Source organism: Symbioplanes lichenis (genome assembly GCF_030709675.1).
Classification (GTDB): Bacteria; Actinomycetota; Actinomycetes; order Mycobacteriales; family Micromonosporaceae; genus Actinoplanes; species Actinoplanes lichenis.
Window position 1 is genome coordinate 284,445 of sequence record NZ_JAUZQD010000010.1, and the last position, 95,441, is coordinate 379,885.

The 95,441-nt window shown below is 72.2% G+C and carries 90 protein-coding genes and 1 pseudogene (1 of these 91 only partly in view); 53 read left to right on the forward strand and 38 right to left on the reverse strand.

The window, feature by feature from the left end:
* A protein-coding gene (locus RAN62_RS25015) for a P-loop NTPase fold protein (protein WP_305787192.1) crosses the window boundary here: on the reverse strand, window positions 1-1,596 show its 5' portion. 2,307 nt of this gene lie to the left of the window's left edge; 1,596 of the gene's 3,903 nt are visible here — the first part of the coding sequence; its start codon is at window positions 1,594-1,596; the stop codon falls past the left edge of the window.
* A gap of 302 nt (window positions 1,597-1,898) precedes the next feature.
* Between RAN62_RS25015 and RAN62_RS25020 the strand changes: the two genes are divergently transcribed.
* On the forward strand, window positions 1,899-2,156 hold the full coding sequence (locus RAN62_RS25020) for a hypothetical protein (RefSeq protein ID WP_305787193.1): 258 nt from the start codon (window positions 1,899-1,901) through the stop codon (window positions 2,154-2,156).
* A gap of 41 nt (window positions 2,157-2,197) precedes the next feature.
* Here RAN62_RS25020 and folD read toward each other — a convergent pair whose 3' ends face one another.
* The 4 genes from folD to RAN62_RS25040 form a co-directional block, all read right to left on the reverse strand.
* Complete coding sequence (folD, locus tag RAN62_RS25025; protein WP_305787194.1) at window positions 2,198-3,049, reverse strand: bifunctional methylenetetrahydrofolate dehydrogenase/methenyltetrahydrofolate cyclohydrolase FolD; 852 nt, start codon at window positions 3,047-3,049, stop codon at window positions 2,198-2,200.
* A complete protein-coding gene (gene purU, locus RAN62_RS25030; protein WP_305787195.1) occupies window positions 3,046-3,954 on the reverse strand; it encodes a formyltetrahydrofolate deformylase in 909 nt (302 codons plus the stop codon). Before purU ends, folD begins: the two co-directional genes overlap by 4 nt.
* A 1-nt stretch (window position 3,955) precedes the next feature.
* Window positions 3,956-4,852, reverse strand: coding sequence for a methylenetetrahydrofolate reductase (locus RAN62_RS25035; RefSeq protein ID WP_305787196.1), 897 nt, complete (start codon window positions 4,850-4,852; stop codon window positions 3,956-3,958).
* Window positions 4,853-5,679: 827 nt separating this feature from the next.
* A complete protein-coding gene (locus RAN62_RS25040; RefSeq protein WP_438874540.1) occupies window positions 5,680-6,822 on the reverse strand; it encodes a serine hydrolase domain-containing protein in 1,143 nt (380 codons plus the stop codon).
* Between the two features lie 235 nt (window positions 6,823-7,057).
* On the opposite strand from RAN62_RS25040, the gene RAN62_RS25045 reads away from it, so the two are divergent.
* Both RAN62_RS25045 and RAN62_RS25050 read left to right on the forward strand, forming a co-directional pair.
* On the forward strand, window positions 7,058-7,519 hold the full coding sequence (locus RAN62_RS25045) for a YdeI/OmpD-associated family protein (RefSeq protein WP_305787198.1): 462 nt from the start codon (window positions 7,058-7,060) through the stop codon (window positions 7,517-7,519).
* 170 nt (window positions 7,520-7,689) lie between these two features.
* Window positions 7,690-7,893, forward strand: coding sequence for a cold-shock protein (locus RAN62_RS25050; RefSeq protein ID WP_305787199.1), 204 nt, complete (start codon window positions 7,690-7,692; stop codon window positions 7,891-7,893).
* 494 nt (window positions 7,894-8,387) lie between these two features.
* On the opposite strand, the gene RAN62_RS25055 is transcribed toward RAN62_RS25050, so the two are convergent.
* Window positions 8,388-9,266 (reverse strand): oxidoreductase, encoded by an 879-nt coding sequence (locus RAN62_RS25055; protein WP_305787200.1) that lies wholly within the window; start codon window positions 9,264-9,266, stop codon window positions 8,388-8,390.
* A gap of 185 nt (window positions 9,267-9,451) precedes the next feature.
* Here RAN62_RS25055 and RAN62_RS25060 point away from each other — a divergent pair, with 185 nt between their 5' ends.
* The 5 genes from RAN62_RS25060 (at window position 9,452) to RAN62_RS25080 (ending at window position 14,328) form a co-directional block, all read left to right on the forward strand.
* Complete coding sequence (locus RAN62_RS25060; protein ID WP_305787201.1) at window positions 9,452-10,030, forward strand: TetR/AcrR family transcriptional regulator; 579 nt, start codon at window positions 9,452-9,454, stop codon at window positions 10,028-10,030.
* Window positions 10,031-10,087: 57 nt separating this feature from the next.
* Window positions 10,088-12,424, forward strand: a complete 2,337-nt coding sequence (locus tag RAN62_RS25065) for a putative bifunctional diguanylate cyclase/phosphodiesterase (RefSeq protein ID WP_305787202.1) — start codon at window positions 10,088-10,090, stop codon at window positions 12,422-12,424.
* A complete protein-coding gene (locus RAN62_RS25070) occupies window positions 12,421-13,305 on the forward strand; it encodes an aldo/keto reductase (RefSeq protein WP_305787203.1) in 885 nt (294 codons plus the stop codon). The genes RAN62_RS25065 and RAN62_RS25070 overlap by 4 nt, the downstream gene beginning before the upstream one ends.
* Window positions 13,306-13,397: 92 nt before the next feature.
* Window positions 13,398-14,186 (forward strand): SAM-dependent methyltransferase, encoded by a 789-nt coding sequence (locus RAN62_RS25075; RefSeq protein WP_305787204.1) that lies wholly within the window; start codon window positions 13,398-13,400, stop codon window positions 14,184-14,186.
* A 10-nt stretch (window positions 14,187-14,196) separates the two neighbouring features.
* Window positions 14,197-14,328: a cellulose binding domain-containing protein gene (locus RAN62_RS25080; protein WP_305787286.1), complete on the forward strand. Its 132-nt coding sequence runs from the start codon at window positions 14,197-14,199 to the stop codon at window positions 14,326-14,328.
* Window positions 14,329-14,363: 35 nt separating this feature from the next.
* On the opposite strand, the gene RAN62_RS25085 is transcribed toward RAN62_RS25080, so the two are convergent.
* From RAN62_RS25085 to RAN62_RS25095, 3 genes are read right to left on the reverse strand one after another with little or no spacing between them, the layout of a single operon-like run.
* Window positions 14,364-14,915, reverse strand: coding sequence for a hypothetical protein (locus RAN62_RS25085; protein WP_305787205.1), 552 nt, complete (start codon window positions 14,913-14,915; stop codon window positions 14,364-14,366).
* A 52-nt stretch (window positions 14,916-14,967) separates the two neighbouring features.
* Window positions 14,968-15,834, reverse strand: a complete 867-nt coding sequence (locus RAN62_RS25090) for a helix-turn-helix transcriptional regulator (RefSeq protein ID WP_305787206.1) — start codon at window positions 15,832-15,834, stop codon at window positions 14,968-14,970.
* On the reverse strand, window positions 15,818-16,513 hold the full coding sequence (locus tag RAN62_RS25095; protein WP_305787207.1) for a TetR/AcrR family transcriptional regulator: 696 nt from the start codon (window positions 16,511-16,513) through the stop codon (window positions 15,818-15,820). Before RAN62_RS25095 ends, RAN62_RS25090 begins: the two co-directional genes overlap by 17 nt.
* Before the next feature lie 74 nt (window positions 16,514-16,587).
* Here RAN62_RS25095 and RAN62_RS25100 point away from each other — a divergent pair, with 74 nt between their 5' ends.
* Entirely contained in the window at window positions 16,588-17,682 is a 1,095-nt protein-coding gene (locus tag RAN62_RS25100) for an FAD-dependent oxidoreductase (RefSeq protein WP_305787208.1), read from the forward strand.
* Window positions 17,683-17,799: 117 nt separating this feature from the next.
* Complete coding sequence (locus RAN62_RS25105; RefSeq protein ID WP_305787209.1) at window positions 17,800-19,548, forward strand: GAF domain-containing SpoIIE family protein phosphatase; 1,749 nt, start codon at window positions 17,800-17,802, stop codon at window positions 19,546-19,548.
* 89 nt (window positions 19,549-19,637) lie between these two features.
* On the opposite strand, the gene RAN62_RS25110 is transcribed toward RAN62_RS25105, so the two are convergent.
* Window positions 19,638-20,027 carry an ATP-binding protein gene (locus RAN62_RS25110; protein WP_305787210.1) on the reverse strand — a complete coding sequence of 130 codons (390 nt, stop codon included), beginning with the start codon at window positions 20,025-20,027 and terminating at the stop codon, window positions 19,638-19,640.
* A 151-nt stretch (window positions 20,028-20,178) separates the two neighbouring features.
* Between RAN62_RS25110 and RAN62_RS25115 the strand changes: the two genes are divergently transcribed.
* A complete protein-coding gene (locus RAN62_RS25115; RefSeq protein WP_305787211.1) occupies window positions 20,179-21,141 on the forward strand; it encodes a SigB/SigF/SigG family RNA polymerase sigma factor in 963 nt (320 codons plus the stop codon).
* Between the two features lie 83 nt (window positions 21,142-21,224).
* Here RAN62_RS25115 and RAN62_RS25120 read toward each other — a convergent pair whose 3' ends face one another.
* Window positions 21,225-21,752 (reverse strand): GNAT family N-acetyltransferase, encoded by a 528-nt coding sequence (locus RAN62_RS25120; protein WP_305787212.1) that lies wholly within the window; start codon window positions 21,750-21,752, stop codon window positions 21,225-21,227.
* 62 nt (window positions 21,753-21,814) lie between these two features.
* A complete protein-coding gene (locus RAN62_RS25125) occupies window positions 21,815-22,840 on the reverse strand; it encodes an NAD(P)-dependent alcohol dehydrogenase (protein WP_305787213.1) in 1,026 nt (341 codons plus the stop codon).
* 84 nt (window positions 22,841-22,924) lie between these two features.
* On the opposite strand from RAN62_RS25125, the gene RAN62_RS25130 reads away from it, so the two are divergent.
* Genes RAN62_RS25130 through RAN62_RS25150 form a run of 5 tightly spaced genes read left to right on the forward strand, consistent with a single transcriptional unit; the run spans window position 22,925 to window position 27,087 of the window.
* The gene (locus RAN62_RS25130) at window positions 22,925-23,491 is read left to right on the forward strand and encodes a TetR/AcrR family transcriptional regulator (RefSeq protein ID WP_305787214.1); all 567 of its coding nucleotides are present in this window, start codon (window positions 22,925-22,927) and stop codon (window positions 23,489-23,491) included.
* Between the two features lie 9 nt (window positions 23,492-23,500).
* Window positions 23,501-24,826: a BNR repeat-containing protein gene (locus tag RAN62_RS25135; protein ID WP_305787215.1), complete on the forward strand. Its 1,326-nt coding sequence runs from the start codon at window positions 23,501-23,503 to the stop codon at window positions 24,824-24,826.
* 9 nt (window positions 24,827-24,835) lie between these two features.
* Window positions 24,836-25,813: an acyltransferase domain-containing protein gene (locus RAN62_RS25140; protein ID WP_305787216.1), complete on the forward strand. Its 978-nt coding sequence runs from the start codon at window positions 24,836-24,838 to the stop codon at window positions 25,811-25,813.
* An 18-nt stretch (window positions 25,814-25,831) separates the two neighbouring features.
* Entirely contained in the window at window positions 25,832-26,344 is a 513-nt protein-coding gene (locus RAN62_RS25145; RefSeq protein WP_305787217.1) for a SigE family RNA polymerase sigma factor, read from the forward strand.
* A complete protein-coding gene (locus tag RAN62_RS25150; RefSeq protein WP_305787218.1) occupies window positions 26,341-27,087 on the forward strand; it encodes a hypothetical protein in 747 nt (248 codons plus the stop codon). Before RAN62_RS25145 ends, RAN62_RS25150 begins: the two co-directional genes overlap by 4 nt.
* A 6-nt stretch (window positions 27,088-27,093) precedes the next feature.
* On the opposite strand, the gene RAN62_RS25155 is transcribed toward RAN62_RS25150, so the two are convergent.
* The gene (locus RAN62_RS25155) at window positions 27,094-27,417 is read right to left on the reverse strand and encodes a group I truncated hemoglobin (protein WP_305787219.1); all 324 of its coding nucleotides are present in this window, start codon (window positions 27,415-27,417) and stop codon (window positions 27,094-27,096) included.
* A gap of 92 nt (window positions 27,418-27,509) precedes the next feature.
* Here RAN62_RS25155 and RAN62_RS25160 point away from each other — a divergent pair, with 92 nt between their 5' ends.
* Window positions 27,510-31,226, forward strand: a complete 3,717-nt coding sequence (locus RAN62_RS25160; protein WP_305787220.1) for a chemotaxis protein CheB — start codon at window positions 27,510-27,512, stop codon at window positions 31,224-31,226.
* Between the two features lie 35 nt (window positions 31,227-31,261).
* Here the strand turns inward: RAN62_RS25160 and RAN62_RS25165 are convergent, their stop codons facing one another.
* Complete coding sequence (locus tag RAN62_RS25165; protein ID WP_305787221.1) at window positions 31,262-31,870, reverse strand: DinB family protein; 609 nt, start codon at window positions 31,868-31,870, stop codon at window positions 31,262-31,264.
* A gap of 101 nt (window positions 31,871-31,971) precedes the next feature.
* Window positions 31,972-32,877, reverse strand: a complete 906-nt coding sequence (locus RAN62_RS25170) for a LysR family transcriptional regulator (RefSeq protein ID WP_305787222.1) — start codon at window positions 32,875-32,877, stop codon at window positions 31,972-31,974.
* Between the two features lie 66 nt (window positions 32,878-32,943).
* On the opposite strand from RAN62_RS25170, the gene RAN62_RS25175 reads away from it, so the two are divergent.
* From RAN62_RS25175 to RAN62_RS25195, 5 genes are all read left to right on the forward strand, one after another.
* Complete coding sequence (locus RAN62_RS25175) at window positions 32,944-33,708, forward strand: inositol monophosphatase family protein (RefSeq protein WP_305787223.1); 765 nt, start codon at window positions 32,944-32,946, stop codon at window positions 33,706-33,708.
* Window positions 33,709-33,710: 2 nt separating this feature from the next.
* The gene (locus tag RAN62_RS25180; protein WP_305787224.1) at window positions 33,711-34,304 is read left to right on the forward strand and encodes an NAD(P)-dependent oxidoreductase; all 594 of its coding nucleotides are present in this window, start codon (window positions 33,711-33,713) and stop codon (window positions 34,302-34,304) included.
* Between the two features lie 79 nt (window positions 34,305-34,383).
* A complete protein-coding gene (locus RAN62_RS25185) occupies window positions 34,384-34,848 on the forward strand; it encodes a cupin domain-containing protein (protein WP_305787225.1) in 465 nt (154 codons plus the stop codon).
* Window positions 34,849-34,868: 20 nt separating this feature from the next.
* The gene (locus RAN62_RS25190) at window positions 34,869-35,231 is read left to right on the forward strand and encodes a hypothetical protein (protein WP_305787226.1); all 363 of its coding nucleotides are present in this window, start codon (window positions 34,869-34,871) and stop codon (window positions 35,229-35,231) included.
* 232 nt (window positions 35,232-35,463) lie between these two features.
* The gene (locus RAN62_RS25195) at window positions 35,464-35,862 is read left to right on the forward strand and encodes a hypothetical protein (protein ID WP_305787227.1); all 399 of its coding nucleotides are present in this window, start codon (window positions 35,464-35,466) and stop codon (window positions 35,860-35,862) included.
* 81 nt (window positions 35,863-35,943) lie between these two features.
* On the opposite strand, the gene RAN62_RS25200 is transcribed toward RAN62_RS25195, so the two are convergent.
* Entirely contained in the window at window positions 35,944-38,751 is a 2,808-nt protein-coding gene (locus RAN62_RS25200) for a TIM-barrel domain-containing protein (RefSeq protein ID WP_305787228.1), read from the reverse strand.
* A gap of 108 nt (window positions 38,752-38,859) precedes the next feature.
* Between RAN62_RS25200 and RAN62_RS25205 the strand changes: the two genes are divergently transcribed.
* The 3 genes from RAN62_RS25205 to ctaD are packed head-to-tail and all read left to right on the forward strand — an operon-like array spanning window position 38,860 to window position 42,867.
* Window positions 38,860-40,101: a PQQ-dependent sugar dehydrogenase gene (locus RAN62_RS25205; RefSeq protein WP_305787229.1), complete on the forward strand. Its 1,242-nt coding sequence runs from the start codon at window positions 38,860-38,862 to the stop codon at window positions 40,099-40,101.
* A 51-nt stretch (window positions 40,102-40,152) separates the two neighbouring features.
* Window positions 40,153-41,073 (forward strand): hypothetical protein, encoded by a 921-nt coding sequence (locus RAN62_RS25210; protein WP_305787230.1) that lies wholly within the window; start codon window positions 40,153-40,155, stop codon window positions 41,071-41,073.
* Between the two features lie 45 nt (window positions 41,074-41,118).
* Entirely contained in the window at window positions 41,119-42,867 is a 1,749-nt protein-coding gene (ctaD, locus tag RAN62_RS25215) for an aa3-type cytochrome oxidase subunit I (RefSeq protein WP_305787231.1), read from the forward strand.
* Between the two features lie 20 nt (window positions 42,868-42,887).
* Here the strand turns inward: ctaD and RAN62_RS25220 are convergent, their stop codons facing one another.
* Complete coding sequence (locus tag RAN62_RS25220; RefSeq protein WP_305787232.1) at window positions 42,888-43,556, reverse strand: hypothetical protein; 669 nt, start codon at window positions 43,554-43,556, stop codon at window positions 42,888-42,890.
* A complete protein-coding gene (locus tag RAN62_RS25225) occupies window positions 43,543-44,046 on the reverse strand; it encodes a sigma-70 family RNA polymerase sigma factor (protein ID WP_305787233.1) in 504 nt (167 codons plus the stop codon). Before RAN62_RS25225 ends, RAN62_RS25220 begins: the two co-directional genes overlap by 14 nt.
* A 181-nt stretch (window positions 44,047-44,227) precedes the next feature.
* On the opposite strand from RAN62_RS25225, the gene RAN62_RS25230 reads away from it, so the two are divergent.
* Genes RAN62_RS25230 through RAN62_RS25245 form a run of 4 tightly spaced genes read left to right on the forward strand, consistent with a single transcriptional unit; the run spans window position 44,228 to window position 47,294 of the window.
* Window positions 44,228-44,977, forward strand: a complete 750-nt coding sequence (locus tag RAN62_RS25230; RefSeq protein ID WP_305787234.1) for an SDR family oxidoreductase — start codon at window positions 44,228-44,230, stop codon at window positions 44,975-44,977.
* Window positions 44,978-45,029: 52 nt separating this feature from the next.
* The gene (locus RAN62_RS25235) at window positions 45,030-45,596 is read left to right on the forward strand and encodes a TetR/AcrR family transcriptional regulator (RefSeq protein ID WP_305787235.1); all 567 of its coding nucleotides are present in this window, start codon (window positions 45,030-45,032) and stop codon (window positions 45,594-45,596) included.
* 1 nt (window position 45,597) lies between these two features.
* Window positions 45,598-46,725: a GDSL-type esterase/lipase family protein gene (locus tag RAN62_RS25240; protein WP_305787236.1), complete on the forward strand. Its 1,128-nt coding sequence runs from the start codon at window positions 45,598-45,600 to the stop codon at window positions 46,723-46,725.
* Complete coding sequence (locus RAN62_RS25245; protein ID WP_305787237.1) at window positions 46,725-47,294, forward strand: HD domain-containing protein; 570 nt, start codon at window positions 46,725-46,727, stop codon at window positions 47,292-47,294. The genes RAN62_RS25240 and RAN62_RS25245 overlap by 1 nt, the downstream gene beginning before the upstream one ends.
* 1 nt (window position 47,295) lies before the next feature.
* On the opposite strand, the gene RAN62_RS25250 is transcribed toward RAN62_RS25245, so the two are convergent.
* Window positions 47,296-47,751: a nuclear transport factor 2 family protein gene (locus RAN62_RS25250; RefSeq protein WP_305787238.1), complete on the reverse strand. Its 456-nt coding sequence runs from the start codon at window positions 47,749-47,751 to the stop codon at window positions 47,296-47,298.
* 84 nt (window positions 47,752-47,835) lie between these two features.
* Between RAN62_RS25250 and RAN62_RS25255 the strand changes: the two genes are divergently transcribed.
* Window positions 47,836-48,216 (forward strand): winged helix-turn-helix transcriptional regulator, encoded by a 381-nt coding sequence (locus tag RAN62_RS25255; protein WP_305787239.1) that lies wholly within the window; start codon window positions 47,836-47,838, stop codon window positions 48,214-48,216.
* Window positions 48,217-48,260: 44 nt separating this feature from the next.
* On the opposite strand, the gene RAN62_RS25260 is transcribed toward RAN62_RS25255, so the two are convergent.
* Complete coding sequence (locus RAN62_RS25260; protein WP_305787240.1) at window positions 48,261-48,764, reverse strand: hypothetical protein; 504 nt, start codon at window positions 48,762-48,764, stop codon at window positions 48,261-48,263.
* 102 nt (window positions 48,765-48,866) lie between these two features.
* Window positions 48,867-49,256: an STAS domain-containing protein gene (locus RAN62_RS25265; protein WP_305787241.1), complete on the reverse strand. Its 390-nt coding sequence runs from the start codon at window positions 49,254-49,256 to the stop codon at window positions 48,867-48,869.
* Between the two features lie 212 nt (window positions 49,257-49,468).
* On the opposite strand from RAN62_RS25265, the gene RAN62_RS25270 reads away from it, so the two are divergent.
* The 4 genes from RAN62_RS25270 to RAN62_RS25285 are packed head-to-tail and all read left to right on the forward strand — an operon-like array spanning window position 49,469 to window position 54,605.
* Window positions 49,469-50,443 carry a pectate lyase family protein gene (locus tag RAN62_RS25270; protein WP_305787242.1) on the forward strand — a complete coding sequence of 325 codons (975 nt, stop codon included), beginning with the start codon at window positions 49,469-49,471 and terminating at the stop codon, window positions 50,441-50,443.
* A gap of 27 nt (window positions 50,444-50,470) precedes the next feature.
* Complete coding sequence (locus RAN62_RS25275) at window positions 50,471-51,703, forward strand: hypothetical protein (RefSeq protein ID WP_305787243.1); 1,233 nt, start codon at window positions 50,471-50,473, stop codon at window positions 51,701-51,703.
* A gap of 22 nt (window positions 51,704-51,725) precedes the next feature.
* The gene (locus RAN62_RS25280) at window positions 51,726-53,984 is read left to right on the forward strand and encodes a rhamnogalacturonan lyase (RefSeq protein WP_305787244.1); all 2,259 of its coding nucleotides are present in this window, start codon (window positions 51,726-51,728) and stop codon (window positions 53,982-53,984) included.
* A gap of 9 nt (window positions 53,985-53,993) precedes the next feature.
* A complete protein-coding gene (locus RAN62_RS25285) occupies window positions 53,994-54,605 on the forward strand; it encodes a hypothetical protein (protein ID WP_305787245.1) in 612 nt (203 codons plus the stop codon).
* A gap of 13 nt (window positions 54,606-54,618) precedes the next feature.
* Here RAN62_RS25285 and RAN62_RS25290 read toward each other — a convergent pair whose 3' ends face one another.
* Complete coding sequence (locus RAN62_RS25290) at window positions 54,619-55,089, reverse strand: DUF1707 SHOCT-like domain-containing protein (protein WP_305787246.1); 471 nt, start codon at window positions 55,087-55,089, stop codon at window positions 54,619-54,621.
* 79 nt (window positions 55,090-55,168) lie between these two features.
* Window positions 55,169-56,419, reverse strand: coding sequence for a methyl-accepting chemotaxis protein (locus tag RAN62_RS25295; RefSeq protein ID WP_305787247.1), 1,251 nt, complete (start codon window positions 56,417-56,419; stop codon window positions 55,169-55,171).
* A 190-nt stretch (window positions 56,420-56,609) separates the two neighbouring features.
* On the opposite strand from RAN62_RS25295, the gene helR reads away from it, so the two are divergent.
* The gene (gene helR / locus RAN62_RS25300) at window positions 56,610-58,748 is read left to right on the forward strand and encodes an RNA polymerase recycling motor ATPase HelR (protein ID WP_305787248.1); all 2,139 of its coding nucleotides are present in this window, start codon (window positions 56,610-56,612) and stop codon (window positions 58,746-58,748) included.
* Here the strand turns inward: helR and RAN62_RS25305 are convergent.
* On the reverse strand, window positions 58,738-61,752 hold the full coding sequence (locus RAN62_RS25305; RefSeq protein ID WP_305787249.1) for an AfsR/SARP family transcriptional regulator: 3,015 nt from the start codon (window positions 61,750-61,752) through the stop codon (window positions 58,738-58,740). The two genes, helR and RAN62_RS25305, sit on opposite strands and share 11 nt — an antisense overlap.
* 65 nt (window positions 61,753-61,817) lie before the next feature.
* On the opposite strand from RAN62_RS25305, the gene RAN62_RS25310 reads away from it, so the two are divergent.
* The gene (locus tag RAN62_RS25310) at window positions 61,818-62,285 is read left to right on the forward strand and encodes a cellulose binding domain-containing protein (protein WP_305787250.1); all 468 of its coding nucleotides are present in this window, start codon (window positions 61,818-61,820) and stop codon (window positions 62,283-62,285) included.
* A 134-nt stretch (window positions 62,286-62,419) separates the two neighbouring features.
* Here RAN62_RS25310 and RAN62_RS25315 read toward each other — a convergent pair whose 3' ends face one another.
* Both RAN62_RS25315 and RAN62_RS25320 read right to left on the reverse strand, forming a co-directional pair.
* The gene (locus tag RAN62_RS25315) at window positions 62,420-62,806 is read right to left on the reverse strand and encodes a hypothetical protein (protein WP_305787251.1); all 387 of its coding nucleotides are present in this window, start codon (window positions 62,804-62,806) and stop codon (window positions 62,420-62,422) included.
* Window positions 62,807-63,098: 292 nt separating this feature from the next.
* The gene (locus tag RAN62_RS25320; RefSeq protein WP_305787252.1) at window positions 63,099-63,953 is read right to left on the reverse strand and encodes a DUF4394 domain-containing protein; all 855 of its coding nucleotides are present in this window, start codon (window positions 63,951-63,953) and stop codon (window positions 63,099-63,101) included.
* Window positions 63,954-64,192: 239 nt separating this feature from the next.
* Between RAN62_RS25320 and RAN62_RS25325 the strand changes: the two genes are divergently transcribed.
* The 6 genes from RAN62_RS25325 to RAN62_RS25350 all read left to right on the forward strand — a co-directional run bounded on the left by RAN62_RS25325 (window position 64,193) and on the right by RAN62_RS25350 (window position 70,265).
* Entirely contained in the window at window positions 64,193-65,362 is a 1,170-nt protein-coding gene (locus tag RAN62_RS25325) for an aldose epimerase family protein (RefSeq protein WP_305787253.1), read from the forward strand.
* A complete protein-coding gene (locus RAN62_RS25330; protein WP_305787254.1) occupies window positions 65,355-66,467 on the forward strand; it encodes a sugar ABC transporter substrate-binding protein in 1,113 nt (370 codons plus the stop codon). Before RAN62_RS25325 ends, RAN62_RS25330 begins: the two co-directional genes overlap by 8 nt.
* Window positions 66,464-67,468, forward strand: coding sequence for an ABC transporter permease (locus tag RAN62_RS25335; protein ID WP_305787255.1), 1,005 nt, complete (start codon window positions 66,464-66,466; stop codon window positions 67,466-67,468). The genes RAN62_RS25330 and RAN62_RS25335 overlap by 4 nt, the downstream gene beginning before the upstream one ends.
* Window positions 67,465-68,214, forward strand: a complete 750-nt coding sequence (locus RAN62_RS25340) for an ATP-binding cassette domain-containing protein (protein WP_305787256.1) — start codon at window positions 67,465-67,467, stop codon at window positions 68,212-68,214. Before RAN62_RS25335 ends, RAN62_RS25340 begins: the two co-directional genes overlap by 4 nt.
* 5 nt (window positions 68,215-68,219) lie before the next feature.
* The gene (locus RAN62_RS25345; RefSeq protein ID WP_305787257.1) at window positions 68,220-68,648 is read left to right on the forward strand and encodes a spore germination protein GerW family protein; all 429 of its coding nucleotides are present in this window, start codon (window positions 68,220-68,222) and stop codon (window positions 68,646-68,648) included.
* A 135-nt stretch (window positions 68,649-68,783) separates the two neighbouring features.
* Window positions 68,784-70,265: an alpha/beta hydrolase gene (locus tag RAN62_RS25350; protein ID WP_305787258.1), complete on the forward strand. Its 1,482-nt coding sequence runs from the start codon at window positions 68,784-68,786 to the stop codon at window positions 70,263-70,265.
* Here the strand turns inward: RAN62_RS25350 and RAN62_RS25355 are convergent.
* Together RAN62_RS25355 and RAN62_RS25360 are read right to left on the reverse strand one after the other, a co-directional pair.
* The gene (locus tag RAN62_RS25355; protein ID WP_305787287.1) at window positions 70,255-70,797 is read right to left on the reverse strand and encodes an RNA polymerase sigma factor; all 543 of its coding nucleotides are present in this window, start codon (window positions 70,795-70,797) and stop codon (window positions 70,255-70,257) included. The two genes, RAN62_RS25350 and RAN62_RS25355, sit on opposite strands and share 11 nt — an antisense overlap.
* A gap of 1 nt (window position 70,798) precedes the next feature.
* Complete coding sequence (locus RAN62_RS25360; protein WP_305787259.1) at window positions 70,799-71,758, reverse strand: zf-HC2 domain-containing protein; 960 nt, start codon at window positions 71,756-71,758, stop codon at window positions 70,799-70,801.
* Window positions 71,759-71,873: 115 nt separating this feature from the next.
* On the opposite strand from RAN62_RS25360, the gene RAN62_RS25365 reads away from it, so the two are divergent.
* On the forward strand, window positions 71,874-74,615 hold the full coding sequence (locus RAN62_RS25365; protein WP_305787260.1) for a penicillin acylase family protein: 2,742 nt from the start codon (window positions 71,874-71,876) through the stop codon (window positions 74,613-74,615).
* A 57-nt stretch (window positions 74,616-74,672) separates the two neighbouring features.
* Here RAN62_RS25365 and RAN62_RS25370 read toward each other — a convergent pair whose 3' ends face one another.
* Window positions 74,673-75,452 carry an SDR family NAD(P)-dependent oxidoreductase gene (locus RAN62_RS25370; RefSeq protein ID WP_305787261.1) on the reverse strand — a complete coding sequence of 260 codons (780 nt, stop codon included), beginning with the start codon at window positions 75,450-75,452 and terminating at the stop codon, window positions 74,673-74,675.
* 126 nt (window positions 75,453-75,578) lie between these two features.
* On the opposite strand from RAN62_RS25370, the gene RAN62_RS25375 reads away from it, so the two are divergent.
* Window positions 75,579-76,424, forward strand: a complete 846-nt coding sequence (locus RAN62_RS25375; RefSeq protein WP_305787262.1) for a helix-turn-helix domain-containing protein — start codon at window positions 75,579-75,581, stop codon at window positions 76,422-76,424.
* A gap of 147 nt (window positions 76,425-76,571) precedes the next feature.
* Here the strand turns inward: RAN62_RS25375 and RAN62_RS25380 are convergent, their stop codons facing one another.
* Both RAN62_RS25380 and RAN62_RS25385 read right to left on the reverse strand, forming a co-directional pair.
* On the reverse strand, window positions 76,572-78,254 hold the full coding sequence (locus RAN62_RS25380; protein WP_305787288.1) for an MDR family MFS transporter: 1,683 nt from the start codon (window positions 78,252-78,254) through the stop codon (window positions 76,572-76,574).
* A gap of 41 nt (window positions 78,255-78,295) precedes the next feature.
* Window positions 78,296-78,844 carry a MarR family winged helix-turn-helix transcriptional regulator gene (locus tag RAN62_RS25385; protein ID WP_305787263.1) on the reverse strand — a complete coding sequence of 183 codons (549 nt, stop codon included), beginning with the start codon at window positions 78,842-78,844 and terminating at the stop codon, window positions 78,296-78,298.
* A 156-nt stretch (window positions 78,845-79,000) separates the two neighbouring features.
* Here RAN62_RS25385 and RAN62_RS25390 point away from each other — a divergent pair, with 156 nt between their 5' ends.
* Window positions 79,001-79,423 carry a universal stress protein gene (locus RAN62_RS25390; RefSeq protein WP_305787264.1) on the forward strand — a complete coding sequence of 141 codons (423 nt, stop codon included), beginning with the start codon at window positions 79,001-79,003 and terminating at the stop codon, window positions 79,421-79,423.
* 18 nt (window positions 79,424-79,441) lie between these two features.
* Here RAN62_RS25390 and RAN62_RS25395 read toward each other — a convergent pair whose 3' ends face one another.
* From RAN62_RS25395 to RAN62_RS25410, 4 genes are all read right to left on the reverse strand, one after another.
* Window positions 79,442-79,726 (reverse strand): STAS domain-containing protein, encoded by a 285-nt coding sequence (locus RAN62_RS25395; protein ID WP_305787265.1) that lies wholly within the window; start codon window positions 79,724-79,726, stop codon window positions 79,442-79,444.
* Complete coding sequence (locus RAN62_RS25400; RefSeq protein ID WP_305787266.1) at window positions 79,723-83,769, reverse strand: SpoIIE family protein phosphatase; 4,047 nt, start codon at window positions 83,767-83,769, stop codon at window positions 79,723-79,725. The genes RAN62_RS25395 and RAN62_RS25400 overlap by 4 nt, the downstream gene beginning before the upstream one ends.
* A gap of 87 nt (window positions 83,770-83,856) precedes the next feature.
* Window positions 83,857-84,159, reverse strand: a complete 303-nt coding sequence (locus RAN62_RS25405; RefSeq protein ID WP_305787267.1) for a hypothetical protein — start codon at window positions 84,157-84,159, stop codon at window positions 83,857-83,859.
* The gene (locus RAN62_RS25410) at window positions 84,156-84,875 is read right to left on the reverse strand and encodes a SprT-like domain-containing protein (protein ID WP_305787268.1); all 720 of its coding nucleotides are present in this window, start codon (window positions 84,873-84,875) and stop codon (window positions 84,156-84,158) included. Before RAN62_RS25410 ends, RAN62_RS25405 begins: the two co-directional genes overlap by 4 nt.
* Window positions 84,876-84,944: 69 nt before the next feature.
* Between RAN62_RS25410 and RAN62_RS25415 the strand changes: the two genes are divergently transcribed.
* Window positions 84,945-86,021 carry an aldo/keto reductase gene (locus RAN62_RS25415; RefSeq protein WP_305787269.1) on the forward strand — a complete coding sequence of 359 codons (1,077 nt, stop codon included), beginning with the start codon at window positions 84,945-84,947 and terminating at the stop codon, window positions 86,019-86,021.
* A 17-nt stretch (window positions 86,022-86,038) separates the two neighbouring features.
* Entirely contained in the window at window positions 86,039-86,635 is a 597-nt protein-coding gene (locus RAN62_RS25420; protein ID WP_305787270.1) for a TetR/AcrR family transcriptional regulator, read from the forward strand.
* A 15-nt stretch (window positions 86,636-86,650) separates the two neighbouring features.
* Here RAN62_RS25420 and RAN62_RS25425 read toward each other — a convergent pair whose 3' ends face one another.
* Complete coding sequence (locus RAN62_RS25425) at window positions 86,651-87,520, reverse strand: LLM class flavin-dependent oxidoreductase (protein ID WP_305787271.1); 870 nt, start codon at window positions 87,518-87,520, stop codon at window positions 86,651-86,653.
* The gene (locus RAN62_RS25430) at window positions 87,517-88,362 is read right to left on the reverse strand and encodes an alpha/beta hydrolase family protein (protein ID WP_305787272.1); all 846 of its coding nucleotides are present in this window, start codon (window positions 88,360-88,362) and stop codon (window positions 87,517-87,519) included. Before RAN62_RS25430 ends, RAN62_RS25425 begins: the two co-directional genes overlap by 4 nt.
* A gap of 130 nt (window positions 88,363-88,492) precedes the next feature.
* On the opposite strand from RAN62_RS25430, the gene RAN62_RS25435 reads away from it, so the two are divergent.
* The 6 genes from RAN62_RS25435 to RAN62_RS25460 all read left to right on the forward strand — a co-directional run bounded on the left by RAN62_RS25435 (window position 88,493) and on the right by RAN62_RS25460 (window position 94,835).
* Window positions 88,493-89,923, forward strand: a complete 1,431-nt coding sequence (locus RAN62_RS25435) for a glycoside hydrolase family 76 protein (protein WP_305787273.1) — start codon at window positions 88,493-88,495, stop codon at window positions 89,921-89,923.
* A 53-nt stretch (window positions 89,924-89,976) separates the two neighbouring features.
* Entirely contained in the window at window positions 89,977-90,198 is a 222-nt protein-coding gene (locus tag RAN62_RS25440; RefSeq protein WP_305787274.1) for a hypothetical protein, read from the forward strand.
* Window positions 90,199-90,222: 24 nt separating this feature from the next.
* Window positions 90,223-91,431, forward strand: a complete 1,209-nt coding sequence (locus RAN62_RS25445; RefSeq protein WP_305787275.1) for a cytochrome P450 — start codon at window positions 90,223-90,225, stop codon at window positions 91,429-91,431.
* Between the two features lie 4 nt (window positions 91,432-91,435).
* Window positions 91,436-91,654 carry a ferredoxin gene (locus RAN62_RS25450; RefSeq protein ID WP_305787276.1) on the forward strand — a complete coding sequence of 73 codons (219 nt, stop codon included), beginning with the start codon at window positions 91,436-91,438 and terminating at the stop codon, window positions 91,652-91,654.
* 128 nt (window positions 91,655-91,782) lie between these two features.
* Window positions 91,783-93,513 carry a GTP-binding protein gene (locus RAN62_RS25455; RefSeq protein WP_305787277.1) on the forward strand — a complete coding sequence of 577 codons (1,731 nt, stop codon included), beginning with the start codon at window positions 91,783-91,785 and terminating at the stop codon, window positions 93,511-93,513.
* 26 nt (window positions 93,514-93,539) lie between these two features.
* Window positions 93,540-94,835 carry a serine hydrolase domain-containing protein gene (locus RAN62_RS25460; protein ID WP_305787278.1) on the forward strand — a complete coding sequence of 432 codons (1,296 nt, stop codon included), beginning with the start codon at window positions 93,540-93,542 and terminating at the stop codon, window positions 94,833-94,835.
* A 47-nt stretch (window positions 94,836-94,882) separates the two neighbouring features.
* Here RAN62_RS25460 and RAN62_RS25465 read toward each other — a convergent pair.
* A pseudogene (locus RAN62_RS25465) lies at window positions 94,883-95,441 on the reverse strand (hypothetical protein); the annotation flags it as partial.

Below are 95,441 nucleotides of genomic sequence, written 5' to 3' on the forward strand. Positions count from 1 at the left end.
CGTGTCCCAGATCCTGACGGTGCCGTCCGCGCCGGCGGAGATCAGGCTGTTACGTTCGCCCGGGAGAATGACTTTGGCCAGGCACCGGACCGGACCTTCGTGCTCGTCCCACCGGTGTACCGGTTCGGCTTCGGCCGGGTTCAACAACCTGATCACGCCGTCTTCCCCGGCCGCTGCCACCCCCTGGCTCCGGTCCGTCAGTTCTCCGCTGACCAGCGCATAGGTGGATCCGCCGAAGATTTTCCGTGCGCCGGCTGAGGGGTTGGCCGGGTCGAGGACGAAGACGCCTTGACGCCCGGCGCAGGCAATGCCGCGCGTACCATCCGGCAGCTCGATGTCCGAGACGGCGTAGAGGACACCCAGATCCCTGGCCAGTTCCACCGGCGGGCCGTCAAGAGTCGCCCAATGCAGGACACTGCCGTCCGCACCAACGGACACCAGAGCCGTCCCGGCGAGGCGATCGGGCAGCCACGTCACGCGGAAGGCGGAACCCGTGTGGCCACCAGGCAGAATCTCCGGAGTGGCGCCTGGTGAAGCGAGGCGGCGCAGCTTTATCCGGCCATCGTCGCCGGCCGCGGCGATGACGATCCCGTCCGGCAGTTCTGCGGTGACAATACTGTGGACCCGTCCGACAGACGGTGGTGCGAACCGTGCTTGGCCGGAGTCGATGTTCCAGATCCACACCTTCGCATCGCGGCCGGCCGAGGCGAGTACCCGATCGCCGAGGGGAGTCACTGCGGCCACGATCGCCGTGATGGACCCGATATGTCCGAGTGACGCCGGATCGATGGCATCACCGTCCACCGTCCAGCGCCGGATGGACTCGTCCTTGCCGGCAGAGATCAAGGTGGCCGGGTCGCTGTCCTTGGCGGGCATGACGGCGAGCGTCGAAACAGGACGATGGTGGCGATGCTCCAACTCCCTGATCAGCTCCAACTTGTCCGTCAAACGCCAGAGCTTGATGTGACCGTGTTCGTCCGCCGAGGCCAGACGCTCACCGCTACCGTCGAAGTCAGGGATGAACACGAGCGCCCGGATGGCGTGGGCGTGGGCCGCCGTGACACGGGCCACCACCGCGCCGGTGTCCGGATCCCACACCCGAAGGGCGCGATCTTCACCGGCGGAGGCGAGGAGCCTGCGCCCGTCAGCCAACGGCATGGCCTCCAGAGCGAATACGGCCTGCAGGCCGTCGGCGAGCACGGGGCCAACCCATGATCTGCTCTCCACGTCGCAGCGCAGCACGGAGCCGTCGACCGTGCCTACCACGACGAAACAGCGTCCCTGGCCGCCGGCCATGGTGGTCATGGCCGTGAGATCGCCCGTACTGTCGTCCAGCTGCAGCTCCGTGGAGGTGCGGGTCCGAGGGTTCCACAAAGTCACCTTGGCACTGTCGGCACCCGTGGCGAGCAGATCGCTCTCAGAGCCGGAAACGACCCGGCTCATCGCGTTGACAGGACCGACGTCGATCGGTGCCGGGTCCTCGCGCTGGGCCCCTTCGAGATCGTAGAAGACGATGTGTTCGCCTGCGAGTGCGGCGAGAGCGACGGTGTCGCCGGACAGACTCAACGACGTCAGGGCTCTGATCTGCTCCGGCATGGCGAGGCGACTCCGACGGGACGAGCGCCCGGCGGCACCGGGACGGGGGCTGTGAGTCAAGCGCCTAGGCAGTCGGTGACGCCACACCGGATGTCCGGCCACATCATGGGGTGCCGAAACCGACTAATTTTCGCAGAATGCCTCAGCTGGTCGGGGGATTCGTTCCGATCGCCCGTGGTCCGCAGCCGAGTCTCGGCTCTTCGGCCCGGTCGTCCGTCATGTCCAGGCAGCATTGCCCAGGGAGCCGATACGGAATCTCCGAGCGGCCTCGCGATTGCCGGGCGGCCTCAACGGCTCAGCACGTGACTGTCGCCGAGCGCGTCTTCGCGGCCTGGGTCTTGGCCATGGGATTGTTCGCCATGATTGGCGACCGCTGGTTCGCCGAGTCGAGCGTCCAGGCCGCCCGCACCCAGCTCGACCGGCCGCTGCCGGAGGGGTCGCGTGTATATCGCGTCACCTGGGTGTTCTCGCGGACGACGGCAGTCGTGGTGGGCAACCGGCCGGCCTCGACCGGCGCCCTGGGCGTGGTCGGGATCGACTGGCGCGACCTTCACCGGTGAATCCGGCCCCGCCGCACGGGCGAGGCCGGTTCAGAAGAGGCTTACGCCCACTGCGCGGCGCGGAGGGTGTTGACCATCAGCATGGCGATGGTCATCGGACCCACCCCGCCGGGTACGGGCGTGATCCGCTCGGCGATCCCCATCAGCTCGGCGGTCCGGACGTCGCCGACCAGGCCGGTCGGGGTGCGGTGAATGCCGACGTCGATGACAGTGGCGCCGGGCTTGACGTGCTCGGCGCCGATCAGGCCCTGGACGCCGGTGGCGACCACGAGGATGTCGGCGACCCGGGTGACCGAGGGCAGGTCGAGGGTCGGCTTGTGGGCGACGGTGACCGTGGCGTCACGCTGCTGCAGCATCTCGGACATCGGGTGACCGACGAGCGCCGAGCGACCGACGACGACCGCGTGGGCGCCGCGCAGCTTCACACCCTCGGCGTCGAGGAGCTCCATGACGCCGCTGGGCGTACAGGGGCGCAGTCCTTGTTCGCCGCGAGCCAGCAGGCCGGCGCTGCGGGTGGTGAGCCCGTCGACGTCCTTGCCGGCCGGGATCCGGTCGATCAGCGGGTTCGGGTCCAGGTGCGGCGGCAGGGGCAGTTGCAGCAGGATGCCCGAGCACGCCGGGTCGGCCGCGAGCTCGTCGATGACGGCCGCGACCTGGGCCTGCGTCACGTCCGCGGGCAGCGAGCGGTGCAGATCGACCATGCCGGCCTCGCGGACGGCCTTGCGCTTGCTGGAGACGTACACGGCGCTGGCGGGATCGTCGCCCACCAGGATGGTCGCCAGTCCTGGCCTGTCTTTTTCGTGGGGGAAGGCGGCCGTGACATCGGCCGCGACCTGGTCGCGGACCCGCCGGGCGTGGGCCTTGCCGTCTATGAGCTGAGTATTGATCATCATGCGAACACAATCGTGTGGTTGCCGTGACGGATGACGCGGTCCTCGCTGTGCCACTGCACCGCGCGGGAGAGGACGGCCCGCTCGACGTCGGCCCCGCGGCGCTGCAGGTCCTCGACGGTGTGGGCGTGGTTGACCCGGACGACGTCCTGCTCGATGATCGGGCCCTCGTCCAGGTCCTCGGTGACGTAGTGCGCGGTCGCCCCGACCAGCTTCACCCCGCGCTGCTTGGCCTTCGCGTAGGGCCCCGCCCCGATGAAGGCCGGCAGGAACGAGTGGTGGATGTTGATGATGGGTACGCCCAGCCGCTCGATGAAGTCGTTCGACAGGATCTGCATGTAACGGGCCAGCACCACGAAGTCGACGTTCCCGGCGAGCAGCTTGAGATGCTCGGCCTCCGCCGCCGACTTGTCCGGCCCGGCCGGCGACGGCACGTGGAAGAACGGGATGCCGAAGAAGCGCACCTCGTCCGCGTGGTCGGTGTGGTTGGACACGACCATCGCCACGTTCACCGGCAGCTCGCCCCGGCGGTGCCGCCACAGCAGGTCGAGCAGGCAGTGGTCGGACTTCGAGGCGAAGATCGCGACCCGCTTGGGTACGGACATGTCGCGCAGCTGGAAGTCCAGCTCGAACCCGCCGGCCAGTTGCCGCTGCAGATCCGCCTCGACGGCCGGCAGGATGGCCTTCAGATTCGGGGCGCTGAACACTGTGCGCTGGAAGAACGTACCCCCGTGCGGGTCGTCCGAGTATTGGTCCAGCTGCACGATGTTGGCCTGGTGCTTGCTGAGCACCGAGCTGACGGCGGCCACGATGCCGGTGCGGTCCTGCCCGTGCACGATGAGCGAGGCCTGGTTGCCCGGTCTCACGCCGGCCGCGGCGGGTGCCGGGGCGTGCTGGGTCAGCGTCACGTCAGCCCTCCTTCGCAAAATTGGTGATCCACTCGGCGGTGGACTTTAGCCCGCCGAAGGTGTAGAAGTGCAACTTCACCTCGCCGTGGCGCTCCGGGTGATATTCCCCGGCGAGCGTGCGGAGGAAGGCGGCCGGGGTGGCCGGGGCGGCCGGGCTGGCCCTTCCCGCTTCGGTGGCCGGGCTGGTCCTTCCGGCTTCGGTGGCCGGGCTGGTCCTTCCGGCTTCGGCTGCCGGGCTGCTACCGACGTTTTCGGCGGCCGGGCTGGTCGCGATGCCCAGGCGGGTCGCGAGTCTTCGGAGGCGGCTTTCCTCGGTGGGCCCCGGCACGCCGACGCGGACGGGCAGGTCGACGCCCCGCTCGCGGAGGGCCGCGATCCAGTCGAGCACCGGCGCCACGTCGAAGCCGAGCTGCGTGATCACGTCGCCGGTCAGCCCCCGCGCCCGCAGCGCCGTCACCCTGGCCGCCAGCGACGACCACAGCACCTCGCCGGGAATGCCGGGATGGCCCGCGGGATGCCCGGCGATGCTGACCCGGGCGACGCCGTGCTTCTCCAGGAGACCGCTTTCGATCAGCGCGAGCGAGTCCGCGTACGGGCCCAGGGGCGTCCCGGGGTCACCGCCGACGGCGAAGATCTCGGTGGCGGTGCCGTCCGCGCGCAGCCCTTCGAGCAGCTCCTCGAACTCCCGCTGTCCGGTGAGCCGCCGAGCCGTCACGTGCGGCACAGGAACGAAACCGGCGCCCGCCACGGCCCGCGCGGTGGCCCGTCGCCCGCCCGGGTCCTCGCCGGCGAGCGAGGTGACATTGATCCTGGTGCCCGCCGGAACGATGCCCCGCAGGGCGTCCAGCTCCCCGGCATCCCGCCCGGTCACCTCGAGCGAGAAGTCGTCGAGCACCACGTCGTCGCCTCCTCGTCCCGCGCGAATTCTGCCCCAGCCCCGCCCCCCGCCCCCACCGAGCGCCCCCCGATGCGTCCGGGATCACACCGGCCCGCCGTGCCCGTGCCGCGCAGTCCCACCCCGGAGCTCAGCGCCGACGTCACCGCCGTTGCAGCTCGGCGATTGGTCAAGGCGTGCGTCATCACCCACGACGGCGTGCGCGTGGCTACAGGTGACCGAAGTAATGCAGGTCAGGATCCTAGGACGGCAACGGGGTGTGCGACGTGGCCTCAGACCGCACCACATCACTGCAACGGCTAGATGGGAGGCCATGGCTTGGCTCACAAACGCGACGCCGCTTCCACCCGGCCGCATCAGGGGAGGATCGACCACGGTGTTATCGAGCCGGGGTGTGCTCGCCTCCTGCTGCCGTCGGCCTCCCACCGGCCTTGCCCGCTGCTGTCGGCACCCGCCGTTACCTTCCTCTGCAGCTGTCATCCCGCCTGCCTCTGCCGTCTTCGCCGGGCACCGTCTCCGCTGCGGTGACGGCGGGTGCGCCAGGTGCCGTCGACAGGGCGGAACCCTTGGCGCAGGCGGCGAACGTCTCCTCGCCGCCTGGTGCGCTCTCTGCCGGGCGCGGAGACGCGGCGAACGTCGCTTCAGAGCGTGGCGCCTTCACTGTCGGCGCGGAGGAGCGGCGAGCGTTGACTTGCGGGGTGGGCCGGGCGCGGGCGGGCTTGCGGGCGGTTCGGGGCGTGGTCACTGCCGGCGCCGCACAGGTGGTAGCCCGCCGCTGGTCCGGGCTGGGGCCGGGCCTGCGGCGGGCTGGTTGGAGGGGTCGGTGGGGGTCAGTCGCAGAGGGCGGCTTCGACGGTGGCGTTGACGTGGTTGAGCATTTCTTCGCCGGTGGGGAGGGCGGTGACGGCGACGACGGCGCTGCGGCCGTCGGTGGTGACCAGGTTGCGGGTTTCGAAGCCCTGGATGTCGCCGCCGTGGCCCCAGGCGAGGCCGCCGCAGGGGAGGGCGTGGCTGGCGAGGCCGAGTCCGTAGGACCAGTCGCCCGCCGGCTCGAAGCCGGGCGCGGGGACCGTGGTCATCATGGCCTTGAGCTGCGCGGGCTTGAGGAGCTTGCCGCCGATCAGGGCCTCGAAGAAGGTGCGGAGGTCGCTCGGGGAGGAGACCAGCTGGCCGGCCGCCCAGCCCAGCGACGGGTCCATGTCGGTGACGTCGACCCACGGCTCGCCCGGGCCGACGGCGACGTAGCCGTGCGGGTGCGTGCCGCGGAGGCGCTGCTCACCGACGCCCGGCCAGTAGGTGTCGCGCAGGCGCAGGGGCTGGATGATCCGCTCGGTGATCTCCTCGCCGATCGGGCGGGAGGTGACGCGCTCGGCGAGGAGGCCGGCGAGGACGTAGTTGGTGTTGCTGTATTCCCATTTCGTGCCCGGGGCGAAGTGGGGCGCCTGGGTGAGCGCGGCGTCGAGCAGCCGGCGCGGCTCGAAGTAGGAGTGGCTCAGGTCGACGAGGTCCTGCGGCTTCTGGAACAGCACGTCGTCGTAGTCGGACAGCCCGCTCGTCTGCTGCAGCAGCTGGCGCACGGTGATCTTGCTGCCGTCGTTGCCGTTGCCCCGGACGAGCCCGGGCAGATAGTGCTCCACGGTCTGGTCGAGGTCGACGCGCCCCTCGGCGACGAGCTGCAGCACGACGACCGCGGTGAACGTCTTGGTGTTGCTGCCGATGCGCACCTGCGCGTCCTCGGGCACCGGGCGCTGGGTGCCCAGCTTGCTCACCCCGGCGGTGTAGTCGGTGACTCGCTTGCCGTCGCGGACCGACGCGAGGACGCCGGGGAAGCCGTCCTCGCGCACCAGCTGGTCGAGTCGCTGCTGCACGGCGTCGCGGGGGGCGTGGCGGGGGCTCTCGGCGAGGGCGGCCGACGCGGACGGGGCGACGAGGGCGACGCCGGCGACGAGGGCGAACGCGGCCTTGCTGAACATGCTGACTCCTCGATGGCTGGGGATCGTTCCGATGCCGTCCATCCTCTGAGGAACGACGGGCCGGGGCGATCCCGCAGGCTGCCCAATCGAGGTACAGCAGGGGGTACTGGGCGGCAGCCGTCTGATGACGCGGCGTGAGATCGGGCGGCTTGTGTGCGTACGCCATCGGTGTGTCTCCGCTGGTGGGTCGCGCTTCCGGGCCCGTGACGGGCCGTCCGGGCGCTACCCTCGCAGCATGGCGGAGATCCTCACCCTCACGGCGACGCTCGAGCAGCGCGGACCGGCGGGCGCGTTCGTGCTGAGCGACGAGCAGGCGGCGGCCGCGGGGGACGGTCGCAAGGCTTTCCCCGTACGGGTGACCGTCAACGGAGTGACATTGTCGCTGCGCGTGGCGCGCATGGGCGGCGAGAACCTCATCGGACTGGCCAAGGCCGCGCGCGAGCAGGCCGGGGTGAGCGTCGGGTCGGCGTACGAGATCGAGGTGGCCGCGGACGCGGGCGAGCGGGCCGTCGACGTGCCGGAGGAGCTGGCCACGGCGCTGGCGGCCGACGCCGGGGCGCGCGCCGCGTTCGACGCGCTGGCCTTCTCGCACCGCAAGGAGTTCGCGCGCTGGGTCGGCGAGGCGAAACGCGAGGCCACCCGGGCCCAGCGCGTCGCGAGGACCGTCGAAATGTTGCACGCGGGCGAGCACCGCTGAGCCGAGGGTTCTGTGATACCTTGGCCGCGTTGTTGTTTTGATTTCCTGGGACGTTCCGACGCCTGACGGGTTGATCGATGCCCGGCAGGCGTTTTTTGTGACGTCCGGTGGTCGGAGCGGCGATGCGGGGGGCGGCAAGGTGCGGTCCCTCACGAGCCAGGGAGAGTTTGATGGTCACCGGTACGGTCAAGTGGTTCAACGGGGAAAAGGGCTACGGCTTCATCACCCAGGACGACGGCGGCGCTGACGTGTTCGCCCACTTCTCGGCGATCGCGACGTCCGGCTACCGGACGCTCGAGGAGAACCAGCGCGTCGAGTTCGAGGTCGCCCAGGGTGCCAAGGGCCCGCAGGCGGAGAACATCCGCCCGCTCTGAAGTGAAACGGCCCGGCGCCCGTGAGGGACGCCGGGCTCGGTGACGGCCGGTCGGCGCTGGTCGAGATCCGCGACATCCGCGTGATCTCCCGCCCGCCCGGCCGTCTCCGTCTGTCCGCCCGGACGAGGTCAGAGGGCTGCTCGCCCGGCCGTCTCCGTCTGTCCGCCCGGACGAGGTCAGAGGGCTGCTCGCCCGGACAAGGTCGAAGGGCTGCTCGCCCGGACAAGGTCGAAGGGCTGCTCGCCCGGACAAGGTCGAAGGGCTGTCCGTCCGGACGAGGTCGAAGTGCTGCTCGCGCGGACGGGGTCGGAGGGCTGCTCGCCCGGACCGGAGTCGCAGTGGCCGGCCGGGCAGCGAGAATCGTTCGGCGGATGACGCGGCCGTGTCGGTGGTGCGGTCCGACTCGGCCGACCTGCACCTGATCGGGGCCACCGGGGTGGCGGCAGCAGCCACGGACGGGCGCGCGGCGCCGAAGCGATGGACTGGTCCGCTGGTCAGCTGCGGGCGGTGAGCTGGGCGGCGGGGAAGGTGACGCCGGTGAGCTGGGTGGACAGGTCCCACAGGCGGGCGGCGAGCTGCGGGTCGCGGGCGGCGGCGGAGCGGTTGATGAGCTGTGGGGCGCCGCGCATGTGGGCCAGGTGGCGCGGGCCGGTGAAGCTGTCGCCGGGCAGGTCGGCCACGGCGGCATAGAGGACGGGCAGGGCGCCCTGGTCCGGGCCTTGGGCGAGCAGGCGGACCAGGAGCCGGCCGAAACGCCCGAACTGAGAATAGATCTCCGTTGCGACGAAGCCGGGGTGGGCCGCCTGGGCCAGGACCGGGGATCCGGCAGCGGTCAGACGGCGCTGCAGTTCGGCCGTGAAGAGCAGGTTCGCCAGTTTGGACCGGTTGTAGGCCCGGGTCTGCCGGTAGGGCTCGCGCTCCTGGTTGGGGTCGTCGAAGTTGAGGCGGCCCGCGCGCTCGGCCTGCGAGGAGACGGTCACGACCCGGCCGGTGACGTGCGGCAGCAGCAGGTTGGTCAGCGCGAACGGCCCGAGGTGGTTGGTGCCGAACTGCAGCTCGAACCCGTCGGCCGTGCGGTCCAGGCCGGGCACGGAGACGGCGGCGTTGTTGATCAGCAGGTCGACGGGCTCGTGCCAGGCGGCGGCGAACTCGCGGATCGACGCCAGGCGGGCCAGGTCGAGCGGGCGGATCTCTGTCGTGCCCGCGATCTTCACGGCCCGGGCCTTGTCGGGGTTGCGGACGGCGAGGACGACGCGCGCCCCGGCGCCGGCCAGCGCGCGGGCCGTCGCCAGCCCGATGCCGGAGTTGGCCCCGGTCACGATCGCGGTCCGGCCGGTCAGGTCGGGAAGGTCGGCAGTGGTGAAGTCAGCCATGGGGTCCTCGGTTCAGCGGTGATTGCACTCGGTGGCATCACCGTACGCCACCGATGCCACCGAGTGCAATCACGGAGGCGGACGAGATGCCACCGAGTGCAGTCGCGGCCGAGGGGGCGATGCCACTGAGTGCAAGCGCGGCCACGAGAGAGATGCCACTGAGTGCAATCACGTAGGCTGTCAACGTGGCGAGATGGGAACCCGACGCGTCCGGGCGACTGCGCGAGGCGGCGCTGGCTCTGTTCGTCGAGCAGGGCTTCGAGAAGACGACAGTCGCGCAGATCACCGAGCGGGCGGGGCTCAACCGCCGGACGTTCTTCCACCACTTCGCGGACAAGCGAGAAGTGGTCTTCGCCGGGCAAGCCGACTCGGAAGAGCTCATCACCATCGAGATCCGCAACCAGCCGCCCGGCACCGACCCCCTGGACGCGGCGGTGGCCGGGCTCGTGCAGGCGGCCGGCCTCGCCTACGAGCAGTTCCGCGAGGGCGCCGTCGCGCTCGGCCGCGTCATCGCCGCCAGCCCCGAGCTGCAGGAGCGCGAGCTGGTCAAGCGGGCCGGCCTCGCGGCCACCATCGCCGCCGCGCTGCGTGACCGCCGCGTCCCCGGGCCGGCCGCCGAGGTCGCCGGGTGGACCGCGGTCGCCATCTTCTTCGTCGCCCGCAACCGCTGGAACCAGCCCGGCAACGAGCACACGCTGGGCGAGCTCATCGCCGCCACGCTCGAGGACTTCCGCCACGCCACGGGAGGGCCGGCGGCGCTCTGACGCGCCATGGGTCACATTCGCTCAGGCTGACCGGGCGCCCGCCGAATTCTGGCGGGTATGAGCGAGGGGACACCGCGGTCGTACCGTGGGCTGCTGCGTGACCCCGTGCTGCTCGCGCTGGCCGGGGTGACCCTGCTCGGCTGGGTGCACTTTGCGCTGCTCGACGACTCCGTGCGCCGGATCCAGGTCTACTGGGCCGCGCAGGTCCCGCTCGACGCGATGCTCGCCGTCGGCGGCTGGCGGTTGCGGGGCATCGCAGCGCAGCGTTACCGGCGCTTCTGGTCGTCGATCGCCTTCGCCGGGGCGTGCTTCACGGCGGGGGACAGCTTCCAGTTCCTGAGTACGCTCTTCGGCCCGCCGCCCGACTCGATGTCCGGTGGCGCCGTGCAGAGCGTGCTGTTCACCGTCGGCATGTGCAGCAATGTGCTCGCCTGTCTGATCTTCCCGCAGGGGCTGAACACCGGCCGGGAGAAGCTGGTCTTCTGGCTCGACGCGGCCACCGTGCTCGTGGGCGGGGGCGTGATGGCGTGGTGCTTCGCCGTCAACCCGATCGACGAGCAGACCGACCAGGTGACCGCGAGCATCACCGCCGCCCTGGTCATCGTGGCCGCCTTCTCCGCCACGAAGGTCGCCCTGATCCCGCGGCCGCCGATGGCCCGGATCGCGGCGTGGCCGATGGTGGCCGCCCCGATGGTGCAGGGCGTGAGCACGTTCCTGCCGGGGGCGTTCCAGACCGACGACCAGTGGTACGTCTTCGCCGTCCGCTTGCTCCCGTCGCTGCTCATCGCCGTGGGGCCGCGGATCCAGGAGCTGACCGTCCGGATCGACGGCTCGGACGCGGTGCGCAAACGACGCCCGTACAGCCTGTTGCCGTACGTGATGATCGGTCTGACGTTCGTGGTGTTCTTCGCCGTGCTGCCGGCCCACCTGTCGACGCAGTTCTGGGGCGCGACGGTCGGGGTCGTGGTGATCACGGTGCTCGTGGCGGGGCGGCAGCTGGTCGCGTTCCAGGACAACGTCGGGCTGATCCGGCAGCTCGACGTCGCGCTCGGGGATCTGCGTGAGCAGGAGGTGCAACTGCGCGAGCAGGCTGCCACGGACGCGCTGACCCGGCTGGCCAACCGCGACCGGTTCAACGCCGAACTCGACCTGTTGCGGGACGAGGAGCACACGGTGCTGCTCATCGACCTGGACGACTTCAAGACGGTCAACGACACGATGGGCCACGCCGCCGGGGACGCCTTGCTCGTGGCGGTCGCGGCGCGGTTGCGTACCACGGTGCGGTCGAGTGATCTTGTCGCCCGCCTCGGCGGGGACGAGTTCGCGATCGTCATGCCCCGGACCGGCGCCGAGGACGCGGGACACGTCGCGACGAACCTGCTGCTGGCCTTGGCGCAACCGATTCCCGTGCAGCAGCACAGCCTGGTGGCGCGGGCGAGCATCGGGGTGGCGGCCGCGCGCCGGGGCAGCGAGCCGTCGGTTCTGCTGAGCAACGCCGACATCGCCATGTACGAGGCCAAGCGCCGCGGCAAGAGCACGTGGGTCGTCTACACCGATCGCATGGGCGCGCGCATCGGCGCCGAGGCGGAGCTGGTGCGCGACCTGTCCCAGGCGCTCGAGGCGGGCCAGTTCTCGCTGGTCTACCAGCCGATCGTGCGGCTCTCCGACCGTACGCTGACCGGGGTCGAGTCTTTGATCCGCTGGCATCACCCGGTCCGGGGTGCGGTCGCCCCGGCCGATTTCATCCCGCTCGCCGAGCGCTCCGGGCAGATCGTCGCCATCGGCAGCTGGGCGCTGCGCGAGGCGTGCCGGCAGGCCGCGGCGTGGCGCCGGTGCCACCCCGAGGCGGCGTCGCTGACCATCGGTGTGAACGTTGCCGGACGCCAGCTGCGCACCGGCACCTTCCCCGAGGAGGTCGCCCGGGTGCTCGCCGAGACCGGGCTGCCCGCCGAGCGGCTGAGCATCGAGGTCACGGAGACGGCGGTGCTCGACGACGAGGAATCGCACGAGGCGCTGCAACGCCTGCGCGATCTGGGCGTACGGCTGGCGCTGGACGATTTCGGCACGGCGGCCTCCTCGCTGGGCCTGCTGCTCACCTGCCCGGTGACGACGCTCAAGCTGGACCGGTCGTTCGTCGAGTCGATCACCACGGTCAGCAAGCAGGCGGCGGTGGCCACGGCGGTCAGCCAGATGGCCCACGCGCTCGGCTTCTCGTCGGTCGCCGAGGGCATCGAGACGGCCGAGCAGCTGGCCCTGCTGGAGGAGCTCGGCTACCAGTACGGCCAGGGGTATCTCTTCTCGCGCCCGCTGACCCCGGCCGATCTGGTCGCGCAGTGGGGAGTAACGCTGGTACCCCTCTCCGCGGCGCCGGCGCGCCTAGGGTCTGACACATGACTGGAATCGTTCTCAACAACGGCGTCAGCATGCCGGCCCTGGGCCTGGGCGTCTTCCAGAGCCCGCCCGAGGAGACGGCCGCCGCCGTCGAGGCCGCGTTGCGCACCGGTTACCGGCACATCGACACCGCCGCCATGTACTTCAACGAGCGCCAGGTCGGCGAGGGCCTGCGCCGCTCCGGGGTCGACCGCGCCGACGTGTTCCTCGAGACCAAGGTGTGGGTCAGCGACTACGGGTACGAGGAGACGCTGCACGCCTTCGACAAGGCCGCCCGCAAACTCGGCGTCGACCAGATCGACCTGCTGATTCTCCACCAGCCCGCAACGGATCGTTTCGAGAAGACGATCGCCGCCTACCAAGGGCTCGAAAAGCTGCTCGCCGACGGCAAGGTGCGGGCGATCGGCGTCAGCAACTTCATGCGGCACCATTTGGACGAGCTGCTTTCGCGTACGGAAATCGTGCCCGCCGTGAATCAGATCGAGCTGCACCCCTATTTCGCCCAGCCGGACGTGCAGAAGGCCGACGCCGAGCACGGAATCCTGACCCAGGCTTGGTCTCCCATCGGCGGCATCACGTTCTATCCCGGCTGGGGCGAGGACCGGCGCAACGTGCTCGAGGCCCCGGTGATCGGCGAGATCGCCGCCGGTCTCGGCAAGACGCCCGCGCAGGTCATGCTGCGGTGGCACCTGCAGCAGGGCCGCTCGGCGATCCCCAAGTCGACCAATCCGGGGCGCATCGCCGAGAACTTCGCCGTCTTCGACTTCGAGCTGACCGAGGCGCAGCTGGCGAGCATCGACGCCCTCGACACCGGCGTCCGCAACGGCCCCGACCCGGACGTGCCGCGGGCCGAGCGTTTCAACACCGTCATCCCGGAGGAGTGAGCTGGGCACTCGTCCTTGATCGATCTCTGCCGTAAGGTGAGCCACACTGGACATTGCAGGGCGGCGGGGGCCGACGAGGGGATGGCGCATCGATGACGAGGTCCGGCTCCGACCCGCAAGCGCTGGGCGCCGGTCAGCCCAACAGCGCCCGGGTCTGGAACGCCCTGCTCGGCGGCAAGGACAACTTCGCCGCCGACCGCGACGCCGCCGACGCCCTGGTCGCCCAGCTGCCGGAGATCCGGGAGTTCGCCCGGGCGGGCCGGGAGTTCCTCGCCCGCTCGATCGGGTTCCTCGCCGGGGAGGCCGGCATCCGGCAGTTCATCGACGTCGGCACCGGCCTGCCCACGGCGGACAACACCCACGAGCTGGCCCAGCGCATCGCGCCTGAGTCCCGCATCGTCTATGTCGACAACGACCCGGTGGTGCTGACCCACGCGCGGGCGCTGCTGGTCAGCGACCCCGCCGGGGCGACCAGCTATCTCGACGCCGACGCCCGCGACCCGGAGAAGATCCTGCAGGCCGCGGCGGCGACCCTCGACTTCTCCCAGCCGGTCGCCGTCATGCTGATCGGCATCCTCGGCCACATCCCCGACGCCGACGACCCGGCACGCATCGTCCGCACGTTCGTCGACGCGCTGGCGCCGGGCAGCTATCTGGTCATCAACGACAGCATCACCACCCCGGCCAACGACAGCGCCGGCGAGACGGTCAAGAGCGAGCGGACGACCTACTACCTGCGGACGGTCGAGCAGATCACCCGCTTCTTCGACGGGTTGGAGCTGCTGGCGCCGGGCGTGGTGTCCACGCCGCTCTGGCGGCCCGCGCCCGGCCCGGCGCCGCGCGAGATCGCCGTCTATTGCGGGGTGGCCCGCAAGAACTGACCCGTTGCCCGTGGAAGCGGCCTGGAACGCGACCCTGGCGCCGGGCGCGTCGGCCGGATTCGGCTTCCTCGGCACCTGGGCCGGCGCCAATCCGTCCCCGGCCGCCTTCACCCTCAACGGCGCCGCCTGCTCGGTGCTGTGAGAGCGCGGGAGCCGATTCCAGGCCGGTGGTCAGTTTCAGTGCCGGGACGGCGCCGGGGTGACGACTTTCGGCCTTCGCGAGCCGTTGCGCCGGTACAGGCGGTTCGTGGCGGCGTCGATGTCGGTCGCCTTCACGCCTTCCGCGAAGCGCTCGTAGGAGTTCAGGAACGAGTTGGCCGATCCCCGGTTCCTGCGCTCGGCATGGACGTACGGCTGAATGCAGTCCCATGTCCGCAGCATGCGATAGGTCGTCTGCACCGCGATGAAGTCCCAGTTCGCCACCCCGTATTCCGCGAGGCACGCCAGGTGCTGGTAGTAGCAACTCACCTCGTAGGCGCAGCCTCGGAGCGGTTCCGGTAGTCCGGCGAAGCCGAGGGCGACGTCATGCTGGGGGAGTTGCTCCCAGAGCACCGCTTCCCGGCGCGTGAACTCGCCCGTGCGCTGGTCCTTCAACGCGTCGAGCACGACCGGCAGATGGTTGGCGTTGTGGTTGAGACGCAGTGCTCGCCAGGTCAGCGACGACGACGTGACAACGGCAGCGGATGCGACGAGGAGAGCGAGCAGATTGATGGCTTGCGACATGTCCACCGCGAACCCCTTGGAGAGAAGCCTGTCCGCAGGGTAGAGGCGCCAGGCAAGGTCAGACCGGCCGGGTGGCGGGGGCGGTCCAGCTGGCGAGCACGTCGAGCTTCTCGCGGTCCGGGGAGCCGGGCACGGCGCTGTAGGCGTTGAGGCGCAGACCCTGGTCGGCGGTGAGGTCCAGGGACTCGTACGCGAGGGTCAGGTCGCCGACCAGCGGGTGGCGGAAGTGCTTGACGCCGGTGCGGTGCTGGCGCACGTTGTGGGCGGCCCACCAGGTGCGGAACTGGTCGCTGCGGGTGGAGAGCTCGCCCACGAGGTCGGTCAGGTTCCGGTCGTACGGATCCCGGCCCGCCTCGCCCCGCAACAGTGCGACGACGTCCTGCGCCAGCTGCTCCCAGTCGCGGTAGAAGTCGTGGGAGGCCGGATCAAGGAAGATGAAGCGCGCGAGGTTCGGGGTGCCGGCCGCGTCCCCGGCCTCGAAGACCGGGGCGAACACCGCCCGCCCCAGCGCGTTGGCGGCCAGCACGTCGAGCCGGCCGTTGCGGACGTACGCCGGGGCTCCGGTCATCGCGTCGAGCAGGTGGCGCACCTCCGGGCGTACGTGCTGGGGTGCTCGCCGCCGCCGGGAGCGGGCCGGACCGCCACCCGCCTGCCGGGCCAGGTCGTAGAGGTGTTCGCGCTCCGCCTCGTCGAGCCGCAGCGCCCGGGCGAGCGCCTCGAGGACGCTCTCCGAGACGCCGGACAGGTTGCCGCGCTCGAGCCGCGTGTAGTAGTCGACGCTGACGCCGGCGAGCAGCGCGGCCTCCTCGCGGCGCAGGCCGGGGACGCGCCGCGTGCCCCCGTAGTCCGGCAGGCCCGCCTGCCCGGGCGTGATCCGGTTGCGCCGCGTGGTGAGGAAGTCGCGCGTCTCACTGCGATGGTCCATGACCCGACGGTACGTCCGGCCGGGCGCGCCTGGGAGGGTCTGCCGGCACCCCCCGGAGGGTGGCCATGCCCGCGAGGACGAGGTCGACGCCGGCCAGGAACTGGTCGCGGTCGTCGTGGTCGCGCAGCTGGGGCGCCACCGAGCGGAGGTAGGGGAACTCCTCCGGGTCGAGGGCCTCCCACTCCGCCGCCATGGTGCCCAGCACCTCGCCGCGGATCGTGCCGGGCTCGATCGAGCCGGCCAGGGCGGCGTTCTGCCCGGCGACGCCGAGGACGTAGTTGAGCAGGGCGGTCGCCGCGTCGAAGCCGGCGGCGGACGGTACGCCCAGCAGCTGCACCTGGCGGCCGATGCTCTCGGAGAGCCGGAGCAGGGCGGGCTGCGCCTGCATGCGCGTGAGCTGCGTGCCGACCCACGGGTGCTCGTCGACCGCGTCGAACACGCCGAGCGCGATGGCCCGCAGCGTGTCCTCCGGCGTGCCGGCCCGGGGCCGCGCGGCGCCGGTGAGGATGGCCTCGGTGGCGGCGATGAGCAGCTCGTCCTTGTTCGTCACGTGCCAGTAGATCGCGCCGGCGCCGGTCTTGAGCCGGGCGGCCAGGGCCCGGAAGGTCAGGCCGCGCTCGCCGTCGGTGTCGAGCAGCTCGATCGCGGCACCGACGATGCGTTCCCGGGACAGCCCCATCACATCATCTTGACATCTCTGGAACGCCGTTCCATCCTGGGGTGGTGGAACGCCGTTCCAGAGGGAGGAAAGCCATGATCACGATCATCGGAGCGGGGCTCGGCGGGCTCACGCTCGCCCGTGTCCTGCACGTCCACGGCATCGCGTCGGTGGTCTACGAGGCCGACGCCTCGCCCGCCGCCCGCACCCAGGGCGGCCAGCTCGACATCCACGAGCACAACGGCCAGGTCGCCCTGCGCGAGGCCGGGCTGCTCGAGGAGTTCCGCGCGATCATCCACGCGGGCGCGGAGGCCACCCGCGTCGTCGCCCCCGACGGCGGCGTGCTGCTCGACCAGCCCGACGACGGCAGCGGTCAGCGGCCCGAGGTGCTGCGCGGTGACCTGCGGCGGATCCTGCTCGACTCGCTCCCGGCCGGCACCGTGCGGTGGGGGCACAAGGTCACCACGATCCGCGCACTGGGGGCGGGCCGGCACGAGGTCACCTTCGCCGACGGCTCGACCACGGCGACCGGGCTGCTGGTGGGGGCGGACGGCGCTTGGTCGCGGGTGCGCCCGCTGGTGTCGGCGGCGCAGCCGGTCTACTACGGCACGTCCTTCGTGGAGACCTATCTGCACGACGCCGACGAGCGGCACTCCGCGCCGGCCAAGCTGGTCGGCGAGGGTTCGATGATGGCGACCGTGCCGGGGCAGGGCATCATGGCGCACCGGGAGGCCGGGGGCGTGCTGCACACCTACGTGTCACTCACCCGGCCGCTGGAGTGGTTCGCGGGGAAGGATCTCACGACCGACGTGGCGGCGGAGTTCGCCGGCTGGGCGCCGGAGCTGACCGCCCTGATCACCGACGGTGAGACCGCCCCGGTCCTGCGGCCTGTCCACGCGCTGCCGGAGGGCCACCGGTGGGAGCGGGTGGCGGGCGTGACCCTGCTCGGCGACGCCGCGCACCTGTCGCCCCCGAACGGCGAAGGAGCCAACCTGGCCATGCTCGACGGCGCCGAGCTGGGCCGGGCGATCGCCGCTCACCCTTCCTCGCCCGAGGCGGCGCTGACCGCGTACGAGGAGGCGCTGTTCCCCCGCGTCGCCGAGGAGGCCGCCGAGTCCGCCCGCGACTTCGACATCTGCTTCGGCGACCGGACGCCGCAGAGCCTGCTCGAGCTCTTCGCAGCCGGGTGAAGCCACGTGGCCTCGACGCGGGTGGGTGGGCGCCGCAGGGTTTGCTCGTCCTGTTCGCGGCCCGGGGGAGCCGTTCGGCCGGTGATCATCGGGGGCGGGCGCGGGCATAATGGTCCGGTGCTGGGGTGGGGGGATGCTGCGACCGCGCGGCTCGAAGCCCTCCGGCGGACCGGGCTGGACGCCGTCGCCGATGAGATGTTCGACCGGTTCGCGGACATGGTGCGGACCGTCCTGAAGGTGCCCGTCGCCCTGGTGTCGCTGGTCACCGACGAGCGGCAGATCTTCCCCGGCGCCTGCGGGCTCGGGGAGCCGTGGCAGCAGGCGCGGGAGACGCCGCTGTCGCACTCGTTCTGCCAGCATGTGGTGGCGACCGAGGAGCCGCTGATCATCGTCGACGCCCGGGCCGACGAGCGGGTCCGGGGCAACCTGGCCATCGAGGACCTCGGCGTGATCGGCTACGCGGGGATGCCGCTGACCGACGCCGACGGGCTGGTGCTCGGGTCGCTGTGCGCGATCGACCACGAGCCGCGCGAGTGGACCGGGGCGGAGCTGGCGCTGCTGGCCGATCTCGCCGCGGCGTGCTCCGACAGCTTGCGGGCGCGGATCACGGCCGGCCGGGCGGCCCGTCAGGAGGCGCGGGCGCACGCGGCCTTCGAGCGGACGCGGCTGCTGCTGCGGGCCAGCACGGTGCTCGCCGGGGCGGACACCCTCGACAAGGTGATCGACGCGGTGCGCGATCTGGTGACCGGGGCGCTCGACCCCGCGTACGTGGGCGTCTCCCTGCTGGACGACCAGGCGCGGGTGGCCGGGCACTCGCTGCGGCTGCTGCCGCCGGCGGTCGCCGACCGCTGGGCGCTCTACCCGGCGGACGCCCGGACGCCGTCGGCCCTGGCCGCGCGGTCCGGCCGGCCGGTGCTGCTGCCCGATCTCGCGGCGGTCGCGGCGGCCACGCCGGAGGCCCTGGCCACCTTCGAGGAGATGGGCTGGCAGTCGGTGGCCGCCGTGCCGCTGACCGGCCCCGACGGCCCGGTCGGCGCGCTGGCCTTCGCCTGGAAGGCACCGAACACCCTCGACGAGGACGAGATCGGCATCGTGACCGCGCTGGCCGGGTTCGTCCTGCTGGCGATCACCCGCTCCCGGCTGCTCGACGACCGGCGCACCGCCGCCGCGGTCATGCAGAAGGCGCTGCTCAGCCCGCTGCCGCAGCACGACCACCTGCGGCTGGCGGCCCGCTACGCCCCGGCGCGGCACGAGGACCATGTGGGCGGCGACTGGTACGACGCGATCAGCCTCGACCAGCGCCTGGTGCTGATCATCGGGGACGTCACCGGGCACAGCATCACCGCGGCGGCCACGATGAGCCAGTACCGCAGCATGCTCCGGACGCTGGTCATCGACCGCCACGAGCCGCCGTCGGCGGTGCTGCGCCGGCTCGAGCACACCAGCCGTACGGCCGGAGTCGCGGCCCTGGCCACGGTGCTGCTCGCCTACCTCGACCCCGCGCCGGGCGGCGGGCACACGCTGACCTGGGCCAACGCCGGGCATCCGACGCCCCTCGCGCTGCTGCCGGACGGCACGGTCACGGCGCTGGGCGGCCACGACCCGCTGATCGGGGCGGCCCGGCGGGTGTCACGCCGCAACCAGGTGTGCGGGCTGCCGCCGGGCGCGGTGCTCGTGCTGCACACGGACGGGCTGGTCGAGAGCCGCTCCGCGACGTACGACGAAGGGCTGGCCGCGGTGCACGACCTGCTGGGCCGGCATCGGGCGGCCGGAGCGGACAAGCTGGCCGACGTGCTGCTCGACCACGCCGCGGTCGCCGCCCGCGAGGACGACGTGGCGCTGCTGGTCGTGTCCACCCCGGGATAAGCGAAAGAGCGACCACACCCGCGCACGGGAAAGAGGCCGCGCACGGGAAAGAGGCCGCGCGCGGAAGGGGCGGCGCGCGGGGAAGTGGGCTAGGAAGCTCGGCTCACCGGCTCCGCACGGGGCACGTCGGCCCACACGACCTTGCCGCCGGACTGGGGGCGGGTCCCCCACGAGCGGGTGATGGCGGTCACGAGGAGCAGGCCGCGGCCGCCGATGCGGCGGGGGTCCGGCCCGTACGCGCGGGGCAGCACCGGGCTCGAGTCCGACACCTCGATGTGCAGCGTCTCGTCGTCGCAGCGCAGCAGCAACTCGCCGCCGTCGCCGGTGTGCTGGACCACGTTCTCGACCAGCTCGGTGATCACGAGCAGCGAGTCCTCGACCTGGTCGGGCGTCTGCCACGCCGCCAGCGCCAGCCGCGCCCGCTGCCGCAAGGCCGCGCAGTCGGTGCTGTGCGCGAAGGGCAACCGCAGCGGATCCATGCCGATCTTCCTACCCTGTACGCGCCCGAGTACTCACGGTGGGGTGGCAAAACCTTCGGCGCTGTCCCTTTCACCCGATCGGCGGAGTTTGCGCGAAGCGCGGCGGCGGGCACTGAAGGTCCATCCGCCCGCCTACCGAGGAGCCTTCTCCATGACTGTCGCCATCGCCCCCGTGGAGCCCGCCTCCGCGGAGCCCGCCTCCGCGCGAGAGTCCGACTCCGGCCGGGAGCCCGGCGCCGCAAAGGGGTCGGAGGCCGCGAGGGAGCTCGACGCCGCACAGGGGACCGCGAGGAACGCCGGTGCCGCGAGGGAGTCCGACGCGGCGAAGGAGTCCGGCGCCGCGAAGGGGGCCGCGAAGGGACCCGATGCCGACCGGGCGAGCGCGTTGATCACCGCGCTGGCCGCCCTGCCGGAGGGTGACCCGGCCCGCCCGGCGCTGCGGGACCGGACGATCGAGGCCTGGCTGCCGATGGCCCGCCACCTGGCCCACCGCTACGCCGGGCGCGGCGAGCCGGCCGACGACCTCTACCAGGTCGCCGTCGTGGGCCTGATCAAGGCGGTCGACCGGTTCGAGGCCGGCCGGGGCGTCGACTTCGCCGGGTACGCCATCCCGACCGTCATCGGCGAGATCAAGCGCCACTTCCGGGACCGCACCTGGTCGGTGCGCGTGCCCCGGCGGCTGCAGGAGCTGCGCCTGGCCATCACGACCGCCAACAACGAGCTGAGCCACAGCCTCGGGCGGGCGGCGACCGTGGCGGACATCGCCGGGCACCTCGGCGTCACGGAGGAGGACGTCCTCGAGGGGCTGGAGGGCGCCCGCGCGTACAACGCCACCAGCCTGTCCCTGCCGGTCGGCGCCGACGGCAGCACCGAGCTGGGGGAGACCCTCGGCGGCGAGGACCGGGAGCTGGAGCTGGCGGAGCTGCGGCTGGCCCTCGGCCCGGCCCTGGCCACCCTCGACGACCGCGAGCGGCGGATCATCCAGCTGCGCTTCTACGGCAACCTCACGCAGACCCAGATCGCCGAGCGGATCGGCATCAGTCAGATGCACGTGAGCCGCCTGCTCTCCCGCGCCCTGGTCAAGCTGCGCGGCCACCTCGGCGAAGCCTGCTGACCGGGCACGGGAGCAGCCGGTGCGGCCACCTCGGCGAAGCCTGCTGAGGGCCGATCAGCAGAGGCCGGGCAGCAAAGCAACGGTCAGGGCAGGGCGCGCCGCATGCGGAGGCTGACGATGTGGTCGTCGGAGCGGGAGAGGGTGGCGCGGACCGTGTCCATCGGCACGAAGCCGCGCGCCCGGTGGAAGCCGATCCCGGCCTGGTCGCCGAGGAAGACCGACACCCACATCTCGCTGCCCCCGGCCGCCTGGATCTGGGCGGTCACCGTCTCCAGCAGCAGGGTGCCCAGGCCCCGGCCGCGGGCGCTCCCGTCGAGATAGACGCGGGAGAGCTCGCCGGTCCGGGGGCCGGTCATGCCGCCGCCCGCGACGCCGAGCACGGCGCCGTCCTCCTCGATCACCTGATAGCCGAACCAGCCGGGCGGCGACGGCGGCACGTCCCGGGCGACGCGCGGCTCTTCGTAGAACTCGGCCACGCTGCGCTCGATGTAGCCCGGCGGGAGCAGGTCACGATAGGCGTCGCGGTAGGCCGCGGAGCAGATCGCGGAGATGCGGGGCACGTCCGCCTCCGTGGCGGCGCGGACGACGGCGGTCATCGATGAGTTCGGCACGCGCCAAGGATAGATCGGCGTCGCGCGCGTGACCCTCGGCGATCCGCCGCCGGCGCGTGCGGTCAGTCGAGATCGGCGAGGTCGAGCACGAACCGGTAGCGCACGTCGCCCTTCTCCAGCCGGGTCAGCGCCTCCTCCACCCGCGACGACGGCAGCACCTCGACGTCCGCGGTGATGCCGTGCCCGGCGCAGAAGGCCAGCAGCTCGGCCGTGTGCTTCGTGCCGCCGGTGCCCGAGGAGCTGACGCTCTTGCGCCCGTACGCCAGCTGCATCAGCGGCACCTTGGTCTCCAGCGGCAGGCCGACCACGCTCAGCGTGCCCTCCAGGCCGAGCAGGCCGATCAGCGGCGCCAGGTCGTGCGGCACGGCGATGGTGTCGAGGATCAGGTCGAAGCGGTCCACGGCCGCGTCGACGGCCACGAGTGCCTTGGCGCCCAGCTCACGGGCGTCGGCGGCCTTGTCCGGCGTACGGCTGAGGACCGTCACCTCGGCGCCCAGGGCGACCGCGAGCTTCACCCCGAGATGCCCGAGCCCGCCGAGCCCCGCGACGGCGACCTGGCTGCCCGGGCCGATGCCGAGCGCGCGCATCGGCTCCCACACGGTGATCCCGGCGCACATCAGCGGCGCGGCGGCCGCCGGGTCGAGACCTTCCGGCAACGGGTACGCGAACTTGTCCCGCACCACGTACTCCCGGCTGTAACCGCCCCGGGTCGTCGTGCCGTCCACCCGATCGGTCCCGCCGTAGGTGACGGTGGCGCCCTGGTAGCAGAAGTTCTCCTGGCCGGCCGCGCACATCGCGCACGAGCCGCACGAGTCGACGATCGTGCCCACGGCGACGCGGTCCCCGGGGGCGAAACCGGTCACCGACGCACCCGCCGCGGTGACCGTACCCGTGAATTCGTGGCCGGGGACGAGACCGGCCGCCGGCTTGCCGGTCAGGCCGTGGATCGCGTGCAGGTCGCTGTGGCAGACGCCGCAGTGGTCGACGCGCACCGCGAGGTCGTCGGCCCGCAGCTCGCGGCGCTCGATCGGCACCCGCTCCAGCGCGGTGGAGTTGCCCGTGCTCTGCCATCCGGTGGTCCTGCGCATGATTGCTCCTCGGCGATGGGAAAGACAGACTATTCGGTCTGTCGGCCACCATAGACCAACTGGTCTGTTTGTTAAAGTGGTCGCATGCCACCCCTGCCGACCACGCAGAAGGGCGCCGCCACGAGCCGGCGCATCCTCGACGCCGCCGCCGAGGAGTTCGCCGAGCGGGGCATCGCCGGCGCGCGCGTCGACCGGATCATCGCGGCCGCGCAGACGAACAAGGCGCAGCTCTACGACTACTTCGGCAACAAGGACGGCCTGTTCGACGCGGTGGTGGCCGACCGCGCCGGCCGCCTGCTGGGCGCGGTCACGATGGACGCGGGCGACCTGCCCGGCGTCGCCGTCGCCATCTACGACGAGACCCTGCGCCACCCCGACCTGGTCCGCCTGGTGACCTGGCTGCGCCTCGAGCGCCGCCCGGCCGGCCGGCTGAGCGCGCACGACGGCGACGAGCCCAAGCTGGCCGCCATCCGCGCCGCGCAAGAGGCGGGCCGGGTGCGCGCGGGCGACCCGCTCGAGCTGTTCTCGCTGGTGCTGGCCATGGCGCTCGCCTGGTCGCCGGTGAGCATCGTCGACGGAGCCGGCGCCGGCGACCACGAGAGCCGCCGGAACCTGCTGCGCGAGAGCGTGGAGCGCGTCGTCCGGCCGTAACATAGACGCATGTCCATACTTCCGGGCGCTGTCGCCCTGCTGTTGCTGACCCCCGCGACCGTGGCGGCCGCGCCCACCGTCCGGCAGCTGTCCACCACGGTGCTGACCACCGCCGGGCGGACGGCGCTGACCTACACCGGCTACATGAACGGGGAGTCGTTCCAGCAGGACGGCATCGTCACCGCGAACGGCTGGCAGTACGCGGCCTTCTGGGACGAGAGCGGCTACGTCAACGTCTCGCGGCGGCAGCTCAGCGCGGGCGCGTGGCAGAACCTGCGGCTGACCGACTACGTGACGACCTCCACCGACTCGCACAACACGATCAGCATCGGCATCAGCCCGCAGGACGGCACGCTGCACCTGGCCTTCGACATGCACTCCAGCCAGCTGCGCTACCGCCGCTCGGTCGCCGGGATCACCACGTCACCCGGCACCGCGGCCTGGTCGCCGTCCTCGTTCGGCGCGGTCGTCACCAGCCTGGCGGGGACCACGATGAGCCAGGTGACCTACCCCCAGTTCATGACCGCGCCCGACCAGACACTGCAACTCCTCATCCGTACGGGCCTCAGCGGCGCCGGCGACGAAGTGCTCTACGAGTACGCCAACCGCGCCTGGACCTACGTCGGCAAGGTCATCGACGGGACGACGCCGGACAACAACCCGTACCTGTTCGGCGCCGAGTACGACAGCACCGGCCTGCTGCACCTGACGTGGACGGTGCGCGAGACACCGGACGCCAGCACGAACCATGACCTCTACTACGCGTACAGCAAGGACAAGGGCCGCACGTGGCGTGACAACAGCGGCCAGGTCGTGAGCACGCCGCTGGCCTCCGACGCCGCCGGGCTCAAGGTGTGGTCGATCGGGCAGAACCGCGGGCTGATGAACCAGGAGTCCCAGGTGGTCGACAAGGCCGGCATCGTGCACGTGCTCGCGTCGCACCTGCCCGCCGCCGCGCCCGACAACACCAACTTCACGGCCGCCCGTGACCAGGCCGTCCTCGTGCACTACTGGCGGGACAAGGCGTCGAAGGCGTGGCACCAGACCTACACGCCCTTCCTCGAGCGGTCGGCGCGCGGCGACATCGCGGTCGATGTCAATGACAACCTGTACGTGGCCAGCGGCGACTCGACGACCCGCAAGCTGCACATCGAGACGGCGTCCAAGGCGTCCGGCTGGACCGACTGGACCATCCGCTACACGTCCGACCCGGTCTACTACTCCGATCCGCTCATCGATCACGAGCGCGTCCGCACGACCGGCGTCCTGAGCATCTTCGCCCCGCGCTACGGCGGCAGCCGCATCGACGTCCAGGACTGGCAGGTGGCCGGTTAGGGTCCGTTGGTGGATCTGGATCACGTTGCAGCCCAGCTGGGAGTGCCGGTCGCCGACGTCGAGCGCGTGCACCGGCTGGCCGGAGACCTGCCCTCGGCGCCGCTGCCCGACAAGGCCGGCGCCCCCGCACTGCTCGAACGGCTCGCGGTGCGGCCCGACGACGCCGCCGAGATCATGGCGGGCTGGCCCGATCCCGGGTCGCCGCTGTGGACCCCGGAGCTGCGCTGGCTGCTCGACCGGTCGACCGCCCTGGTCCGCGCCGACCTGGGCGGTCACGAGTGGCTGGCGCCCGGGCCGGAGCTGCCGCGCGAGCGGGGTCCCGCCTGGTGCCACCTCTATGCGTACGCCTGTCTGGCCCTGACCGGCGTCGTGCTGGACTATCACCGCGCCCACGCCATCCCGGAGGCCGTGTCCTGGACGACGCTCGCCGATCTGGGCCGCAACCTCGCGATCGACCGGCGGATGCACCGCGAGGGCTGGCCGGTCATGCAGAGCTGGCTCACGCTGCACGTACGCGGCGCCCTCTATGAGCTGGGCCGGTTGCAGCACCATCGCGGCACCACCGCCGTCAGCCTGCACATCCCCGAGGCGGGCCCGCTGACCCCGGAGGCGATCGACGCGTCGCTCGACCAGGCCCGCGCGTTCTTCCCTCGCCACTTCCCCGACGAGCGCTACGAGGCGTTCGCGTGCGGGTCGTGGCTGCTCGACCCGCAGCTGCGCGAGTACCTGCCCGAGGACTCCAACATCATCCGCTTCCAGCGCCGGTTCGAGCTCGAGCCCTACGAGGAGCCGGAGGGGCTGGACGCCGACGTCGAGGTGCTGCGGTTCGTCTTCCGGAGCCTGACCACGCCGCTCGACCGGCTGCCGCGGCGCACCGCGTTGCAACGGGCCGTGGGCGACCATCTGCGGGCCGGTCGCCACTGGCAATGGCGGCAGGGGCGCATCCCCGCGAACTTTTCCTCCCGCTCGCGCGTCGAGAGAGCATGACTGATCGAAAGACGTGCCATGGCACGCGGTGACGCGGAGTTCGCGGCCTTCGCCGGAGTGAGTTTCCCGCGGCTGCGCCGGGCGGCGTTCCTGCTGACCGGGAACGCCGCCCAGGCCGAGGACGCGGCGCAGGCCGCCCTGGTGAAGACCTACGCCGCGTGGCGGCGGGTGCACCGGCAGGACCCGTACGCCTACACCCGGCGGGTGATGGTCAACCACCTCAAGGACCAGTGGCGGCGGCCGGTGCGCGAGGAGGCGTACGAGCAGGAGCGCATCCCCGACCGCCCGGCCGGCCGCGACGTGGCCGGCGACGTCACCCAGCAGCGCTGGCTGCTGGACGCGCTCGGCAAGCTGGCGCCCCGGGAACGCGCCGTGGTGGTGCTCCGCCACTTCTTCGACCTGAGCGAGCAGCAGGTAGCCGCCGAGCTCGACATCGCCGTCGGCTCCGTCAAGAGCCTCAACGCCCGCGCGCTGGGCAAGTTGCGCGTCACCCTCGACCCTTCCACCGAGCCCCTGGGAGCATCGCGATGACCGACCTCGACACCTTCCGTAACGCCCTCGAGGGCCCCGGCGACAGTTTGCCGCCCGCGCTCGACGACATCATGGGCGCCGGGCGCCGGCTGCGGCTCAAGCGGCGCCTCGCGACCGTCACCGTGGCCGCCGCGGCCCTGGTGGTGGCGGCCGGCTCGACGGTCACCGTGTGGCAGGCGCAAGCTCCGCCCGCGGTCCAGGCGGCGGCGTGGCCCACGTCGGCGAGCGCGCCCGACGGGACCTGGGGCGCTCCCGTGCGTACGGGCATCAAGCAGAACGGCCGCGAGATCGTGCTGACGGCGTTCCGCCCGGACCACCCGGGTGTGGGTTTCGGGGTCCGCGCCTGTGTCGAGGAGGCCGGCGGCAAGCTCGGCACGTGCGTCTACGACTTCGACGACGCGGCGCCGGACCGCAGCCCCGGCTTCCACAGCGTCGGCGCGGTCGCCAACGAGGGCGGGACCGACTTCCCGATGTACGGCTACTACGTCGGCCCGGCGGCGTCCGTCACCGCCACGTCGCGCGGCAAGGTCGTCGCGGCCCAGACGGCACAGTGGAGCGAGGATCCGGACGTGGTGCTCTTCTGGTTCCCGCTCGATCAGGTCTTCCTGAAGCCGGACAAGACCCACCCCAACTATGCCGAGCACAAGGTCACGCCGGGCGAGGAGCCGGACATGGCGAACTGGGCCGCCTTCGACGCCGACGGCAACGCCCTGCCGGTCGGCACCCCGGTCGTCCGCGGCTGAGACCGGTCACTGCCCCACCACGTCGGGCTCGACCGCGGCGAGGATGCCCCGGACCTCCCCGATGACGTCGTCGCCGGCCTGCATGGCGCTCAGCACCCCGATCAGGTACGCGCCCACCAGCGCGTAGTGACCGGCGCTGACGTGCAGGCCGGCGTGCGCCGTGCGGAGATCGCGCCCGGTGTAGCCGGCCGGCCCGCCCAGCGTCTGGGTCAGCAGCGCGCTCATGTGCTGCTTGAGCCCCTCGATGTCGACCCCGGTGAAGTAGCCCGCGAGCCGGGAATCGGAGAGAACCGCCCGGTAGAGGGCGTCGACGGCGGTGGTGACGTCCATGTCTGCCTCCTCGCCCGCACGCTAGGACCGTGCCCGCTCCGATGTCAGCCGGGTCGCCGACAGTGCCGGCCGCGGTGGGAGAATCCGAGGCTATGGCAGCTCGGGAGGGTGCAGCGGCCGCCGGCACGGAAGTCGTCGCCCTGGTGGCGTCGGCCGGGGGCCTCGGCGCGCTCACGGCGGTGCTGCGGACGCTGCCGGCGGACTTCCCGGCGGCGATCGTGATCGGCCAGCACCTGAGCGGGCGGGGCAGCGTCCTGGTGGAGATCCTGAGCCGCCAGATCGCCCTCCCGGTGGGGTGGGCGCGGCCGGGCGGCCCGGTGACCCCCGGCCACGTGACCGTGTGCCCGCCCCGGTCGCGGGTGGAGGTGCTGCCCGACCGCACCTGCGCGGTGACGCCGACCGGCGCGGCCCGCGACGACCGGCCGCTGGACGCCCTGCTGGTGTCGGTGGCCGAGAGCGTGGGCGCGTCCGCGGCCGGGGTCGTGCTGACCGGGATGGGCAGCGACGGTGCCCGCGGGGCGGCGGTCCTGCGGGAGGCGGGCGGGCTGGTCATCGCCCAGAGCGAGGACACGGCGGAGCACCCGTCGATGCCGCAGGCCGCGGTGGCCGCCGGCGCTGTCGATCTCGTTCTGCCTCTGTACGACATCGGCCTCGCGCTGGTCGACGCGGCGCTGGGCCGCCGGTTGCCGGTCCCGCCGACGGAGGCGCAGGCGGTCCGGTCGGTGTTCGGCAGCGACGGGGTCATGGCGTCGATCGCGGCCGACCTGGACTGGAGCCGGGTTTCCCTGGGCCCGGTGTCGGGGTGGTCGCCGGTGCTGCGGACCATGGTGCGCCTGGTGATGGCCTGCCCCGATCCCGCCGTGGTCCTCTGGGGCGAGGACCTGCTCTACTTCACCAACGACGCCGGGATCCCCCTCATCCGCGGCCGGGAGCGGGACACGTTCGCCCGCCCCTACCTCGAGACCTTCGCCGACATGCACGACCAGATCGTGCCCGCGCTCCGGCACGTCATGCGGGGCATCCCGGCCCGGTACCCGACGATGCCCTTCCGGTACCCGCGCGACGGCCGGATGCAGGACGTGTGGGCCGACATGACCGACACCCCGATCCGGGAGCTCGATGGCACCGTGGCGGGCGTGCACCGGCAGTTCTTCGACCGCACCGCGGAGGTGCTGGCGGCGCGGCGGCTGGCGGTGCTCAACCGGCTCGGCGGCCTGCGGCGGGCCGGCGACCGGCGGGCGGCGATCACCGGCGCGCTCGAGGTGCTGAGCCAGGCGCCCGACGTCCCGTTCGCCGTCGGTTACGTGCTCGACCCGCCGGGCATCCGCGCGCGGCTGGTCGCGGCGGCCGGGGTCGAGGCCGGCGGGCCCATGGCGCCGCGCGAGGTCAAGATGGTGCGCGACGGCGGGTGGCCCCTGCGCGAGGCCGCGGGGTCCGGCCGGCCGGTGGTCGTCGGCGACGTCGGGGCCCGGTTCCGCGGGCAGCTGGTCGCCGACCGGCGGATCGCCCCCGAGGCCGCGCTCGTCCATCCGCTCCTCGACGACGCGGACGACCAGGTCGTGGGGCTTCTCGTCCTGGGCGCCGATCCCTACCTGTCCCTCGACGAGGACTACCGCCGGTTTCTGGGCCTGGTCGCGGACTCGATCGCGGCGCGGATGGCCAAGGCCCACGCCGGGCGGCGCGAGCGCGAGCGGCTGGAACGGCTGGCCGAGCTCGACCGGGCCAAGACGGAGTTCTTCTCGAACGTCTCGCACGAGTTCCGGACGCCGCTGACTTTGATGCTCGAACCGCTGGACGCGGCGCTGGAGCACGCCGGTGGCCTGCCGGCGACGCTCGTGACGGAGCTGCAGGTGGCCCGCCGCAACGCCCGGCGGCTGCTGCGGCTGACCGGCTCGCTGCTGGACTTCGCGCAGATGGAGGCCGGTCGGCTCCGGGCCCGGCCGGTGCCGGTGGACCTCGCCGGGCGGACGCGGGAGATCGTGCAGCAGTTCGACGGTGTCGTGACGCGTGCCGGGCTGCGCCTGCGCACCGCGATCGAGCCGATCGGCGAGCCGGTCTGGGCCGACACCGAGATGTGGGAGAAGATCGTCGCCAATCTGCTCTCCAACGCGGTGAAGTTCACGTTCGCCGGCGAGATCGAGGTGGCGCTGCGCGCGCTGCCCAAGCACGCCGAGCTGACGGTGCGCGACACCGGCGCCGGGATCCCCGAGGAGGAGCTGCCCCACATCTTCAAGCGATTCCATCAGGTACGGGACACCCGGGCGCGCACCCACGAGGGCGCGGGGATCGGGCTCGCGCTGGTCGAGGAGCTGGTGCGCCGCCACCACGGCCGCGTCCGGGCCACGAGCGTCCCCGGGGCGGGCACCACGTTCACGGTCTGGCTGCCGCTCGGTCGCCGGCCGGCCCACGCCGACGACGAGCCCCCGCCCGCGCCCACCGGCGCCGGGGTCGCGGCGGTGATGGCGGAAGAAGCCGAGCGGTGGATCGCGGGGTCTCCCGGCGTGGAGACGCCCGACACGGCACCGTGGGACGGGGCCGACGCGGGAGACGGGCCGCACCACTACGCCCCCGGGGCGCGGATCCTGGTCGTCGAGGACAACCGTGACCTGCGCGACTACCTCGGACGGCTTTTGGGCGCGGCCTGGACGGTCCGGCTCGCCGGCAACGGCCGCCAGGCCCTGGAGCTGATCCGCAGCGAACGGCCCGACCTGGTGCTCAGCGACGTCATGATGCCCGAGCTGGACGGATCCACGCTGCTGACCGCCGTGCGCACCGACCGGGAGCTGGCCTCCACGCCGGTCGTGCTGCTCACCGCCCGCGCCGGCGAGGCGGCCGCGGTCGACGGCCTGCTCGCCGGCGCCGACGACTACATCGTCAAGCCGTTCTCGGCCCGCGAGCTCGTCGCCCGGGTCGGCGGCCAGCTGGAGCTGACCCGCGTGCGACGGCGGCAGGCGCAGCTCGACGCCTTCCGGGTCGCACTCACCGACACCTTGCGGAGCATCCCGGACCCGGTCGAGGTGCAGGCGCGGGCGGCCGAGCTGCTGGGCCGTCAGCTCGGTGCCGGCCGCGCGTACTACCAGGAGTTCGACCGCGTCGCCGGCACCTTCACCGTGCACCGCAACTACACCGACGGCCTGCCGTCGCTGGCCGGGACCTATCCACTGGCCGACTACGGCGACGACCTGGTGCGCGAGACGCTGGAGACCGGCCGGCCCCTCGTCGTACGGGATTCCGCCGCGCTCCCCCCGGCGTCCGCCGCGTCCTGGGCCGGGCTGTCCGTGCGGGCCGGCGTGGCGGCGCCCAACTTCCGCGGCGGCGTGTGCGTCGCCGCCCTGGGCATCACCAGCGCCGAGCCGCGCGACTGGACCGACGAGGAGATCGCCTTGGTCGAGGAGACCGCCGACCGCACGTGGGCGTTCGTCGAGCGCGTCCGCGCCGAGACGGAGCTGCGCGAGTCCGACGAGCGCTTCCGCACCGCCGCGGACACCGTCCCCGCGCTGATCTGGCACAACGACGCCGCCGGCGACAACGTCTTCGTCAACCGCTTCTACCGCGACTACACCGGCCTGACCGACGACCAGGTCAGCGGGGCCCGCTGGCAGACGCTCCTGCACCCCGACGACGCCGCCGCCTCGATCGCCGGCTACCTGGGCGCCGTCCGCGACCGCACCGCCTGGCGCGACCGCACCCGCGTCCGCCGCCACGACGGCCACTGGCAGACGTTCGACCACTACGCCTCCCCGCTCTTCGGCGCGGACGGCACGTACCTCGGTCACATCGGAGTCTCCCTCGCCTCCGAGCGCGACTGACCCGCCGGCCGCGGCACCCACGATGCCCTGACTGATCAGGGCGCAGCCTCCACGGCGTCCGGTGGGGCGGACGTGCCACCGGCCGCTGCCCGCGCAGCCCGCTCGATCGCCGCCCGGTGTGCCGCGCGGGCCGCTGTGTCGATCGGCTCCTCGTACTCAGCGGTCACCCCGGTTCGGCCGTCCAGCTGCTCACGCAGGATGTCCGCGTGGCCGGCGTGCCGGGTGGTGTCCTGCAAGACATGGACCATCATGCTGAACAGCCTCACGTCGGGGCTCGGCCACCACGGCACATGGCCCACGGCGTCGATGGGAAGCTCTTCGATCGTCGCGTCGGCATGGTCCCAGGCGCGCCGGTAGAAGCCGACGACCTGCTCGCGAGTCTCCGCCGGCGCGACCCACAGGTCGCTTCCGTCCGCGTCCTGCCAGCGCGGTAGCGGCTCGGGGAACGGGCGGCCGAAGATCTCACCCAGGTACCTGGCTTCCCAGGTTGCCATGTGTTTGACCAGGCCGAGGAGGTTGGTTCCGGTCACCGTCAGGGGACGCCGGATGTCGTACTCGGACAGGCCGTCCAGTTTCCACACCAGTGCCTCACGGGTCACCTTGAGCTGGCGGTGCAGATATTCCTGCGCGAAGTCGTCGATCACGGAACACGAGCTTGCCACGCGGCACCCGGACGGGCCGCCCTTGAAGCCCGCAGATCTCGGGCCGGTCACCCTCGGCCCGGTGTCGGGCGGAACGGCGCGCGTCAGGTGGGCGGGGCCACGACGGTGGCCAGGGCGGTGCGGACCTGGGCGCGGAGCCAGGTGTGGGCGGGGTCGGAGTCGTAGCGCTGGTGCCAGGTGCAGACGATCGGCGGGCGGGGGGCGGGGAAGGGCAGCGGGGAGACGGCCAGGCCGAAGGCGTCGACGAGGGGGCGCCAGATTGCCTCGGGCACGGTGAGGAGGCTGTCGCTGCGGCTGATCAGGTGCATGGCGGTGGCGGCCGTGGCGACGGAGGCGAGGACGCGGCGGCGGAGGCCGTGGGTGGCGAGGTGGTCGTCGACCGCGTCGGTGAGGCGGCCGCGGCGGGAGACGAGGATGTGGGGGTGGGCGGCGTAGGCGGCCAGGTCGAGGTTGCCCGCGTGCGGATGGCCGGGGCGGCGGACCACGACGACGTGGTCGTGGCCGGCGGTCTCGGAGCGGAACTCGGGCTGGGCGGGTGCGGTCGCGCCGATCTCCAGGTCCGTGCGGCCGTGGCGCAGGTCGTCGGTGTCGAAGGCGGGCTCGGCCAGGAAGCGCAGCCGCACCCCCGGCGCCGCGGCGGTGACGGCGGCCAGCAGCGGCGGGGCCAGCGCGGTCGCCAGGGCGTCGTGGCACTGCAGTGTGAACGTGCGGTCGAGCTCCGCCAGGCGCAGCTCGCGGCTCGGCGCCAGCACGGCGGCCGCCTCCCGGACGAGGGCGCCGACCTGCTCGCGGACGGCCAGCGCGTACGGCGTCGGGGTCATCGTCCGTCCGGTGCGCACCAGGATGTCGTCGCCGGTCAGTCGCCGGATGCGCCCGAGCGACCGGCTGACCGCGGGCGAGGAGAGCCGCAGCCGATCCGCCGCGCCCTGCACGCTGCCCTCCTCGAGCAGTGCGTCGAGCACCGTGAGCAGGTTCAAGTCCAGTTGCATGACGGTAAACCCTAGCCTAACGAGAGTGCACTGGACTTAATCGAGGGCCGCCCGCAGATTGGAGGCATGGAACTTCTCGACAGCACCACCGAAGCGGTACGGCAGGCGGCACTCCGCGTCGTGCAGGGCACCCGGCCGGCGACGGAAGGCGAGCTCACGGCGGCGTTGCAGGCCAACGATCGGGCCGTCGCCGACGTGCTGCGCCCGGCCCTGACCGCCGCGCTTCCCGGCGCCGGCTGGACCACCGACGAGCACGCCGACGGGCCGATGCCGGCCGGCGACTGGTGGGTGATCGACCCGGTCGGCGGCAACCTCAACGCGGTGTACGGCATGCCCGACTGGAACATCGGCGTCAGCCTCGTGCGGGACGGCCGGCCCGTGCTCGCCGTCGTGCACTTCCCGGCGACGGGCGAGATGTTCACCGCCTCGGCCGGGGGCGGGACGCGGCTGAACGGCGTACCCGTCATGGTGTCGGTCAAGACCGACCTGGCAATCGCCCTGACCGGCACCGGCCAGGCCAAGCCCCGTCGCGACCCCGGGCACGCCCGCCGGGTCGGTGCCGCCGTCGCGGCCATGATGCAAGAGGCCCTGTATGTACGCGCCTCCGTGCCGGTCAGCCACCAGCTGGCGCAGGTGGCCGCGGGTCGCATGGACCTGCACTGGCAGTTCGACAACCTGCGCTCGCACATCGCGCCCGTCCTCCTCGCCCAGGAGGCCGGAGCCACGGTCACCGACCTCGACGGCCGGCCGTGGGAGATCGCGAGTACGGGCTATCTGGCCGCCGCCCCGGGCCTGCACGCCGCCGCGCTCGCCGTGCTGAAGGGCATCTGACCGTGGACCTGACCATCCTCGGTGCCTCCGGTGCGACGGGCCGCGAGCTGATCCGCCAGGCGCTGGAGCGCGGGCACACCGTCACGGCGATCTCGCGTTCCCCGGTGCCGGGAGTGCTGCACGTGGCCGCCGATGTCCGGGACTCCACCGCCATCGCCGCGGCTCTGGCCGGCCGGGCGACGATCCTGTCCGGACTCGGCAACGTACGCGGCGCCGACCCGGGCGTGCTCACCGCCGGTGCCCGGGCCGTCGTGGCCGCCCGGCCCGAGCGGATCGTCTGGCTCGGCGCCTTCGGCTCGGGCCCGTCCGCGGCGGCCGCCGGACCTGTCATCCGCGCGGTGCTCCGGATGCTGGGCGACCTGCCGGACAAGGTCGCCGCCGACGCGCTCGTGCTCCGGGCCGGCGGGACGGTCTTCCACGCGGGCCCGCTGACGAACGGGCCGCTGAGCGACACCCCGCGCACGGCGGAACTGGATGCCGCCCCGCGACGGCTCTTCCCGGCCCGGGTCAGCCGGGCCACCGTCGCCGCGGCGATGCTCGACGAGGCCGAGAAGCCGGCTCACGCGGGCACGATCGCCCTCCCGCTGACGGCATGATGTCTCGCTGCGACATCGATGGTACGGTGATGTCGCGCCGTGACATCGCGGACGCGTACCCCTCGGGAAGGTCTTTCTCATGGCCAAGGTCACCATCGTCCGTCCCGGCGAAGGCGAGCTCATCGCCAACAACGGGCCGTCGCAGATCCGCATCCTCGAGAACGGCAGCAACACCGGGCACCGTCTCGGCCTCGGTGAGATCACCCTGCAGCCGCACACCCCCGGACCGATCCAGCATCGCCACGCCCAGCACGACGAGGGCTTCTACGTGCTGACCGGCACCGTCCGCTTCACCGTGGGCACGGACGACCACGACGCCGGCCCCGGCACGTGGGTTCTCGTCCCGCCGGGCGCTCCGCACACCTTCGCCAACCCGGGCGACGAGCCGGCGGTCATGCTCTCCACCTTCACGCCGGACCTCTACGTCCAGTACTTCCGCGACCTCAAGGCGATGGTCGAGTCCGGGCAGCCGATGAACGCGGAGACCATGACGCCGCTCTGGGCGAAGTACCACACCGAGATCTCGTCCGAGTACGCGTCGTAGGGCGGCAGTACGCTCGGCGGATGGCCGACACCGCTCCGCTCGCCGTCGTGCTGCGCGATGTGGCCGCGACCTATCCGCTCCCGGTGCGGGTGGACCGCGACGGCGACATCGACTGGATCACTGTGGCCGGCGGTGACGGCCGGGCGGGCGTCCGGTCCGACGAAGCCCTGCCGCCCGCCGAGCGGCTCGCGGCCGTCGCCGACCAGGTGGCGGACTGGCTCGTCGAGGCCCTGCCCGGCGCCGGCCGTCCCGCGGTGTGGCCCGGCTGTCCCCGGCACCCCGGCACCCATCCGCTGCGGCCGCAGATGGCCGGGGGCGAGGCGGTGTGGGCCTGCCCGGCGGGCGGTGACGTCGTCGCGGCGATCGGATCGCTCGGCGGGTGAGCATTGATCCATCTGCATGCCAGAGGGCTGCGGTGATGATCTATGACTGGTGCGATGATCTGTTTCTCGCCGGGGGGAAAGGCGGTGGGCCGGTGTTAGCTTTTGCCCGTCGCTGAAACCAGCCGGAAGGCCGCACGTGAGTTATCCCAGCACCAATCTCGCAGAACGCGTCACTGTCGTGGAGGCACGACTGAACGTCCAGGGCGCGATCAACGACCGACAGGATGCCGACATGTCCGACCTCAGGAAGTCGGTGGGCGCCATCAACACCCTCTTGCAGGCCATTGCCACGACGCAGAGTGAACATGGTCAGCAGATCACCGGCCTCCGCCGGGATGTGACCGACCTCAAGGACGTCCAGGCCAAGCACACCACGGCCCTGGTCGACCTTCGGGGCGACGTGATCGACCTTCGCGGTGAAGTGTCCGACCTCAAGCGCGTCCAGGCCGAGCACACCACGGCTCTGACCGACCTTCGGGGTGAGATGACCGGCCTTCGGGGTGAGGTGACCGGCCTTCGGGGTGAGGTGACCGGCCTCAAGCAAGTCCAGGCCGAGCACACCACCGCGCTGGCCGGCGTCGGGGCGGGCATCGCCGAGCTGCTGCGCCGGACCGAGCCGCCGCGCAGCTGACCCCCGGCGCGGTTGCCGCCGCAAAGTGAGGAGGGCCCGCCCGGAAGGTGATCCGGACGGGCCCTCGCTGCGGGAACAGCGTCAGCGCAGCGGGTTGGCGGCGCCGGCGCGGAGGAAGACCGGCATGGTGGCCAGGGTGGTGGTGACCGTGGCCGTCGTGCCGCCCTTGTAGGTGCGGCCGGTGAAGACGTCCTTCCAGGTGGTGCCCGGCGGGAACCACACGGTGGTGGTAGCGCTCGTGCCGGGCGTGGTGACCGGGGCGACGAGCAGGTCCGGGCCGTAGAGGTACTCGGCGCCGGCCGTGGCGTACGCCTCCTGCTCGCCCGGGTAGGCGAGGTACAGCGGCCGGGTGATCGGCGTGCCCGTGCGGGTTGCCTCAGCGGCCGCCTTGTAGGTGTACGGCAGCAGCTTCTCCCGCAGCTTCAGGAACTTGGTGGCCGAGGCGTCGGCTTCGGGGCCGTACTGCCACGGGAGGCGGTCGCTGTGGTTGGAGTGCAGGCGGTCGATCGGCTGGAAGGTGCCCAGCTGGACCCACCGGGCGTACAGGTCGTCGGGCAGCTTGGTGCTGTTGGCCTCGGCGCCCGGGAGCGTGGAGAGCCCGCCGGTGTGGCCGCCGATGTCATGGCTGACCGCGGCCAGCCCGGTCGCGGCGCCCTCGCCCGGGGTGTAGCCGACCTGGAACTGCAGCGACTCCCACGTGGACGAGGTGTCCCCGGTGAAGTGCAGCGTGGTGCGCTTGTCGGCCCACGGGCCGGTCGGGACCGCGGTCGGGTTGCCGTAGCCACCGGCCTGCAGCGACCCGTATGCCCGGGAGAACGCGAACCCGTCCCGCTGCGCGTACTGCTGGTTGATCCACGAGTCCCCGGTCACGCCGGCCTGGGTCGAGGTGGAGCTGTCGCAGCACCAGTCGAGCCACCAGAAGTCCGGGTCGGCGCCCATCTTGTCGTGCAGCTGGAAGTACGCCTTGAGCTGATCGGGGTCGCCGAAGTCGAAGGTGTAGCAGTCCGCGCCGCTGTTGCAGCCCGTACGCTGCAGCTTGCCCTTGGCCGTCGCCTGCGCCGCCGCGAAGTGCGGGTCGGAGCCGAGGATGCTCGGGTGGATGTTGAAGCTGGTCTTCAGCCCCTGCTTGTGCAGCCAGTTCACGAAGCCCTGCGGGTCGGGGAAGCGCGTCGCGTCGAACTCCCAGCCGTTCCACTTGTCGGGCGACTTGAAGTCGGTGTCGACGACGAGCACGTCCAGCGGCACGCCCTCGGACTTGAACTTCTGCACGATCTGCTTGAACTCGGCGTCGGTGCGGTCGTAGTACTCGGAGTACCAGACGCCGTAGGTCCACTTGGGCAGCAGCTTCGTCGGCCCGGTCAGGACCGAGAGCTCCTTCAGGGCGCGGTTGTAGTTCTGCCCGTACGCGAAGACGTAGCCGTCCTGAGCAGGCTTCGAACGGACAACAGTCTTGCCCGTGCGCTGGTCGTAGAGTGCCGACGCGGAGTCGTCGAGCAGTGTCCAGCCGTCCTGGTGCAGGATGCCGGCCTCGGTGAGCGCGGCGCCGTTCACGCCGTCGAGCCCGCGCCGGTAACCGCCGAGCGGGGCGTGCGGGGCCAGCAGCGCCGTGCCCGGGGCGGTGACGGCGACGGTGTCGAGGTTGACGTTGCAGCTGACGTCGGCGGTGCAGCCGAGCGACACCGTGTTCGTGCCGGCGTTCAGCGTCACGGGCGTGGTGACCGTACGCCAGTAGTCCCAGCCGCTCGTCGGCGCGAGCGTCGCGGTCGTGGTCTTGCCGCCCGCGGTCACCGCGAGGGTCCGCGACTGGACGGCCTGCGCGCCGGCCTGGCCGTTGGCATAGCGCAACTGCAGCTGGTACGTGCCCCGCCTCGGCACCCCGGTCACGGTGACCGCGGTCGCGGCGCCGGCGCTCTCCAGCTTGGCGACGAAGCCCTCGCCGGAGTAGCCGTTGTGGTTCGCCGCCGTGGCCGCGCCCCCGGTCAGGGAGCCGCCTTCGGCCTCGCACACCTGCCCGTACGCACAGGGCTGCGCGACCGGCGGCGTGGGTGCCGGGTAGGCGGCGCCGGGCTGCACGAGCGCGAGACTGTCGATGTTGACGTTGCCGGTGTCGGCCGCCCCACGGACGACGCTGATCTCGTGGCGCCCGGCTGTGAGCTGCAGCGGCACCGAGGCGAGGGCCCAGGTGTCCCAGTTCGCCGTCGTCGGCAGCGACAGCGTCTGGGCCGCGCCGCCGTCCACCGAGACGGACAGGGTGCGCGTGACGTTCTGGCCGTCGCCGCCCGTGCTGTTGGCGTAGCGGACGCTCAGCTGGTACGCCCCGGCGGTCGCGGGCGTGGCGGCGAACGTGGCCTTGTCACCCGTCGCCGAGTAGCCGGCGGTGAAGCCCGCGCCCGTGTATCCGGTGTGGTCGGTGGCGACGCCGGGGCCGGCCAGCGCGAGCGCCTCGGCCTCGCAGAGCGCCCCGACGGCACAGTCGGGAGTGGTGTGACCCGCCCACGGCGCCGCCTGCACGGTTTGTCTGCCGGTGCGGAGCTGGACGGTGAGATTGTCCTTGGTGAACGACCCCGAGCCGACCTTGTAACGCAGCGTCACGGCGCCGGTGTCGATGGTCAGCCAGCCGCGGTCGACCCGCTTGCTGAACTTCACGGGCGCGAAGTCGTCCCGCCCGATCACGTTGAAGGTGGCGCCGTCGAGCTTCGCGCCGTACTCGGTGCGGATCAGCGTGGGGGAGAGGACCTCGAACCGGGCGTTGCCGGAGGTCACGGCGTTGTCGCGGGCGGTGCGCCGGGTGGCGTCCGCCGGGGAGGACGCGGCCAGGACGAGCCCGGCCACGACCACAGTGGTCGCGGCGGCGGCTCCGGCCCGGCGGACCGGGAAACGATCGAGCATGCAAACTCCTCGATGATACGGAACGATGACAACGCTGTCACCGGACTATTACAAAGTCAACCGGCCATGATCGATTTGTTTGCGCTCGCCGGCGGGTACAAATGCCGCATGAAGAGAGTCCTGGGCGCGGCGGCGGCCCTCCTCCTGGCCGGATGCTCCGCCACCAGCGCCACGCCGGTCGGCCCGGTGCCGTCGCCGGCCGGTGACCTGCCCCTGGCTGCCACGACAGTGCGGACGCTCGCCGGCACGGATGCGGCGCCCTTCGAGAAAAAGAGAACGCTGCTGGCGCCGCCCGGCTGGACGGTCACCGTCTGGGCCCGGGTCCCCGCCGCCCGCCTGCTCGCCTGGACCCCGGCCGGCACCCTGCTGGTCTCGCGGCCCAAGTCCGGCGACGTCGTCGAGCTGACGCCCGGCGCCGCCGCCCCTACGCAACGCACGCTGGTCGAGGGCCTCAACCAGCCGCACGGCCTCGCGTTCACCGGCGACACCTTGTACGTGGCCGAAAGCGATCAGGTCGACCGCTTCACCTACAAGTCCGGGACGCTGTCGGGCAAACAGGTCGTCGCCGCCGGCCTGCCCGACGACAAGAGCCCCGAGCTGCGCGGTGCCTACGCCCACGCGCTCAAGAGCGTGACGGTCGGCCAGGACGGCACGGTGTACGTCTCCGTCGGCTCGACCGGCAACGTCTCCGCCGAGGACCGGGAGGCGAAGCCCGAGCGCGCGACCATCCTGAAAGTCAACGACGACGGGACGACGAGCACGTTCGCCCGCGGCGTCCGCAACGGCACGGGACTGGCCGTCGACCCGGACGGCGCCGTGTGGACGGCCGTCAACAACCGGGACAACATCGCGGACGAGAACGGCGAGGTCCGCACCGAGTACGTCAACGACCACCCGCTGGAGCCGCTGGCCAAACTGACCGAGGGGCGGGACCTCGGGTGGCCGTACTGCAATCCCGATCCCGACCAGGGGCGTGCCTTCGTTCGCGACGTGCAGCTGAACCCCGACGGCACGAAGCTCGACTGCGGCGCCCTGCCGACCGTGGAGCAGGGGATGGGCGCGCACTCGGCGCCGCTGGGCCTGAGCTTCGGGACGGCCGGGTCGTACGGGCTGGGCGCGCTCGTCGGCGTACACGGGTCATGGAACCGCAAGCCGCCGCGCCCGCCGGAGGTGTCGTTCTTCGCCTGGCGTGACGGTGGGGTGGGGCCGCAGCAGACGTTGCTCACCGGTTTCCAGCTCGAGGACGGTTCCCGCTGGGGGCGGCCGGTGATGGCCGTCGAGGGGCCGGACAAGGCGCTCTACGTGAGCGACGACCTCGCCGGTGCCATCTATCGGGTGACCACCGGTTGACCCGGGGTTGCAGCATGGGCGGGGCAATCGACGAAACGGGGACCCCCACTCATGAAGCGTTTACTGATCGGCGCGACCGTCGGCGCCGCCCTCCTGACCGCCGGCGGCTGCGCCGGGGAGCAGGTCCGCGCCCTGGAGCCCAAGCTGGAGCTCCGTGAGGCCGCGCAGCACCTGTCCGAGGCCCAGCAGGCCGGCTTCACCGTCAAGCTGGCCGGCACCGATGACCTGATCGCCGCGCTCAAGGCGAAGGGCGAGGACAGCGAGGGCGTCGCCCAGGTGGCGAATTCCTCGATCACCATCGCGTACGACAAGGCCGGGGCGGGCGCCGAGGACGACCGCAGCTCGATCACGGCCACGATCGACGGCGTCGGCGGCACGGAGATCCGGACGGTCGACGGTCTGCTCTACGCCAAGGCGCCGGTCGACGAGCTGGCCGCGAAATTCGGCGGCACCAAGGACGTGACCAGCCAGCGCAAGGAGACGCCCGAGCTGGCGCCGCTCTTCGACGGGCAGTGGGTGTCCGTGGATCCCCAGGAGGCGGCCGCCTTGTCCGGCGCCTTCACCGGCGTGCCCGCCGAGGACCCGGACGCCGCGAAGACGCTCGCCGAGGTGCGGAAGAGCGCCACGAACCTGCTCGAAGGCGCACAGATCACCCGCGACGGCGCCGACGAGGAGCACCTGATCGTCACGTCGTCGACCGGGGAGGCGTACGCGGAGCTGCAGCGGCTCCTCAAGACGGTGAGCCCGGCGGCCGGCAGCGAGCTGGCCAAGGAGAGGGCGCCGCAGGACAAGCCGGTCGTCATCGACCTGTGGGTGCACGACGGCAAGTTCACCGCCGCCGAGGTGGACATCCTGCAGTTCGTCGAGGGTGCCACCGGGCGCTCGGCGGTGCGCGTCGAGGTGACCACCGGGGCCACGATCACCGCTCCGGAGGACGCGCACAAGATCGACCTCGATAAATTGGGCGAGTAGCGGTTACGGTACCTCCACGGGTCCGACTTCCCGTGGAGGCTCCCCATGACGGCGACCGCACCCCGTCCCGTGCAGACGCGTCCCTGGCCGGTGCGCCGCCAGGTGCGCGGCTCGGCGCTGGCCCGGACCCTGCGCACCACCGACGCGAAGCAGATCGGCCTGATGTACCTGACGACGTCGTTCGGGTTCTTCCTGATCGGCGGGGTGATGGCGCTGATCATGCGCGCCGAGCTGGCCCGTCCGGGCATGCAGATCCTGTCGCCCGAGCAGTACAACATGCTGTTCACCATGCACGGCACGATCATGCTGCTGCTCTTCGCCACCCCGATCGTGTTCGCTTTCGCGAACTACATCATCCCGCTGCAGATCGGCGCGCCGGACGTGGCGTTCCCGCGGCTCAACGCCTTCGCGTACTGGCTCTATCTCTTCGGCGGCTCGATCGCCCTGGGTGGCTTCCTGGTGCCGGGCGGCGCCGCCGACTTCGGCTGGACCGCCTACGCCCCGCTCAGCGACTCGACGCACAGCCCGGGTGTCGGCGGCAACATGTGGGTCGTCGGCCTGGCCATCTCCGGGCTCGGCACGATCCTCGGCGGCGTCAACATCATCACGACGATCCTCACGCTGCGCGCGCCGGGCATGACCATGTTCCGCATGCCGATCTTCACCTGGAACATCCTGCTGACCATGGTCCTGGTGATCACCGTCTTCCCGTTCCTGGCGGCGGCGCTCTTCGCCCTGGCCGCCGACCGGATCCTCGGCGCCCACGTCTTCGACGTCGACACCAACGGGCCGCTGCTGTGGCAGCACCTCTTCTGGTTCTTCGGCCACCCCGAGGTCTACATCGTCGCGCTGCCGTTCTTCGGCATCATCACCGAGGTCATCCCGGTCTTCAGCCGCAAGCCCGTCTTCGGCTACAAGGGACTGGTCGCCGCGACGCTGCTCATCACCGCGCTGTCGTTCACCGTCTGGGCCCACCACATGTTCGGCACCGGCCAGGTGCTGCTGCCGTTCTTCAGCCTGCTCAGCTTCCTGATCGCCGTACCGACGGGCATGAAGTTCTTCGTCTGGATCGGCACGATGTGGCGCGGCCAGCTCAGCTTCGAGACGCCGATGCTCTTCGCGCTCGGCTTCATGGTCACCTTCGTGCTCGGCGGCCTGAGCGGCGTGCTGCTCGCGGCGCCCCCGATCGACTTCCATGTCCACGACACCTACTTCGTCGTCGCGCACTTCCACTACGTGCTCTTCGGCACGATCGTCTTTGCGGTCTTCGCGGGCATCTACTTCTGGTTCCCGAAGATGACCGGCCGGATGCTCGACGACCGGCTCGGCAAGGTCCACTTCTGGCTGACCTTCGTGGGCTTCCACGCGACATTCCTGGTGCAGCACTGGCTCGGTGCCGAGGGCATGCCCCGCCGCTACGCCGACTATCTGCCCAGCGACGGCTTCACCACGCTCAACATGATCTCGACCGTCGGCTCGTTCGTCCTCGGCCTGTCCACGCTGTTCTTCCTCTACAACGTCTGGAAGGCCTACCGCGTCGGCACCCTGGTCACCGTCGACGACCCGTGGGGCCACGGCAACTCGCTGGAGTGGGCCACGTCCTGCCCGCCCCCGCTGCGCAACTTCGACCGCATGCCCCGCGTACGCTCGGAGCGCCCGGCCTTCGACGCCAAGTTCCCGCAGCTCGCCGCGGGCGCGCAGAGCGTGGCCGGCCCGCCCGAGGGTGGCGCCCGTCCCCTCTCCAGCGAGTCCCACGGCGGCGCCACCTATCCCGAGGACCGCTCCGACGACTGACCGCCCGGGCCGGCCGGGTGTCAGCCGACGGTGAAGGACAGCGGGGTGCCGTCCGCGGTGACCAGGCCGTCGTCCGTGTCGCGGCCGACGGGGACGCCGTCCTGCTCGAGCACCCAGGCGCCCTCTCCCTCGGCCAGCGTGAACTGCTGGTGCTTGTCGTCCGCGGCGCAGATCCGGATGCGCAGGGCGTTGTCCTCCTCGGTCGCGCACACCTCGCCGCCCGGGCGCCGGGTGACCTGGACGAGCTGGAGTTTCGTCCCGGCGGGGCGCAGGAACCAGCGGTTGCGCCGGTCCTGGTCCTTGCCCTCCACCTCCTCGACGATCACCCGGTCGTCGTCGTCATAGCCGGCGACGATCGGGGCGTCGTCGGTCGTGCGCAGGGTCACCGCCTTCCGGCCGCGCAGGACGTCGCCGGGCAGCGGGCCGAGGCTGGGGGCGGGACTCTCGGTGGCGCTGACGGCGGGCGGCGCGGCCGGGGCGACGGTCTCGGGGTGGCCACCGGTGAGCAGGGCGGCGCCGCCGGCGATGCCGAGGACGGCGGCGGCCAGGCCCGTCGTCCCGGCGATGCGCTGGTGGCGGCGGCGCCGGCGGCCGCGGTCGATGATCTCGGCGACCGGGCGGGGGCGGAGGACGCGGCTGCCGTGCGCGGCGAGGGCGGCGAGGTCGTGGTGCAGGTCAGGCTCGGGCACGGGTCACACGTCCTTCGTCGAAGCCGGCGTCGTCGAGCAGGGCGGCCAGCGCCTTGCGGCCGCGGGAGAGGCGGGCCTTCACGGTCCCGCTCGGGGTGCCGGTCTCGGCGGCGATCTCGGCCACGGAGAGCCCGGCCAGGTAGTGCAGCACGATGTCCCGGCGCAGCACGGCCGAGATGCCGCGCAACGCCGTCATGAGGGCGACGTGGTCGGGGCTGAGGCCCTCCAGGACCAGGTCGGTCGTGTCGCGGTGGTGGGCGCGCAGCCGGGTGACGGCCTTGCGCCAGCCGCTGATGGCGATGCGGGAGGCGACGCGGCGTACCCAGGCCTCGGGGCTGTCGGCCTGCGACACCGTGCTCCAGCGCTGCCACGCGCGGGCGTAGGCCTCGGCGACCGCATCCTCCGCCTCGGCGCGGTTGCCCGTCATCACGTACAGGTGGCCGAGCACGCGGGCCGAGGAGGCGCGATAGAAGTCCTCGAAGTCCGGCAAGGTCGTGTCCTTCCCCCCGCCGCGGCGGGGCCGGCCGATCAGTGTCGCGGGATGACGCCCGGCTTCAGTATCCGGTTGCCGCCTGTGACCGTGATCACTTTACCTATCGGTACAGAAATGCGGAACGGAGGGGTAGCGTTCCTTTGCGTACCGAGCGATACACAAAACTGAGGAGCGCAGCATGGGACAGCTCGACGGCAAGACGGCCCTGGTCACCGGGGGTACGGCGGGCATCGGCCGGGCCGCGGCCCGCAAGCTGGCGGCCGAGGGCGCGTACGTCTTCGTGACCGGCCGCCGCCAGGAGGCCCTCGACGCCGCGGTGGCGAGCATCGGGGTCAACGCGGCCGGCATCCGCGCCGACGTGGCGAGCCTCGAGGACCTCGACCGCGTGTACGCGCAGATCGGGGAGCGCGGGCAGGGGCTGGACGTCCTGTTCGCCAACGCCGGCGGCGGGGAGTTCTCCGCGCTGGAGGCCATCACCTGGCAGCACTACGCCGACACGTTCAACACCAACGTCGGCGGCACCCTTTTCACCGTGCAGAAGGCGCTGCCGCTGCTCAACCGCGGGGCGTCGGTGATTTTGACCAGCTCCAACATCGATGTGAAGGGCGCCGGCTCGTTCAGCGTCTACGCCGCGAGCAAGGCCGCGCTGCGCTCCTTCGCCCGCAGCTGGGCGGCGGAGCTGGTCGGCCGGGGCATCCGGGTCAACACCATCGCCCCCGGGCCGATCGGGACGCCGGGGCTCAGCGGTCTCGCGCCCGACGCCGAGGCGGCCGAGCAGCTGCTCAAGGGGCTCGCGGCCGGGGTGCCGATGGACCGGCTCGGCCGGCCGGAGGAGATCGCCGACGCGGTGCTCTTCCTCGCCTCCGGGTCGAGCAGCTACATGACCGGCGCGGAGATCTACGTGGACGGCGGGGCCAGCCAGGTCTGAGGGCTCGCCGTCGACTTGCCTAATAGTTGTAGGCAATTGCATAATGGCTGTCATGGTGCGGGCCGGGTTGACGACGGAGCGGGTGGTGCGAGCCGCCGCCGACCTGGCCGACCAGGGCGGCTTCGAGACGCTGACGGTGTCGGAGCTGGCCCGCCACTTCGGCGTCAAGGTGCCGAGCCTCTATGCCCACGTGCGCGGCTCCCAGGATCTGCGCACCCGGGTGGCGCTGCTCGCGTTCGAGGAGCTCGCCGACCGGGCCGCCGAGGCGGTCGCCGGCCGGGCGGGCAAGGACGCGCTGGTCGCGCTGGCGAACGTCTACCGCGACTACGCCCGCGAGCACCCCGGGCGCTACGACGCCACCCGGCTGCGGCTCGACCACGAGACGGCGGCCGCCAGTGCCGCCCCGCGCCACAGCCAGCTGCTCCGGGCGGTGCTGCGCGGTTACGACCTGTCCGGCGAGGAGCAGACCCATGCCGTGCGGCTGCTCGGTGCGGCGATCCACGGTTACGTGAGCCTGGAACAGGCCGGCGGCTTCGAGCACAGCGCGCCCGACACGCAACGATCCTGGTCCCGGGCGCTCGACGCCTTGGACGCCCTTCTCCGCCATTGGCCGGTCTGACATGCACTCGACACCGATCACTGCTGAGCTCGTACGCGGGGCTCGGGAACTGGAACGCACCGAGCGCGGCCTGCTTCCGCACCGGTTGCCCGCCTGGGCCCGGGCGCAGACCCCGGACCCGCAGCTGGCCCTGGTCGAGGCGCAACCTTCCGGCGTACGGGTGGTCTTCCGCACCCGCGCCACGACGGTCGAGCTGGAGACCGTGCCGACCAAGCGCGTGTTCGCGGGGCTGGCGCCCCGTCCGGACGGGCGCTACGACCTGGTCGTCGACGGGCGGCTGACCGCGACCGGTCACGTGGACGGGGGCGACGTCGTCCGCATCGACCTTGCCACGGGTTCGTCGTCGCGCGTCGCCGGCGCCCCCGGCACGGTCACGTTCGCCGGGCTCACGGACGGGCCGAAGACGGTCGAGATCTGGCTGCCGCACAACGAGACGACCGAGCTGGTCGGATTGCGGACGGATGCGCCGGTCGAACCCGCCCCGGACCCCGGCCGTCCGGTGTGGCTGCACCACGGCAGCTCGATCAGCCAGGGCAGCGACGCCGCGGGCCCGTCCGTCACGTGGCCCGCCGTGGCCGCCGCCGCGCGGGGCTTCGAGCTGATCAATCTGGGGCTCGGCGGGAGCGCGCTGCTCGACCCCTTCACCGCGCGCACCATGCGGGACGCTCCGGCCGATCTGATCAGCGTCGAGATCGGCATCAACCTCGTCAACACCGACGTGATGCGGCTGCGCGCCTTCACGCCCGCGGTCCACGGCTTCCTCGACACGATCCGCGACGGTCACCCGGCGGCGCCGCTGGTGGTGATCTCGCCGCTCTACTGTCCGGCCTTCGAGGACACGCCGGGCCCGGGCGCCTTCGACGTGGACGCGCTGCGGGCCGGCCGGATCGAGTTCGTGGCGGCCGGGTCGCCGGGCCCGGGCAAGCTCACCCTGCGGGTGATCCGCGACGAGCTGACCCGGATCGTCGCCGACCGTGCCGATCCGATGCTGTCCTACGTCGACGGGCTCGACCTCTATGGCGAGCGCGACCACGACGAGCTGCCTCTGCCCGACCGCCTGCACCCCGACGCCGCCACGCACCTGCGCGTCGGCGCCCGCTTCGCCGAGCTGGCCTTCGGGGCCGAGTAGTGGAAATTCCCTCCGACGACGAGATCCGGGCGCTGCACGAGCGTTTCGCGCCCAGCCCGGCGGCCTTCTACCTGGTGTGGACGCACTGCCGGATCGTGGCCGCCATCGCCGCGCAGCTGCTGCCCGCCGGTGCCGACCCGGCGCTGGTCCGAGCCGGGGCACTGCTGCACGACATCGGCGTCCACCGGCTCGGCCCGGGCGACGCCTACATCCGGCACGGGCTGCTGGGCCACGAGCTGCTGCGCACGGCCGGCCTGCCCGAGGAACTGTGCCGCTTCTGCTCCTGCCACACCGGCGTGGGCATCACGCGCGCCGACATCGTGACCCAGCACCTCCCGCTGCCGCCGGGCGACTACGTGGCCCGGACCGAGGAAGAACGCCTCGTGATGTACGCCGACAAGTTCCACAGCAAGACCACCCCGCCGGTCCTCCTCTCCGCCGCCACCTACAGCCGGTCGGTCGCGCGCTTCGGGCCGGACAAGGTGGCGGCCTTCACCGCCCTGATCACCCGCTATGGCGAGCCGGACCTCCGTGGCCTCGCCGCCGAGCACGGTCACGCCATCACCTGAGTCACGGCTTAGGGTTCGGGTCGCCTTCGAGCCAGCTGACGTGCTGGACGACGCGCTCGATCTTCCAGCCGTCGGGGGTGCGGAGCAGGTGGTGGTCGTACGAGCCGCGCATCAGGTAGAGGTCGCCGTTCTTCATGTGGTGCTGCGCGTACATGTAGGAGAAGCAGACGGCGCGGTCGGGGTCGGTGTCGTCGAAGGTGACGCGGTGGTTGGGGCTGAGGTGCTGACGGGCGTCCCAGGCCTCGAGCAGCCCAGCGGCCATGCCGACGAACTGATCGCGGGGAAAGTCGGCGGCGGGCAGGCCGGCCTCGGAGAAGTCGACGTGGACCGGGTCGGTGAGGATCCCCGCGTACGCGGACCAGTCGGCACTGTCGATCGACGTGGCGTAGGTGATGACGGTGTCGATGATCGCCGCGCGGTCTTCGAGGCGCTGGATCCGTTGCTCGAGAGTGGGCATGCCCGTGGCATCCTTGTCACTAGACGGTGATGCGTTGCTTCTCTTTCGGAAGCGACTAGTAAAAAGTAAGTGGGTGGGCTCGTGATGTCAAGGGGCGACTCCGTCGTCGCGGGTTCGGCTGCCGGGGATCCCTGCGAGACCCTGAGCGAGCCGTTGTCGCGGGTGATGACGCTGCTCGGCAAGCGCTGGAGCGGCCTGGTGCTGAGCACGCTGCTGCAGGGGCCGGTGTTCTTCAGCGACCTCAAGCGGGCGATTCCCGGGATCAGCGACCGGATCCTCAACGAGCGGCTCGTGGAGCTGGGCGAGCTCGGGCTCGTGACGCGGACGGTGCTCGACGGGCGGCCGGTCCGGGTGCGATACGAGGTGACGGAGCACGGCGGGGCGATCCGGCCGGCGCTGGCCGCGCTCACTCTGTGGGCGGAGGCGCATCTGCAGCCGTCCGGATCGCCCTCTTCCTCGTCGTAGTCCGCCTTCGGAGCGAATGACGGCGGGAGTGACTGCGGGCCGGCTCAGCGGGTCGAGTTGGTGCGGGCGGCGATCATCTGGCGGCCGGTGATCTGGCCGGTGGACGCGGGCACACAGCCGCGCGGGAGGCGGTCACCGCCCATGCGCGCGGCGACGACGTCCTCGGCGAAGATTCCGTTGCCGCGGGCGGCCGTGGCCTTCGCCGCGCCGTTCTCCAGCGCCGGGTGCCGGGACTCCCAGGCGGCGCGGACCTTGCCGGGCAGGTGCAGGCTGCGCCAGACCCGGCGCAGCGTACCCGGGTTCAGCAGGTCGTTGATCTCACAGCAGTCGGCGGCCTCGCACAGCACCGACTGGTACGCGAGCCGGAGCTGAGCCGGGTCGTCGAGGTCGAAGCGACGCCGGCTGCGATGCCCGGGCGCCATGTGGTGCGGCAGTTCGAGGACGCCGACACGGTGGCCGTGCATGTCGTCGAGGCTGATGGGGACGGCGGGGGCCCGGCCGGATGACCTGCGGTTCTTCCGGCCGTCGCGGGCTGGTACGTACGGCATGGCCTCAGGTTAAGCACCCCGCGGCGCCGGGTGGCCCGGGTCGCCGGGACTGGTGACCAGGGAGACGAGTGTTACGGCGGCCCCTGATCGGCAGCCCGATGGCTACCCGCCCGGCTGGACCGCAAACGGCGTCTCCTCCGCCGGGCAGTCCGGCGCCCGCCCGGGCAGCAGGTCGACGACGGGCACCTGCGCGGTCACGCCGGCCACCTCGAGCACGCGCCGCACCGACCCGCCCGGGTTGGCCAGCCGATAGCCGACACCGTGCCGATCCACCGCGTCCGCGCCGCGGAGCAGGGCCCGGGCGCCGGCCGCGTCGAGGAAGCCGACCCTCCTCAGGTCGACGACCAGCTCGGCGGTGCCCGGCCGGCCGGCGGCGTTGGCGATGAGGGCCAGCAGAACCTCACTGGTCTCCGCGTCGATCTCGCCGACCACGACGAGATGAGCGACCCCGCCACCGGCGTCGTGCCGGCGTACGGCGAAAGACTGCGTCATGAAACACCCCTATGCGTGCGCTCGCCCATCGTGCCACCCGGATCGCCGCGCGGCGCCGAGTGATCGAGTGATGTTCCCGCCGAGTTGTCCCCGCCGGGCCGGAACTCCTTCTCCCGTGGTGCCACGCCCTGCAAACATCCTGCACACGCCTTTTCATTGACTGTCATCAATGCGTACGCCTACGTTCGGGGACGAAGCGAAGGAGGCATGCCATGCGCGGGATCCTGCCCGTACCGATCCTGGTGGCGGCCATGCTCGCCGCACCCCGGCCCGCGGCCCCGGCGCCCGACGATTTCGCTCAGGCAGCTTCTTCCTCGCCCGACGGCTTCGCTTCCGTGGCGGCGCTCGGGCTGGGCGGCACCACCGGGGGCGCCGGCGGGGCGACCGTCACCGTGGACACCACCGACGAGCTGCTCACCGCGATCGACACTGTGGGCCCGCTGATCATCCAGGTGAGCGGCACGATTGCCATCACGAGCAAGCAGGGTGTACGCCCGGACAAGTCGATCATCGGCCTCGGCGTGAACGCGGTCGTCACGGGTGGCGGATTCGACTTCTACCGGTCGTCCAACGTCATCGTGCGCAACGTGACGTTCACCGACGCGGAGGACGACGCCCTCAACATCGGGCAGGAGTCGCACCACATCTGGATCGACCACAACACCTTCGTCCGGCCGGTGGACGGATCCGTCGACATCGTGCGCGGCGCCGACTACGTGACCGTTTCCTGGAACCACTTCGCCGGTACGGACAAGAGCATGCTGATCGGCCACTCGGACGGCGCCGCGTCCACCGACATCGGACACCTCAAGGTGAGCATCCATCACAACTGGTTCGACGGGTCCCGTCAGCGCCACCCGCGAGTGCGCTTCGGCGAACCGGTGCACGTCTACAACAACTGGTTCCGGGGCAACGAGCTCTACGGAGTCGCGTCCACGATGAACGCCGGCGTGCTCGTCGAGGGCAACAACTTCTCCGGGGTGCCGTACCCGTGTTTCTCGGTCGGTGGCTATGCCGACAGCGCCCCGGGGCGTCTGGTGCAGCGCGGCAACGTTTTCGGCAGTTCCGGACCCTGCGAAGCGGGCGGCACGGTGGTCGAGCCGTCGACCTGGTACGCCTACACCCTCGACGCCCCTGCAGCCGTTCCCGCTCTGGTCCAGTCGGGCGCGGGCGCCGGAAAGCTCTGACCCCATGTCGCACCGAGAGGTGATCGCATGATCTCGCACCCGTCCCGTCTCCGGCGGGCTGCCCTGACCGCCACCGCGTTGCTCACCACGGCGGCCGCCGTGGCGACCGGTGTTCAGCAGGCAAGTGCCCAGACCGCCGCGGAGGACGCCGAGGGGCCCGCCGCTCGAACTGTGGCGGCGCCAGTGGGTTCGCCGGCGGCGGAGGCGTGCGGCGCGGGGACGTACCAGTCGGAAGTGACCGTCAGCGGCAGCACCTGGACCGCGCGGAACAGCTCGGGGAGCACCGTTTACAGCGGCACGGACTTCCGGGCGGCGGTGCAGGCGGGAATCGGCAGTCTGACGGCGGGGCGGACGAGCATCCAGCGGGTTGTGGTGCGGGGCAACGGATCGATGAGTGCGGGCAGCCGGATCTCGCTGGCGAGCTACACCTCGTTGTCGGTTTGCGGAACGATCAATGTGACCGGTTCCGGCAGCGGCGACTATGCCCCGGTCTACGGGCGCGGGGTCAGCACCATCGAGGTCCCGTATCTGAATGTCACGGGCACGCCGGTGTACGGCATCTTCCTGCGCAACGTGGCCAACGTGTGGCTCGGGCAGATCGACATGCGGCTCGGGGCGGGGCTCGGCGTGCGGATCGACAATCGGGGCGACACGAGCCAGTGGACGCGCAACGTGCGGGTGGACTCCGTGTACGTGCAGGGGGCGAGCTCGCACGCCATGGAGACGTACGGCGTGGACGGCATCACGGTCGGCACGGTGACCGCGCGGAGCGTCGGCGAGTCGGGCCTGCTGCTGAACCAGACCATCAACGCCACGGTGGGCACCGTCGACGCCGAGAACGCCGGAACGGGAACCGGTTACGCGGCGTTCCGGATGGCCAACCGCAACGGCCGGGTCGGCGACGCCTATCCCCAGAACATCAAGGTGGGTACGGTCCGGGCCCGCGGTGGCGGCCGGGGCATCTTCTGCGTCTCGGAGAGCGGCGGCGCCACCGTCGACCGGGTCGACATCGCGAACACCGGCAACAACTCGGTCCTGGTCGAGAACTGTCACAACGTCACGATCGCCGGCGTCTCCGGCACGGTCAGCGGCGGCGGCGAACTGCGGATCGCGGCGCGCACCGAGTTCGCGCCGTCGTCCGGGATCCGGTTCCAGAACTTGTCAGTCTCCAACACGAACATCACCTGGAGCCCGTGCACGGGCAGCAACAACACCATCAGCAACGTGACCCGGACCAACTCGACCCTCACCTGGTGCTGACCGCGGAAAGAGAGAGCCGGCCATGAAAACCTTCGTCGCCGCGATGGCCGTCCTGCTCGCCACGACCGTCGGCGGCCCCACCGCGGGAATCGGTTCCACCGTGCGTCAGAACTCGGGAACCGGTGGGGCACAGCTGGAACGGCTGGATCGTGGGCTGGTCGTGGTGGCCACCAGCGAGGGCAACTTCCTGAGCTGGCGGCTCCTGCGCCACGAGGTGACCGGTTCCTCGGCGACGGGTCTGACGAGCGCCGCCTTCCACGTCTATCGCGACGGGCGGCGGATCGCGACGGTCACCGACAGCACGAACTATCTCGACCAGGGCGCCTCGGGCACGGCGGGGTACCGCGTTGCCGCCGCCGGGAGTGGCTCACTCGCCGTGGGAGCCGGCCGGGCGGGAGGAACCCGGCCGTGGAGTGGCGGGCACTACGACTTGCCGTTGCGGAAGCCGGCCGACGGGGTGACGCCGGCGGGGGAGGCCTATTCGTATTCGGCGAACGACATGAGTGTCGGGGATGTCGACGGGGACGGGCAGTACGAGTACATCGTCAAATGGGACCCGTCCAATTCCAAGGACGTGTCGCAGGTGGGCTACACCGGTCAGGTGTACGTCGACGCGTATGAACTCGACGGCACCCTGCTCTGGCGCATCGATCTCGGGGTCAACATCCGGGCGGGGGCGCATTACACGCAGTTCCTGGTGTACGACTTCGACGGGGACGGGCGGGCCGAGGTCATGATGAAGACCGCTCCGGGCACGCGGGACGGCTCGGGGCGCTTCGTCACCATGCCGCGGGGCGATGTCCGGGCCGGATACGCGCACACCGACGACTATCGCCTGAGTGCCGCCGGCTATCACGAGCACGTCGTGAGCATGTTCCAGGGCTGGCAGCGGCATCCCGAGGTGGTGGCCGGCCGGTGGCCCGCGACGCTGGAGCAGGCGTTCGGCATCGAGCCGCGGTACGCGTACCCCTTGAATCGGGCCGACGCCGAAGCGCTCGCGGACTATTTCATCGATGTCTACGCGCCGGCCCGCAGTTCCCGGAACAATCTGCGCGCGTTCGAGGGATTCATCGTCGACGGGCCGGAATATCTGACCGTCTTCCGGGGCGCGACCGGCCGCGAGTTGCAGACGATTCCGTACGAGCCGGGGCGGCACGACGACGGCCTCATGTGGGGCGACTATGCGATGCCGCGAATCGAGCCCGCCAACCGCGTCGACCGGTTCCTGGCCGGGGTCGCCTATCTCGACGGCCGCCATCCGAGTGCGGTCTTCGCCCGGGGCTATTACACCCGGTCCACGCTCGTGACCTACGGCTGGAACGGGCACACGCTGACCCGGCAGTGGTATGTGGACAGCGGCTGGGTGCCCATGACGAACCCGTTCAACGACACCCCGCACGGGCGTGACGGCACCGATCCGGAGTTCGCCACGCTCACCACTCAGGGCTTCCATTCGCTCAGCGCCGCGGACGTGGACGGCGACGGGCGCCAGGAAATCGTGTACGGGTCCGCCACGATCGATGACGACGGCAGCCTGCTCTACTCCTCGTTCGGGGTGCTGCCGGAGGGCAGTGCCGCCCCGGGGCAACGGGTCCGGCTCGGTCACGGCGACGCCATGCACGTCACGGACATCGACCCGGACCGGCCGGGGCTGGAGATCTTCACCGTGCACGAGAACGCGACCATGGCCCCGTACGGCATGGCCATGCGCGACGCCGCCACGGGTGAGGTCCTTTTCGGCACTTATTCGGGGCGCGACACCGGCCGCGGCATGATCGGCGACGTGCTGCCGGAGGTGCGTGGCATCGAGTCGTGGGCGAGCCTGCCGGGCGGCTCGGAGGCGCTGGGCATCCACACGGCGCGGGGTGAGGTTCTTCTGGGACCGATTCCCGGGACGAATCAGAGCATCCGCTGGGCCGCCGATCTCACCACCCAGGTCGTCGACGGCGCGGGCGACGTCACGCCCACGATCAACGACTGGCGCCGGGGCACACTGCTGACCGCCGAGGGCACGCGCACCAACAACGGCACGAAGGGCAACCCCGGCCTGGTGGCCGACATCCTCGGCGACTGGCGGGAGGAGCTGCTGGTACGCACGGCCGACAGCGCAGCCGTACGTATCTACGTCAGTACCGAGGTCACGACGCACAAGCTGTTCACGCTCATGCACGATCCGCAGTACCGCGCCGAGGTCGCCCGGCAGCAGACGACGTACAACCAGCCCTCCTACCCGGGCTTTCACCTGGCCTCCGACACGGACTGGTCCCGCGTGACGCCATAGAGTGAACATATGTCGTCCGAGGACCGCATCGAGGCACTGGCGGCCGCCCTCGTCCGGGCCGCCGCTACCGGCCGGGTGTTTCCCGTCGAGGGACCGCCGGGGCCACCGGGTCCGGCCTGCGTCACCGCCGCCGCACTGGCCGAGCGCATGCTCACCGATGTGGAGCGCGCCGAGAAGGCCGGCCGGCCCCTCGAGACGTACCTGCGGGCGCTGCTGCACGCCGCCGGCCCGCTCGCCGTCTGCCCGTCGCTCGACCTCGACACCGTCGCCGCCCTCTACGCGGCCGCCGCCACCGCCGAGCCGCCCGCCCTGCCGCCGTCGTGGCGCCGCGCCGCGTATCCGGAGAACGACGAGGCCTCGTACGCGGACTGGCGCTCTTTGCTGCTCTCCCAGCTGGCCGACCTCGCCGACCTGCAGGAACTCGGTGCGTACGCCAGTCTCGGCACCCGCATTCCGCGTCCGGCCGGGGCTGTCCGGGCGACGGGGGAGTGGTGGTACAACTTCCATCCGGCCAGCTACGTCGAGGCGGGGCTGACGCATCCGGCCGCGCTGACCAACCGGACCGAGCTGACCTGGGCCGATCTTTGCGCCCTGGCCGTCCTGGGCCAGATCTACGAGTGACCCGGCGGAGCGGTCAGGCGGCGGCCAGGAAGATCGCGATGAAGAAGAAGACGGGCATCAGGCCGAGGCCCATGCCGATGACGACCGCCCACCGGCCGACGAGGTTCAGCTCGCCCGGCGCCAGCAGGACGAGGGTGCCGAGCAGCGTCGCGACGATGCCCATCGCCGGCCCCCAGGCGGAGCCGAAGCTGACCGGCACGGCCAGCGCGCCGATCATGGCCGTGAGCACCGCGCCGACCAGGGCCAGGGGCGGCACCGGCTCGTACTCGCCGGACTCCTCGAGCTCGGCCTCGGGCTCGGGCGCGGCGGGCAGATCGCCGACCAGCGGGTCGAGGTCGGCCCAGGTCCGGGCGGCCAGCGCGGCCGCGATGCGGTCGTCCAGCTCGTCCAGGCTCAGGCGCCCCTCGGCCGTCGCGTCCTGCAGGCGGACGATCACGCTGTTCCGATCGGCGTCCGAGACGCGTACGTGGCTGACGTCGGTCATCGACGCAGGTTACCGGGGCCCGCCCGGGAAGACCATGGCAGGACCGGTGCGACCGCCCGCACGGGCGGGGGACGAGGTCCTACGCGGAGGCGTGCGCGGTCAACTCGTCGAGCCCGGTCAGGACGGCCCGGGCGGCTTGTGACGCGGCCGCGAGCTGGCGGGTCACCTCGGCCAGGACGGCGGCCTGCTCCTCGACCGACGCGGCGATGTCCACCTGGACCTGGGTGATCTCCGAGACCGTCGCGGCCGTCGAGGCGAAGCCGCCCGCCACGGCGCCGGTCTGCGCCACGATCGCGTCGACGACCGTGCCGACGCGGCCGGCCGACTCGGACGTCTCGGTGGCCAGCTTCTTCACCTCGCCGGCCACGACGGCGAAGCCCTTGCCCAGGTCGCCGGCGCGGGCGGCCTCGATGGTGGCGTTGAGCGAGAGCAGGTTGGTCTGCCCGGCGAGCTGGGCGATCATGCCGTTGACCTCGGCGATCTCGGTCACCGAGTGTTCGAGGCTGTCGATGCGCCGGGTGGCCTCCCGCGCGGCCTCCTCGCCGGACGCGGCGATGCCGGCCGCGTGCGAGGACCGTTCGGCGATGGTGTGCACGGCGGCGGTGAGGGCGGCCAGCTCGGCGTCCACGGCGGCGACCGCGGCGATCGCCTCGCGGGCCCCGCCGGCGACCGTGGCGGCGTCGGCGGCGATCTGACGGGACCGGCCGGCGTTCCGCTCGGCGAGCGTCCGGGCGGCCTCCGCCTCGCGCAGCTGGGCCTGCCGCTCGGTGTCGGCCTGCTGCTCGCGGGCCCGCTCGGCGGCCTCGGCCGAGGCGCGCGCCTCGCGCTCGGAGACCTCCGCGAAGTGCCAGAAGACCAGGATCCCGGCCACCTCCAGCGCGACGCAGCCCGCGTGCAGGGCGACCATGCCGACCAGCATCGCCGTGGTGTGCAGGTGCTCGCCGAAGACCAGCTGCGGCTCGACGAGCCCGAGCACGCCGTGGTGGACGACGACCAGCCCGACCGTGCCGAGCAGCGGCGCCCACTGCTGGTAGAGCGCGACGAAGACCAGGATGCCGAACAGGTGCAGGTGCATGGCGGTCATGCCGCCGGAGAGCTGGATCGCGGCGAACGACGTGCCGATCAGGCCCAGGCTCGTGAGCGCGGACCGCGCGCCCGGGGTGCTCGCGACGCGGCCGGCCGCGGCGAGCACGGCGGTGACACCGGCGCACACCGCGGCCTCGGCGGCGGGTCGCGGTCCGAGCAGACCCAACAGCAACAGCGCGGGTACGTGCGCCCAGAGCAGCCCCTGCAGGATGGCGTGCCGGGCCTCGAAGGACTCCGGGGTCAAGCGTGCGCCACGCGGCAGTCGCCACGAATGTTCCGACATGCTCGCGGTGATCGGCACGCGAGCCGGGCGATGAAGGTTTCCCCTGCCCTTTTTAACCTATATCGCACCGGGGGGCTTGCCGCAAGACCCGGGTCGGGGCGCACAATCACTGGTCGAAGCCGGGTTCCTGGCTAAACGGGGGATTTGCACCATGGACACCATCACCGCGTTCGACCTGCCCGAACGGCTCGCCGCCAAGGCCGGGCCGGGGCTCATCGCCCGGGACGAGCAGCACTTCGCCACCATGGCCGCGAGCTTGGAGGAGACCGTCGCCGACCTGTCCGAACGGCTGGAACAGGCCCGCAAGGCGCCGGCCGGCAAGGGACGGCAGGCGGTGGACCGGGACGAGGAGGTGCAACGGCTGACCGCCCGCCTGCGTACGCTGCGTCGTTTCAGTCTGGATCTCTGCCTGGGCCGCATGGACGGCGCGGACGGCAGTGAGCCCGTCTACATCGGCCGGCTCGGGCTCACCGCGACCGACGGCCGGCGGCTGCTGGTCGACTGGCGCTCACCGGCGGCGGAGCCGTTCTTCGCCGCGACGCACGCCGACCCGCGCGGGCTGGTGAGCCGGCGCCGCTACCGGTGGACGCGCGGCCGGATCACCGACTACTGGGACGAGGTGTTCACCGCGGAGGGGCTCGACGGGCATGCTGCCGCGCTCGACGACCAGTCCGCGTTCGTGGCCGGCCTGGGCAGTTCCCGCTCGGCCCGCATGCGCGACGTGCTGGGTACGTTGCAGGCCGACCAGGACGCGATCATCCGGGCGGGTTCCGGGGGCGCCCTCGTGGTCGACGGCGGCCCCGGCACCGGCAAGACGGTCGTCGCCCTGCACCGGACGGCGTATCTGCTCTACTCCGACCCGCGCCTGGGCGAGCGCCGCGGCGGCGTCCTGGTCGTGGGCCCGCACCAGCCGTACCTCACCTACATCGCCGACGTCCTGCCCAGCCTCGGCGAGGAGGACGTGCAGACGTGCACCCTGCGCGACCTGGTGCCCGAGGGCGCCTCGACGCGGCCCGAGCCCGATCCGGAGGTGGCGCGGCTCAAGGCGTCCGCCCAGATGGTGCGGGCGATCGAGGCGGCCGTCCGGTTCTACGAGGAGCCACCGGCCACGGGGATGGCGGTCGAGACGGAGACCGGTGACGTGCGGGTGACGGCGGGCGACTGGGCCGAGGCTTTCGCCGCGCCCGGGCCCGGGACGCCGCACAACGAGGCTCGCGAGGAGGTGTGGGAGGAGCTGATCGCGATCCTGGCCGACAAGGACGAGGACATCGACCCGGCGGAACTGCGGCGCCACCGGGAGCTGCGGGTGGCGTTCACCCGGGCGTGGCCGTTACTGACAGCGGCCGACGTGATCGCTGACCTCTGGTCCGTACCGGCTTACTTACGTAAGTGCGCACCGTGGCTCGGCGCGGATGACGTACGTAAGCTGCAGCGGGCCGATCCGCGGGCCTGGACCACCGCCGATCTGCCGCTGCTCGACGCGGCCCGGCAGCGGCTCGGAGACCCCGAGGCCGAGCGGCAGAAGCGCCGGCAGACCGCCGCCGTGGCCGCCCACCGCGAGCGCATGGCGACGGTGATCGACGACCTGATCGCCTCCCATACGTACGACGACGGGGAGGGACTGATGACGATGCTGCGCCAGGCCGACCTGCAGGACGTGCTGGCGCAGGGCGGCGCGTTGCCGGCCGCGGACCCGGACCGGCTCGCGGGCCCGTTCGCGCACGTCGTCGTGGACGAGGCGCAGGAGCTGACCGACGCCGGGTGGCAGATGCTGCTGGCGCGCTGCCCGTCGCGCAGCTTTACCATCGTGGGCGACCGCGCGCAGGCCCGGCACGGGTTCACCGAGTCGTGGGAGGAGCGGCTGCGGCGGATCGGGCTCGACCGGATCGCGCTGTCGCGGCTGACGATCAACTATCGGACGCCGTCCGAGGTCATGGACGAAGCCGCGCCGGTCATCCGGGCCGCACTGCCGGACGCCAACGTGCCCACCTCCATCCGGAGCAGCGGCGTTCCCGTCGCCCGGGGCCGCGTCGCCGAGCTGCCGGCGATCCTCGACACCTGGCTCGCTGCGCACGCCGAGGGCGAGGGCATCGCCTGCGTGATCGGTGACCCCACGTTCGCGGGGACCGACCGGATCCGGTCGCTGCGGCCCGAGCTGGCCAAGGGACTCGAGTTCGACCTGGTCGTGCTGGTCAACCCCGGCGATTTCGGTACGGGCGTCGAGGGCGCCGTGGACCGTTACGTCGCCATGACCCGGGCGACCCAGCAGCTGGTGATCCTCACCGGCTGAGGCCCAGGGTTGTCCACAAGTGGTCAGCCGCCCGAGTGTGCGTGCCCGCGGCGGCCGGCTCGGCCAGGGCCCGCGCGGCGGCGGCCAGTCCCGCGTGGGCGCGCGCCTGCTCGTACCGGTCGCCGGTCGCGACGGCGAGCGTGAGCGCCGCTCGGTGCCGGTTGCGCGCCTCCGCCGGGCGGTCCGTGGCCGTCAGCACCTCGCCGAGGCTGTTGGTCGCCCGGGCCTCCCCGGACCGCTCGCCGATCCCGTGCAGGATCGCGACCGCCTCGCGCAGGCAGCCCGCGTCGTGGGTCACCGACCCGATCCCGTCCAGCGCGAGGGCCTCACCAGCCCTTTCACTGGTACGCCGGAAGAGCCGCAGGGCCTCGCGATGCCACCGCTCCGCCTCCTCGTCGGAGCCCTGCGCGCGGGCGACATGGCCGAGACTGATCAGCGCGTACCCCTCGCCGGGACCGTCCGCGATCCGGCGGCAGATCCGGATCGCCGCCCGGAGGTGCCGCGCCGCCTCGTCGTGGCGGCCCTGGCGCTGGTAGACCTGGCCGAGGTTGCCGAGCGCGCGGGCCTCACCGGCGCTGTCACCCGCGTGCCGGCACAGTTCCAGGGCTTGCTCCAGCCGGCGGGCCGCGTCGGCGTAGCGGCCCTGACCCTGGTCGATGTGGCCGAGGTTGCCGAGCGCGCGGGCCTCCACGGCGCTGTCCCCGCAGGACCGGGCCAGCTCGACCGCCCGGCGCAGCAGATCGGCGGCCGGCTCGTAGTGCCCCTGCTGCACCTCGGCCACGGCCATGTTGGTCAGCAGGTGCGCCTCCGCGGCCGGGTCACCGAGCTGCTGCGCGGCTTGGAGGGCGTACGCGTGCATGGTCGTCGCCTCGGCGTGGTGCCCAGCACTCTCCAGGTAGCGCAGCAGGGTGATCGTGAGCCGGACGGCGTGCCGGGGGCGGGTCGTGGCGCAGTGGGCGACGAGAGCGACGAGGTTGGCGCGCTCGGCGTCCAACCAGGACAGTGCTGCCTCGGCGCTGCCGATCAGGGGGAGGGCCGTCGCCGGGCGGGCCAGGGCGTCGCGGCGATGGCGTTCGGCGGGGTGCAGGACGTCCATGGCGGCGCCGGCGGTGAACAGCCACGCGTCGGCCAGCCGGTCCAGTGCGCGTCCGTCGTCGGCGTTTCGGTGGTCTGCGGTCTCTTGGTCTGTTGCCAGCTCACGCGCGTAGGCGCGGAGCAGGTCGTGCTGGGTGTATCTGTCGGGGGCGGTCTGCTGCACCAGATGGGCCCGGGACAGCGTTGTCAGCAGCCGGCGGGCCTCCGTCACGCTGGTGTCGAGCAGGGCGGCGACGGCGTGGTCGTCGAAGTCGGCGCCGGGGTGCAGCCCGACCAGCCGGAAGGCGCGTGCCGCCGCCGGGGTGAGCTGCTGGTAGGACCAGGAGAACACCGCGCGGACACCCGTGCGCGGGTCGCCGCCGGCCGCCAGCAGGTCCAGCCGGCGTGCTTCGTCGGCGAGCTCGGCGACCAGGGCGGCCAGGGGCACGTCGGGGCGCGCCGCGGCCAGCTCGGCGGCCACGCGCAACGCCAGCGGCAGGCACGCGCACCGGGCGATCAGGTCGGCCGCGGCTGCCCGGTCGGCGTTCACCCGGTCGCCGATCAGCCGGCGCAACAGGCTCATCGCGTCGTCGGCGGGCAGCAGCCGCAGGTCGAGCCGGCGGGCGCCGTCCCGGGCGACCAGTCCTGGAAGCGTGTCCCGGCTGGTCACCAGAACGACGCACGACGCGGTTCCGGGCAACAGCGGGCGCACCTGATCGACGGTTGCGGCGTTGTCCAGCACCAGCAGCATGTGCCGGCCGTCGAGCAGGCTCCGGTAGCGCGCGGCCCGCTCGTCCAGGTCGGCCGGGACGTCGGCGCCGGGCACGCCGAGCGCGCGGAGGAACCGGGCCAGGGCCTCGCCGGGCGGCATCGGGCGCTCCACGTCGTACCCCCGGAGATTGACGTAGAGCTGACCGTCCGGGAAACCGTTACGCACCCGGTGCGCCCAGTGGACGGCGAGCGCGGTTTTGCCCACGCCGGCCGTGCCCGCGACGACGGAGACGGGCGATCCGGATTCGAGGAGTTTGTCGAGGACGGCCAGCTCCTCGTCGCGACCGGTGAAGGCGGGGACGTCGGCGGGCAGCTGGGCGGGCGTTTCGCGTACGCGGGAAGGGGTGGGGTTGCTGGTCTCGCGCAGCACCGTCTCGTGCGCCGCGACGAGCTCGGGGCCGGGATCGACGCCCAGCTCGTCGGCGAGCCGGCGGCGAGCCTCGTGGAAAGCGGCGAACGCCTCCGCCCGCCGGCCGGCCGCCGCGAGGGCCCGGATCAGGCGCGCCTGGCCGGCCTCGTCCAGCGGCTGCTCGTTCGCCGCCTCCTGCAACGCTGGAAGCGCTTCCCGGGCCTGACCCAGGGCGATCAGCAGCTCGCCGTAACGCCCGAGCGCGGCGCGATGCTCCTCGCGCAGGGCCAGAACTTTCGGGTGCTGCGCCAGCATGGGTACGTCCAGCAGCGGCGCGCCGGTCCACTCGGCGAGCGCCTCGGCGTGCAGCGCGGCGGCGGCCCGGTCGTCGCCCCGGTGCTGGGCCTCGGTCGCCTCGGCCAGCAGGCGGCGGAAACGAAGCAGGTCGAGGCCGTCGGCGCCCGGCCGCAACGCGTAGCCGTCGCCGATGTGCGGGAGCACCTCGCTGCGCGAGCGGGGCGGGCGGTTCGGTTCGAGCAGCCGGCGCAGACGCTTGACGTGGGTCTGGATGACGTTGGCGGCGGAGGGCGGCGGGTGGTCGCCCCAGAGCGAGTCGACCAGCTCGGGCTGCGTGACGGGCCGGCCGGTGGCGAGCGCGAGGAGGCCGAGGAGGGCCCGCTGCCCGGGCGAGGTCAGGTCGACCGGGCCGTCGCCGGCCCACACCCGGACCGGGCCCAGCACCTGGATCCGCACCTGCGCACCCCCGGGCGTCGTCCAGTCGCCGTCCAGTGCGCGTCCAGTGCGGCGCACCACTCTGCTCCCGGAAACCCTAAATCGAACAAAAGCAATATCACAAGAACGGGGAGGGTCCGCCCGTGCTCCACACCGTCGTCGCTGCCCTCGTATTCGCGCCCGCCGCCCTCGCGTCCGTGCCGGTGGCCGGCATCGCAGCGCCCGCGTCCGCCGTCGCAGCAACCGCTTCCGTTGCCGCGGCGCCTGCTTCCGTTGCCGCGGTGCCGGCGGAATATGCGTGCCAGGTCGAGTACGAGATGTTCCGGAATTCTGGCGGCTTCCAGTCGAACATCACCATCACCAACACGGGCGAAGCCACGATCAAGACGTGGACGCTGTACTTCGTCCTCCCCGCCGGCCAGCGCCTCGTCGAGGGCTGGAACGCCGACTGGACGACCAAGGACCAGGCGCTGACCGCGGTGAGCCTCGACTACAACAGCGAGGTCGTCAAGGGCGCCCAGGCGTTCCCGCAATTCCGGGGCACAGGAACCGATTCCAGCACCGAGCCCGCCGAGTTCTTCATCAACGGCGTCCGCTGTTCGGTGCGTTAGAAAACGCGCGGCCGGAGCACTCTGCGCGTGGGGGTGTGGTCGGGGTGCTTCACGCGGCGGGCGGTGCGGTCGGAGCGCTCCGCGCAGTGGGGGTGCGGTCGGGGTGCTTCGCGCGGTCGCTTCGAGGCCTCGCGCTATGGCGGACTCTGCGGGCGACTCGGGACGGTATGTGCTAAGAGGTGTCTCCGGCGCTGCGCCCAGTGCACCGCGAGCGCGGTCTTCCCGATCCCGCCGGTGCCCGTGACGACGGCGAGATTCCCGGCGCCGAGCGCGGAGTCCAGCGTCTCCAGCTTCCGCTCGCGGCCGATGAAATGCGCGGTGCCGGCCGGCAACTGGGCGGGCCCGGACCCGGTGCCGAAGCCGATTCCGGGGCCGATCGCGGGAATGGCCCCGGATCCAGGCGCCGGTGGCGGCACGACGGTCCGGGCGAGAGCGGACGATAGTAGCGGCCCGGCGCCGGGGTCGTCCTCGGCCAACGGCCGCAGAACACGCGCCAGCTCCTCGTAGCGTCCGAGCGCCATGGTTTCTTCCCGGACGGGCAGCTCACGTCGACCTGCGCGGATACGATCCCGCCCGGCCCCGCACCCCGGACGACGCGCTGGCCGGCTTCCTGTCGGCGCTCGGTGTGCCGGTCGCTCGAGGACTGCCGGCGACTACTACGTGCGGGTGGTGCCGTTCCGCTCCTCGACCTGCCGAAGCAGGATTCGACCGGCTGAAGCAAGATCCGACTGGCTGACGGAAGACTTGACCGGGTGAACGGGGGACGAGCCCGCCCCGGCGACATCGCCCGGGCGGGCTCGGTTGAACGATAGGTCAGTAGCCGGTCAAGGACAGGGCCAGGTCGGACACCGCGAGCGGGAACTCGCCGACGAGGGACGCCTCGCCGGTGAGGAGGTTGATGCTGTAGAGGCTGTTGAAGCCGCCGTAGGGGACGAAGACCGCGTACGCCGTCGCCGTGGTGGTCTTGCCGTTGACCAGGGTGCTGAAGATGTCGAGGCCGGCGTTCGGGCCGGCGTCGACGCCCAGGGCGCCGGTCGCCGCCAGGGTGCCGTTGTTGGCCGGGGACTGGATGACCACCTGGTCGAGGGTGGTGTTGAGGTCGAACAGGGTGGTGGCGGTGTCGGCGTTGAGGTCGTTGTTGGTGTACGCGGCCGCGGTCACCCCGGTGGTCGTACCGGACGTGGGCGGGCTCGTGAAGGTGGGATCGATGACTGTCGTGCCGTCGTCGAGGTTGTGGCGCAGGTTCTGACCGGTGTCGCTGATGATGCGCAGCCGGTTGGCCGCGGGGTTGAAGTCGATGTCGAAGTTGGTGCCGGTGAGCGTGGCGGCCAGCTGCGAGACCTTGGTCAGCGCGCCGGCGTTGGTGATCGAGATCGTGTAGATGCCGCCCTTGTTGCCGACGCCGTAGAGCTGGCCGTCCTGGACCCGGAAGTCGAGCCCGATCAGCGTGGTGTCGGTGATCAGCCCGGTCACGTTGCGGACCCAGTCGAGCTCGTCGGGCTTGTCGACGGTGAAGGTGGACAGCTGCTTGCCGTTGGCCATGATCGCGTACGCCCGGAGCCCCGTCCCGCCGGCCGAGCTGCTCTGCGCCGTGCCGGCCACGACGCCCGCCGTGGTGAGGACGAGCGCGCCGACGGTGGCGGCGATACGCCTGATTCTGCTGGTCATGTCCGTGTCCCTCCCAAAGGTGTGACCTCACGGTGGCAGGGCCCACGGGACGCCGACTGGTTCCACACTGGACGCCGGACACGTCCGACATAGGGGGAGAGCGGTGCCCTCGCAGCCGCCGAAGCCGCGTTGACACGCTTCGCGAGGCGGTCGTAACTTCGGGGACACGATTGCGATCCGGGGTGCGGCACCGCCCCCTGGCAGGCAGTGCGGCATCCGCCGGAAGAAGGCGATGCGCCATGTCAACACGACTCACCGGTGCCCGGCTGGGTGCCGTCGTGCTTCTGATCGCCGGCCTCGGCGTGGCCGGCCCGTCGACTTCCTACGCCGCCGCGGCCCCCTCGATCACCCGGGAAGCCTGGGGTACGACGACCGGGGGCGAGGCCGTCGACCGGTACACCCTGGTCAACAACGGGCTGCGGGTGCGCATCCTCACGTACGGCGGGATCCTCCAGAGCATCGAGGCGCCCGACCGCCACGGCAAGCGGGCCGACGTGGCCCTGGGCTTCGGGAACTTGGCCGATTACGAGGCGAAGAGCCCGTACTTCGGCTGCATCACCGGGCGGTACGCCAACCGTATCGCCCAGGGGACGTTCGTCCTCGACGGCGTGACCTATCACCTGCCGGTCAACGACGGGCCCAACAGCCTGCACGGCGGCACCACCGGCTTCGACAAGCGCGTGTGGAAGGCGACGCCCGCGAGCACCGGCAACACCGTCTCGCTGCGGCTGGAGTTCACGAGCCCGGACGGCGACCAGGGCTACCCCGGGGCGCTGACGACCGTGGTCACGTACACGCTGACCCGCGGGCACGAGATCCGGATGGACTACCGGGCGACGACCACCGAGCCGACCGTGGTCAATCTGACCAACCACGCGTACTGGAACCTCGCCGGCGAGGGGGCCGGCACGATCGACACCACGCGGCTGCGGATCAACGCGAGCCGGTACACGCCGGTCGACGCCACGCTGATCCCCACGGGAGCCGTCGACCCGGTCGCCCGGACCCCGATGGACTTCCGGAAGGCTACGGCGATCGGGGAGCGCAACCGGTCCGGGTTCGCGCAACTGGTGATCGGCCGCGGCTACGACCACAACTGGGTGCTGGACCGGCGCGACGCGTCGTACCGGAAGCTCGAGGTCGCGGCGCAAGCCACCGATCCGCGCAGCGGGCGGCAGCTGACCGTGCTGACCACCGAGCCGGGCCTGCAGTTCTACGCCGGGAACTTCCTCGACGGCACGCTGACCGGCAAGAGCGGCCGGATGTACCGGCAGGGCGACGGCTTCGCGCTGGAGACCCAGCACTATCCGGACTCGCCGAACCAGGCGACCTTCCCGTCGACCGTGCTGCGGCCGGGGGAGACCTATCGCACGACCACCGTCTATCGGCTGGGGGTGAGCCATGGATGACGTCCTGACCCGGGCCGCCGACCGCCTGCCGAAGGGGCCGACGCGCCGCCGTCTGCTGGCCGGCTCCGGGCTGGCCAGCGCCTCCCTGGCCGCGACCGCCCTGCTGTCCGCGTGCGGCGACGACCAGGGCGAGGCGTCCACGATCGGCAATTTCCCGAAGACACCGAACTGGAAGTTCGTCTTCGTCAACCACGTGACCACGAACCCGTTCTTCACGCCCACCCAGTACGGGGCCGAGGACGCCTGCAAGCTGCTCGGCTGCTCGTACCAGTGGACGGGCTCGCAGAATTCCGTGGTGGCCGAGATGGTCAACGCCACCAACACGGCGATCAGCGGCAAGGCCGACGGCATCGCGGTGTCCGTGGTCGACAAGAGCGCGTTCCGCGGCCCGATCGATCAGGCGCTGGACGCGGGCATCCCCGTGGTCTCGTACAACGCCGACGGCGCGCGGGACGACCCCGGGAGCAACCGGCTCGCGTACATCGGGCAGGGTCTTTTCGAATCGGGTTACGCCCTTGGGCAGCGCACCTTGCAGCTGGTGCAGTCGGGCGCCGTGGCCGGCTTCATCGCCACGCCCGGTCAGCTCAACATCCAGCCGCGGATCGACGGGGCGCAGCAGGCCTTCAAGGACGCCGGCAGTGCGGTGACCTTCACCCCGGTCGCGACGAACGCCGACGTGACCAAGGGGCTGTCCATCATCGACGCTTATGCCCAGGGGCACCCGGACCTGGCGGCGATGATCGCCGTGGACGCCGGGTCGACCCAGGCGGTCGGCCAGACCGTCAAGAAGTACGACATGCGCGCCAAGAGCCTCAAGGCGGCGGGCGGCTTCGACCTCATCCCGGAGACGCTCGCGTCGGTCAAGAGCGGCGACCTCGACTACACGATCGACCAGCAGCCCTATTTGCAGGGCTTCCTGCCGGTCCTCTTCCTCTATCTCTACAAGATCTCGGGCGGCCTGATGTCACCGTCGCAGACCAACACCGGCCTGCTGTTCGTGACCAAGGACAACGTCACCCCCTATCAGAGTACGCAGACGAGGTACGAGGGCTCGGCGAACGCCGTCAAGCTCGTCGAACGCTCCGGCCCGATCGCGCACCCGTGACTGCTCTCCCCGCCACGGCCTTCACGGCGGCCCGCCGCACCGGGACCTTCCTGGTGCGGTGGCGCGAGGCGAGCGTGCTCGTGGTGGCGCTCGCCATGGCCGTCTACTTCCAGACCTCGACCGACGGGGTCTTCCTCACCCACGACAACCTGCGCAACATCGCCCAGGCCACCGCGCCGGCCGCCATCGTGGCGGTGGGCATCGTCATGCTGCTCGTCAACGGCGAGATCGACCTGTCGGTCGGCGTGGTCGCGGCGCTGACCCCGTTCCTGGTGCACTACGCGGTCGACCTCTACGGCGTCCCGGTGCTCCCGGCGCTCGTGCTCGCCGTGGCGATCGCGGCCTTCATCGGCTGGTGCAACGGTGTGATCGTCACGAAGCTGCGCGTGCCGTCGCTGGTGGCCACGCTGGGGTCGTACTACTTCCTGCTCGGGGTGCTGCTGACGACCTCGGACGCCTATCCCGCGCAGATCCCCGCGGCGGCGGCCGGGCGCATCCAGTCGGTGCTCGGCGCGGCGGACTGGGCGTCGCTGATCTGGTGCCTGGTCGTCGTCGCGCTCTTCCATGTCGTGCTCACCCGCACCCGGTGGGGCCTGCACACCATCTCCGTCGGCGGCAACCTCGTCGGGGCGACCGAGGCAGGCATCCGGGTGCACCGCATCAAGATCGGCAATTTCATGATCGCGGCCGTGCTGGGGGCGCTGGCCGGTCTGCTGGAAGCGTTCCGGATCAACAGCATCGACCCCAACATCGGCGGGGGTACGGCCCTCACGTTCACGGCCATCTCCGCCGCCGTGATCGGGGGCACCGCGCTGGCCGGCGGGTCCGGAACGGTCATCGGCGCGCTGCTCGGCGCGTTGATCCTGGCCGAGCTGCAGAACGGCTTCAACCTCATCGGCGTCAGCGCCAACCCGTTCCAGCTGATCCTGGGCGGCGCGATCCTGCTGTCGATGATCGCCAACCAGTATCTGTCCCGGCTGCGCCGGACGGGGGCGCCGTGAGCTCACCAGCCTTGCAGGTCGAGCACGTGGCCAAGCGCTTCGGGGCGCTGACCGCGCTGCGGGACGTCACCCTGCACCTCGACCGGGGTGAGGTGCTCGGCCTTATCGGCGACAACGGCGCCGGCAAGTCGACCCTGATCAAGATCCTCTGCGGCTATCACCGCCCCGACGCCGGGCAGCTCTCCGTCGACGGCACCCCGGTCGTGCTGCGCAGCGTCGACCACGCCCGCTCGCTGGGCATCGACACCGTCTACCAGGGCCTGGCTCTGGTCAACGAACTGTCCGTCTACCACAACATGTTCCTCAACCGGGAGCTGCGGATTGGCCCGCTGCTCGACAACCGGACCATGCGCCGCCGGGCCCGCGAGCACCTCGCGGACATGGGCGTGACCATCGGCGACGTCGGCGTCGAGGTCGCCAAGCTCTCCGGCGGGCAACGGCAGGCGATTGCCGTGGCCCGGGCCGTCTACTCCGACGCCCGCATCATTCTGCTCGACGAGCCGCTCGCCGCGATGGGCGCCAAGGAGGGCACCCAGATCCTCGACCTGATCCGGGCCCTCAAGCGCCGCGGCGACGTCTCGATCATCATCATCGCCCACAACTACGCCCAGGTCCTCGACGTCTGCGACCGGGTCAACCTGCTCCAGCACGGCACCGTCACCTTCGACCGCCCGACGGCCGAGGTCACCGTGGAGGAGCTGACCGACCTGGTGGTCGCCGAGTACCGCCGGGGCCGCAAGGAGTGATCACCATGTCCGCATCTGTTCTCGACACCCTGCGTCAGTCGGCCGAGAGCGGCGCGACCGGGCGCGTCTTCGGCGAGCCGGTCGCCCAGGACGGCGTCGTCCTGCTGCCCGTGGCCAAGGTCGGCTACGGCTACGGCGGCGGGTCCGGCTCGGGCCCTTCGCCGTCCGGCGACCATCGCGACGCCGAAGGCGGGGGCGGCGGATTCGGCGCCTCGGGCCGGGGGCTGGGCGTCTTCGTCCTCGACAAGGGGCAGGTGACGTGGCGTCCCGCCGTGGACGTGAACCGGGCCATCCTCGGCGGGCAGATTCTGGTCGGGGTCGCGCTGGTGATCGCCGGGGTCGTCCTCCGGGGCCGTTCGGGTGGCCGTCCGGGCAAGCGGCCGCACGGCCGGCGCCACGGTCATGGCTTGCGGGCTCGCCGGCACCACGGCTGAGGCGGTTGCTCGCGGCGCCGGTGACAGGTTCGGGCGCCCCTGGCCGTACGGCACAGCATGTCCGCGGAGACCCATGGCGCAGATGCCGGGAAAACGGCGTCTCCGCACCGGGTCATCGAGGTGGTCCAATGTGTCATGCGACGTGGCCTGAGCGTGCTGTTGTCCTTGGTCGTCGGGGTCGCCGTCGTGGCGGTGCCGTCGGCCGCCGCCGCGGTAACTTGGGGGCCCTGCGTCGACGGTCCCGCCCGGATGGTGTGCGCCACCGTGCGGGTGCCGGTCGACTGGTCCCGGCCGCGCGGGGAGACGGTGGGCATCGCCGTGGCGAAGCTGCCGGCCACCGGGCGCCGGATCGGGTCGCTGGTCGTCAATCCGGGCGGGCCCGGCGGGTCCGGGGTGGACATGGCCGCGAATGCCGAGGCGCGGTTCTCGGCGGAGCTGACCGCCGGCTTCGACATCGTCGGGTTCGATCCGCGCGGGCAGGGGCGCAGCCACACGTACGTGTGCGATGTGGACCTGGTCGACCGGCAGATCGACCTGCTCGTGCCCGCGAGCGCGGCGGACTTCGCGGCGCTGCTCGACGCCAACCGAGCCCTCGGGCGGAACTGCGAGGAGCTGACGGGCCGGCTGGCGCGGCACATGGACACGGCGAGCGTGGCGCGGGACGTGGACGCGATCCGCGCGGCGCTGGGCGAGCGGACGATCAGCTACTACGGCGTCTCGTACGGGACGATGATCGGGCAGCAGTACGCCGAGCTCTTCCCGCACCGGCTGCGCGCCCTGGCGCTCGACTCGAGCATGGACCACTCGCTCGGCATCCGGGACTACCAGGTGTGGGAGACGCGGGCCCAGGAGGGGGCGTTCCTGCGGTTCGCCGCGTGGTGCGAGCGGACCGCGGACTGCGCGCTGCACGACGAGGACGTGGTAGCGCTCTACGACGGGCTGGTCGAGCGGGCGGCGGCGGGCGAGCTGGTGTTCTTCCCGGGCACCGAGGCCGAACGCGTGCCCACGCCGACGGACCTCGCCGGGCTGCTGTTCAGCTCCATGTACGACCCCGCCGACTGGTTCACCCTCGCCCGCTCGCTGCGGCAGCTCGACGAGGAGGGCGTGCTGCTCCCGGCCGTCCGGGGGCGCGGCGAGCCCGTTCCGTACGGCTACCAGCCCGTGATGTGCCAGGACTTCCGCTTCGATCTGCGGTCGTACGCCGAGCTGGCGCGGCTCGAACGGGACCTGTGGCGGCTCGCCCCGCACGCCGGCCCGAGCGCGCTCGCCTGGTCGGATCTGACCGGCTGTCAGCGCTGGCCGGGACCGGTCGTGAACCCGCCGCACCGGCTCGTGGCGTCGCCGTCGTTGCCGCCGATCCTCATGACGAACAGCCGGTACGACGTGGCTACCCCGTACCAGTGGGCGCGGCACCTGGCCGCCCAGCTCCCCAGCGCGACGTTGCTGACCTATGACGGTGTGGGGCACGGGAACTATCGGCTGAGCTCGTGTGCGCGGGCTGCTGTGGACGCGTACCTGCTGACTTTGCGGTTGCCCCGTCAGGGGAAGCATTGCCCGGCTATCTATCCCACTGCGTCGTTGGCGGCCGCGGGATCGGTTCGGCCGCTCACGCGGTGAGGTGTTCCCCCAGCAGGCGGAGGGCGTGGCGGAGGCGCCACTTCGCCGTGCCCTCCGGGATGCCGAGGGCCTGCGCGACCTGCCGATAGGTCAGCCCGTCGTAGTAGGCGAGCAGCACGGCCCGCCGATGCGTCTCGGGCAGCTCGGCGACGGCCTGGCGGACCTCCTTGGCGGCGGCGGTGGCGAGCAGGTGGTCCTCGACGCACTGCGGCTCCGGGACGGGCATGACGACGTGGACGCTCGCCTGGGTGGTCCGGCGGCGCAGCCAGTCGATGCCCCGGCGGCGGGCGACGAGACACAGCCAGCCGCGCAGGGTGGCGCGGCCCGGGTCGAAGCGCTCGGGCCGGGTCCACAGCTCGACGAAGACGTCCTGGGTGATGTCCTCGGCGGTGCCGCGGTCGCCGGTCATGCGCAGCGCGACGCCGTAGACGAGCGAGCTGTGGGTGTCGTACGCCTCGGCCAGGCACTCGTCGGAGCCGGCGATCAGCCCCTCGCGCAGCCGCACGTCGTCCGATTCCGGCAGCGTGCGCATGTCAGTCACAGCCCATCGTGGCGGCCACGGCGAGGAAGTCGCCCGCGGCGGTGGCGTCCCCGGTGACGACGGCGTCCGGAGCACTGACCCGGCCCGCCAGCAGCCGGCAGAAGACGGCGGCGGGGAGTTCGATCCGGGCGACCACATCGGAGTTCGTACCCGGGGCGAGGGGTGCCTCCCGGGAGCCGCCGCCGGGGCCGGTCAGGACCAGGTCGATCGCCCGGCCCGGGTGGGCCCGGCCGGCGGCGGCCAGGGCGGCGGGGAGCAGGCGCAACGCGAAGGTCACGATGGCGGCCAGCGGCTCCGCGCCCGGATCGCGCGGCGGCAGGTGCAGCACCCGGCGTACGTCCTCGGCGTGTATCCACGTCTCGAAGCCCCGTTGGACCAGGGCCTCGCGCAGCGGCCGCTCGACGACCCGGCGCCCGGCCAGCCGCACCGGGCGGTCCAGGAGGCGCCCGTCGGTCCGGTCGATCCGCTCGATCAGGGCGCCGGCCTGCTGCCGCCAGTGCCGGTGCACGTCCGCCGGGGGCGCGCCCGGGCCCAGCGGCGGGGTGTCCAGGCCGGCGGCGGTGGCGACCAGCTCGTCGTTGCCGTACAGGTGCTCCATCAGGCGGCGCACCGAGGGGTGCGGGCGCGACGGCAGCTGCCAGAGCGGCAGGGAGAGGTCGCCCAGCAGGCCGTCCAGCTCGGCGACCTGCGCCCGATAGAAATCGGTCAAACTGCGGCTGCCGGCGGGACGCGCCGCGCGGGCGGCCGCCAGGACCCGGGCGCGCAGGGCGGGCGCCGGGGCCCGGGCCGTCGACACGCCGAGCCATTCGGCCGGGCGCCGCAGCGTGGCGATCTCGCCCGCGCAGGTCGCGCAGCCGTCCGCGTGCTCGGCGACCTGCCGCGCCTCCTCCGGCGAGCAGGCCTCGAGGACGTACGCGCCGAGCAGGTCACCGGCGTGCCAGTCATCCACCATCGCCACAGGCTCGCAGCTCGCGGGCCCGGGGCGTGTCAGCTACCCGACGCGGCGGCCGGATCGCCGTCCGGAGACGCCGTCCGTGCGAAACCCCGGGCGAGGAGAGGAGCTTGTCATGTGGCATTCGCGGGTGGCGATGGCTGCCGTGGGGGTTCTCGTCGCCGGGCTGGTGTCCGGCGGGCGGGCTGATTCCGCTGAAATCGGTTCCGGGGGGATTCCGGGGCTGCGGGGCGGCGGGGCGGTGACGCGGGATGCCTCCGGGGTTCCGCACGTCACGGCCGCCGACCCGCGCGACTTGTTCTACCTGCAGGGCTGGGCGCACGCCGACGACCGGCTGTTCCAGATGGACGTGTCACGCCGGCGGGGATCCGGCACGCTGGCGGAGCTGCTGGGCGCGAGCGCGCTGCCCGCCGACGTGCAGATGCGGACCCTCGGCCTGCGGCGGGCGGCCGAGCGCGGGCTCGGCGTGCTGTCCGGCGCGACCCGCCAGGCCCTTTCCGCGTACGCCGAAGGGGTCAACGCCTGGATCGCGCACCACCAGCTGCCGGGGCAGTACGCGGCTGTGCAGGTCAGCCAGGTCGCGCCCTGGACCGTCACGGACAGTCTCGTGGTGCTGAAAGCGCTTGCCTTCAGCCTGTCGTTCGACCTCGACATCGACCGGACGACAGCGGTTCGCGCGTACGACGCCGCGGGGCGGGACGGGCAGACCGCGGTGTTCCAGGATCTTTTCCCCTTCGCGCCGTTCACCGGCGCCTCCCCGGTCGCGGACGCCGGGGCGCCGGTGGCCGGCGGTTCCGGTCGCGGCGGGCGGACGCCGGACATCGAGCCCGTCCGCCTGCCGTCCGGGGTCGCCCGGATGGCCTCCGGCTATCTGGCCCGGGCCTCGCGGGTGCCGCTGATCGAACAGGCGCTCAACCGGAGTGGTGACCGCGGTTCCAACGCGTGGGTCATCAGCGGGCGGCACACCGCTTCGGGACGGCCGATCCTCGCCAGTGATCCGCATCTGGGGCTTGAGACCCCGGCTGTCTTCCATCCGATCGATCTGCGTGGTGCGGGGTTCGATGTGCGCGGCGACAGCCTGCCCGGCTCGCCGTTCGTGATTCTGGGGCAGAACAGGCAGATCGCGTACGCGGCGACGCAGCACCTGATGGACGTGACCGACACGTACGTGGAGCAGATCCGCCCCGACGCGTCCTCGCCGAGCGGGCTGTCCTCGGTGTACCGGAACAAACGGGAACCGGTGCTGGCTATTCCCGAAACGTTCCGGGTGAACGCGCGGACGCCGGGACAGCGTGACGCGATCAGTGTCGTGCCGCCGGGCGGGGCGATCCCGGCGCGGACTCTGATCGTGCCGCGCCGCAACAACGGGCCGCTGCTGACGGTCGACTCGGCGGCGGGGACGGCGTTGTCGGTGCAGTACACCGGGTTCTCGGGTACGGGCGAGCTGGAGGCCTTCCGGCTCTTCAATCTGGCGCGCGACGTGAACGATTTCCGGGCGGCGTTGCAGCATTTCGACGTCGGTGGTCAGCATTTCGTCTATGCCGATGTGCGGGGGACGATCGCCTACTTCACGCAGGCCGAGGTGCCTGTGCGGGAGGACTTGCAGGCCGGCCGGGTGTCGGGCAACCCGCCTTATCTGCTGCGGGACGGGACCGGGGGCAACGAATGGCTGCCGGTGCGGCATCGGCAGCCGCATCAGGCCGTGCCGTACGAGATCGTGCCGTTCGCCGAGTTCCCCCGGACGGTGAACCCGCCGGCGGGCTTCGTGGTGTCGGCGAACAACGACCCGACCCGGAACTCGTTCGACAACGACGTGCTGAACGAGGTGCGGCCCGGAGGCGGGATCGCGTACCTCGGCTTCTTCCACAACGGCTTCCGGGGCGGGCGCCTCACCGAGCTGGTCCGGGCCGCGGTGAAACGCGGTGGAATCGGTTCCAGTGATGTCACCGCGATGCAGGCCGACGTGACCGCGGTCGACGCCCGGTACTTCACCCGGGTCGTCACCGCCGCCCTGGCCCGCGCGCGGACCAGCACCACGCCGGCGCTGCGCGAGCTCGCGGGCGACGACCGGATCGTGGCGGCGGCCGGGCGCCTGGGCCGGTGGGACCACACGTATCCGACCGGCATCCCCGAGGGCTACGACGCCTCGGACAGCGGGAACCGGCTCCAGCAGCCGTCAGCGCGGGAGATCGACGCCAGCGTGGCGGCCACGATCTACGTGCTGTGGCGGGGCCGGTTCGTGACCGAGGTGCTCGACCGGCATGTCCCCGGGCTGCCCGCCTCCGGCGACTTCCACGCGATGCAGGCGGTGAAGCGGCTGCTGGACGACTTCGGCGCGCGGCACGGGGTGGGACGCTCGGGAATCGATTTCTTCGCCGTTCCCGGGATCGCCGACGCAGCCGACCGCCGGGACTTCCTCGTGCTGAAGAGCCTCGGTGACGCGCTCACGCTGGCGGCGGGCGAGGCCTTCGCGCCGGCGTTCGGGCGGTCGGCGGACCAGCGGGACTACCGGTGGGGGAAGCTGCACCGGATCACGCTGGCCTCGCCGCTCGGAGCGCCGTACTCGATCCCGTCCGCCGGGAACCGGTTCCAGCCGCCGTTGCCGGGCCTCTCCGGAGTGCCGGTCGACGGTGGCGCCAACGTGCCGGACGTGGCGGGCCATCCGCTGCGCTCCGACGCCCCGGAGAAGTTCACCGGCAGCCTGGTCCCGGCGCGCCGCTTCGTGGCCGTGGCGACGCCGTCGGGCTGGAGGTCGGTGAACGCCTTGGCCGGCGGGGTGAGCGAGGAGCTGGGCAGCCCGTTGGAGCAGAACCTGCTGCGGGGGTGGCTGGCCAACGACACGTACCCGGTGGGGTGAGAGAGCGCGCGGGCTTCGGTCCGCGCGCTTGCCTTTCTGACGCTGCTCGTCGGGCGGTCAGGGGCGGTAGCGGGCGGCCAGCTCGGGGGACTGCGCGCCGAAGGCGGCCAGGTCGGCCTCGAAGACGGCGGCGAGCAGGTCCTGCTGCTCGACGCCCGGGGCGGTGACGGTCTCGCCGAGGTCGAGGCCGTGCAGGCTCGCGGTGACCACGTCGGCGGCGCTCATGCGGGGGACCGCGCTGAGGTCCATGCCCTGCCGCTCGTGGAACTCGGTGGCCACGACACCCGGACAGACCACCTGCACCTGCACGCCGTGCGGGGACAGCTCGGCGTGCAGCGTCTGGGACAGGGCGACCGCATAAGCGAGGCTCGACGCGTACACGGCCCGGCGCAGCGGCACCTGGTCCAGGGTCGCCGGGCCGCTGAACGCGATCATTCCGGCCACAGTGACGATCCGGCCCGCGCCGCGCTCGATCATGCCCGGCGCGATGGCCCGGGTGAGCAGGGTGGGGGCGAGGACCTTGACGCCGACCAGCTCCTCCGCCTCCGCCTGGAGCAGCTCGGCGAAGGGCTTGTAGTGGGCCACGCCGGCGTTGTTGACCAGCATCGTCACCGGCTGGTCGGCGGCTGCGGCGGCGACCTGCCCGATGCCGTCGCGGGTCGCGAGGTCGGCGACCACGGCCTGCACCCGGACGGCCGGGAACTCCGAGGCGAGCTCGTCGAGCCGCTCCCGGCGCCGGCCGACGGCGATCAGGTCCATGCCCTGTGACGCGAGGCGGCGTGCGTACTCCCGGCCGATCCCGGACGACGCACCCGTCACGACAGCCAGTCCCGTCATGTTCTGTCTCCTTCGTGAGGTTCGAGATCAATGGTGGTCCCGGCCGCCGCGCTGCGGGTACGTCCCCGTGACAGTGGTCCTCGCAGGGCTACGACCGGCCGGCCGCCGGCGACCTACGATGCGGGCATGGCTTCTGGCGACAACCTGCTCGGCGACCATCTCCGGGCCCAGCGCGCCCGGGTGCGGCCCGAGCAGGTCGGGCTGCCCGGCGGGGCGAACCGGCGCGTGCCGGGGCTGCGCCGGGCGGAGGTGGCGCTGCTGGCCGGGATCAGCCCCGACTACTACCTGCGGCTGGAGCAGGGCCGGGACCGGCGGCCCTCCCCGCAGATCCTCGAGGCCCTGGCGCGGGTCTTCGGGCTCGACGCCACCGGCACCGCCTATCTGCTCTCGCTCACCGAGCAGGCCCCGGCCCGGGCCCGGCGGCGACCACGACGGGAATCGGTTCCCGAAGGAGTCAGCAAGCTGCTGTCAGCCCTGACGTTGCCCGCTTTCGTCGAGGGGCGGTACTTCGACGTCCTGGCCGCCAACCGGCTCGCCACCGCGCTCTCGCCCCGGCTCGTCATCGGGCGGAACCGGATCCGGGACGTGTTCCTCGACCCGGACGAGCGGGAGCTCTATCCCGACTGGGACGACACGACCGCCCGGCTCGTGGCCGGCTTCCGCCGCTCGGTGGGCCCCGATACGCAGGACTCCCGGTTCGTCGGGCTGGTGGGGGAGTTGTCGCTGGCGAGCGAGCGGTTCCGGGTGCTGTGGGCGCGGCACGACGTCCAGGCGCGGCAGAGCTGGCCGATCACGCTGGACCATCCGCTGGTCGGGGAGCTGACGCTCAATCGGGAGAAGCTCACCATCGCCGACACGGTGGAGACGCTCGTGCTCGCGATCTATCACCCCGATGCGGGCACGGACAGCGCCGAGAAGCTGGCCTTTCTCGCCTCATACAGCGCGGAGAGCGAGCAGGCCGCCGCTGGGTGAGCGACGACGGCCGGTCGCGGCGCAGAACGCGCGCGGAGAGCGAGCAGGCCGCTGCCGGGTGAGCGACGACGGCCGGTTGCGGCGCAGAACGCGCGCGAAAGGGAGCAGGCCGCCGCTGGGTGAGCGACGGCCTGCTGCGAGGAGGGATCAGCGCCGGGTGGAGCGCTCTTCCTCCGTGCGGGAAAGGTCCGGACGGGGAGAGTCCGTGCGGGAAAGGTCCGGACGGCCGGACCCGGAGACGTCGACCTGGTCGATCGCCGGGGCGCCGTCGACGGCGTCGGCGGCCACGGCGGCGTTCGTGGCGGTGCCGGCCGCGGAGCGGGGCGCCGAGCCCGGCAGGTCGAGGCTGTCGCGCAGCATGACCGGGCGCAGGGCGACGGCGGCGATCACGCCGACGATCGCGATGATGGCCGAGATGAGGAAGATGTGGCCGGTCGCGTCGCCGTAGGCCGCGCGGATGATGTGGACGACCGGCTCGGGCAGGCCGTTGAGGTTGAGGCTGCTGCCACCCGAGCTGCCGCTGGTGGGAATGCCCGCGGCGGCGAAGTCGTGGGTGATCTGATCGGTGACGCGGCGGGCCAGGACGGCACCGAGGACCGAGACGCCGATCGTGCCGCCGAGCGACCGGAAGAACGCCACCGTGGAGCTCGCGGCGCCGATGTCCTTGAGGGCGACGGTGTTCTGGACGGCCAGGACGAGGTTCTGCATGGCCATGCCGACGCCGGCGCCCACGAGGAACATGCTCACGCCGACGTACCAGAGCGGCGTCTCGTGGTCGATGACGGCGAGCATCGCGAAACCGGCGACCAGGACGACCGTACCGGCGATGATGTAGGGCTTGATCTTGCCGCTCGCGGTGATCATGCGGCCCGACACGATGGAGGAGAGCAGCACACCGGCCATCATGGGGATAGTGAGCAGGCCCGCCTCGGTGGGGCTGTAGCCGCGGCCGATCTGGAAGTACTGGCCGAGGAACACGGCGCCGCCGAACATCGCCATGCCGACCGCGAGGCTCGCGAGGATGGCCAGCGCGGTGTTGCGCTCGCGGATGATGGGCAGCGGCACGATCGGCTCGGCGGCGCGCGACTCGACCAGGACGGCGAGGGCCAGCAGGATCAGCGAGCCGGCGACCATGACGGCGGTCTGCCAGGACAGCCAGGCGAACGAGTCGTCCACGAAGGAGATCCACACGAGCAGCAGGCTGACCCCGGCCGCGATGAGCGTGGCGCCGAGGTAGTCGATCTTCACGTTGTCGCGGCGGATCGTCGTCAGGTGCAGGGTGAACTGCAGCAGGATGAGCGCGACCACGGCGAACGGGACGCCGACGAAGAAGCACCAGCGCCAGCCCAGCCAGCTCGTGTCGACGATCAGGCCGCCGAGCAGCGGGCCGCCGACCGTCGCGAGGGCCATGACGCCGCCGAGGTAGCCGTTGTAGCGGCCGCGCTCGCGGGGCGGGATCATGGCGGCGATGGCCACCTGGACCAGCGCCTGCAGGCCGCCGACGCCGATGCCCTGGAAGGCGCGGGCCGCGATCAGCTGACCCGCGGTCTGGCTGAAGCCGGCGACGAACGAGCCGACGACGAAGACGACGATGGAGAGCTGGATCAGCAGCTTCTTGCTGAACAGGTCGGCCAGCTTGCCCCAGATCGGGGTGGTCGCCGTGGCGGCCAGCAGGGTGGCCGTGACGACCCAGGTGTACTGGGTCTGCGAGCCGTCCAGCGCGCCGATGATCTTGGGCAGGGCGGTCGAGACCACCGTGCTGCTGAGCATCGCGACGAAGAGGACGAGCAGCAGGCCGCTGAGGGCCTCGAGGGTCTGCCGGTGGTTCATCGGCTCGGCTGGTGCCGTCGCCGCGGGAGTCGTGGACACGCTCAAGATGCGTTCTCCGTGATCTTGTGAGACGGGGTCTCGCGAGCCGGAATCTCGTGGGACGGGGTCCTCGGGGACGGGGTCCCGGGCGACGGGGTCCCGTGAGAAGGGGGCTCGTGAGACGGCGCCTCGATGGCGGTGGTGAAGCGGTGCAGGGCGGCGCTGAACGACGCGACCTCGCCGGGGGTCCAGCCGTCGAGGGCGCGGCCGAGGACCTCGCCGTACCACTGGGTGGCCTCGTCGAGGGCGGCCCGGCCGGCGGGGGTGAGGATCAGGACGGTCGCGCGCCCGTCGTGCGGGTCGGGCTCACGGGCCACGAGTCCCTGTGCGACCAGGGCGGCGACCGCCCGGCTGACGGTCGACGGGTCGAGCGCGGTGGAGACGGCCAGCTCCCGGGAGTGGCACCCGCTCTCCAGGCGGTCGATCCGCATGAGCATGCCGATCGAGCCCAGAGGCACGGCGCTGTGCTGCGCCGAACGCTGTTTGAGCAGCCGGACCGCCTTCATCAGATCTTGCAGGCGGGTGCCGACCTCCACCGTCGCGCCTTCCACGACTGTCCGTCTCCTCCCAAGTCGTTGGTTGCCACAGACAAGCATCCATCAATGTTGCCCAGTGCGCAAGTTTGCTCAACGAGAAGATAGTCTGGCGTTTGCGCAACCTGCATGAAACATTGAGGCACTGCAGAATGCATCCAGGCGGGAGCGGGAGTGAACATCCTCGTGGGCGTCGACGGATCCACGTCGTCCATGCGAGCCGGCGCCTACGCGGTCGGCCTGGCCCGCCGCCAGCACGGCCGCCTGGTCGCCGTCTACGTGCGCGCGCGCCCGTCGGCACTGCTCCCGCTGGTCGACGGAGGCGGCGCCGGGGTCGCGACGCTGGTCGACGCGCAGGAGGCGGTGGAGCAGGAGCTACGGGACGCCTTCACCACGTACGTCCCCCAGCTCCTGGTTGACGCGCAGCTGCTCGTGCGCACGGGCGAGCCGTACGCCGAACTGGCCGCCGTCGCCGAGCAGATCCAGGCCGACGCCGTGATCGTCGGCCGCTCCACCAAGATGCTCCACCGCGTCGCTGGCTCGGTCTCCGTCAAGCTGGTCCGCTGCGGCCGCTGGCCCGTGACCGTCGTCCCCTGACCAGGGCGCCGGGGAGCCTCAGCCGCGGATGGTGGTCAGGTCGTCGAGGCCGGCGACGGTCAGGACCGGGGCCAGCAGGGGAGTGGCGACCAGGCGCAGGTGGTCGGCGTGGGGGAAGAGGGCGGCCAGGCCGGCGCTGTCGATGTATTCGACGTCGGTCAGGTCCACGGTGAGCGGCTCGCCCGGTTGAGTGCCGCGGGCCTCGGCCAGGGCCGCGGCGAAGGCGGCGGCGTTGCTCATGTCGATCTCGCCGGCGGCGGTGAGGCGGGCGGGGCCGGTGGTGAGCGTCAGGGCTGTGCTCATTGGGTGATCCTCGCGGACATGCCGACGACGGTGCCGTCGGCGCGGGTCGTGACGGTGACTTCGTTCATGAGGGCGCGCATCAGGGTGAAGCCGCGGCCGCGGTGGGGGTTGGCCTCGGGTTGCGGGGTTTTCCAGCGGCCGCTGTCGGTGATGGTGAGGTGCAGGTCGTCGGCGGTGGCGGCGGCGTGGAGCAGGATGCTGCCCTCGGGGCCGTGGCGGTGACCGTGCTCGATGGCGTTGGCGCAGGCCTCGCCCGCGGCGACGAGGACGTTCTGGGCGGTCAGGGTGTCGATGCCGCAGAGGGCGAGCCAGCTGCGCAGGGCCGAGCGGGCCTGGGCGAGGCGGCCCGGCTCGGCGGGGAAGCTGAACTGCAGCGGACCGGGGTGGCGATAGAGCAGCAGGGCCACGTCGTCGTCGTAGCCGCCGGCCGGGGCCATGTGGTCCATGACGTCGGTGGCCAGCTCCTCGAGCTCGGCCGCCCGGCCCTGCTGGACCGCCGCGGTCACCTGCTCGATGCCGTGGGTGAGGGGCTGCTTGCGCCGCTCGACCAGGCCGTCGGTGTAGAGCAGCAGCGTGGCGCGTGGGGGCATGGTGTAGCGCGCCTCCGGGCGGTCGCGGCGGGCGGGGACCCCGAGGGGACGGGAGCGGCCCTGGTCGAGCAGATCGGTGCCGCCGCCCGGATGGGCGACGATGGCCGGCGGGTGACCCGCGCTGGCGTAGCTGAGCTCGCCGGTGTCCGCGTCGAGCACGCCGCAGAAGACGGTCGCGCAGGAGGCGCCGGGCAGCTGGGCGGCGAAGCTGTCGAGGGCCGTCAGCGTCTGGGCCGGGTCGGTGTTCTGCAGCAGCAGCGCGCGGCAGGCACTGCGCAGCTGGCCCATGACCGTCGCCGCCTGCAGGCCGTGCCCCACGCAGTCGCCGACGACGATGCCGATGCGGTGGTCGGCGAGCGGCACGATGTCGTACCAGTCGCCGCCGACCTTGAGCGGGCGCGTCGCGGGGGCGTAGCGGACGGCGAACCCGTCGGGCAGCTGGGCCGGGCCGAGGATCGCCCGCTGCAGGGCCAGGGCGGTCTCGCGCTGCTGGTCGATCTGGTGCAGCCGGTGCAGGCCCTGGCCCAGGTGCCCGGCGAGCAGCGCCAGCAGCGTCCGGTCCTGCTCGGTGAAGGGCCTGTTCTCGGCCAGCTGGATCCACAGGCCCAGCGTCCCGTCCGGGTGCTCCAGCGCGATGCCCGCGCCGCCGGACTGCGGCGCGGCCGGGGTCAGCAACGGCTGATCCCGTACGGCCAGCAGCGCCGGAGGCGGCCCGGACGCGAGCGAGCCCGGATCGGTGCTGGCCAGGGCGGGCGTTCCGGTGCCGTCGAACACGGCCGCGTACACCTCGGTGGCCTGCCACAACTCCCGCAGCTCGAGCAGCACCCCGGTGAGGGCGCCGGACACGCTGTCGGCCTGGGACAGCCGCACGCTCACCGCCGCCAGCGCCGACTCCCGCTGCACCGCGTAGTGCTCGTCGGTGACGTCGCGGAACGTGCCGACGACCACGCGGCGCCCGGTGTCGGGGTCGGCGACCTGGTTGAAGGCGGCCGCCACCCAGAGCCGGTGCCCGTCGCGGTGGACGACCGGGATCGTGTAGGTGCCGCGGGACCGCTCGGTCAGCAGCGCGAACGCGTCGGCCACCTCCTGGTGCCCCTCGGGGTCGGCCGTCCGGTCGGGCCACCACGGGTGCACCGCCGCGTAGGGCAGGCCCTCCGGCCCGTACCCCAGGATGTCGGCGAAGGTGGAATTGATCTCGATGACCGCGCCGTCCTCGTCGCAGACGAAGAACGCCTCCTGCAGGGAGTCGATCAGCGCGGTGCGCCAGCGGGCGTGATGGTTGCGCAGGCGGGACAACTCCACATTCGCCCGTACGCGGGCCAGCAGCTCGGCCGACGAGAACGGCTTGACCAGGTAGTCGTCGGCGCCCGCCTCCAGCCCCTCGATCGACGCCTCCTCGCCGGCGCGGGCGGAGAGCAGCAGCACGGGCGTGCTCGCCGTCCGGGGGTCGGCCCGCAGCGCGGCGACCAGCTGCAACCCGTCGAGCCGGGGCATCATCACGTCGCTGACGATCAGGTCCGGCGGCTGCCGCCGGGCGTGCTCGAGGGCCGCCTGACCGTCGCCGACCGCCTCGACCCGGTGGCCCGAGGAGCGCAGCAGCCGGGTCAGATAGTCGCGCATGTCCGCGTTGTCGTCGGCGACCAGCACCTGGGCCGGGGACGAGACCGGCGCCGGGGCGTCCACCACGTCGTCGACCCCGGGCAGCCAGCGCAGGGCTTCCTGCAGGAAGGGCTCGGCGGTGGTGGAGACCAGCGGTTCGGAGGAGGTGGGCACATGCCCCGCCGCGAAGGGAAGGCGGATCGTGAACGTCGTGCCGCGGCCCTCCTCGCTCTCCGCCGCGATGCTGCCGCCCTGCAGCTCGACCAGCTCCTTGACCAGGGCGAGGCCGATGCCGCTGCCCTCGTTGGAACGCGAGCGGGCGTTCTCGATGCGGTGGAAGCGCTCGAAGAGCCGGGGCATCTCCGGCGCCGGGACGCCGATGCCGGTATCGGCCACGGTGACCAGCGCCTCGCCGTCCACCTCGGCGACGGTGACCCGGACGCCGCCGGTGAACGTGAACTTGAGCGCGTTGCTGAGCAGGTTGAGGATCACCTTCTCCCACATCTCGTGGTCGAGCCGCACCGGCCGGGCCAGCGGCGGGCAGTGCACGTCGAAGGTCAGCCCGGCCCGCTCGACGGCGGAGCGGAAGACGCCGGCCAGCTCGGCGGTGGCGGCGGCCAGGTCGACCGGCTCGTAGCTGGCCCGCATCCGGCCGGCCTCGAGCCGCGAGAAGTCGAGCAGCGTGTTGACCAGCTTGCCCAGCCGCAGCGCGTTGCGCTGGATGACGTCGAGCTCGGCCCGGACGCCCTCGTCGCCGACGTCGCGCCGGGTGAGCAGCTCCTCCACCGGGCCCATGATCAGGGTCAGCGGGGTCCGGAACTCGTGGCTGATGTTGGAGAAGAACGCCGTCTTGGCCCGGTCGAGCTCGGCCAGCTCCTCGGCCCGCCGCTGCTGCGCCTCGTAGCTGCGCGCGCTGGCGATGCCCGCCGCCACGTGACCGGCGGCGAGCTCGAGGAAGCCCCGGTACGACTCGTCGAGCGCGCGGTAGCGGTTGAGCGCGGCCACCATGAACCCGTACGGGCTGCCGCCCTGTTGCAGCAGCGGCAGCACCAGCGCCTGGGTCGGCGGCTCGGACCAGTCGCCGGACGGCAGCTCGCCGCTCAGGCCGTCCAGCTCCACGATGCCGCCGGTCGCGGGCCATTTGTGCGCGGTGGCCGGATGGGTCGGATCGATGCCCGTGACGGCCGCCAGCCGGGCCTCCTCGCCGTCGGCCAGGTAGGTCAGCGTGAACGGCAGGTCCTTGCGGTTGCGGTCGAGCTGCGTGCCCGCGAAGGTGAGCATCTGCTGTTCCGTACGGATGGCGCTGGGGTCGGAGCCGAGGTCGCGCAGGGTGGCCATGCGCCGCTCGCCCAGCACCCGCTCGGTGTCCTCGCTGACCACGCAGAGCATGCCGACCACGCTGCCCTCGTCGTCGCGCAGCGGGCTGTAGGAGAAGGTGTGGTAGCTCTCCTCGGAGTAGCCCGACCGCCCGACGAAGAGCAGCAGCGCCTCGTCCCAGGTGGCGTGGCCGGTGCGCAGCACGGTCTCGATGCGCGGGCCGATGTCGCCCCAGATCTCGGCCCACACCTCGGTGGCCGGGCGGCCCAGCGCCCACGGGTACTTGCGGCCCAGCGTGTCGTGGCGATAGGCGGCGTTGCAGAAGAAGGTCAGCTCCGGGCCCCACGCCATCCACATGGGAAACCGCGAGCTCAGCAGGATGCTGACGGCGGTGCGCAGGCTCTGCGGCCAGCCCTCGGGCGGCCCGAGCGGCGTCGCCTCCCAGCGCACGGCGGCCAGATCGCGGCCCACATCGCCGTCGGCGGCGAACACCTCGGCGACCGGCGCCCGCCCCGCTGCGAAATCACCTTCGTTCATCGGATGGGATTCTCCCCGTTTCCCGCGACTCGCGCTCGTCGGCCCCGCCCGGCAGGGTCCCTCGTCCGGGCCACCCCAGGGGGACGGTCAGGACGAAGCCATGCGGATCAGGGCATTGCCCCCCAGGAGCAGGACGTCCGCGCCGGCCACGAAGGCCATGCTCAGGTGCAGCCGCCGGGTCGCCCGCTCCGGGTCGGGGTCCGTCATGCCCCGCACGGCGCTGATCAATCCCGCCAGCACCAGCGGGATGCCGCCGATCAGCAGCAGGCCGACCGAGCCGGGCGTGTTGCCCCGCGACACCAGCAACGTGATCATCACCACGGGCAGCAGGCCGAAGAACACCAGGGCCAGCCCCGCATACCATCGCAGTGCCCGCAACGCGCTCGTCATGCTGGTCCGGCCCCTTCCCGACGCGAGCCCAGATCGTAACCGGGGCGCACACCCTGAAAGGAAACGGTCAGCAGGCCGGCCCGCGTCTTCACGTGATAGCGGGTGCGGCCGCGCTTGACGATCGTCCCGCGCAGCCCCTCGTACTTGCCGGCCACGGTCAGCCGCACCTCGTCGCCGACGCGCAACGGAACGCTCTCGGTCACGGCGGCGACCCGGGGGTCACGCAGGCGGGCCAGCTCGGCCTCGTAGCGGGGGTGCATCGGGGCCGGCTCCCCGTCCCGCGTCCAGGTGTAGATCGCGGCCGGGTCGAAGGTGGGCGAGCACGACGGGCAGGAACGCACCCGGACGGGCCGGCGATGCGCGGTCGTACGGTGCCCCGCCGCGCACGTCCCGACGAAGCCGCCCTCCACCCGGGGCGCGTCCCCGGGCACGCACCGCGTCCCCGAACAGCCGATGCGCTGCGCGGTCGCCCGCCACACCCGGTCGTGCCCGTGCTTCGGGCCGGCCAGCGCGTGCGCGATCTCGTGCAGCACGGTGTCGCGGACCTGCTCCTCCGAATAGATCTCGGTCAGCGCCCGGGACAGCCCGATCTCCTTGCGGTCGGAGCGGCACACCCCCGCCCGCGTCTTGGCGTTGTCGAACACCAGGCGCCACCCGGTGAGCCGGTGCCGCGCCATGAGTCCGTACGCGAGCTCCCGCGCCGAGATCAGATCCACCCGACGATGGTGCCACGTCACATAAGAATGGACTTGTCGGTCCAGACGCGGCGTGGCAAAGTCTGGACCATGAAGTCCAATGATTACTTCCTGCTCGGCCGATCCGGTCTGCGCGTGAGCCGTCTGGCCCTCGGCACCATGAACTTCGGCGTGGGCGGCTTCCACGCGGCCTACGGCAAGCCGGAGGAGGAGGCCGCGCCGATCTTCCACCGCTACGTCGAGGCGGGCGGCAACTTCATCGACACCGCCGACTTCTACACGGCGGGGGAGAGCGAGCGCATGCTCGGCCGGCTGATCGCCCGGGCCGGCAACCGGAACCGCCTGGTGCTGACCAGCAAGTTCACCAACACGGTGGACCCCGCCGACCCCAACGCGGGCGGCAACGGCCGCAAGCACATGATCCGCGCGCTGGAGGCGTCGCTGCGCCGGCTCGGCACCGACCACCTCGACGTCTACCTGCTGCACACCTGGGACCGGATCACGCCGGTCGAGGAGGTGGTGCGAACCTTCGACGATCTCGTCCGCGCCGGGAAGATCCGTTACGCCGGCCTGTCCGACGTGCCCGCCTGGTACGCCGCCCGCGCCCAGAGCTACGCCGAGGCCCACGGCCTGGCCCCGATGATCACCGTCCAGCTGCCGTACTCGCTGGTCAACCGGGCCGTCGAGCCGGAGTTCGTCCCGATGGCGCAGTCGCTGGGTCTCGGCCTCACCGCGTGGAGCCCGCTCGGCGGCGGCCTGCTCACCGGCAAATACCGCCGTGACGGCAGCGGCCCGGGCCGGCTGGGCGACGCGGGCGTGCCGATCGGCGACCGGGAGTGGGCGGTGCTCGAGGCGCTGGAGGCCGTGGCCGCCGACCTCGGTCAGCCGGTCGCCCGGGTGGCCCTCAACTGGGTCGTCACCCGGCCCGGGGTCGCCGCGGCCGTCGTCGGGGCGAGCAGCGCCGACCAGCTCGGCGGCACCCTGGCCGCGCTGGACTTCGAGCTACCCGCCGACGCCCGCCGCCGGCTCGACGAGGCGAGCGCCGTGCCGCTGCCCGCGCCCTACTCCATGTTCACCCCGGAGTACCAGTCGTGGATCGTCAGCCCCGGTCTGTCCATCGGCGACAAGCCCGCCGGCTATGCCCCGCCCGTGCTCAACGCGGCCTGATTGTTAGCGTGAGCCGCATGACGGGGCTGACGGCGAAGGGCGCGGCGACCCGGGAGCGGATCGTACGGGCGGCCACCGACCTGATCCTCGACCGCGGGGTCGCCGGCATGACCCTCGACGAGATCCGGGCCGGCACCGGCACCAGCAAGAGCCAGCTCTTCCACTATTTCCCGGGCGGCAAGAGCGAGCTCGTCGGCGCCATCGCCGCCTTCCAGAACGGCCGGGTCATGGCGGCCCAGGAGCCGTGGCTCGACCGGCTCGACTCCTGGGCGGCCTGGCAGTCCTGGCGCGACGCCGTCGTCACCTACTACCGCGGGCTGACCCACAAGTACTGCTCGGTCAGCGCCCTGGTCAACGACGTCGCGCCCACCGACCCCGCCCTGGCCGCCGAGATCGCCGCCCACGCCGACCGGTGGCGCGAGCAGCTCGCCGCCGGCCTGCGCACGATGCGCGACCGGGGCCTGCTGCGCCCGGAGGCCGACCCCGACCGGCTGGCGCTGGCCACCTTCGCCACGCTGCAGGGCGGGCTGCTCGTCATGCAGTCGCAGGACGACATCGAGCCGCTCGAGGCCGCCCTCGACGGCGCGCTGACCATGCTGCGCGCCTGGTCGTGACGGCACTCGGCGAGATCAGGCGGCGGCGACCGGGCGGATGATCTCGTCCGCCACCCACTGGGCGACGCCGGCCGGCCACGGCGCGGGCAGACCCAGGACGAGGTGCGTGAACCCGGCTTCGATCGCCGCGGCGGCCGCGTCCCGGGTGGCGGCCGGATTGTCGTACGCGACCCCGAGGTGGATCGACCGCGTGATCTCCGCCGGGTCCCGGCCGATCTCCGCGCAGTAGCGGTCGAGCAGCCTGCTCCGGCCGACCGCGTCGGGCAGGTCACCGCCCGGGATGTTCCAGACGTCCGCGTGCTCGGCGACGATCCGCAGCACTTGGGCCGAGCGCCCGCCCACGACGATCGGCGGGTGCGGCCGCTGGACCGGTTTCGGGTGGCCGATCGCCCCGGTGAGCCGGTGATACTCGCCGGAGAAGTCGAACGGCTCGGCCGACGTCCACAGCCGCCGGACGATGGTCAGCGACTCGGCGAGGCTGCCGGCCGCGTGGGCCGCGTCGTGATAGGGCAGGCCGTGGGCGTCGTACTCCCGGCGGGCCCAGGGGATGTCGGTGCGCGAGCCGGCGCCGATCCCGAAGTCGAGCCGGCCGCCGGACACGATGTCGACGGTCGTCGCCATCTTGGCCAGCAGGGCGGGCGGCCGGATCCGGTTGCTGGTCACCATCAGGCCCAGGCGCAGCCGCGACGTCCGGGCCGCCAGCGCCGCCAGCAGGGTCCAGCCCTCGAGGATCGGGCCGTCGAGGGGGCCGCCGATCGGCAGCAGGTGGTCGAAGAGCCACGCGTGCCCGATCTCCGGGACGCCGTCCGCCTCGTGCCACACCCGGTGCACGTCCGCGTAGCTCACCTGCTGCGGCGCGGTCATGATGCCGAAGCTGGCCGTCACTTGGACTCCAGTTGCCCGGCGGCCGGGTCGACGCTCAGGGGCGAGCCGAGCAGGAACGCCGTCGACACCCGCTGAACCGCCGCCACGCGGGCCGGGTCCTCGTCGGTGGTCTCGGTGCTGTGGTAGCCGGTGATGCCGCCCAGGGAGTGCTCCCCGCCGAAAAGGGTGAGCAGCGTCTTCGGCGCCGGGCTCAGGTGGTAGGCGTCGGTCCACCAGTCGGGCTTGCGGACGGTCAGCGCGGACTGGTCGGCGTCGCCCGCCACGATCAGGGCCGGGGCGGTCATGGCCGTGAAGTCGGGGCTCATGAAGGCGAAGTGCTCGGCGGCGAAGGGGCTCAGGTCGGCCCCGCCGAGGCCGGCGACGGCCAAGAGCACGCCCGCCTTCACCCGGGGATCGGCGCCCGGGAGGCTGTCGTCGCCGACGACCGTGGCACCGAGCAGGGCACTCGCGGTCGTGGCGCCCCAGGAGTGGCCGGCCACGGCGATGCGGTCGCGGTCGACCCGTCCGGCCAGGCCCGGCACGGCGGCCAGCAGGGTGTCGAGGTCGTCGAGGACGCGGCGCAGGTCGGCGTCGCGGAAGCGCCAGATCTCCGGGTAGCGGGGGTCGTCCGGGGTGACGTTCAGGGTGCGGGAGTCGAGGTGCGTGGGCTGCACGACGACGAAGCCGGCCGCGGTCCAGTGGTCGACCAGCGGGGCGTAGCCGCGCATCGACTCGCCGAAGCCGTGCGAGAAGACGATGACGGGCAGGTCGTCGCCGCTCAGCGGGGCGGAGACGCGGACCTGAAGGTCGTCGCCGCGCTCGGGGGCGGACAGGACGACCGGGCTGACAGAGATGACGGACATGGTTCTCCTCGCGAAATAAGCGGAACATCGCTCCGCATCAAACATACGGAGCAGTGCTCCGCTTCGCAAGGTCACGTAAAAAAGGGCAACTTTGTTAACAAGTGCGGCCGGGGCGCGCACAATGTGACGCATGTCGATGCGTAGGCGAGCGGCGGCCCTGGTGGCCGCCATGACCGCGGCACTCGCGGTGCAGGCTCCCGCCGTTGCCGCGGCCGGGATCTGCAACAAATTCTGTGACGGGCGTGACGCCGCCCTGGCCGCGGGCGACCGGCAACCGGTCAGCAGTTCCCTGTACGGGCGGACGTTCGTGCTGCATCTCAACGATCCCGACGCGATGGCGTGGGCCACGGTCGCGGGCGGGCAGGCCGGCGACGAGGTGTGGCTCGACCGGTCGTTCGACGGCGGGCGCACGTGGGGAAGCGGCAGCCGGCTGGGCAACGCGGTGATCCCCGCGGCGGCGACGGGCACGCGCACACTCATGTTCAACGTGGACGACTGGGCGAACCGGGGCGTCGGGGCGTTGCGGGCGTGCGGGAAGGCCGGGGACCGTACGGAAATCACCTGTACCGCCTGGGCCCGCAGCACCTGGAACGCGGGCAGCCGCAGCACCGCCGCGGCGACCGCGCTCATGATGCGCTACAACCAGGGCACCGGCCTGTTCGACGACAACGCCTGGTGGACCGGCGCCAACGCGCTCACCGCGATCATCGACAACGCCCGCGTCTCGGGCATGGGCAGCTACAAGTACGCGATCGCCAACACGTACGACCGGCAGATCAACGCCTATCAGGGCCAGTTCCGCAACGAGTACATCGACGACACCGGCTGGTGGGGCCTCGCCTGGGTCGCCGCCTACGACCTGACGGGCGACAGTCGCTATCTGACCACCGCCCGCGCGGACGCCGACCACATGCACGCCTACTGGGACACCACGTGTGGCGGCGGCGTGTGGTGGAAGACCGACCGGACGACCAAGGTGGCCATCGCCAACAGCCTCTACATCCAGCTCAACGCCGCCCTCGGCCAGCGGATCGCGGGCGACACCACGTACAAGAACCGCGCGGCGGCGGGGTGGAGGTGGTTCTCCGGCACGGGCATGCTGACGTCCGAGAACATCGTCATCGACCGGATCGACCTGAGCACCTGCCGCGGGGCGAGCGGGCCCCTGACGTACAACTCGGGGGTGTTGATGAACGCCCTGGTCCAGCTGAACAAGGCCACCGGGGACGCCAACGCCCTGACCGTCGCCCGCCGCATCGGTGACGCGTCCACAGTGCACGGCGCCCTGAACGTCGGCGGCATCCTGCACGAGCCGGGCGAGGGTGACAGCTGCACCGGCGACCAGCCGTCGTGGAAGGGCGAGTACATCCGCGGGCTCGGCGTGCTGAACGCCGCGACCGGCGGGGCCTACAACGCCTATCTGAAGCGGCAGGCCGACTCCGCCTACGGCAAGAACCGCAACGCCCTGGACGAGTACGGCATCCACTGGGCGGGTCCGTTCGTGGCGAGCGCCCACGCGTGCCAGCACTCCGCCCTCGACCTGATGAACGCGGCCCCGTAGTCCCCGCGCGCTATGTTCGGCGGCCTTGACGTCGCGCCCTGGTGTCGGGCCCGATGCCGAGACTGCTGAAGCGGGGGACGTTGCCCCTTCGGCCCGTGGCCTGGCTGGCGGTCGCGCTCATGGCGGTGGCACTCGCCGCCGCCGCGCTGCCGTCCCGGGCCTGGCGCACGACGGCGACCGCCGGGCTGAGCCTCGCCGCGGCCGTCGTCCTGGCCGGCGCCGTCGTGCTGGCCCGCCCCGATCCGGCGCCGGCGACAGTCCACATTGATCGGTAAACTTCGATAGCTTGGCGGGCGGAGGTGGTTCCGTTGCCCGAGTCGCTGACCTATCCGTTCCCGCCGGCCGAGTCGATCTTCCATCCGTCGCCGACGCTGAGCGCACTGCAGAAGTCCGAGCCGATCGCCCGGTTCAGCACGGCCGACGGCCGTACGGGCTGGGTCGTCACCCGCTATCAGGACGTGCGCACGGTGCTGGTGGACCCGCGGTTCAGCCGCGCCGAGGCGAGCAACCCCGAGCTCAACCTGCCCGACACCGGCCTCGGCCAGGCCACCACGGGCTCGATCCTCGGCCTGGACCCGCCCGAGCACACCCGCCTGCGCCGGCTCGTGGCGGGCGCCTTCACCGCGCGGCGGGTCGAGGCGCTGCGGCCGCGGGCGGCGGAGATCGTCGGGGAGCTGATCGACGCGCTGACGGCGCTGCCGCAGCCGGTCGACCTGGTCGAGCACTTCTCGCTGCCGCTGCCGGTCCAGGTGATCTGCGAGCTGCTCGGCGTCCCGGCGGAGGACCGGCACGTCTTCCACGGGTGGTCCGACGCGGTGCTCGGCGACGTGACGACCGACCCGGCGCGGATCGCCGGGGCGTTCGCGGCGCTGGACGCGTACTTCCGGAAGCTGATCGCCGCCAAGCGCGAGCAGCCCGCGGACGATCTCATGACCGCCCTGATCGAGGCCCGCGACGAGCGGGACCGGCTGTCGGAGGACGAGCTGGTGCGGCTGTGCCAGACCGTGCTCGTCGCCGGGCACGAGACGACCGCCAACATGATCAACATGTTCCTGCTCACGCTGCACGAGAACCCGGAGCAGCTGAACCGGCTCCTCACGCAGCCCGAGACGATCCCGCAGGCCGTCGAGGAGCTGATGCGCTTCGTCCAGCTGGGCGAGGGCAGCGGCCTGGTGCGCGTGACGACGGAGGAGGTCGAGCTGGCCGGCGTCCGCATCCCGGCCGGGTCGGCGGTCGTCCCCTTGATGACCGTCGCCAACCGCGACCCGCAGCTGTTCGACGACCCCGACACCCTCGACGTGACCCGGTCCGCGGGCGCGCACCTGGGCTTCGGGGCGGGCGTGCACCACTGCCTCGGGGCGCAGCTGGCCCGGATGGAGCTGCAGGAGGCGCTGCGCGGGCTGCTCGCCCGGCTGCCCGGGCTGCGCGTGGACGTGCCGGTGGCGGAGCTGCGCTTCAAGAACGGCATGATCGTGCGCAGCCTGCACGAGCTGCCGGTGCGGTGGTGACGCCGTGACCTCCTGGCGGGTCGAGGTGACCCCGGACTGCATCGCGTCCGGGGTGTGCCTCGCGCTGGCGGGCGACGATTTCGCCCTGGGCGACGACGGACGCACCCATCCGCTGCGGGAGGTCACCGAGGAGCGGGAGGCCGTGCTCGACGCCGCCGCCTCCTGCCCCATGGAGGCGATCCTGCTCACCGACGCCACCACCGGCGAGCCGGTCGACTTCTGAAATTCGGTGGACACGGTTCCCGCGGCCGTTCCACGATGGCGGCGTTCTTCCGGCGAAGGAGAGGTTTCCGATGCGAGCCACAGGCGTGTTCCCGCCCGTCCTGCCTGTCTCGTCGGAGGAATCGCTTCGTGCCCCTGCTCAACCTCGGCATCGTCGCCCATGTCGACGCCGGTAAGACCAGCCTGACCGAGCGTCTGCTCTACGACGCCGGAGCGCTGCCCGCCCTCGGCCGGGTCGACGCCGGCACCACCCGGACCGACTCGCTGGAGATGGAACGGCGCCGCGGCATCACGATCCGCGCCGCCGTCGCCTCGTTCACGCTGCACGGCGTCACCGTCAATCTGCTGGACACGCCCGGGCACCCCGACTTCGTCGCCGAGGTCGACCGGGTGCTGTCGGTGCTCGACGGCGCCGTGCTGGTCGTGTCGGCGGTGGAGGGCGTCCAGGCGCACACGCACGTGCTGATGCGGGCGTTGCGCCGGCTGCGCATCCCGGCGCTCGTCTTCGTCAACAAGACCGACCGGCGCGGCGCGCGCCCCGGTGAGGTGGAGCGGCAGCTCGGCGAGCGGCTCGGCGTCCCCGTGGCCGGCGATCGGCCCGAGGAGCTGGCCGACGTGCTGAGCCGGCACGACGACACCCTGCTCGCAGACCTCGTGGACGGGCGGCGCCCGGATCTGGGGGCGGCGCTGGCGGAGCAGACGCGGGCCGGGCTCGTGCACCCCGTGTTCCGCGGCTCGGCGCTCACCGGGGAGGGCATCGACCGGCTCACGCACGCGATCACGACCTTGCTGCCACGAGCACCGGAGGACGCCGGCGCGCCCCTGGCGGCCACGGTGTTCAAGGTGGAGCGCGAGGCCGGGGGCGGGCGGGTCGCGTACGCGCGGATCAGGACCGGGACGCTGCGCGTGCGCGACCGGCTCGCCCAGGGCAAGGTCACCCGTCTGCGGGTGCTCGACGCGCCGGCCGCGGCCGCGCCCGCCGGGCACATCGCGAAGATCTGGGGCCTGACCGGCGCCCGCATCGGTGACACGCTGGGCGACGGCGCCCCGGACGCGGGTGGTCACTTCCCGCCGCCCACGCTGCGCAGTGTCGTCGTACCGGAGGATCCGGCCCGGCTCGGCGACCTGCACGCCGCGCTGGCCCAGCTCGCCGATCAGGACCCGCTGATCGGGCTGACCCCCGACCCGCTGTCGGTCACCCTCTACGGCGAGGTCCAGCAGGAGGTCATCACCGAGACCCTCACCACCGGGTACGGCCTCCGCGCCCGCTTCGAGCCGGCCGCCACCATCCGGGCCGAGCGCCTCGCCGGGCCGGGTGCGGACGAGCGCATCATCGGCGCCGCGGACAATCCGTGGCTCGCCACCGTGGGCCTGCGCGTGGAGCCGGGCGCGCCCGCCTTCACCCTCGCCGTCGAACCGGGCTCGATGCCCGCCGCGTTCTTCGCCGCCGTCGGGCAGGCCGTGCACGACGGGCTGGCGGCGGGGCCGCATGGGTGGCGGGTGCTCGACTGCCGGGTGACCATGACTCGCAGTGGCTACGACAGCGTCGGCAGCACGGCGGGTGACTTCCGGCGGCTCACGCGGGTGGTGGTCGCCGAGGCGCTGCGCCGGGCCGGCACCCGGGTCTGCGATCCGATCCACCGCGTCGAACTCGACCTGCCCGCCGCCGCGGTCGCCGCCGTGCTGCCGGTGCTCGGCGGGCTGGGCGGGCTGCCGCTCGAGACGCACGGGCGCGGGCGGCGGGCGCTGCTGGTCGCCGAGATGCCGTCCGAGCACGTCGACACGCTGCGGCGGCGGCTGCCCGGGCTCACTCACGGTGAGGGGGTGCTCGAGGCGGTTTTCGACCGGTACTCGTCGTGAGGGCCGGAAGCTGACATCATGCTGCGGTGCCGTTCACTCGCCGTGCCGCCCTCCTGACCGGATTGTCCGCCGTTGCCGGGTCGGCCGGGTGCGCCTCGCCGACCTGGGTGACACCCTCGGGCGCCGCCGGCCCGGCCCCGGGGTCGACGCCGGCAGCGCGGCCGGTGCCCGGGGAGGTGGCCGAGGCGCTCGCCCCGCCGTATGCGGCCAAGGTGCGCGGCGTGCTGAGCAAATACCTCAAGGCGACACCCGACAACCCCAAGCATCCCGGGTACGCGGGCGCGGTCGCCCTCGTCCAGGTGGACGGCAAGACGACATTGCACGCCGCCGCGGGGCACGCGGTGCGCTACAAGGCCGGGCCCGTGGAGTTGCCGGCCGCTCAGCGGGTCGCCATGCGGACCGGATCGATCTTCGACCTCGCCTCGCTGACCAAGGTCTGCACCGCGCTGCTCGTGCTCCAGCTCGTCGACCAGGGCAAGGTGGAGCTCGATGCGCCGGTCCGCCAGTACTTGCCGGATTTCACGGGCGCGGGCAAGGGCACTGTGACCGTGGCGCAATTGCTGGCGCACACGTCGGCGCTGCCCGTCGGCGCGAAGGTCACCGGGCTGCCCGACAACGCGGCCCGGTGGCGGGCGGTCATGGCCACGCCGCTGGTCAAGGGCGGCGTGCCCGGGACGACCTTCCGATACTCCAGCGTGGGGCTGATGGTGCTCGGCCGGCTGGTGGAGAAGCTGACCGGCAAGAGCCTCGACAAGGCCGTACGCGACAACCTGACCACCCCGATGGGCCTGACCGACACGGGCTTCCTGCCGTTGAAGTGGGTCAAGGACAAGGGGCGCCTGGTCGCCACGGACGCGCGGACGTCGCGCGGGCTGCTGCGCGGCACGGTCCACGACGACGTGGCGAACCATCTGGGCGGCGTGGCGGGGCACGCGGGCATCTTCGGGACGGCCAAGGACGTGGCCGCCATCGGTCAGCTGATGCTCGACGGGGGTACGTACAACGGGCGGCGGTTGCTCTCCGCCGCCGTGCTGAAGCGGGCGCTGACCAACGTCAACCAGGGCAAGAAGGCGATCGACGCCGACCGGCCGAACCGTACGGCGGACCATGGTCTCGGGGTCGAGATGAACCAGCCGTGGTTCATGGGGAAGCTGGCGTCGGCGACGAGTTTCGGGCACACCGGCTTCACCGGGACCAGTCTGCTCGTGGTCCCCGCGAAGAGGATGGTGGTCGTGCTGCTGACCAACCGGGCGCACCCGAACTGGAGCTGGTCCAACCCGGACGTGCACCGGGTCGCCGTGCACAACGCGATCGCGGGCTGAGCTTTCGCGCGCTTCTTCCGCGAGCGACGCGGCGCTGTGTCGACGGGTCAGCAGGGCGGGGCGACGGGGTCGCCGGTCCCCGTGTCGATCATGGCGTCGGGGACGAAGCCGCCGGGCACGTGGTTCCACAGGTTGCTGGGGTTCCCGTTGCCGTCGATCCACGTCTGACCGCGAACGGTGCAGTCGATGGTGACCGTGCTGCCGACCGGGACCGAGCCCGCCGGCGGGGACAAGGTGGTCGGCCGGCTGAAAACGGTCAGGCTGGTGTAGCCCGGCGGGGCCATGACGACGCCGGTGCCGGTGGGTGCGCTTTCCGGTTCGGGGCTTTCCTCCTCCGGCTCGCCGGTCGGCTCCTCGGCGGGTTCCTCGGTCGGCTCGTCGGTCGGCTCGCCGGTCGGTTCCTCGGGCGGCGGGCTGCTCGTCGCCGGGGGCGGGGCCGGATGCTCGTTGATCCGCACGTCACCGTTCACCGTGCCGATGGCGACGCCCGGATCGGCCGGCGGCGGTTTCTCGGCCTTTCCCGAACTCGCGAGAAACGTGAAAACCGCCGCCACGGCCGCCGCCACCGCGCCGAGCGCGCCCATCATGGCTTTGAAATGCATCGAT

Bases quoted from the DNA above. Each gene is read 5' to 3' on its own strand.
- RAN62_RS25235 (WP_305787235.1), top strand. From the start codon at position 45,030: ATGGTGCGGGCCGGGTTGACGACGGAGCGGGTGGTGCGAGCCGCCGCC.
- RAN62_RS25395 (WP_305787265.1), bottom strand. From the start codon at position 79,726: ATGAGCACAGCCCTGACGCTCACCACCGGCCCCGCCCGCCTCACCGCC.
- RAN62_RS25155 (WP_305787219.1), bottom strand. From the start codon at position 27,417: ATGGACGTCACCACCGCCGTCGACGCCCTCTACCGGGCGGTTCTCTCC.
- RAN62_RS25240 (WP_305787236.1), top strand. From the start codon at position 45,598: ATGCACTCGACACCGATCACTGCTGAGCTCGTACGCGGGGCTCGGGAA.
- RAN62_RS25170 (WP_305787222.1), bottom strand. From the start codon at position 32,877: ATGCAACTGGACTTGAACCTGCTCACGGTGCTCGACGCACTGCTCGAG.
- RAN62_RS25375 (WP_305787262.1), top strand. From the start codon at position 75,579: ATGGCTTCTGGCGACAACCTGCTCGGCGACCATCTCCGGGCCCAGCGC.
- RAN62_RS25350 (WP_305787258.1), top strand. From the start codon at position 68,784: ATGCGACGTGGCCTGAGCGTGCTGTTGTCCTTGGTCGTCGGGGTCGCC.
- RAN62_RS25265 (WP_305787241.1), bottom strand. From the start codon at position 49,256: ATGACGCAGTCTTTCGCCGTACGCCGGCACGACGCCGGTGGCGGGGTC.
- RAN62_RS25415 (WP_305787269.1), top strand. From the start codon at position 84,945: ATGAAGTCCAATGATTACTTCCTGCTCGGCCGATCCGGTCTGCGCGTG.
- RAN62_RS25185 (WP_305787225.1), top strand. From the start codon at position 34,384: ATGGCCAAGGTCACCATCGTCCGTCCCGGCGAAGGCGAGCTCATCGCC.
- RAN62_RS25125 (WP_305787213.1), bottom strand. From the start codon at position 22,840: ATGCGCAGGACCACCGGATGGCAGAGCACGGGCAACTCCACCGCGCTG.
- RAN62_RS25095 (WP_305787207.1), bottom strand. From the start codon at position 16,513: ATGGGGCTGTCCCGGGAACGCATCGTCGGTGCCGCGATCGAGCTGCTC.
- RAN62_RS25325 (WP_305787253.1), top strand. From the start codon at position 64,193: ATGTCAACACGACTCACCGGTGCCCGGCTGGGTGCCGTCGTGCTTCTG.
- RAN62_RS25210 (WP_305787230.1), top strand. From the start codon at position 40,153: ATGAAGCGTTTACTGATCGGCGCGACCGTCGGCGCCGCCCTCCTGACC.
- RAN62_RS25285 (WP_305787245.1), top strand. From the start codon at position 53,994: ATGTCGTCCGAGGACCGCATCGAGGCACTGGCGGCCGCCCTCGTCCGG.
- RAN62_RS25365 (WP_305787260.1), top strand. From the start codon at position 71,874: ATGTGGCATTCGCGGGTGGCGATGGCTGCCGTGGGGGTTCTCGTCGCC.
- RAN62_RS25315 (WP_305787251.1), bottom strand. From the start codon at position 62,806: ATGGCGCTCGGACGCTACGAGGAGCTGGCGCGTGTTCTGCGGCCGTTG.
- ctaD (WP_305787231.1), top strand. From the start codon at position 41,119: ATGACGGCGACCGCACCCCGTCCCGTGCAGACGCGTCCCTGGCCGGTG.
- RAN62_RS25255 (WP_305787239.1), top strand. From the start codon at position 47,836: ATGTCAAGGGGCGACTCCGTCGTCGCGGGTTCGGCTGCCGGGGATCCC.
- RAN62_RS25070 (WP_305787203.1), top strand. From the start codon at position 12,421: ATGACTGGAATCGTTCTCAACAACGGCGTCAGCATGCCGGCCCTGGGC.
- folD (WP_305787194.1), bottom strand. From the start codon at position 3,049: ATGATGATCAATACTCAGCTCATAGACGGCAAGGCCCACGCCCGGCGG.
- RAN62_RS25435 (WP_305787273.1), top strand. From the start codon at position 88,493: ATGTCGATGCGTAGGCGAGCGGCGGCCCTGGTGGCCGCCATGACCGCG.
- RAN62_RS25115 (WP_305787211.1), top strand. From the start codon at position 20,179: ATGACTGTCGCCATCGCCCCCGTGGAGCCCGCCTCCGCGGAGCCCGCC.
- RAN62_RS25040 (WP_438874540.1), bottom strand. From the start codon at position 6,822: ATGTTCAGCAAGGCCGCGTTCGCCCTCGTCGCCGGCGTCGCCCTCGTC.
- RAN62_RS25205 (WP_305787229.1), top strand. From the start codon at position 38,860: ATGAAGAGAGTCCTGGGCGCGGCGGCGGCCCTCCTCCTGGCCGGATGC.
- RAN62_RS25430 (WP_305787272.1), bottom strand. From the start codon at position 88,362: ATGTCCGTCATCTCTGTCAGCCCGGTCGTCCTGTCCGCCCCCGAGCGC.
- RAN62_RS25440 (WP_305787274.1), top strand. From the start codon at position 89,977: ATGCCGAGACTGCTGAAGCGGGGGACGTTGCCCCTTCGGCCCGTGGCC.
- RAN62_RS25135 (WP_305787215.1), top strand. From the start codon at position 23,501: ATGTCCATACTTCCGGGCGCTGTCGCCCTGCTGTTGCTGACCCCCGCG.
- RAN62_RS25370 (WP_305787261.1), bottom strand. From the start codon at position 75,452: ATGACGGGACTGGCTGTCGTGACGGGTGCGTCGTCCGGGATCGGCCGG.
- RAN62_RS25050 (WP_305787199.1), top strand. From the start codon at position 7,690: ATGGTCACCGGTACGGTCAAGTGGTTCAACGGGGAAAAGGGCTACGGC.
- RAN62_RS25320 (WP_305787252.1), bottom strand. From the start codon at position 63,953: ATGACCAGCAGAATCAGGCGTATCGCCGCCACCGTCGGCGCGCTCGTC.
- RAN62_RS25270 (WP_305787242.1), top strand. From the start codon at position 49,469: ATGCGCGGGATCCTGCCCGTACCGATCCTGGTGGCGGCCATGCTCGCC.
- RAN62_RS25160 (WP_305787220.1), top strand. From the start codon at position 27,510: ATGGCAGCTCGGGAGGGTGCAGCGGCCGCCGGCACGGAAGTCGTCGCC.
- RAN62_RS25200 (WP_305787228.1), bottom strand. From the start codon at position 38,751: ATGCTCGATCGTTTCCCGGTCCGCCGGGCCGGAGCCGCCGCCGCGACC.
- RAN62_RS25100 (WP_305787208.1), top strand. From the start codon at position 16,588: ATGATCACGATCATCGGAGCGGGGCTCGGCGGGCTCACGCTCGCCCGT.
- RAN62_RS25380 (WP_305787288.1), bottom strand. From the start codon at position 78,254: ATGAACCACCGGCAGACCCTCGAGGCCCTCAGCGGCCTGCTGCTCGTC.
- RAN62_RS25345 (WP_305787257.1), top strand. From the start codon at position 68,220: ATGTCCGCATCTGTTCTCGACACCCTGCGTCAGTCGGCCGAGAGCGGC.
- RAN62_RS25090 (WP_305787206.1), bottom strand. From the start codon at position 15,834: ATGGACCATCGCAGTGAGACGCGCGACTTCCTCACCACGCGGCGCAAC.
- RAN62_RS25150 (WP_305787218.1), top strand. From the start codon at position 26,341: ATGACCGACCTCGACACCTTCCGTAACGCCCTCGAGGGCCCCGGCGAC.
- RAN62_RS25075 (WP_305787204.1), top strand. From the start codon at position 13,398: ATGACGAGGTCCGGCTCCGACCCGCAAGCGCTGGGCGCCGGTCAGCCC.
- RAN62_RS25330 (WP_305787254.1), top strand. From the start codon at position 65,355: ATGGATGACGTCCTGACCCGGGCCGCCGACCGCCTGCCGAAGGGGCCG.
- RAN62_RS25175 (WP_305787223.1), top strand. From the start codon at position 32,944: ATGGAACTTCTCGACAGCACCACCGAAGCGGTACGGCAGGCGGCACTC.
- RAN62_RS25110 (WP_305787210.1), bottom strand. From the start codon at position 20,027: ATGGATCCGCTGCGGTTGCCCTTCGCGCACAGCACCGACTGCGCGGCC.
- RAN62_RS25065 (WP_305787202.1), top strand. From the start codon at position 10,088: ATGAGCGAGGGGACACCGCGGTCGTACCGTGGGCTGCTGCGTGACCCC.
- RAN62_RS25280 (WP_305787244.1), top strand. From the start codon at position 51,726: ATGAAAACCTTCGTCGCCGCGATGGCCGTCCTGCTCGCCACGACCGTC.
- RAN62_RS25195 (WP_305787227.1), top strand. From the start codon at position 35,464: ATGTCCGACCTCAGGAAGTCGGTGGGCGCCATCAACACCCTCTTGCAG.
- RAN62_RS25420 (WP_305787270.1), top strand. From the start codon at position 86,039: ATGACGGGGCTGACGGCGAAGGGCGCGGCGACCCGGGAGCGGATCGTA.
- RAN62_RS25290 (WP_305787246.1), bottom strand. From the start codon at position 55,089: ATGACCGACGTCAGCCACGTACGCGTCTCGGACGCCGATCGGAACAGC.
- RAN62_RS25250 (WP_305787238.1), bottom strand. From the start codon at position 47,751: ATGCCCACTCTCGAGCAACGGATCCAGCGCCTCGAAGACCGCGCGGCG.
- RAN62_RS25190 (WP_305787226.1), top strand. From the start codon at position 34,869: ATGGCCGACACCGCTCCGCTCGCCGTCGTGCTGCGCGATGTGGCCGCG.
- RAN62_RS25260 (WP_305787240.1), bottom strand. From the start codon at position 48,764: ATGCCGTACGTACCAGCCCGCGACGGCCGGAAGAACCGCAGGTCATCC.
- RAN62_RS25405 (WP_305787267.1), bottom strand. From the start codon at position 84,159: ATGACGAGCGCGTTGCGGGCACTGCGATGGTATGCGGGGCTGGCCCTG.
- RAN62_RS25400 (WP_305787266.1), bottom strand. From the start codon at position 83,769: ATGAACGAAGGTGATTTCGCAGCGGGGCGGGCGCCGGTCGCCGAGGTG.
- RAN62_RS25275 (WP_305787243.1), top strand. From the start codon at position 50,471: ATGATCTCGCACCCGTCCCGTCTCCGGCGGGCTGCCCTGACCGCCACC.
- helR (WP_305787248.1), top strand. From the start codon at position 56,610: ATGGACACCATCACCGCGTTCGACCTGCCCGAACGGCTCGCCGCCAAG.
- RAN62_RS25055 (WP_305787200.1), bottom strand. From the start codon at position 9,266: ATGGCTGACTTCACCACTGCCGACCTTCCCGACCTGACCGGCCGGACC.
- RAN62_RS25045 (WP_305787198.1), top strand. From the start codon at position 7,058: ATGGCGGAGATCCTCACCCTCACGGCGACGCTCGAGCAGCGCGGACCG.
- RAN62_RS25230 (WP_305787234.1), top strand. From the start codon at position 44,228: ATGGGACAGCTCGACGGCAAGACGGCCCTGGTCACCGGGGGTACGGCG.
- RAN62_RS25355 (WP_305787287.1), bottom strand. From the start codon at position 70,797: ATGCGCACGCTGCCGGAATCGGACGACGTGCGGCTGCGCGAGGGGCTG.
- RAN62_RS25130 (WP_305787214.1), top strand. From the start codon at position 22,925: ATGCCACCCCTGCCGACCACGCAGAAGGGCGCCGCCACGAGCCGGCGC.
- RAN62_RS25360 (WP_305787259.1), bottom strand. From the start codon at position 71,758: ATGGTGGATGACTGGCACGCCGGTGACCTGCTCGGCGCGTACGTCCTC.
- RAN62_RS25145 (WP_305787217.1), top strand. From the start codon at position 25,832: ATGGCACGCGGTGACGCGGAGTTCGCGGCCTTCGCCGGAGTGAGTTTC.